The following is a 108,306-nucleotide window of genomic DNA, read 5'->3' as shown; positions in this document are numbered from 1 at the left end:
ATCTCATGGACTCGCTGCGCCGCAGCATCGAAGACGTGAGTTCTCCCCACCCCGCTGCCGCCCCCTCAGCCCCAGCCCGGCCATCACGCCCTCCCACGCTCCCCCAGGCTTCCCGCCCGGCAACCCCACCCGCAGCCGTTTCGACATCTGCCCATATTTCGCGGGCCGCAGCCGCCCAATCCACCTCCGAGTCGCCAGAGCGCCTCGTGCTGGCCACCGTGGTCCCTGCGAGAAGAGCCCATCCGCTGACGGACATGCTCAAGACCACCCACGGCTACAAGCAGGCATTCATCCTGCGTGAGGTACTAGGTCCGTGCAAAGCTCTCGAAGGGCAGGAATAGTCCGGCCAGGGCTCATCATAGCCAAACGCCCCCGCACTTCTGAACCCCATTCTTGCAGAATGGGCTCAGGTTTTTCATGAACAAATGTCCGATTGTGCATAGAATACTTTGGCGTTAGAAGCATCGTTTTCCTGCCATGCTTCCCAGATTCTTCCGCCCGGCCGTTGGGGCCACCCTCGCCACTTCCCTTCTTTCGTCCTCTCTGAGTGTCGCCCTTCCCGGGCAGACTCCGGCTCCGGCTCCCGCCCCCGCAGCGGCCGCCCCAGCCAATCCCACTGCGAGCCCCGCTCCAGCGGCGACTCCCACACCCACCCCGCCCCCGGCCCTTCCGACGCCGACGATTGTACCGACGGATCTCTTCGCCGTGCCAGAGGGTTTGGAAGTCACCGTCTGGGCCACCACTCCGCAGCTGCACAACCCCACCAACATCGATTTCGACAAGGACGGCCGCCTTTGGGTCGCTGAGGGGGTCAACTACCGCAGCCACAGCGGCCGCCAGAAGGAAGGCGACCGCATTGTTATTCTGGAGGATTCCGATGGCGACGGCAAGGCCGACAAGTCTGACACCTTCCTCCAGGAGACCGGTTTCCTCGCACCGCTCGGCGTGGCTGTGCTGGACAACCAGCTCATCGTTTCCCAGCCGCCCGACCTGCTCGTGTACACGGATGTGAACCGCGATGGCAAGTTCGACCCCGCCGTGGACAAGCGCGATATTCTGCTCACCGGCTTCAACGGCCGCAGCCATGATCACAGCCTGCACTCTGTCACCGCCGGTCCGGACGGTCAGTGGTACTTCAACCAGGGTAACACCGGAGCTCTTTTCAAAGACAAGTCCGGCAAAACCTTCCGCATGGGCAGCCCCTATGTGCACCAGAATGGCAAGCAGGTCGTGGACCCCAGCACCATTGCCGGCCAGAAGAGCGACGACGGCCACGTGTGGATCGGTGGTTTCCTCGCCCGCATGAATCCGGATGGCTCGAACGTCAACGTCATCGCCCACAACTTCCGCAACAGCTATGAGCAGGCGGTGAACTCCTTTGGCGATATCTACCAGAGCGACAACGACGACCCGCCGGCCTGCCGCGTCACTCCCGTGCTGGAGTTTGGCAACGCCGGATTTGCCTCCGCCGATGGCCAGCGCGCCTGGGCCGCCGATCGCCGCCCCGGGCAGAAGATCCCCACCGCCGAGTGGCGTCAGGAAGACCCCGGCACCATGCCTGCTGGCGACGTGTACGGGGGCGGCTCGCCCACGGGTGTGGCCTACTATGAGAACGGCGCCCTGGGCGACAAGTGGCAGGGGCTGCTGCTTGCCTGCGAAGCCGGCCGCAACGTCATCTTTGGTTATCTCCCGAAACCCGACGGCGCAGGCTTCAAGCTGGAGCGCTTTGACTTCCTCACCTCCAACAAGGAGGGCAAGTTTGCCGGTTCTGATTTCCTCGGCGGCACCAATAGCGTGACCTCAGAGCTCAATACCCTCTTCCGCCCCAGCGATGTCACGGTGGGCCCAGACGGCGCACTCTATGTGGCGGACTGGTTCGATGCCCGCGTGGGCGGCCATGCCGACCTCGACAACACCACCTCCGGCACGATCTACCGCATCGCGCCCAAGGGCTTCAAGTCCGTGGTGCCCAAGTTTGACCTGAACACGACCGAAGGCCAGATCGCCGCGCTGAAGAGCCCCGCTCCGAATGTCCGCTACGCCGGCTTCACCCGCCTGAAGGCCCAGGGTGGAAAAGCCGCGCCAGCCGTCGCCGCTTTGCTTCAGGAGAAGAATCCCTACCTCGCCGCCCGCGCCATCTGGCTGCTCGCCCAGATGGGCCCTGCCGGGGTGGCCAAGGTAGAGCCCCTGCTGACCGCCAAGGAGGAACAGACTCGGGTCATCGCTTACCGTGCCCTGCGCCGTGCGAATCACAACGTCGTCACCATGGCCACGAAGATGGCGTCCGATGCCTCCCCCGCTGTGCGTCGTGAAGTAGCCCTGAGCCTGCGCGATGTGCCGTTCGCCCAGAGCGGCCCGATTCTGGTAGAAGTCGCCAAGCGTTTTGACGGCAAGGATCGGACCTATCTGGAGGCTCTCGGCCTCGGTGCAGAGGGCAACACCCGCGCCCTTTATGCCGCGATCAAGGAAGCCCTGCCCGATGGCAAGGCGGATCCCGAAGCTTGGAGTGATGCCTTTGCCAGGCTCACCTGGCGCCTCAGCCCGCCGGATGCCGTCCCCGCGCTCAAGGCCCGCATCCTCTCCAGCAAGCTCAGCCGGGAGCAGCGCAAGCTCGCGCTCGACTCCCTCGCCTTCATCAAGTCGCCCTTCGCCGCCTTGGCTATGGTGGAGATCGCCGAGGTCAAAGACTCCCCGCTCAAAGGCGACACCCTCTGGTGGCTCTTCAACCGCCGCGCTGGCCTCTGGAAGGACTACGGCCTCACCGACGCCCTGAAGGAGCGCGGCATCTATGATGCGGATGCCGACGTCGCCCTCACGCCCTTCGTCTCGCCTGAGTTGCCCACCACCCCGTCAACCCTGCCCCCGGTGGAGGACATCCTCAAGCTGCAAGGCGATGCCGCCCGCGGCAAGATCGCCGTCGCCACCTGCTACACCTGCCACAAGATCGGCGAACCCGGCGTGGACTTCGGTCCCGACCTCACCGTCTTCGGCAAGACCCAGACCCGTGAAGTGCTGCTCAACGCCATCATCAATCCCTCCGGCGACATCGCCCACGGTTATGAAGGCAAGCGCATCGTCACCAAGGACGGCGTCACTATCGACGGCATGGTCCTCAGCAACGACGACCCCGTGCAGATCAAGTCCATGGGCGGCGTCATCCAGGCCGTGCCCAAGCGCCTCATCAAGTCCAACACCGGCATGAAACACTCCCTCATGTTCACCGCCGACATGATGGCCCTCAACGCCCAAGCTCTGGCCGATATCGTCGCGTATCTGAAGTCCGACGACATCAAATAAGACACCAGACGTCAGACCTGAGCCTCTTCCCCAAAAGGCCTCTCCACCCGGAGAGGCCTTTTTTTATCCATTGAATGCTGCCTCCCTACCTTCGACACCAAAGGCCCGGAGTGGTGCCAAACCATTCCACCGCTTCCAACACCTGAGCGCGCAGCGCTTTTGGGACTGCGGTGAGCATCACCGCTTACGCTCCCCTTGTGATCTCGTTACACCCACCCGCTCCCACCATCGCCCCGGTTTCGAAGCTGATCCCCAGCGGGGATCTCTAACACAGCCCAACGTTGGACGAGCCCTAAGCGAGTAGCTACCCACTCTGAAACCCACGATCCGCCCCCGGGCCTCTCCCCAATCCAAAATCACAAATCCAAATTCCAAAATCAAACTTCCCCATTCCCACCTCCTTCACCTTCCGATAAACTGTCCCTCATGAAACCGAAGACGTGCCGCGCCACCCTTCTCCTGTTCACCGTCCTCACGACGGCCCTCGCTGGCACTCTCACCGCTCACGCCCAGGCCGTGCCCACCACGCCCAAGAGCTTCCAGAAACGAGGTGTCGGCGATGCCTTCAACAACGCGAACGTCAACGTCACTCCGGCTCCGACACCACCCACCGTCATCCGCACGGTCACTTACTACTCCCTGTCGGATTCCCGGCAATGGAACAGCGCCGATGGCAAAGCCCTCGTCGGCAAACTCATCGCGTTCGAAGAACACGTTGTCGAGACCGTCAAAGGCACCCCCGAGCCCCCAGCGCCCGCCCCGGTCGCCCTGCCCTCACCTCCCACCGTCATCCGCGACGGCAAGGTCCGCCTCCTCGTCAACAATCAGCCCTACGAACTCCCCCTCAGCCGCCTCAGCAAAGACGATCAGGAGTTCATCAACGTCGCCAAAATCGGCACCTCCAAACCCGCCGCCAACTAACCGCTCAAAAAAGCGTAGCGCAGATTGGCAATCTGCTGTACCGCCGATTGGCAATCGGCATCAGATTCGAAAACGGAGCGACTGTCTCACACAAACGTACGAATGCCTGAGTCCCTCAAAGGAGAAGGGGTTTCCAACCCCGCTCAGTCGCCACACTCCTGACACTCTCCCAGCCCTTCATCGCGTCCAACCGCCTGACGCACGAAGGTAGAAGAACCGTCTCGGTTCTTGCCCTCGCAAGCTCCCACGCAAACAAGAACCGAGACGGTTCTTCCACATTGCCTGACCAGTCTCGGCTATCCCTCAAGATTGCCAATCAGCATCAGTTCAGCCCTCCAACTCAATACAACCTCGCTGCATCAGCAGATGCGTCGGTTCAACGAGAACCAAACAGGAAAAGGATTCGGGAAAGTACCGGCGGTCGGACTCGAACCGACACTCCTTTTGGGAACAAGATTTTGAGTCTAGCGCGTCTACCGATTTCGCCACGCCGGCCTTAAATCTCTTTTCCTGGAAGAAAAACTGTCCTCACCACAAAGCAGCTCGGAGCAGGGAAGTCATTAAAGCCCTCCTGACGTTTTGTGCAACAAGAACAGCACGGAAAAGTGAGTGACACAGCCATCCTGGCTGTGCGTTCCCCAGGCGTCCCGCCTGGCTCATTCCCTCTTCCGGTCCAATCACACTCCGCACCCCCCAAACAAAAAGCGGGCCGCGATCAAATCGACCGCAGCCCGCCAAAAACAAAACTCAATCCCAATCCTCCAACACTCCCCAACTCCATCCCTCCTCCCCTCACCTGTCGGAGCCCCACTTTTCACTTTTTACTAACCACTTTTCACTTCACTTCTTCGGCTCCGCCATCGGCAGATTAAAATCCTCCGCGGCCGGCAGCTTCACATGCACCATCGGCTCCTTGGCGTCCAGATTCTCATTGAGCTGCGCCTCGGTCACGGGATTTGATTTCACCCCGCCCTCGGGCACTTCCAGGCCAGCCGTCCAGACGATCCCGTTCAGCACCAGCTTGCGGAAGTCTTCCAACGCCCAGTTGCGGTGCCAGTGACCGCCGGTGAAGCCCACGCCACGACCGCCATCGGGACGCTGCACGCCCCACATGAGGGTCTGGGGCTTGCCAAGTTCGCCATCTGCACCGGGATTCCAGTGGATATAGCGCTTGATCCGCTCGCGCGTCGGCGTCGCCGTCAGCAGCGAGGTCGCCGTCGAAGGCTCGGCGAACCGCATGCGGAAGTACCACTCATCGTGCACCTTCACCGGCTTCACGCCGCGGCTCACCGGGTGCTCCTTGTTCGCCTCCGTATCGGCGTCCCAGTGCGGGTTCACCGAGTACTGGCCTTCATAAAATCCGCCAATCCACTTCTTGAACGGCTCGCCCGCCTGTCCAGGCACCACTTCCACGGCATAGTGCATGCACATGATGCCCACGCCCTTTTGGGACAAGGCCTCCACCGCCGGGAGATGCGCCACAAAGGGATGCTTGCCACCGCCATCCGCGTAGCACACCACCGCCTTGGCCCCGTTGAACACGGACTCATCCTTCGGCCAGCCGTTCGTCACCACCACCGCCTCGACATCCAGCCCGCTCTGCTCATTGAGCGCCTTCGCCAGAAGCTTCGCCCCGGCCGCGAACTCGTGCTGACCGCTCGGGTGGCTCTTCTCCCCCGCCAGGATCACAATCTTCGTCTTGTCCTTGGCCGAAACCGTCGGCACCGCCACCCCCAAGCCCAGCGCCGCCATCGCGGCCGCACCGGCAAAAGGCAAAAACAGACGTCGGGAAAGAGTCGGACGAGCAGGGAAAAGGGTATGGGAACGAGAACGCATGATTTTTGAGGAAGGGAAGATGCAAGCAGTTGACCCGGAATGCAAAGCCGGCGTGCCCCGACCGCATTCATTTCATTCGTAAACAACGCAGTGGGAAGGAGGAAGCCTTTCAGGGTTCGGTGAAAACAGTGAAAAGTAGTAAGTAAAAAGTAGCCCGGCTCCGCCGGGAGACGTCGGACGAAGCCAAACTTCAAACTTCAAACTTCAAACTCCAAACTCCAAACTCCAAACTCCGGACCAATCCTCCCCCTCATCTCCGCCGCAGAGTAAAGGAGGCGGGATCTCCGGTCCCGCTGGTGAACGAAGCCCCAAGTCACGCCAACGATTCCGCCCCCCAACCGACTGCCGCACCTCTCGCAGTCTCCACGCCCTCGAAAGCTCAAGCCCCTCTCCCTCACGACTACACCTCCAACACCTTGACCACTGACGCACCGACGCACCGACGCACCGGCTCCCCCCGCCTTTCCCCTTGCCTCTCCCCCAAAGCTCCCTTAGCATCCAAACGCAGGGGCGCTGACCACGGTCGGCTGAGACTTTTGGCAACAAAGGAACCCTTTGAACCTGATGCGAGTAATGTCGCCGCAGGGAGCAAAGCTTGATCCGGTTCTACCTCGCCAATTTTCTCCGCCCACCCTCCGCCATGCCGCTGCCCCTTCAGCCGCATGGCTTTTTCATTTCCCCATCACCTGCGCGAAGCTCCAAACCTCCCCTTTCCACCTCTTCACCTTCCCCGCGCGAAGCGCCTAACTACTACTTTTGACTTTTCACTAACCACTTTTCACTCCTCCCACCCGCTTCGCCGCACCCTCCCCTTATCCCTTCCCCCTTTTCCCTTATCCCTTTCCCTTCCATGATCGCCACCAAAGATTCCTTCGAGCCCCACAGCAGCGAACAACTGCCCAACAGCACCCGCGTTTACGTCGAAGGCCAGTTGCACCCGGATGTCCGCGTGCCCATGCGTGAGATCGCGGTGTCGCCCACGAAGACTTTCAGCGGGAAGATCGAGGAGAACGCCGCCGTGCGCGTGTATGACTGCTCCGGCCCTTGGGGCGACCCCGCATTCACCGGCACCCCTGAGGAAGGCCTGCCCACCCTGCGGGCGAAGTGGATTGCGGACCGCCAGGACGTCGAGGAGTACGATGGTCGTGAGGTGAAGCCTCAGGACAACGGCTACCTCTCCGGCAAGCACGCCGAGTACGCCAGCAAGGCCGAGCGCAACCGCTTGATCGAGTTCCCCAGCCTCCATGGCGAGCGCCGCAAGCCCCTCCGCGCCAGCGCCGGGCATCCCGTGACCCAACTCTGGTATGCCAAGCAGGGCATCATCACGCCGGAGATGGAGTACATCGCCCTTCGGGAAAACATGGGCCGGGCCAAGATCGCCGACCTCAGCCAGGACATCCTGCGCACCGACCTCCACAAGCAGCACGTCGGCTCCACTCAGCTTGGCACCGGCAGCCCCTACACGCCGTCAATCTTCGGTCGCTTCCCCCAGCGCATCCCCAACGAGATAACCGCCGAGTTCGTCCGCGAGGAAGTCGCCTCCGGCCGCGCCATCATCCCGGCCAACATCAACCACCCGGAACTCGAGCCCATGATCATCGGGCGCAACTTCCTGGTGAAGATCAACGCCAACATCGGCAACTCCGCCGTAGCCTCCAGCATTGAGGAGGAAGTGGAAAAGATGCGCTGGGCCACCAAGTGGGGCGCAGACACCGTCATGGACCTGTCCACCGGCAAGAACATCCACGCCACGCGCGAGTGGATCCTGCGCAACAGCCCCGTACCGATCGGCACCGTGCCGATCTACCAGGCGCTGGAGAAGGTCAACGGCAAGGCCGAGGACCTCACCTGGGAGCTCTTCCGCGACACCCTCATCGAGCAGGCCGAGCAAGGCGTGGACTACTTCACCATCCATGCCGGCGTCCTCCTGCGGTTCGTGCCCATGACCGCCAGCCGCATGACCGGCATCGTCAGCCGCGGCGGCTCCATCATGGCCAAGTGGTGCCTGGCCCATCACAAAGAGAATTTCCTCTACACCCATTGGGATGACATCTGCGACATCATGGCCGCCTATGACGTCAGCTTCAGCATCGGCGACGGCCTCCGCCCCGGCTCCATTGCGGATGCCAATGACAAGGCCCAGTTCGGCGAACTCGAAGTCCAGGGCGAGCTCACCAAGCGCGCCTGGGCCAAGGGCGTGCAGGTCATGAACGAAGGCCCCGGCCACGTGCCCATGCACATGATCGAAGAGAACATGGCCAAGCAGCTTGAGTGGTGCCACGAGGCCCCTTTCTACACCCTCGGGCCTCTCACCACCGACATCGCCCCTGGGTATGATCACATCACCAGCGGCATCGGTGCCGCCATGATCGGCTGGTACGGCTGCGCCATGCTTTGCTACGTCACCCCCAAGGAGCACCTCGGCCTCCCCAACAAGAAGGACGTCAAGGACGGCGTCATCACCTACAAGATCGCAGCCCACGCTGCCGACCTCGCCAAAGGCCACCCCGGCGCCCAGTACCGCGACAACGCCCTCAGCAAGGCCCGCTTCGAGTTCCGCTGGGAAGACCAGTTTAACTTGAGCCTCGACCCCACCACCGCCCGCGAGTTCCACGACGAAACCCTCCCCCAAGAAGGTGCCAAAACCGCCCACTTCTGCTCCATGTGCGGCCCGCACTTCTGCAGCATGAAGATCACCGAGGACGTGCGGAAATACGCCGCCGAACAAGCCATTTCCGAAGAAGAAGCCCTGAAGAAGGGGATGGAGGAGAAGTCGAAGGAGTTTGTCGAAGCGGGGGCGGAGGTGTATCAAAACGCCTAGTCGACTCCTGAATGAATAGGTCTTATAAGTCCTATAGGACCAATTCCTCCTATCCCAAACGCCACTCCCCCCTCTCCTAATGCCTCCCGATCCCGGCAGCTTCCTCCCCAAAACAGGAAACTACCGGGAGCTTCTCTCTTACCGGAAGTCAGAGATCATCTACGACTTCACGTTCCGCTTCTGCGAGCGGTTCCTGAACCGCGGAGACCGCACCATTGATCAAATGGTGCAGGCCGCCCGCTCGGGAAAACAAAACATCGCCGAGAGCAGCAACGCCTCTGTGACCTCCACAGAGTCCGAGATCAAACTCACGAATGTGGCCCGAGCCAGCTTGGAGGAACTCTTGATCGACTATCAAGATTACCTCCGTGTGCGCGATCTCCCCCTCTGGACCAAAGACTCTGCGGAAGCCCTGTATGTCCGCAATCTAGGCAAACAGAAGTCAGAAACTTTCGAGACCTACCGCCCCTTCTTCCAGGATCGCCCCGCCGCCACTCTGGCAACATAGAGCTATCTGCCTCATCCACCAAGCGAACTACTTGCTGGATCAGCAGATCCGTCGGTTGGAAATCGATTTCGTCGAGAAGGGCGACCTGTGTCAGCCACAGATCTAACAAAATTGAGAGCTGGATCTCAACACTTTAACACTTACAGGTAGACAAAATTCTGTTGATTTGGTTTAGTTTTGGAGATTGGAAGCTTCACTGTGATTGAGTGGAACGCTTAGCCACGTTTACTTGCAAACCATGGCAATCAATATTGGACTCCTGAATAACACTTCCTAAGATGAGTCGACTAGCAATTTTGAAAAAATATTTTCCAACAGGAACGGCTGAGGGAGATGCCCATCTGTTGGACAAAGTATTTGTTACCCCATTTCAGCTGTCTGAAGTGTTAAGCACTCCTGAAGGAAGCCCTACCATTTTACTCGGCCGCAAGGGCGTTGGAAAAACTGCATTGATGGAATGGCTCAAAAACGACTTCTCTAAATACGGGGTCCCCACTATACTAATTCGTCCTGACGACATTGATACCACCGACTTCAAAACTGCTTCCGACATCGCAAGTCTAAAAGGGGCAATTCACAAAGCCCTTGTATCCTGCATCGCATCCAAGATAGGAAGCGAACTGAGCGGCTTTCTTACGGGACCTGAAGAATTGCTTTACAACGAAGCGATAGCAAAGGGCTCCCTTGAGCCGAGTTTCGCACGCAAAACTGCAGAGGTCATTAAACTTATAGCCAGACCTACTTCTAAAGCAAGCGTATCCGAACTTATCGCCAGCATCACTGGATCAACCAACTCATCCAAACTAGCCAAAGCTATCGGCGACCACCTCGAAGCCCGAGGAAACAGCTTTTATCTATTTATAGATGACTCAGACCAAATCGCCACGTCAGATGACCCAAATCACCTTAACCGGATTTGGGCACTCCTGCTCTCGATCCGCAAACTTTCTCAAGATTGTCACAGCCTGAAATGCATCGTTTCTCTGCGGACTGAAGTCTGGCTTAGACTGACAAGAAATGATCGTGGTCAGAGAGATCAAATAGATCACATACGTCCCCTCCTCGTAACTCTACGCTCTACCAGTCATCATATAACCCAAATCATCACCAGTCGCCTTGCCGCTGCAGCAACTGAGATCAACGAAGACCCAACAGACCCATTCCTTTCATTTTTCAGCAGCAGTACAGTCAGGCTACCTACTACCGAAGACAATCGACGCAGTTGGCCAGCATTCATTGTTAAGTCAGGGCGGGACCGGCCCCGCGACGCCATTCAGCTCATTGGCCATCTAATTAAAAAAGCAATTGGGCGCGGCGATATCAGGATATCGGACGAAGACGCAGAAGCCTCTATGCGCGAATATTCCCGAGAATGTGCCGAAAGCCTAAATATAGAATTTGGCGAAATTTGCAACAATTTGACGGAAATCATTAAGCTATTCGCTGGGCGCGATTTTGAATGGGATTTCGAGGATCTTAGAATATTTCTTCGGGATATCCCCTCGCGATTTAACATTCGAGTATACGGAGTTAGCCTTCAACCAAATTCAGATGACAGTGCCCTCACGCTACTTTCGATTTTACATGAAGCAGATTTTATAAATCCTCGGAAAAAGGACCCCTCAAAACCACGCGGATTTGATCACATTAGTTTTCTAGACGACCCGCAGTTGGTGCAGCGAGATCGATGGAATGAACTGCAAGCACTGACTTGGGACATTCACCCAGTTTTTCGATCCTACTTAATTTCTTTCACTCGCACGCTACCGCACAAGCGCAAGCCATCTAAGTGATGTCAGACATCCAATCGATCACACATTATCAAGACATTCTTAGCTTGATAGCATCAAAATCAAAGGGAGTGGTTAGCTTCAGCAACACGACAATTCACCAGGCGACAATCGCTTGGAGCAACTATGATTATACTCGGGCAAAACTCGGATGAAATTGGCACTCAACTTGAGCGCCTAACGGAGAGAATACTTGCAAGCTTGAACTACGTCAATATTGCCAGAAACCGCATCAGCGGAGGTGGGGAAGAGTTGGACTTGAGCGCAGACTTCCCGCTACCTACGCCAGGCTCGACCTCCAATGTGCGATTTATTGTTGAATGCAAGGCATATAGAAACCCCGTTCAAACGGATGCTTGGATGAAGTTTCTAGGCAAAATTTTCGTCGAACAGATTCGGCAAAGGCAGGAAATTCACGCTTTATTTATTGCCCTATCTGGAGTGAACGGAAATGTATCAGGCAGCTACAATGAACTTCGAACTAGTCAAGTCCGCATCCAACTTCTCTCCGGACCTGAACTAACCAAAATTGTATGTGAATTGCTCGGCGCCAAAACTGCTGAAGACATCACAGCAGCGATCTCTAGATTTACCCAGAGAACCCACACCTCGATTGAGCTTGTCTACTATGAAATGACAGCATATTGGCTAGTCGTGTTCGAAGGGCAACGCTATACCGTACTGGGAGCTGCAGGCGAGCCAACCACTCAAGATCACTTAGACCGAATCCGCCCTCTATTGGAACGCAGAATTGAGGATGCTAAATTCGTAGACCTTCACGAGGAAGCGCGAGCTTATTCAAGGAAAAAGAGATTGAGTCAGCTAATCCTTATTTACTTTTCGACATTATCTACCCCCGCTTCGCTAGACTCCTTTTTGAGCAAACATGTAGAATATGAAGTTGCAGAAGCTTCCTCTGAACTGGGAGATCTACTATCGAAGAATTTGCTTCAGGAGAGTGAGAACAATTATCAGATCAGAAGCGACACTGCACCTCAGCGCTATGACAACTTTGCCAAGATAATTACTTATATATTTAGCAGTCCAATTGCCGCACAAGAAATCGCTCAAGTAATGATGGGCGACCTTGTTCGCTCATCTCTCAACCTAGATCTGGTTCATCATATCTCAACAATTCAAGGAAATCTCGCATTTCCCCCGGAGGACGGCGCTGACGCGCTCAGCATCATTACGATATCGCCTAGCGCCCTACTCCATGCCCTTACACCTTATCCAATGATTATCAATCATCGGACGTCTGAAGAGGAACGCCGAGAGCACAACGAATTTGACATCTCACTATTCATGCGAACGCTGTACGAGCTTTTGATTCAAGACTTCAACAATCCTGAACTAAAGCAGTATTTCTTTGAATCTCAAAACCTTAGGGAGCTCGAGTCGTCAATGACTGTTACTGTGAAAAGCGGTAGCGGCGTCATAGCCCAGCGCAATATTACAAGTCGAATTGGCATTGGTGCGCTGGCAGACCGGCACGGTGGAGGCTATATTCACCTTGTCGCGCCCTCACATGCCCCGCAGCCTTGGGATCAGAAAAATCGAAGTTCAGAGTAATCAATAGTTGAAGCACCTTTCTCAACGCGCCTCTTCCACTCAAATCTTAAAAGGTTACATGTCGGCAAACCGAGATTCGCCGGCAGTGTCCGTCAAGTTTCGCACTTTCAATTCCGAAGGTGCAAGAGGCTTACGGGTCTTGATTCGTGTTTGGTCTATGTCGTTGCTGCCCACTGGAGAGCACAAGGAGTCGTTTGCTGCCTTCTGGGGACAGCGCACTGCTGCAGAAGGGGCCAATTTCTTCGCCCGATGGATGAACCGGGTCATGAGTTCACGTCTTGAGCCTGTCAAGAAGGCAGCGCGCACGTTGAAGACGCACCTTCAAGGTTTGCTCAACTACTTTACCCACCCCATCACCAACGCACTGACAGAAAGGCTCAACAGCCGCATTCAACTGCTCAAGGCGTCGGCACGGGGCTTTCGCAACTTCGACAACTACCGTATACGCATTCTGTTCTTCCTAGGCGGACTCGACATGCTTCCAGCCTTGTCAAAATCCCGCGGAAACTAACGAAGAGCCCAATTGGTCCAATCGAAATGAGAATCTGATATGCTTAGATTGTTAGTTTGGTATCGAGCGCTGACCCAGCTTTCCCTTGCTGCCCACCTGGCCACCAGTTAAATGTCACCCCATAGTTACACGACAGTTGCCGAACTTTAACACTATCTACTCGAAATCGGCACTGCTCCTCACTCCACTTCCAGACCAATTGTCCCAATATGGGATTCTTGAGCAAAGGAATTCTTTGCGAGTGTCTGAGATATACTTATTTTTCTTGACGGCAGTCACCTTATCCCGAATGGCTTGGAAGCCATACTCTTGATTAGGCCCCAACTCTATTGTTGGCGGCACTGAAATTGCCCGATACCCAGATGCATCAATTCTAGCACACACGCAATGGTGAAGGTTATAGTTCGGGCGCAACCTATCAAAAGTCATATAGATCTCGTCAGGTCGTTGCAAATGGGATCGTTTCCGATTGAATTCTCCATTTAAGCTCTCTTCAGCACCCCGTCCGTACACCAGCATGTACCTCTGCTCGAACGTTCGAAGTCGCGTCCAATCTTCCGGAATTCTATAAGTCTCCCGAAACAGTGCAACATTCAATGGATTTGAAAACCAAGCTTTCCACTCTAGTATCTGATCCGTAGCCTGCGTAAATTCAGCAGTTGAGCGCCCTGATTTAGTAGCCCATAACTTTCTCGGATGCTCAATTTCAATCATCACGGCAAAAACAGTGGCACTGTCCCTGGCAATGTACAAAAAATCCGGAAACCTCGTCGTGATTCCGGGTAGGATTGGCTGCGAAACAATCGCACCAGGATAGGGACCGTGTCCACCTCTACCAAATGTTCCGTATGCTTCAGGCATGAAACACGGATGATCTTCAAAAAAACTCTGAAAATCTTGCTCAGAACTCCCCTCGCGATCCAGGAGTTGCCCATACTCCAATTGGGCCATGTGAGAGTACTCCCTCCAACTCATGGCTGGCTCCGGGGGCGCAACTATCTCATAAGATTTTTTGAGCATAACCTGACTCTGGAAGCGAATCCTTTTAGGGCTGAATCGTCTTTAGACTAACCAGTATAAACTAAAGCAACCAGCATTGATTGCAAAAAGATCGTGGTCAACGACCGCATGCCCTCGACCATCTTCAGGCCGTGTGCGCCCCGGGTGCACACATTGATTTTTTGCATCTTCATATCCGACATGACCTCGAGAGATACATAACTACCAAAGCGTCCAGCCCCTGCACACAGATCTTTTTGTCAATGGTTGGGATATCAGGCGAATTGACAACCAATGCTCTAAAGGCATCCGATTCACAGAATATCCGACCTAGACCTACCCTAAGCCCCTCTCACCCCGCCCCCATGCTCCAATCCCTCTTCGACCAACACCCGCAATACCACCACCTCGTGGCCTCGGCGCAACTGGTGCTGGCGATGCTGGGCATGGGCATGGTGACGAAGGCGCGGGCTTTTGTCGAGCTGGTGTTGGAGCCGAAGCCGATGATCGCGGGGGTGCTGTACCAGGTGGTGGGCATTCCGCTGCTGACGGCGGCGATGGTGTTCCTGGTGAAATTCCCGCCGGAGGTGGTGGTGGGGTTCATCATCACCGCGGCCATGCCGAAAGGTTCGTAGTCGAACAGCTACCCGCATCTCGGCCGGGGGATGTGGCGATTCCGGTGGCGCTCTCCGGAGTGGCGACGCTCCCCTGAGGACTGCTTCTCAGATCACAAGACAGCCTTTCCGATGCTTGCTTGGCTCACCACGAACCCGTCGGCGGATACGCCGTGCGAGCAACCGGCAACGGCGGCGGTGCCGAAAGCTCCTGCCCCGTCGCCGTCTGCGCTCGGCTGATGTTGATCACAATCCCAAGAGCCAATGCCGTGAGCGGGACATCCACGACACAGTTGGCCAGTTGGAGTTGCGAGGCTGAGATCAGTTCTTCCACGGTCTCGGCTTTCATGGAGGTCTTGAAGCTGACACGAGCGATGGCACTGGAAAGGATCCAGAAAGTCCACCAGATGGGCAGCAGCGGGGCATGGGAGCGGTTGGGCACGCTGGAGAGCCAGAGGGCCTTCATGGCCTGGTAAGGCTTCCAGAGGTTCGCGATGGGGATGAAGAACCAGCCCACGGCCCAACCGGGAGTGATTTCCTGGGGATAGCCAAAAGCCCATACGTTCTTTTGGGAGCGGACGATCCAGACGCAGAAGACGATGGCAGTGACGACATAAACGCCCAACTGGCTCAGGCCGATGGCTCCCTCGCGGATGTCATTCAGTTCGGCCTCCTCTTCGGTGAAGGAACGCTGGAGAAGCTCAATTGCCATCCAGCTCGATCCCGCGGACACGACATTGAGTAACAGGTCCAGCGCCAGGAAGATGATGAGCGCCACCTTCAAGCCCTCGACGGAACGATAGACGTACGATTTCTCCATGGAAAAACTAATTGAGCAGAAGGCGACCGGCAAAGCAAACCACTAATTTTCACTGACGGAACACTGATTTGGTCCGAAAGGTTTACTCCAAGGCATTCCTTCTTCGATCCTGAACTGGAGGGATGGCATCCTTAACCGGATCCTGTGGTCGCAGCTGGGGAGAGCAGGCGAATTCACAGCCGAAGCGGCGAACGTTTTCGATTCACAAGGTGTCCGACCGAGGCCGGCCCTCATTCTCCCCTCTCCCCTGCCCCCATGCTCAAAGACCTCTTCGACCAATACCCGCACTACCACCACCTCGTGGCCTCCGCGCAACTGGTGCTGGCGATGCTGGGCATGGGCATGGTGACCAAGGCGCGGGATTTTGTGGAGTTGGTGTTGGAGCCGAAGCCGATGATCACGGGCGTCCTCTACCAGGTGGTGGGCATTCCGCTGCTGACGGCGGCGATGGTGTTCCTGGTCAAATTCCCGCCCGAGGTTGTGGTGGGCTTCATCATCATCGCCGCCATGCCGGGAGGTTCGCTGTCGAACATCTACACCCATCTGGGCCGGGGGAATGTGGCCCTTTCGGTCGCCCTCTCTGGAGTCACCACCCTCCTCGCCCTGGTGACCGCGCCGCTCGTCATGAGGCTGCTGGCCGGCGATTACCTGCCGCCGGAAATCACCATGCCCGTGGGGATGGTGATCCGGGAGATCTTCGTCTTCCTCATCATCCCCTTCGGCGCAGGCATGGCCCTGGGGCGGATGCTGAAGGATGACACCGCGCACTGGGGCTCCAAGTGGGTCGTGCGCGTGAGCCTCTTCTTCTTCGCCATCCTCGTGGTGGGTTCCCTGGGTAGCGGGCGCATCGATTTCAGCCGCTTTTCCGCCCAGATCCCTGTGGCCGTCTTGCTCTACTGCCTCATCATTCAAGTCGTCATCCTGCGGGGCTCCCAGTACCTGCTGGGCTTCTCCAGCCGGGATGCCATGGCCCTGGGCATTGAGTCGAGCATGAAGAACATCAACCTCGCTGTGTTGATCGCGGCGTCCCTCTTCGGCCTGGAGGGCAAGAACGCAGAATACGGCGCCGGGGTTCTCTTTGTCCTGCTCATGTACGGCGGCGTCAGCCTGGGTGTGGCCGCCGTGCCCGCGCTCACCCATCTGCGGCAGGCGAGGAAAGAGGGGCGCTCCAGGTGAGCCAACGTCGGCAACGCGTCGGCAGGGCCATGCCGAATGATTTCAGTCACCCTTCGCTGGCTCGATCTCGTCCGCTTGGTCCTCCGCTCCATGGCCGAGCCCCAAGTCCGCCATATCACCGATGCCCATTCCTAGCCACAGCGCACCGCCGCCGCGATGCCCCCTTCCCCACTATCGCCAGAAGAAGCCCGCCCGGTTCCCCACGACGGTGAATTACTTTTATTCTGCAAGGGATTGCCTTTCGTGAAACGCGACGCTTACTGAATGCCGTTCTTATTTCCCGCCCCCTTCATCCGCTTTGAACCGCCCCACCGTTGCCAGCTACTGCACGACATTTCTCAAGCCGGAGATGCTCCACATCTACCGTCAGATCAAGGGATTGCGACGGTACGATACCTTTGTCATCTGCAAGGAGAGACAGAGTGAGGATCTCTACCCGATGCCCGAAGGCGGCATTGAGGTGGCACCAGGGGTGAAGAGCAATTTTCTGCGGCGTTTTTGGCTCAAGTACGTCAAACGCGAACCCGCCATCGTGTACCGGGGTGAGTACGGGGTGCTGGCCGGCCTCCTGAACCGGCGCGAGGCCGATCTCATGCATGTCTATTTTGGCCATACCGGCGTGCATTTGCTGCCGTTCATCCAGCGCTGGCCCAAGCCCACAGTGGTCTCATTCCATGGGATGGATGTCCAGACGCGGGCGCACGACCCCTCCTATGAAGTTCGCTTGCGCGAACTTCTGAAGGCTTCCCGACTGGTCCTCGCGCGCTCCCAGTCATTGTTGGACCGCCTGCTTGAGCTGGACTGCCCCGTGGAAAAGGTGCGCATGAACCGCACCGGCATCCCCTTGGACCAGTTCCCCACGATCAGCCGTTCCTGGCCAGAAAACGGGGCCTGGCATCTGGTGCAAGCCTGTCGCTTGATCGAAAAGAAGGGGTTGGATGATGCGATTCATGCCTTCGCTGCCTTCGCCAAAGTCCATCCGCAAAGTCGGTTCACCATCGCCGGGGAAGGCCCACTGCTGGAGCCTCTGCAAAAACTGCGGGATGAACTGGGCCTCCAGAACAACATCCAGTTCCCGGGATTCGTAAAGGGGTCTGCCCTGCGCGACCTCTTTCACAGCGCCCACCTCTTCATTCATCCAAGTCGCATGACCGCCGATCAGAATCAGGAAGGTGTGCCCAATGCGATGCTGGAGGCCATGGCAACGGGGCTTCCCGTGGTGGCCACCCTGCATGGCGGCATCCCTGAAGCTGTGAGGGATGGTGTCACGGGCTTGCTTGTTCCTGAGCGTGACCGATCCGGGCTGGAGCGCTCTTTGCACGACCTGACTGACAGCCCCGCCACCTGGGAACGCATGGGGGCTGCGGCAGCTCTGGACGTGCGGGAAAACTTTGAGTCCTCCGAGCAGATTGCCAAACTCGAACAGGCCTATGACGAAGCCCGGGAAAGACGTTGAAGCGGTCGCCCCTTGAGTCATCATAATCACCAGTACCACCACTCCCAGCCAGGGCGGCTTCGCTGACCCCCACCGTACATGCCATCCTGTTGCCCCGACGCCCAAGACAAATCCAAACCGCTGGTCGTCTCCCTTTGCGGCACCTTCTTAAAGCCGGAAATGCAGAGCATTTACCGGCAGGTGACGGGATTCCAACGGGTGCGCACCATCGTCTATACCCAGAATCACGAGAACGCTGAACTGTTCCCGTTTGAGCCGGTGAAGGTGCTGAAGAAGCTCCCCCGGCCCCGGCCTCGTGGGAACTTCGTCAAGCGCTTCTGGTACAAGCACGTTCTGAAGGTCTGGCCACCGCCACGCCCGATTGAACGGCATGTGCACCCCTATTACCCCTACGATCTGGTCGCTCGGCTAAAGAAGAACGATCCCGAACTCGTGCACGTGTACTACGGCCACAAGGCAGTGCATTACTATGAGATGATCCGGGCCTGGGGTGGTCCTTTTGTGGTCTCATTCCATGGGGTGGATGTTTCAAAGTTCCTCGACCGTCCAGCCTATGTGGCCACCCTCAAGAAGGTGTTCGCCAACGCCAAGCTGGTGATGGCGCGTAGCCAGTCTCTTCTGGACCGGCTCGTTGTGCTGGGTTGTCCCAAAGACAAGCTACGGCTCAACCGGACCCCTATTCCCCTGGAGCATCTGAACGCTGTGCCCCGGACAACACCTTCCGATGGCCAGTGGAGACTCGTGCAGGCCTGTCGGCTGATCCCCAAGAAGGGAATCATCACCGCGCTCAAAGCACTGAAGATCGTCACGGAGACTCACCCCAACGTGAAATACGTGATCTGCGGGGTGGGCCCCCTGGCCGGCAAGATTCAGCGCACCGCCGCTGAGCTCGAGCTGAGCTCCCACGTGGAACTCCGGGGATGGATGAGTCAGGATCAACTGCTGCAGGAGTATGAAGCGGCACACATTTTCCTCCACCCTAGTGAGACGACCAAAGACGCCGATCAGGAAGGCATCCCCAACTCCATGCTCGAAGCCATGGCCACTGGGCTGCCGGTGGTGGCCACTCAGCATGGTGGCATTCCTGAGGCGGTGACGCACGGGTTCGATGGGTTGCTCGTGCCTGAGCGCAGCCCGGACCAGCTGGCTGAGGCACTGCTGTCCCTGATGAACACCCCAAGCTTGCTGACTACGATGTCCACCCATGCCGCGGCGTCAGTGCGGGCCAACTTTGGGGCCAATGCCCAAGTGGCCGCGATGGAAGACGTGTACTTCGAGGCCATCAGTCGCAAATAGTTCACCACCCAACTGCCCAGTCCCATGCAGCCCACTTCACAGCTCCTCTGCCGCACGTGGCTGGTGTGGATCTTGATGGGAACGGTGCCGCTGCTTTCCCAGGATCCATCCGGCCCACCTCGTCCGCCGTCAGTGGTTCTTCCCGCCACGGCCCGATACGTCACGGTGGCCGAGGCCCAAGAGCTCCTGAACCAGGGCAAACTGGGAGGGATCGTGGATGTCCGCACACCGGACGAGGTCAGTGGGAAGAATCACCTGCCCGGGGCGAGGTATGTGAACCTCTTTGTCGCGAATTTCGACGAGTCCATCCAACGCCTGGAACTGGATCGAACCCGCCCCTGTCTGGTGTACTGCGCCCTGGGTGGACGGGCGGCACGTGCCGCTTCAAGGCTGGACGCTCTGGGGTTCAAGGAAGTACTCATCCTCCAGGGCGGCTTCGAAGCCTGGCGTCGCCAGGGCGGAGAACTGGGGCAGTAGCAAGACTGTCTGAGAAGCGGCCCCGAAGCTCTCAACTCTCCTGCCAGTCATCCCCCGCATCATCGCGACCCATGATCGACCACCGATAGAGGTAGGTGAAGATCTCATTGCTGACAAAAGGCTCCTCCAACGCCACCGGCACCAGCTCGTAGAGCCCAACGGCGACGTCCTCCAGCAGGTCCAGTTCCTTCCGGCAGGAAGCATCCACTTCCCACACCTCCCCGTGAACTCTGAGGCCGCCGTCTTCCTCTGCGACCTCGTAGAGTCCCGGGTAACCGCCCGCATTCACCATCCGATAATGCGGCTGGGTGCGGGCTGTGCCGACAAAGGTCTGACCGGCGAGATAGTGCGAATTGCTCAGGCCCCGCTTCAGCGTGCCATAAACGAAGATACGCTGCGGAGCAGAGGGGCCGGTCTCTGGAGTACTCATGACGGGACGGTGGAGCCTGGGACCGCAAGCTGCGTGAGTGGACCGGGTGAAGGCGAAGGCGCGCTCCGATGCAGCGTCCACTCCACAGTCGCGTACTTGTCTCTCGCCAAATTCCGTGCCGCCGGCATGAGCCGGGCTTCCATTTCCTGCTGATCCATGACGATGACCTCCATCGCCAGCTGACGTGCAAACAACAGGCCAAAGCTGGCAGGCAATTTCACCGGCTGGATCGTGCCCTGATGAAGAAATCCTGACTTGGCCCGACGCTGGGCGGCACCGGCAATTTTTTGCCCCTGCCACACCACGTCAAACTTGGCCGGCTCTACAAAACAGACCCCCATGCCGTCGGAGGTATTCTCCGACTGCAAAGAGCAGTCACCCAAGCCCGCCTCGTGCAACGCACGAATCATGGCCTCATGAATCTCACGGTAGGTCTCCACCGCGCGCTGCTCACTGAGATCACTGCCAGCAGGGGCAGCCAGGGTGTAGGTCCAGTCGCCATCATGCACCACCGCTCCCCCACCCGTCCAGCGTCGCACCATGGGCCACCCGGCCTGAGTTTCAGGAATTACCGAAACGGGCTGGGAAAAGCCGATGCTGATGCTCGGCTGCACCCAGCCATAGACGCGCATCCAGATCCCTTCCGCCTGCAGCAACATCGCCTCATCCAACGCCATGTTGAGAGGCCCCTCGCGGGGCACCAGATCTTGCCAGAGATGGAGGCGGGGAAGAGACGACATTTCGAAAACTAGCTGCTCGCGATGGATCGGTTGCTACAGGGTACGCTTGGGGACAAGTGGTGGGGTGATGCGGCCGCAGACTTGTCGGCTCTAGCTCCCCATCAGCTCCTTGACCTTGCCATCAATGGCATCGGCCCAGATCTCATATCCCTTGGCGGAGAGATGCAGGCGATCAGGCATGATCTCCTGCGTGAGCGTTCCATCAGACTGAAGGAATTTTTCACTGAGGTCCATGTAGAAAATGGACTTGTCGTCAGCGTATGTCTTGATCAGGCTGTTGGTGGCGGTGTTCTGCTTGCGGTAGGCATCGTTGCTGTCAGCTCCACGGGGGAAAATACCCAGCAGCAGGACCTTCGTGCCCGGGCACTTTTCCTGAACCTTGGCAATGATGGTTTTCACGCCGTCCGCAGTCTGCTCCGCACTGCACGAGTAACCGTTCCGATTCTGATGACCGGTATTGTTGGTGCCAATCATCAGCACCACCAGCTTGGGTTTAAGGCCGTCAAAATTCCCGTTCTGGAGACGCCAGAGCACGTGCTCCGTGCGGTCTCCCCCAATGCCAAAATTGGCCGCGCCGAGCGGAGCCCAGTGTTTTTCCCAAGCGGCTTTGCCAGCCCCTTCCCAACCCTGCGTGATGGAATCACCCAGAAACACCAGGGTGGCCTCCCCCTTGCTGGAGATCTCATTGAACCGAGCGTGCCTCGCCTGACATCCGGGCTCCGGGCGCTCAACCGGGGTGACGGCCACCTTGGGATTCGGAGCAGGTGCAGGGGCTGCCGCGACCGTGGTCTTGGCAGGGCTGGTGCCGGGGGTGGGAGCTTGCTGGGCCAGCGCCACAGGTGCGGTGCAAATCAGAAGAGCGAGGATGGATTTCATGGTTGATTCGGAAACCGGAATACGTGCAACGAGGTCATACTTCATGCGCCCAAATTCTGACAACCGGGAAATTGAGAATCCCAGACCGAAGAGTTCCTCTCTCCTCAAGGCGACGACCAAATTTGCAGGTCATGGAAACCCGCGTCACGGAGCGTCCGATGCGCAGTGGCAGCGAAACTGAGCAAGCCCTGAGGATCCGCATGGTGAGCGTGACGCCCTGTCGAGGTCATCCACTCCTCCCGCAGGTATTCCCCCACCACATCCGCCACGGGAAGCTGAAACACCACTGACACCGCCGCCCACACTGTCGTGAGATGAACTTCGCGGGCCTCCTCTTCGATCCGCTGCCGCAGATGCCCGAGCACTCCCTGATACTTGGCTCCACGGGTGCTTTTCAGAAGAAGCTCCCCCGCAAAGAGGCTGCGGGAAAGATGCTCAGGTGAAAGGTGCTGTCCCAACCGGGCATCTACTGTGAGGAGCGCATCCAGATCGCCCGCGTCCGCCGCCCGCCAGGCCTCCAACAGGCAGGGAGCGATGTACGCTTTCCAGGGCTGCTCCAGGAAGGCCCCCCAGTCTGTGATCATGGTATGCCGTCCCGCCTCGCCGTGCGTGAGGAAAAGAATGGCCTCACACTGGGCACGCACGCTCTGGAACATCCAGCGCACCCATGAGAGATTCTCTTCATGTTCCGCCCGAGTCTCTGCGCTGTGCAACGCCAGCTTGCCGTCCGGATCAGCGGCGGATGAGCGTGACGTTGAAGGCTGGGGAAACCTGGCTATCATGGCAGACGGTCTATTCTAGCGGACCGACGACCGCAGAAAACCTAAAAGTCCCTGTCCATCGCATGTCGCTTGACACCTCAAAAGTCTCCTACCTCTGCCAGCGTTGCGGCAACTGTTGCCGCTGGCCAGGCGACGTGATTGTGACGCCTGAGGAGGTCGATGCCATTGCCCGCCACGTGGGTATGGAGGTGGATGAATTCATCCAAACACGTACGCGACTCAGCGCAAACCGGAAGCACTTGTCCATCATCGACAAGGGGGACGGTTCTTGTTTCTTTCTGGAAGGCAAAAACTCCTGCCTCATCCAGCCCGTCAAACCCGTGCAGTGCAGCGGCTTTCCCAACGTGTGGCAATTTCCCGGTTGGCGCGAGGTATGCGAAGCAATCGAAATCCCAGCCAAGCCCTGACAGATCCTGCGCCGCATTCATCCGTGAAACACGGACAAAAAAAGGCGCGGATTGCTCCGCGCCTTTGAAACGATGTCTGGCCGCTTACTTCGCGCTGGCCGCCTTGAGCTCTTCCGCACGCTTTTTGGAGGCGTCATTCAGTTTAGCCAGAGGCACGTCCACTTTGTTGCCGTTGGCGAGCTGGAGCACCACTTTGTCGGCAGCCACTTCAAGAAGGGTAGCCTGAATCGTGCGCCCATCGGAGCTTGTCCAGCCTTCTGCGCTGGCACCTTGAATGGCTACTGAGCCGCCAGCAGGTGCGGCGGTGGGAGCGCCCCCCGGAGTCGCAGGAGCAGGTGTTGGTGCTGCACCTGGGGTTGCGGCAGGGGTCGCACCCGGGGCTGTCGCAGGAGCGGCAGCGGTCGGCTTGGGCGGATTCTTGGCCAGCTCTTTGATTTCTTTGTTGAGCGTCTTCACTGCATCTTCGCCACCGTCGATGAGCTTGGCCGCAGCCACCGAGGTCAACACCACACTCCCGGTGTGGTCCATCGCGACCAAGCGGGGATATTCTTTGCCCAAATCCTTGGCGTTAATTGCTCCAGGCAGGGCTGCCGGCAAGCGCCGAGCCCACTCCCCGGCGGAGTTGGGCCGCAACACCACGACGGTGTTGTCCTTCTCAAGACCCCAATAGGCGATCTTGCCCGCGCCCTCCACCTTGGCGTCCTCGGTCCGCTCGTTCACAAGCAGAAACACGATGGGATCCTTCTTTTTAGCGGACTGCTTCTGGGCATCTTCGAAGCTATAGACTCCGAAGGCTTCCTTGGGGATGGCCTTCGCAGCTTCTTCTTTTGCGGCATAAAGCCCGACCGTGGCCGTGGCGAGAAGAGTGAGGATGAGCTTGGATTTCATGGATTGGTTGTACAATTTCGTGGGCGGAATTTGTCCAACGCCGCCCACGCACTTTCTTTTGCATGCATTTAACCGAAGAATTTCTTCAGGTCACCTCCTAACAGACTTTGCAGCCCCTGTTGCAGGGCACTTCCTGATACGGATTCGCCATGGGGAGTGAGCTGGTCAACCAGTCCTGGAAGGATCTGGGCCAGTCCACTTGCTGCCGTTTGGGTGTCGGTACCGGTCTCCTCAGCAATTTGCTGCACCTGACCTCGGCCCAGCACCTGCATGATTTGCTCCCCGCTAACGGGCAGATTGCCCCCTTTCCCCACCCAGGACGAAATCAGATCTCCCAGGCCACCTTGTTGGAATTTCGCAATCAGACCGTCGAGTCCCCCGGATTGATTGACCAGTGCAATGCCCAGTTGCACGAGATTAGGGCTTCCCGGGGCGTTGGCTCCGGGCGTGAGTTCACTTTCCTCTCCAGGCGCGCCACTCATTAGCTGGCGCGCCAGATCTCCTAGCAGGCTCATAGTGGTAAGTACCGGGGAGTCCTCCGGGTGGGATGAGTCTGGCAGGAAGAGGAAAATCTAGCAATGGTCTTTTTTCCCGGTTCCCCTGCCCTTGCCCCTATGACAACCGGTTCCGGAAGTCTTCGTAACCAAAGCGGCGCACCACCCGCAGCTCGTCGGTAGCGGGGTCATAGGTATCAATGTCCGGATGAGGCACGCCGTTGAAGGTGGTGGTCTTGACCATCGTGTAGTGGCCCATGTCCGTGAAGACGAGTTTTTGACCGAGTTGCAGCGGCTCAGGGAAGGAATAGGCCCCGATCACATCTCCCGCCAGGCAGGAGGTGCCCCCCAGCTTATAGGTGTGCGAATGCTCACTGGGCAGACCGGCCCCAATGATCTGCGGGCGATACGGCATCTCCAGCACATCCGGCATGTGGCAAGTAGCGGAGGTATCGAGAATAGCGGTCTTTTCCTCGGCCCCCACAATGTCCAGCACCGAGGTGACCAAATAGCCGGTGTTCAGCGCGATGGCTTCACCAGGCTCCAGATAGACCTCCACATTGTGACGCTCACGGAAAGCCTTCACGACTCGCACCAGGCGCTCCACATCATAGCCGGGCTTGGTGATGTGGTGGCCACCTCCCATATTGACCCATTTCACCTGCTTGAGAAATTTGGGGAAACGGCGTTCTACGGACTCGATCACCCGCTCCAGAACGTCGGAATTCTGTTCACAAAGCGCGTGGAAGTGTAGCCCTTCGAGGCCAGTCAAATCTGCGTCTTCCAGTTCGATATCACGGGTCCCCAGACGGCACCCCGGAGAACAAGGATCATAGAGGGCAACCTCCACCGTGGAGAGTTCAGGATTCACCCGAAGCCCGGGGCTGGGGCGATTGCCTTCCGCGGCTTCCAACACCGGTTTGAAACGCTGCCATTGGGCCAAGGAGTTGAAGGAGATGTGGCACGCAATCGGCAGGATCTGCTCCATCTCTGCCTCTTTAAAGGCCGGGCAATAGACGTGCACTTCCTTGCCAAACTCGTGGTGGGCCAGCAGCGCCTCGTTGAGGCCGCTCGCACAACAACCCTGCAGGTACTCACGCACCAGACCAAAAGTGGAGAACATGGAGAAGCCCTTGAGGGCCAGCAGGATCTTTGCTCCAGACGTTTCCTGCACCTGTTGCAGCAGGGTGAGGTTCTTCTTCAGCAGGGCGAGGTCCACCACATAAGCGGGCGTAGCGACACGGGCGGGGTCAAAAGAAGTCTGGGCAATCTGGGACATCGTGGAGACAAAGAGCGGAACTGACGATACGGAAAACACACGCCTCAGGCGTGATCTGCATGCTTACGCTTCCCTGGCCTGTTGGCATCCCGTTTTTGCAGGAAATTCCGTCACGTTCCATGGTCCACCTCTGGGAAATCATAAAATATGCGCATTCCCGACACCTTTTTGCCACCAGGGCCATGGCAGCCCCCGATCCTCAGGCATGAAGACCATTCCCACTCTCCTTGCTGTCTCCCTCGCCGCCGTGTCCACGATGCTGGTGTCTTGTGACTCCAAACAGGAACAGGCTCGCGAACGCAGTCTCGAAAACAAGGCTGATGCTCTGGAGGAACAGGCCAAAGCCACCAAGAAAGAGGGCGAACAGCACGCAGATGCGATCGAAGACGCCAAAAAGATCAACGATTTGAACGCCGAAGCAACCCGCAAGGAGGCAGAAGCCAAGGCTGAAGCTCTCAAACGCGAGGCCGAGGCCACCCGCGAGCAGAAGTAGAGAACCATTTTCCCACCGACGGACGCCGACAGGCCTGATACCGGGAGTACCCGATCAGCCTGTCGGCGTTGCTGTTTTGAGCTGTCTGCGCCCCCGGTTGCGACGAATGACCTCATCAGTGATAGCGCTCAGGAGAATCACGACCCCGAGAATGACAAACTCCAGCTGTGTGGCGATGCCAAGAATGTTGATGGAGTTGATCAGGATCCGGATCAGGGCAGTGCCAATGATAACGCCCAAAATCCCACCTTCCCCACCCCGCAAGCTGCAGCCTCCCAGCACAGCGGCAGCGATGGCATAGAGCTCATAAAAGTTCCCCTGTGATGCTGGCTGCACGGTGTTGACATCCAGCGCGAAAAGGATGCCGCCGATGCCGGCAAAGGTGGAACACAGAACGTAGGATACGATGACCAACCGGTCCGTGCGGATGCCGCTGTACCGCGCTGCCTCCTCACTCCGCCCCAGCGCAAACAAATGCCTGCCCCAGACTGTCTTGTTCAAGAACACGGCGGCCAAACCCGCCAGGACTGTCAGAATCACCAAGGGCACGGGAAGGCGGTAGTCCCCAAGGAACGGCAGATCGATGCGCCCGTTGGAAAACCAGCGCAGGCCATCATAGGCCGTTCCAAAACCAAGCGTTCCATCGTGCACAAGCCAACGTGCCACCCCTCGATAAATGAGGAGGCCGCACAAGGTCACCACAAACGGTTGCAGCCTGACCTTGGTGATGAGCAGACCGTGCACGAGCCCGATGACGGCAGACAGGATCACCGTGACCAGGAGCGCCGCAGGCACAGACCATCCCTTCTTCGTCAACAACCACGCCAGCATGGTACCCACGAGACCAACAACGCTACCGATGCTGAGATCAATGCCCCCGGTAATGATTACAAAAGAGACCCCCACCCCGATGATCGCGTAGAGCGACACCCAGTTGAGGAGGTTCTCGGCATTGTAGGGTATCAGGAAATTGGGATTGCCCAATGCGGTGGCCACGCACACGAGTAGCAAGAGCAGACTGATTCCCAAGTTTTTCTTCATAGCATTGAATAGATCTCATTGTCAGCCCAGGTCGGAACGGGAGAGCCCCGTCGCCAGTTCCATGATGCGCTCCTCCGTGGCCTCCGCCCGCGAAAGTTCCCCGCTCAACCGTCCCTCGTGCATCACAAGCACGCGGTCCGAAATGGCCAGCACTTCCTCCAGCTCACTGCTGGCGAAAAGCACGGCCATGCCCTCAGCGGCCAGCTTCTCCATCAACTGGTAGATTTCCGCCTTGGCTCCCACATCGATCCCGCGGGTGGGTTCGTCCAGAAGCAACACCTTGGGGGCAAGCGCCAGCCACTTGCCCAAGACCACCTTCTGCTGATTTCCACCGGACAAGGTGCCGACCAGGGTGTCAGGAGAGGCGGCTTTGATTCGCAACTGTCTCCCCAGTTCCTCAGTCAGCGCGGCTCCCGCCTTCTCATTCACGAGCACTCCCCCTTTGGCATCACGCTTGAGGGTGGTCAGAGCCACATTCCACTGCACGGACTCCTCCAGGAAGACGCCTAGCGCTTTGCGGTCCTCTGGCACCAGCGCCAGACCGGCCGCCAACGCTTCCTCCGGATGACGAGCGAGCAGCGCCTTGCCAGCCACTTGCACCTCCCCGGCCAGCGGAGGCTCCACGCCAAACAAGGCGCGCAACACCTCCGTGCGACCGGCTCCGACCAGACCAGCCAGGCCAACCATCTCCCCCCGGCAGATCTGAAAGCTCACCTCATGGGCCGGAAAGGCCTGAGTACGCAGAGACTTGACCTCCAGCACCACCTCGCCAGGAGGCCTTGCCTCCACAGGTCGGGCGCCGGAAAGATCCCTCCCCACCATGAGACGGACCATGGCATCGTGGGTTATTTCCTCACGCGAGAGCCCGCCCGCATTCCTCCCATCCCGGAGGGCCACCACACGATCTGCCAGGTGTTTCACTTCTCCGAGCCGATGCGAGATATAGAGGATGCTCAGCCCGGCCTTCCTCAATCCGGCGATGACTCGAAACAGGTTCTCCGTCTCTCTCATAGACAGGCTGGAGGTGGGCTCATCCATGATGAGCAGCTTGGCATCCAGCGAGAGCGCTTTGGCGATCTCCACCATCTGACGCTGACCAAGGGACAACTCTGAGACCGGCGTGGTGGCGGCGAATCCTGCGCCGAGCTGATCCAACAGCCTCTGGGCCTTCTCCCGCATGACCTCTCGCTGGATGAAAATGCCCCGGCGCGGTTCCCTGCCCAGGAAGATGTTACCAGCCGCGTCCAGATTGTCGGCCAACACCAGTTCCTGGTGAATCAGAGCAATGCCCAGTGACTGGGCTGCCTGCACTCCAGAGAGAACGACTGCTTGCCCCTCAAAATGGATCTGCCCCCGATCAGGAGACTGCAGCCCAGCCAGGATCTTCATGAGCGTGCTCTTCCCCGCCCCGTTTTCGCCGATCACGGCCACGAGTTCCTGGTGCGCCACCGTCAGGCTCACATTATCCAGAGCCCGCACCCCGGGGAACTGTTTGAAAAGGTTCTGCGCTGAGAGCAAATCACTCATGATGCTGCTTGCTACTGCACCAGCTTTTTCAGCTCCGCCCAGAAAGCGTCCACATCACCCTTTTTGACCGCCTTGGCCGGCACCTCAACAAACTTGCTGGCAGGGATGACGCTCTTGTCCCCCTTGGCCAGGGCCGCCAGGATGCGGACGCTCTCGTGCCCGTACTGATAAGGGTTCTGCACGACCGTCGCGTAGATATTGCCCTCCTGGATGCCGCGCAAGGTATCGTCTTCCTCGTCAAAGCCCACGATCTTCACCTTGCCAAATTTCCCGGCCTCCTTCACCGCCTCATAGATCTTGGGAGTGTTGTAGGAGAAGAGCCCCACCAGGCACCCAATCTCGGGATGCCGGGTAATGGTGTCCTGCACATTGGATTTGGCCTTGGCAAAATCCACCTCGTCCGTCCGGGTACCGAGCACGGTGTACTTTTCGCCCTTCACTTCGGCATCTGGCGGATCATCGTGCCGTTCACCCTCTGGGCGGCCTAGAAGCTCATCCACACAGCCCTGACGGCGCTCCTTGGCATTGAGCTGGCCGGCCCGACCAACAAAGAACATCACGCTGCCTCCATCGGGCATGGCCTCCTTGATCAGCTTCCCGCAAAGGCGGCCCGCTTGATAGTTGTCCATCCCGACGAAACAAAGGCGGGGAGACTCGGGGGCATCACTGTCTTGAGTGATCAGGTGAGTCTGCTTGGCCATCGTCTTCATGAGGTCCAGTTGATTCTTGGGATCGGCCGGGCTGAAGGCGATACCACTCACGCCCCGGGTGAGGAGCTCCTCAACCATGCGCTTCTGGTCGGTCGCTCCGTCTTGTGGCATGCGCACTTCCACCTCCACCCCATACTCTGCGCCCGCTTTGCGAGCCCCCTTTTCCGCAATGGTCCAAAAAGGGGCAATCGCGTTCCCAATGTAGGCCACGCGGGGCTTTTTGCCACTTCCACCGTCCGAGGAAGGACCGCATTGCACGAGGAAAGAAGCTGCCAGGACAGGAAGAGCCAGGGGAAGCAGGAAGTGGCGTCGTTTCATGAGGTCAAATGGGTGAGAAAACTGGCGGGAACCACACATGGTACGAAATCCCAAACGGACCCGGCAAGGCAAATGTTTGCATGCAGAAACGCACCTTCTTTGTTGTCTCCACGGTGCCACCATGCCAACATCTTTTCCATGCCATCCACAGCCGATCTCCCCCTGTTGTTCCTTGTTGGCGGCGTTGCCTTCCTGGTGCTGTCCACCTTGTGGATCCTGACGACACGCTTCAAGCGTTGCCCCTCGGACAAGATCCTGGTGGTGTATGGCAAGGTCGGCAAGGGGCTGAGCGCACGCTGCATTCACGGTGGCGCCACCTTCATCTGGCCCATGATCCAGGACTACCAGTTCCTCGATCTCATCCCCATTCCGATCGACATCAAGCTGACCGGGGCGCTTTCCAAGCAGAACATCCGCGTCAATACGCCCTCCACCTTCACCGTCGGCGTCTCCACCAAGCCCGGTACGATGGAAAACGCTGCCGAGCGTATGCTGGGCCTTTCCAACGAGTCCATCCGCGAACTCGCCAAAGACATCATCTTCGGCCAGATGCGCGTCGTCCTGGCCACCATGTCCATTGAGGAGATCAATGCTGACCGGGACAAACTCATCGAAAACATCAGCCGTGGGGTCGAGGTGGAACTGGAGAAAGTGGGCCTACAGCTCATCAACGTGAACATTCAGGACATCACAGACGAGAGCGGCTACATCGAGGCTCTGGGTCAGGAAGCCGCCGCACGTGCCATCAACGACGCGAAGATCAAGGTCTCCCAGGCCGAACGTGACGGAGAGATTGGCCGTGCCCAGGCGCAGAAGGAGCAGAAAATCGTCGTGGCCCAGGCCCAAGCAGAGGCCACCACCGGTGAAAACCTTGCCGCGGTGGACATCGCGAACTCCAATGCCAACCGGCTTGTGCAGGAGGCGGAGGCCAACCGCCAGGCGGAGGCGGCCCAGAATGTCGCCAATGCTCGTGTGCAACAGGAAGCCTACCTCGCCCAGCGTGAGGCAGAAGTCGCCCGCGCGGAGAAGGACAAAGCCTCCCAATACGCCAGCGTGGTGGTGCCTGCCGAAGTTGAGAAACTGCGCATGGAAACCATCGCGGCCGCAGATGCTGCCCGCATCCAGATTGAAGCGAAAGGCAAAGGCGACGCCATCCGCTACGTGCAACAGGCCGAGGCAGACGGTCAGAAGGCTCGTTTCCTCGCCGAGGCGGACGGTCAGCGCGCCCGCCTCCTCGCCGAAGCAGAAGGCACGGAGAAGGTGCTCAAGAGCAAGGCGGAAGGTTTCCGGGCCCTGGTGGAAGTCACAGCCTCCCGGCCTGACCTCGCCATCAACCTCCTCATCACCGAGCAGCTCCCCCGCTTGGTTGAGGAGCAGGTCAAGGCCATCAGCAACATCAAGGTGGACAAGATCACCGTGTGGGACAGTGGAGTCGGAGCCGACGGCAAAAACAGCACCGCCAGCTTTCTCAGCGGCCTGGCTGGAAGCTTGCCACCAATCCATGAACTGGCAAAGAACGCCGGCATCGAGCTTCCCAGCATTCTGGGCAAGACGGGCGACCTTGCCGGCAGCAAGCCCGCCAACCCGTCCACCTAGCAGGGCACTCGGCCCGTCTCTTGTTGCTATCTCGAACTCCCCTTCCCCTCCTGACCGAACATGAACTTCCTTTTTGACTGGAGCACGCTCGGTGTCGCAGAGAAGATATTCACGGCCATCGGCAGCGTCGCCATCGTGTTGATCCTGCTGCAATCGTTGATGTCCCTGGTGGGTGGTGAGGTGGATCATGACTACGATATCAGCGACATGGACGGGCACGCCGGGCACTCCTGGGGTCTGCTCTCCATTCGTGGCCTCTTCGGTTACATGCTTGGCTTGGGTTGGGGCGGCATCATCGCTCTGCGGTATGGATTTGGCGTCTTCGCCGCCACCCTGCTGGGGAGCGCCTTGGGCGTAGCCATCGGATTGCTACTGGGTCTGCTCATGAGAGCCATGCACTCCCTCCGAAGTGAAGGCACATTGAACCTGGAAAACGCCATCGGGCAGTCTGGCACCGTCTATCAGCGCATTCCGGCGGGCAGAGGCGGGATTGGCAAGATTCAGATCCTGGTACAGGGCCGCCTGCAGACTCTGGAGGCATGCACAGATGCTCCTGCCGACATCTCCCCGCAGCGCCAGGTAAAGGTGGTGCAGGTGGTCTCAGGAAACACCCTCCTGGTAGAGCAAGTCTGACCCCATGCCCACCATGAGCTTCCCTGGCCGCGCGGCCTCATCCCGTCGGGACTTTCTGCGAGCCGGCGTGGGGACTTTGGCAGCACTCCATTCAGGGCTGGCACCAGCTCTCGCACCCGTGCGTGCCAGCCACACCCGAGCACCCGCAGAGACGGCGCACGCAGAGATCTGGCGACGATTTGTCACGGCGGATCATGGGACGATCCTTCACTATGCCGGGCTGAATGGTGAAGTCGTCCTTCCCACTCCAGAAGACTGCCAAGCCGCGCGACCCAATGGCATGAGCTGGTCCACGCCCATTGAGGACGGCCCCTTCTTCGGCGGCCTCTACCTGGCCGCCCTCTGCCAGCGCTGGCAGGTGCTCAAGACTCCCGAGTCTGCCATGGCGGCCCGGCGTATTGCCGGTGGTTTGGTCAAATTGGCCAAGGTCAGCACGACTCCAGGTTTCATCGCACGTGGGCTGGCTTCGGATGGCCGCAGCCACTACCCGGCAAGTTCTGAAGACCAGTTCTTCCCATGGCTCTACGGGCTCTGGCACTTCGTGAAGTCAGACCTCCCCACCGAGACCGAGAAACGGGAGGTTCAGTCCCTCATCGAAAAGCATGTCCTCGCGGTGGAGGAGTATCAGTGGCGCATCCCGTGTGATCCGCCAGCGTTTGGATTTCGCGGCGATTTCCTCCGCCCCAAGGCCACCGATGCCGCCCGCCTGCTCTTCATTCATCGCATCATGCATGCCCTGACGGGCCAGGAACGGTGGCTGAGTCGATACCATGAACTGGCACAGGAAAAGGTCGGGCAAGTGCCGCGCTCCAGGCTGGAGTGGTGCGCCGCCGGCCTCACTCTCGATCCACCGGAAGTGCGGGAGTCGTTCCTCTGGACGTCCAGCATGTCTCAGGCAGCCCTTCGTACCCTCTGGAAAATGGAGGACGACCCCGTGTGGAAAAGGACCTACCAGCAAGGTCTTTCGGCCACCGCCCGCGCTGCGGTGCCACATCTGGCCAGACGATACAAGTACCGCCGAGACGACAACAGTAGGTTTGACGTTGACTGGCGTTTCCTGAACCAGCACTGGAAGGCACAACCGGATTGTGACGCCGCCATCCAGCTCGCCCGCACCCAGTTGCCCAAGTGGGCCGAGCACAATCCCCGCAGCCCCTGGGAAGACGATTGCATGCGAGAGCCGCTCTTTGCCGCCTGGATGATCACCCTGAGTGCAGATGATGACGTCCTCGCGGAAACCCGCTCTCGCGTGGAGGACCTCCTCAACGCCTACGAATGGAGCGGCTTGTACACAAGCCTGTTCTTCATCGCCGTTGCGGTGCACTACCAGGCCGAACTGCACCCTTTTGACTGACCGAATGACACTACCGAACCGCCCCCCTGAATCCGTCGTCAAACGATTGGGTTGCCCCCTTCACTTCAAGATCTCCGGGCAGAAGGGTCCGAAGGTGCTCTTCATCCAAGGCACAGGCTTGCACGGCGACGGTTGGCTACCTCAGGTGGAGGCCCTATCGGAGGATCATCAATGCCTCACCTTTGACAATCGCGGCATGGGCAAGAGCCAACCCATCGGGCAGGCGGAGATCAGCGTCCCCCAGATGGCGATGGATGCCAAGACCATCCTGGATCACGTCGGGTGGGAGCGCGCCCACGTGGTGGGCCACTCGTTGGGAGGGTTGGTGGCCCTGCAACTTGCCCTGACCGAGCGCACGCGAGTGGCCAGCCTGGGCCTGCTCTGCACTTTTGCGGACGGGCGTGTCGCGGCTGGTATGACGTGGCCGAAACTTTGGCTCGGGCTGCGCTCCTATGTGGGCAGCCGGGAGATGCGGCGGCGGGCGTTTTTGCAGATGGTCATGCCTCCTGAACACCTCCGGGGCATCACGGACTTGAACGCCCTCGCCGTCAGTCTGGCACCGCTCTTTGGTCACGACCTCGCCGATCACCCTCCCGTGGAGATGAAACAACTGCGCGCGATGGGCGGCTGCAATCTCACGCAGCGCCTTCCGGAACTTGGAGGCATTCCCACGATGGTCGTGACGGCCGCGCACGATCTCATCGCAGGCACAACGCCTGGCGAGACGATCAGCCGCAACATCCCCGGAGCCACTCATCACACCCTGCCTGACGCAGCGCACGGGGCAACAATCCAGAGTGCGGAACAGATCAACCGCTGGCTGCGGGAATTCTGGACCACCGCCTAATGGAACTCAAGAGACCCCTGAAGGTTCCACCCCAATCGCTGGCCGCCTTCCCAGCATTGGCACCTCCGCCTCCAGGGAGAGATTGGGATTGAAGTAGGGATCCACCGCCCTCTCAAGCCGCCACCGTTGCACGATCGCCGCAAACTGCTTCGCCTCAGCCGCCCGCCGCGCCCGGACCCTGCGGTCGCACGCGGTTTGAGTTGACTGGAACACGAGGGGGGCAAAGGGGGTGCACAACTGACGCAATCCCGCAGCGCGCAACCGCAAGCAGAGATCCAGATCGGCATGCATATCAGGAAGCGCAACCTCGTCAAACCCACCCGCTTCCTCGAACCGATATTTCATCACGGTCAGACAGTCTCCCGTCACCGCAGTGACCTCGCGAACCAGGTCAGGACGGCCGCCAATGGTATTCGCATCTGGCAGCCAGTTGCGGAACAGGTACCCCGTGGACCCGTTCATTCCCAACACGATTCCTCCGTGCTGAATGGTGCCTAGAAGGTCGCGCAGCTGCCCTCCCACCGCCCCCACACCGGCGCGGCACGCCTGGCTGCAGAGCTCTCTAAGCCAATCTGGCGAAGACGGGCGCAGCCCGGGATGGAGGAAAACCAAGACACTCCCCCGGGACTCACGGGCCGCGAGATTGTTCAGCTTGGACCAGCAGTTGACTCCCGGTGCTTCGACGATCCGCACCTTGGACCGCGACAAGAGCCACGCACGCAGTTCCAGCTCACCAGATGATCGATCCCCACCGCTGTCCGCCACGAGGATTTCGTAGTTGGCATAGCTTGTGTTTCGTTCGATCATGTCCACGGCATCATGGAGCTCCTCGAAGGGTGCGAGGTTTGAGACAATGATGCTCACCAGTGGCGGAGTCTCGGGAAGAGGCCAGTGCAAACGCCAGCCATCGGGAGGGCCTGGCAGTTCCTCCATGCGAACGCCCGGGTGATGAAGTTCAAGATGCTCCGCAACCGCCCTCCTGCCTGCGTCCCGGGCATAGGGCTTGGCTTCCATGCTGGACGCTGTGGATTGCGGCAGGATACGCCAGTGATAGAGCACACGGGGGATGTGGACCACCGCCCCCTGCGGGACCCGTGCCACCACTCTCAAGGCCAGATCCCAATCCTGACTTCCCTCGAACCCCGGTCGGAAACCACCCAGCTCACGCAGCAAGGAGGTCCGGTAAGCTCCCATGTGGCTGACACAATTCTCCCCAAGCAGCAGGTCGTAGTTCCATCCAGATTTGAAGTAAGGACCGGAACGGATGCCGCTCTCATCGATCTTGTCTTCGTCCGAGAAGATCATCATCACTTCCGGCTGCTGGACGATGCGCTCCGCCACGTGATGAAGCGCATCGGGGGCCAATTCATCGTCATGATCCATCAACACGGTAAAGACACCGCGACAGCTCTCAAGGGCCGAGTTGGAGGCGTTGCAGATGTGCCCGCTTCTCAAGCGCCACGTGATGCGGATCCGCGAATCCCGTGCAGCATACTTGCGCAAGGTCCGGCGCACGTGCCTGGACTGGGAGCCATCGTCCGCGATGCACAACTCCCAGTTTGAGTAAGTCTGCCCCAGCACCGAATCGATGGCTCGCTCCAGCCATTTGACAGGGGTATTGTAAGTGGGCATGAGGACAGACAACACAGGGCGGTCCGCCTGCTCGGCCTGCGTCGTCCGCATCGTCCGCAATTCGCACACGGAAGGATCGTGCTCCTGCCGTGCCCACATCTCGTATTCACTGAGGCACTCAGGCCGGCACACCCACGCTTTCAACGGCCACCAAGGTGACAACCAGATCCGGCAGACCGTGAACTCCCGCCAGCGACGGGTGGATTCTTCCTTGAACTCAAGCCGGAACTCATTCCAGCCCAACTGAAGCCGCACGATCACGGCGAAGCCACTGTCCAGGGAAAAAGGATGCTTGGGATAGCGGTGCCAGACGTCATGCCGACGGTGCTTGCGGCGCGCCACATACAATTGCCCTCCCCGACGGGCGCGAAGTCCGCAAATCCCACTTTCCTGAGGCGGCACAAACCATCCTCCAATCGTCAATCGCGATGACAATGCCTCGACCACGTAGCCGCCACCGTCCATCTCCGACGCGAGCTTTTCAGAGGCTCTTCGTTGACGAATAGGATCGAACTGCACCTCGTGGAGCAAGGAGCAAGCAGTATCATCCATGCGCTGGGCAGCCCCAGCGGCTTCCTGTAGCAGTGATTTCAATCAGATTTCCCGGTAGGGGTTTGGACACCGAGTCAACTGCGCAGAGCGGTCAAAGGCTTGGCACGATCATAGACCTCCACTTCGGTCTTTCGCAGAATGAAGATGCCTTCGATCCCATTCTTCATGTAGCACTCAATCTCATAGGAAAGATCGAACTCTGAACGAAGATCATTCATGAGTCTCACCATTCCGGCTTGATCCCAAACGTGAAAGTGAATGTCCAGATGGGGCAGATCTCTCACCGAGGTTTCGGAGTCAAGCTTTCCCAACGCCAACTCGGACACCAGAGTGTGGTAGTCAACGTAGTGCTTATAGCGGTTGGGGAGCGGCCCCGAGCGATGCTCTTCAACGATATGCTCGTAAGGGGTTAAAGACCGGCGGTAATCGAAGGTGTAGCGCTTGTCCGGCAGAGCAATGAAGAGGATCCCTTCTGGCTTGAGGACCCGGTAAAAGTTCTTAAGAACCCGCACAAAATCCTCGCAGTGCTCCAGCATGTGATTGGCGATGACGAACCCCAGGCTCCCGTCAGGAATCTGATCCAGCGTTTCGCCATTCATGATAAGATCGACGTCCACCATCTGCGTGGGATCGAGCTCGGGGTGCCTGCGGATGCTTTCCTCTTTGGACTTGTAGTCGGCATAGATGACTTTCACATCTGGCGGCACCACAACGGGGCAGTGCATGGCCCCGATTTCCAGGCCCTCCCCTTTCAAATACCTGGCAGCAAGCAGGCGACGAGCCTCAATCAAGGCTGCCATGGAGTGATCGAGCGGCAGAGTCGCGCCTCCCAACTTCTTCAGGGTATCCGTAAGCTCCTTGTTACGAGCCCTCAGTCCTTCTCTGTCGCTTCGGGCTTCATCCCGCTGTTTGCGGAGTTCGAGACATCGAGCATCACGTTCATGAAGTCTTTTGCGAGTGCGGCCAAACATGGGAGGGGTTCGAGTAAATTAGGTGAAGCCACGGAGCAATTCGCGATGCAAGCGGCGCAAGTCGCGAACCGGTCTGCCCTTGGCAACTCACCTCAATCGAATCCCCTCCCCTTTCGGCGGTATAGATTCTCCATTTTCGATCGCGGATATTAATGGCACTCCACAACTGGATTCCACCCCCTTACAGTGACACCTCACTTCCTGAACATGAAGTACACAGCCCCGCACATGCACAGAGCGGCCCATAAGAAATCCCATTTCAAAGGCTGCTTCATGTAAAACAGAGCAAAAGGGACGAACACCGACAGAGTGATCACCTCCTGGAGAATTTTGAGCTGAGGCAGGCTGAACTCGGAACTTCCGATCCGGTTGGCGGGAACTTGCAACAGATACTCGAATAGGGCAATCCCCCAACTGAGCAGGGCAGCAACGATCCAAGGCTTGGACTTCATGTCCTTCAAGTGGGCGTACCACGCGAAGGTCATGAAGATATTCGAAGTGGCGAGCAGGAGAACGGTCTTCCAGGCGGTAGGGGTCATAGCGAATCGATGGGGGGCAAATAAAGGTATAAGTCAGTCACAAACGACGTTTTTGTCCCTTGACTAACCATAAGAATTCCCCCTATTTGTCATCGAAAACATCCCAGTCAAACCATGCGGAAATTTGCGCCTTTAGGAAAAATCGTGCTCACCGGAATTCTGGCCCTCTGCAGTTCGGCCTGTACGGAACACAAACGGCTCGCAAGTGAGACCGTCATTTTGCGCCAAAAGGTCGACGAAGAGGAGCGAAAATATAAGGATCTCACCGAAGAGTATCGGATTCTTTCGGAAAACCTTAATGCCTTGAAGGCCGACCCAGCCCTAAAACCTTCCGGCAAATCTTCCCCAGAAGATCGCGCAAGAAAGATGCAGCTCGAAATCGAGTCTCTTGGCAACCAGAAGGCTGACGCGGAGAAGGCTCTGGCATTCTTGAAAGAAGATTTTGAGAGCTACAAGAAGGCCAATTGAGGGGTCCCTAACACACAGATTTCAGCTACTATTCATATGGAAAATCGCGTCGTAGGCATGCTTGCCGCATTCTTGTTCATCGTCCTGTTCGCAGTCGGCGTGAGCTACTTTTTCGAGATCGACTCCAGGCGTTCGGAGTTCAACCAGGCAAAGAGCTTGCTCGAATCCAATCAAGCCGGGATTGTGAACAAACAGGCCCAAATCGACGCTCTGCGCGTTCAATATGACGCGGCCCGCGTGGTCGTGGAACGCAACTCAAGCCTCAGTGACACCAAGTCCAAGCTCACCCGTGAGATTGCTGAACTCAAAGCCGAAAGGGAAAAGCTGATCGTCGATTTTGCTGCGCAGGTGACCAAGGTGCGTAGCGCCACAGAGGGTGCCGAACTGGGAGTCATCACCCTTGCCACGGGTCAGGGCCTGCAGGGCGCCAAGGTCCAAAAAGTGGGCGAGGAAGATGTGACGCTGACGCACACATTGGGCGTGACCAAGGTCGCCCCAGAAAACCTGCCCCCCGACCTTCAACAAAAGTTCCGCTATGGCAAGGTGCCCTTCACCCTGCTGAAGCCCGGTGCGGAGCCTACTCCAGTCGTTGCTGCCCCCGCCGCGGGCACTGCTCCTTCTGCAACGTCCACCCTCGCGAAAGCCAATAAGATCCAGATGGAGATCGACCAGAAGCAGAACCAGATCAACCAGCTTGAGCAAGTTCGTCGCCAGTGGTTGGATAAGGCGGGCCAGATGAGGAACCAAGCTTCCACCGCCCAATCCAACGGCCGTCCAAGCTACACTTTCAACGCCCAAGCTGCACAGTGTGAGCAAAATGCAAATCAGGCCTCCCAGCAATCACTGGCGCTCAAAAACGAGATCGCCCGCCTCCAGGCTGACTTGGCCAACGCTGCCGTTGGAAAGTAGCCCACTCCCTTTCTGAGAAGCCTCGCCGGAGATTCCCGGCGAGGCTTTTTTTGTTTCCAGAAAAAGCTGTTCGCAAGGGAGTTTCTGGAAGATCGGCATTTGCGGGAAGTATTAATTTTGCATGAAGAAGGCTCCGTCGCTTCTCACTCGCCGGTCTTTGTTGACTGGAGTCGTCGCCAGCGCTACCGCCCCACTTTTCGTCCCATCCCGCGTTCTCGGGCTGGGAGGAGCGGTCTCACCGTCCAATCAGATCTCCCTGGGAGTCATCGGCGTGGGTCGCCAGGGCCAGGTGGATATGCAGGCATTCATGAACCATGACGACGTGCGGGTCACGGCGCTTTGTGACGTGAATGAGCGCAATCTGGCCGCCGCCAGGGGCATCCTGGCTCAGAAGTACGGTGGTGCCCATGTGAGATCCTTCGCGGACTTCCGGGAGCTCAATCTGGACATCTCGGTGGACGCCGTCCTGATGGCGCTACCCGTCCACTGGCACAGCATCCCCTCCACTGATGCCATCTTGAAGGGAAAGCACATCTACCACGAAAAGCCGATGGCGTTGTCCTTCGCTGAATCGCGTCACGTGCGCGAAGCTGTCCGTCGCAGCCGGGTGACTTTCCAGTTCGGCACCCAGCAGCGCAGCGACCTCAAGTTCCGTTGGGCTTGCGAACTCGTTCGGAACGGCCGAATCGGCAAACTGCAGGAGATTCAGGTGGGTGTGGAAGGTGGGATCCAGACGGAAGTCTTTCCCGTCCAGAAGATCCCAACGCACATCCAGTGGGACCAGTGGATGGGACCTGCTCCGGAGTCCCACTTCAGCAGCAAGAAACTGGACCGCCGCTACCACGAGAACATCACCGACTTCTCCCTGGGAATGATCTCATGCTGGGGCATTCACCACCTGGACATCGCCCAGTGGGGCAACGGCACGGATGAGACGGGACCCGTGAGCGTCGAAGGTCAGGGCACCTATCCGGCCAGCGGCACCTGCAATGCGGTGCAAACCTGGAAGGTCCGGTATGAGTACGCCAACGCCGCCCCCATCACCTTTGCCAGCGAAGGCGAGGAGATCACTCACGGCATCAAGTTCATCGGCGATGCCGGGTGGATCCAGGTCAAGCGGGGAAAGATTTGGGCCTCAGACGAAAAGCTGCTGCTTGATCCGCAGAACAAAGAAGGCGTAATGCCGGTCAAGCTGCCGGTGAGCACCGACCACACGCGCAATTTCCTCGATGCCATCAAATCCCGGTCGACTCCGATCTGCGGCGTCGAGACCGCCGTCCGGTCTGACACCCTTTGCCAACTCGCCTCCATCGCCCTTCGCAACCGGAGAAAACTGGCATGGGATCCGGTGAGCGAGAGCTTTGGCACCGACACCAAGGCCGCACGGCTCCTGGAAGCGCGCCCGTTCCGGGGCGACTGGAAATTGCCAGCGCTCAGCTAGCGATCCGCCCTAGCCTCCGGGGCGCCTGCGATTCGCGAGCCGCTTGGCGGGCCAGAGCAGCTCCAGACAGCCATCATCGGCGCGATGACGCACCCCTTTGGCCGTGGGTAGCCCAGTTTCAGGTTTAAACACGAGGCCGTCCCCGGTTTCCCCTTTCATCACGGGGGAAGGCATGACAGGCTTGCCTCCGCTTTTGGAGACGGCAGCGGCTTTCGTCGCCTCGCTTTCCTCGGGCGTCCAGACTTCCCAGTCCGGCGGCACCCCAGGGAGCTCTTCAAAGAATCGGCGTCGCACGTCGCGGGTCTTTTCACTCAGCAATTCATGCATGCCGAGCTGGCAACCTTCGCAGATCATGAGGCTGTCGATCAGACTCGTCTCCCGGCACAAGGCCGTGATGATGTAGTCCTTCATGGGCGTCTCCACCTTGGACTTCCCGCAAAAGGCGCATTCTCCCGTACCATGAACCTCCCGAAGATTCTCCTCCTGATGGCGTAGCATGTTAATCTTGGACTCTTCGGAAAACTCCTCCAACAGCGAGTCCCGGCAGGGAGAGCAGAAGCAATACTCGAAGACGCACTCGCCGTTCCGGTAGGCCTTGTTGATCTGGTAGTTGTCGAAGATGCTCAACAACTCTCCACACCGGGAGCAGTTCTGGAACGGGCGCTCCTCGTACTCAGAATGAAATTCCCGGGGGATCGGTTTTTCCGATTCCGGCTCGGGTTCGTCGTCAAGGTCTGGATCGTGTTCCGGCATCGGGCGTAGGGCGATCCTTTAAGGCAACTATTAGTATGCCACAAAGGCAATGCTTGAATCGTAGAAAAGTAGAAAATGTTGCCTCATTTTCCGCCGTTGTTGTCTTAGATTGATATTCTTTTGTCCCGATGCTGAACTTCGCCCTCTTCAAAACCTCCTCAGCCAGAGCCAATTCCCCCGAATTTCTCCGGAAGATCGTGCTGGCAGGCCTCGCGGGGGCGCTTCTCACAGCACCTGCTATCGCATCCGACCAGGACTGGCAACTGGGGCGAGGCGATGCCGCCATGCGCGGCCAGTCCCCTACCGCGCTGCATTTCCCCCTGGAATTGGCCTGGACGGCGGAGCTGGGGAACAAGGCTCGGAGGGAAGGCGTCATCGCCACCCCGGTCGTGCGTGATGGGAAGATGTATGTCGGTTCCCAGAGCGGCAACTTCGCCTGTCTCGACCTCGCAACGGGCAAGGAAGTCTGGAAGGTCAAAAAGGAAAGTTTCTTTGAAGGCAACGCCGGTTTTGCCGGCCCTCTGGTGATCGTCGGCTGCGGAGATGCCTTTGTGTATGCCTTTGAAGCCGCGACGGGCAAAGAGGTGTGGAAGTTTGAAACCGACGGTGAGGTCCACGCCGGAGTCAACCACTGGACGGGGCCAGATGGCAAGTTGCGCGTCCTGATTGGCAGCTATGACAACCGCCTGTACTGCCTGGATGCCGCCACCGGCCAAAAGCAATGGGACTACGAAACCACGAACTACGTGAACGGTGCCGTGGCCATCTTCGAGAATCAGGTGGTTTTCGGTGGATGTGACGGGGTGCTGTACGTCCTGGACATCGCGACCGGCAAGGAAGTGAAAAAGATCGAGGTGGGTGCCTACATCGGCAACAACGTCGCCGCAGACAAAGGAATGGCCTACGTCGCCCACTACGGAAATCGGGTCTCTGCCTTCTCCTTTGGGGATGGAGCCAAGCTCTGGGAGTTTGGCGAGCGCGAGTTCCCCTACTATGCTGCCCCCGCCGTGAATGATGCCTGGGTGGTGGCGGGTGGACGCGACAAGCGTATCTATGGTCTCGACCGTGCCAAAGGTGAGGCAAAGTGGCAATTCCGTACCCGGGGCGACGTGGACAGCTCCCCAGTCATTTGCGCTGGCGTCCATGTCATCGCCGGTAGCAATGACGGCTATTTTTACGCTCTCGACCTGTCCAAAGGCGAAGAAGTCTGGCGGTATGAGGTCGGTGCTCCTGTCAAAACGGCTCCGGCCGTGGCGGGTGACTATGTCTTAATTGGAGCGGATGACGGGAACGTCTACTGCTTCAAGAACGGCAAAGCCACCCCCAAGTAAGCTCCCCTCGCCCGCCTGCCCCGGCCGTTGATTTCTTTCGTTACCCTTTTCCCCTTCCATGTCTTCTGTCACAGAACCCGCCAGCGACGCCGCCAAGGCCAAGCACCATGCCACGGAGGCTGGCAACTACTTCGTTGCCAACTACCCTCCCTTTTCCTTCTGGCAGAAGGAGCAGGTCTTTGCCGTCGAGAAGGTGCTCGACAGTCCCGCACCGCATGAGATCCCTCTGGGGGTCTACTTCCACATCCCCTTCTGCCGGAAGCGCTGCCACTTCTGCTACTTCCGCGTTTACACGGACAAGAATGCTTCCGAGATCCGGAAATACATCCACGCGGGCATGGAGGAGTTCGCCCGCTACGCGGCCCGCCCCTATCTTCAGGGACGTAAGCCTCAGTTCGTTTACTTTGGCGGAGGCACCCCGTCCTACCTCTCCGTGCCGCAGCTTCAGGAGCTGACCAACCGCATGAAGGACCTCATGCCTTGGGATCAGGCTGAGGAAGTGGCCTTTGAAGCGGAACCTGGGACGCTCAACGAGAAGAAGCTTGAAGCCATTCGCGAGATCGGAGTGACGCGTCTCAGTCTGGGAGTGGAGCACTTTGACGACCACATCCTGGAGTCAAACGGTCGCGCTCACCGCAGCGGAGAGATTGATCGCGCCTACCGCTTTGCCCGGGGACTAGGCTTCGAGCACATCAATATCGATCTCATCGCCGGGATGATGAATGACACCGAGGAGCTCTGGCGAGCCGCCGTGGCCAAGGCCGTGGAGATGCAGCCAGACTGCGTCACCATCTATCAAATGGAAGTGCCGTATAACACCGGCATCTACAAGCAGATGCAGACGGATGGCAAGGTCACAGCCCCTGTCGCTGACTGGGAGACCAAACGGGCCTGGGTCAACTACGCCTTCGAAGAGTTCGTCAAAACGGGCTACACGGTCACCAGCGCCTACACGGTGGTGAAGAACCCCGACACGATCAAGTTCGTCTACCGGGACTCTCTCTGGGAAGGGGCAGACCTCCTCCCAATCGGTGTGGCTTCATTCGGCCATCTGGGCGGCATCCATCTCCAGAATCAGGCGGACATCGCCCCCTACATTGAGACGATCGAGCGCGGTGATAGCGCCATCTTCCGCGCTTACGCCACCAGCCCCGACGAGCGTTTCATCCGGGAGTTCATCCTGAAGCTCAAGCTCGGCAGCGTGAAGCCCAGCTACTACCAGACCAAGTTCGGCGAGGATGTACTCACCCGGTTCGCCCCTCAACTGGGCTGGATGCAGGATGAAGGCTTCGCCGTGCTGGCACCAGACGAGATCCGCCTCACCCGGGATGGCTTGCTACAGGTGGACCGCCTGCTGCATGAGTTCTTCCTGCCGCACCATCGGAGCGCCCGCTACACCTAGAAGCCGCCATCCCATCCAGATCAGACCTGTGCGTTTCTTGCGAAACCTGTCATGACTCAAGTCCTGGAAGCCCAACCTCAAACCGGGGCGATGCCCACTGACATCCTGGCCCCGCTCCGGTTCTTTTACGGCCTGGGAAGCGAAAGCCCCCGGGTGACGTTCATCGAACCTGAGTCCATGCCAGAGCCCGAACGCTGGCTCCTCGTGCATGCCACCGACATGACGCCCCGCCTGGCGGAGTTTCACCATGACATTATCGCCCTGGATGTGCATGCGCGCTCCCGCCTCGGAAACTACCTAGTGCGCGCCTCTGTACTGAAGCGTCAGTCCGACGACGTCCCCGTCGAGTTTGGTGCCATTGGCATCCATCTGGATGGGTTCGATGATCACGCCCGGCAACTCGTGCTTGAGGGGCAAATTCCGCTCGGGGGCATTCTTCAGCAAGAGCAAGTGCCCCACACCAGCCACCCGAGCGGTTACTTCCGCATCGAGATCGACCACCGGCTGGCCACCCTGCTGGGAGCCAAGGAGGGCCAGACCCTCTTCGGTCGTTGCAATGATTTGCGGCACACCAATGGCGCCTGTCTGGCGGAGGTGGTGGAGGTGCTGCCCGGCGCAGAGCGCCCTGTTGCTGGGAACTGAGGCCCTCCCGCCAACCTTGGCAGGAAGCCAAACCCTTGAGGGCCAGCCCCATCAACGGGGCTTTTGGTCCGTGGCATTGTCACCGTCGCGGACTGGCATCATTTGCCTTTCCCGCAAACCCCGCTAGGCTTCGCGTCCACCATTTTCAGCCCGATGAGCGACAAGAAAAAAGAAAAAGACGCCCCCAATCCCTACAAAGAGACCCTGCACCTGCCGGTGACGGAGTTTCCCATGAGGGCGAGTCTCACCGAACGGGAGCCCCAGCGGCTCGCCAAATGGGAGGCGCAAGGTCTTTATCAACAGATCCAGGAGAAGCGTCGCGGCTCCAGGAAGTTCATCCTTCATGACGGTCCTCCGTTCGCCAACGGCGATGTGCACATGGGCACCGCCTTGAACAAGATCCTCAAGGACCTGGTGGTGAAGTCTAAGACCATGCTGGGCTGGCACGCTCCCTTTGTGCCGGGCTGGGACTGTCACGGTCTGCCGATCGAGTTCCGTGTGGTCAAGGAAAGCACGGGCCTTACGCCGGTGGAGATCCGGCGACGCTCGGAGGAGTACGCTCGCAAGTACATCGACATCCAGCGCAACAGCTTCAAGCGGCTCGGCGTCTTTGGCGACTGGGAGAACCCCTACCTCACGCTGGATCCCGGCTATGAAGCCGACATCATCCGGGTCTTCGCCAAGCTGGTGGAGCAGGATCTCGTCTATCGCATGAAGCGGCCCGTGCTCTGGAGCTACGGTGCTGGTACTGCGCTTGCGGAAGCTGAGGTGGAGTACAAGGACAAGGTCTCCCCCGCCATCTACGTGGCCTTCAACCTGGCCCCGACCAATTTGCCCGTCGCCCTGGAAGGGGCCAGCCTGGTAATCTGGACGACGACGCCCTGGACGCTGCCTGCGAACCTCGGCATCGCCCTGCATCCGGACTTTGACTACGTGGTCGGCGAGTTCACCAACCCTGAGAACGTGGCTGCCCGTTTTGTCGTTGCGAAGTCACTGCTAAACGAATTCGCCAGCAAGACTGGGTTCAGTCTGGTCACGGAACTTGCGCAGATGAAGGGCCGCGAGTTCGTGGGCCTGGAGGCCCAGCACCCGTTCTTACCTCGCACCTCCAAGGTCATCAATGGCCTCTTCGTCACCGCTGACACCGGGACGGGTCAGGTACACATCGCCCCAGGGCATGGTGCAGACGACTACCAGGCCGGCCGTGAAAACGGCATGGAGATCCTCTCTCCGGTGGATGGCCGCGGCCACTACACGGCGGAAGTGGGCCTGCCTGACCTCGTGGGCAAGCACGTCTTCCAGGCCAACGAGCCCATCATCGCCCTTCTGACCGAGAAAGGCGCCCTGCTGGCCCGCGAAAGCTACGCCCACCAGTATCCCCATTGCTGGCGCTCCAAGACTCCGATCATCTTCCGTGCCGTGGAGCAGTACTTCATCCGCGTGGAGCAGATCCGTGGCAAGGCACTGGAGGAAATCGACCGCGTCAAATGGCTGCCGGCCTGGGGCCGCAACCGCATCCACGGCACCGTGGAGTCCCGTCCTGACTGGTGTATCAGCCGCCAGCGCACCTGGGGCGTACCGCTGCCCGTGTTTTACCACGCGGACGGCACCCCTGTGGTCAGCGCCGAGGTGGCCCGGAAAGTCGCGGACATCATCGAGCAGGTGGGCACCAATGCCTGGTTTGAGAAGACCGACGCAGAGTGGGCCGAGCTCGTGGGGCTTCCCGAAGGCACGGTCAAAGGAAACGACACGCTCGACGTCTGGATCGACTCCGGTTGCAGCCACGTGGCCGTGATGGATCGCCATCCCGAGCTGCACTCCCCAGCCGACCTCTACATCGAGGCCACCGACCAGCATCGCGGCTGGTTCCAGAGCTCCCTCATGCTTAGCGTGGTCGCCCGTGGGGCAGCACCGTACAAGAGTGTCATCACCCACGGGTTCGTGGTGGATACGAGCGGGAAAAAGGTCTCCAAGAGCGACCAGGGCAACGACAAGAATGCCAAGCCCATGACCGCAGATCACTTCTACAACAAGTACGGGGCCGACCTCGTGCGCTTGTGGGTGAGTTCTGTGGACTACCAGAATGAGGTCCCCTTCTCTGAAGAGCTCTTCCAGCAGGCGTCGGAAAGCTACCGTCGCCTTCGCAACACCCTCCGTGTGTTGCTGGGTAATCTGGACGGATTCGACGCTGAAAAAGACGCGGCGGATCCCGACCAGTTCACGCTCGTGGACCGCTGGATCCTGAGCCAGCTCGAGAACTTGAAACAGGAATGCCGCGAGGCGTATGACGCTTACGACTTCCGCAAGGTCTTCGTCCTGATCAACCAGTTCTGCGCCGTCGATCTCAGCGCCCTGTATGTGGACATCACCAAGGACCGTCTGTACTGCGATGCCACGAGCGGTCTGCGCCGCCGTGCCACCCAGACGGCCATCCACCGCATCACGGATGCCCTCTGCCGCCTGCTCGCCCCCATCCTTTCCTTCACGGCGGATGAAGCCTGGGAATACCTGGGCCATCAGACCAGCGTGCACCTGGAAGATTTCCCGGAACTCGATCCCTCCTACGTCAACCCAGAGGCGACCGCAGCAGTCCAGGAGCTTCTCAAAGTGCGCGCCGTCATCCAGCAGGCCATTGAAAAGGCCCGCCAGGAGAAGCGCATCGGCTCCAATCTTGAAGCCACGGTGGAGCTCACCCTGCCTGAGTCCGGCTTCCAGCACCCCGTGTTTGAGGCCCTCCCAACCTTGGAGGAGTTCTTCATTCTCTCGGTACTCACGATCAAGCGGACGGACGTCACCGAACCCTCGGCCGTCGTTCTGGAGTCCCCCCACCAGAAATGCGCCCGCTGCTGGAAGCACCTCCCCGCGGTCGGCCATCAACCCCACGCGGACCTGTGCGACCGTTGCGATGAGGCCGTGGCCTAATCCCGGTCCCCTGTAGATTCCTGACCCCCTCCCTTCTTCAGCATGCTCCGTCTCCTGCTCCTTCTGAGCCTCCCTCTGTACATCGTCGATCAACTCACCAAGGCGTGGGTGGTGCGGAACTTCGAACTTCGCGGTCCCGGCCGCGAGGTCATCGAAGGGTTCTTCACCCTCCACTACATCGACAACACAGGGGTCGCCTTTGGGAGCTTCAATGGGGGCGAGTACTCGAACTACATTTTCGGAGGCATCGCTCTCGTAGCGCTCGGCTTCTTCATCTGGGCCTATCGGAAGGGGTTCTTCCCGGGGATTCTGAATCGTGTTGCGATCGCCCTGATCGTGGCTGGGGTATGCGGAAATTTCACCGACCGCCTCATGTATCATCACGTCGTGGACTTCCTCTCGTTCGACCTCCATTTGCCCTTTGCGAGTCCGTGGCCGTCCTTCAACGTGGCGGACTCCTGCGTGGTCATCGCCGCCCTCCTGCTGGCGAGCGGCGTGTTCCGCGCGGATCCCGCGGAGCAGGCCAAAGAGGCTGCCAAGTAACGCTGCTAACGCGGGCAATCCCGCGTGTCTTTCTCGACACATTCCTCCATCCCTTGTAGGATGGAGGAATGCAAGATTCCACGCTGCCTGCCTCATTGCTGGCCGAAGTAGCACCCATCCTCGATCTTGAGGCGCTGGTGCAGCATGAGGATGACAACGGAGTCTCCTGGGACCTGATGTTCAACGAAGAACTCCTCGTGGAAGCCTTCTTGGACAAGTCGGGGGACAAGTTAGTGCTGACGACTCATGTGGGCACACCCACGGACGAACGCGCCAGCCAGCTTCACAAGCTCCTGCTCCAGTACAACTACCTCTGGAGAGATACTTCCGGCACACGCATGGCGCTGGAGCCACCAGAGGGAAATGTCATCATGATGTACGACCTCGCCCTTGCCGGGCTGGACGGGGTGGAGTTGCGCAATGTCCTGCAGAACTTCGCTGCCGCTGCAAAAGCATGGGCACTCCTGATCGCCGGATCTCAGACATCGGATGATGCCGCACCTCTCGAAGGCAGCGATGATACTCCGTTTGATCCTGCCCTCTTTATCCGCGTCTAGATGACGGGGGGCAACTCAGGAAACAACTTTCGCTATCGCCAACACAGCTCAACCCAGGAACCGGGAGGACATCTTCACCGCTTCTTCCAGAACTGAGAGATACTCCTCCCTCGCGATCTCACGCCCGCCGAACATGGCCAGGTGCGCAGTAGTCCACTGTGTGTCGTGCAGGAGGAACTGTTTTTCCTTCAGCCAGTCCATCAGCCAGACCAGTGCGGCCTTGGACCCTCCGGAACGCCGGCTGAACATGGACTCTCCAAAAAAGGCTCCGCCAATGGCCACGCCATAAAGGCCACCGATGAGTTCCTCATTTTCCCAGGCTTCCACAGAGTGGGCATACCCCAGCTTGTGCAGCAGTTCATAGCTGTGGATGATCTCTTTGGAGATCCAGGTTTCCCGGCGCTGACCGCAGCCGCGCAACACCTCGCCGAAGGCCGTGTTCACCCGCACTTCGATCTTCCGCTTCTTCAACTCCGCCCGGACGCTTCTGGGCACATGATATTCCCTGATGGGCAAAACTCCGCGTGGATCGGGCGAAAACCAGGAGAGACGACCGTTCTCCATGCCCATGGGAAAAATCCCATTGCAGTACGCACTGATGAGAAGTCGGGGCTCTAACGCAGACACAGAAGGTTCAGTGGATATCCACATCCACTATTCATCGAAAACGCGTTTTCGCGCAACTATCAGGACGCCTGTTCCGCATGAGAATTTCTCTTTCATCACTCCGCGTACGGCTTAAGGTCCGGCATCTCAATCACCCGCCATGCGCAAAGGTCTCTACCCTGGCAGCTTCGACCCCATTACCAACGGCCATCTGGACGTCCTCCAGCGAGCAGCCCGCCTTTTTGATGAGATGGTGGTTGCCGTCGCCAGGGATAACCAGAAACAATCCCTGTTCAGCATGGATGAGCGGGTGGCCATGATCGAAGAGGCAGCCCGGGCCAGTGGACTCACCAACGTGAGCGTACGCCCCTTCGAAGGGCTGCTGGTGGAGTTCGCCGCCCGGGAGGGAGCTTGTGCCGTCCTCCGTGGTCTTCGCGCCGTCTCTGACTTTGAGTTTGAGTTCCAGATGGCCCTGATGAACCGGAAACTGGATAATCGGGTGGAGACGCTCTTCCTCACTCCCCAAGAGGAATTGACCTACATCAGCTCCCGCATCGTCAAGGAAATCGCCCGGCTGGGAGGAGACATCAGAGCCTTCGTCCCCGCCCATGTCGCAGAGGCCCTAAAACGCAAGCTCGGCAACGCCCGCCCCGACCCTGCCAGCGTAACTTCTTGAAAAGGAAAACTTTGCTATGAACCTCAAAATCGACCCCCGCGGTATCCCATCCGAAGGCCTGCACGTGGAAGGCCAGCTTCCCGTGACCATCTTCGCTCTGTCTGAGGATGATCCTGCCCGTCCCGTCAGTCCGCTCCAGTATCAGCTGACCGTCCTGCGCGACGAGAACGACATCATTGTGCACGGTCATCTGGCGGCCACTTTTGAGCTGACTTGTGGTCGCTGTGCGGACCGATTCCAGACCCGCGTGGAACTTCAGACCTACGGATTGGACGTAGAGATTGAAAATGAAGATCCAATCGACTTGACAATTTACCTAAGAGAGGACATCCTGCTGGCCCTTCCGACCTACCCTCGCTGTGAAACCGGCAACGTTACACCTCGAGAATGTCCCGCCGAAGGCAAGTTCAGCCCTGAAACGGAGCCCCTTGGCACTGAGCTTGACGAAGCTGCGGACAGAAATGTGTGGGGAACACTCGATCAACTGAACAACACTAAACGCAACTGAATCATGGCCGTCCCGAAGCGCAGACAATCGAAGAGCCGTCAAAAGATGCGCCGTGGCGCAAACCGCTGGCGTGCCCCCAAACTTAAGTCCTGCTCCTCCTGCGGAGCGGCTGTTCCCTCCCACGTGGCCTGCCCTTCCTGCGGCTACTACGGCGACCGCCAGGTGCTTGACGTGGACGCGGGCTAAGCCTCGGGCTTACCCAACTCCTGACATACAGCTTCGATCCCTGCAGCGCCTTGCGTTGCGGGGATTTTTTGTTGTCGCATCCCCCGGTGCGACAAGCGTAAGTCCTTCATCCGCTAGGAGGCAGGATGGCACCCGCATCTGCTCCCTCACGCTGCTTTGCATTTGCACTCCCCTGCCGACTGCGCTACCTCGCCATGACAATGCTCTACGGTCCTGAGACGACATGAACCTTGCCCTTGATGCCATGGGCGGCGATATAGCCCCGAAGAATCCAATTGGAGGCCTCAAACTCGCCCTCGAGAGTCTCCCTTTGGTGAAGAAATTTTACCTCACCGGTCCGCGGGATGTGATCGAGGCCGAACTCGACCGCCAGGAGGTCGGCCAGCGGGAACGCGTGGAAATCGTGCACTCTACCCAGGTGGTGGAAATGTCTGACTCCGGTCTGGACGCGGTGCGACGGAAAAAGAACTCCTCCATCTCCATGGCGGTGGACCTCGTCAAGCAGGGGCAGTGCCAGGCCGTCGTCAGCGCCGGTCACACTGGAGCCTCAGTCGCAGCCGGCACCCTTATGCTGGGCCGGCTGGACGGTGTGGATTTTCCAGGCATCGCCAGCCCCATGCCGAACGAGCACGGGGTTTGTTATATCCTCGATGCCGGTGCCAATCCCGACGCGACTCCCGGCCATCTGGTGCAGTACGCCATCATGGGCTCCACCTATGCCCAGTACGTGCATGGCAAGGCCGCCCCGGTGGTGGGCCTCATGAACGTGGGTGAGGAGGATTCCAAGGGCAATTCCCTGGCCAAGGAAACCTTCCCGCTGCTGAAGATGGCCCCCGTCAATTTCAAAGGCAATGTGGAAGGGCATGACATCTTCGAAACTGAGCTGGACGTCATCGTCTGCGACGGTTTTACCGGGAATGTCATCCTGAAGAGCTGCGAAGCCACGGCCAAGGCCATGTTCAAATGGCTGAAGCACGAGATCGAAGCCTCCTTCATCCGCAAGATGGGTGCGCTGATGGCCCAGCAGGCCTTCCGCACCGTCAAGCGCAAGGGAAGCTATGAATCCTACGGCGGCAGCCCCCTTCTGGGTGTGCGGGGCGTCGTCATCATCGGCCACGGCTCCAGTTCCCCCACTGCCATCATGAATGCCCTGCGTGTCGGCATGGAAGCCGTCACTCATGAAGTGAATCCTCACATTCAGAACGCCATTACTTCACACGTTTTCGCACATGTCTGACAATTGCCAATGCAGCATCATCGGTACCGGCAGCTACATGCCGGCCCGCGTGCTGACCAACCACGATCTGGAGAAGCTCGTAGAGACCTCCGACGAATGGATCACCACCCGCACGGGGATCAAGGAACGGCGCATCGCCGCTCCAGAAGAAACCACGAGCGACATGGCTGCCGAAGCCGCTCGTCGAGCCCTGCACACCGCTGGCGTCAAGCCTGAGGAAGTGGACCTCATCATCGTTGCCACGGTGACGCCGGACATGTTCTTCCCATCCACTGCCTGCTTTGTGCAGAAAAAGATTGGTGCCACCAACGCGGTGGGTTTCGATATCAGCGCCGCCTGCTCCGGCTTCCTCTACGCGTTGCAGACGGCGCGCCACTTCATCAACGGCGGCCCTCGCAAAACAGCCCTCGTCATTGGAGCGGAAAAGCTCAGCAGTCTGATCAACTGGACTGACCGCAATACTTGCGTGCTGTTTGGCGATGGTGCCGGGGCCGCAGTGCTCCGCTGGGATGACCAGCCCGAAGCCCCCGGACGCGTGATCTCCAGCTTCATGGGTACCGATGGCAATCTGGCCGACCTCCTCAAGGTCCCAGGCGGCGGCACTGCCCTGCCCATCACGGCCGAAAACGTCCATCTGCGGCCCAACACCATTCACATGGAGGGTCGTGAGACCTTCAAGCACGCCGTCACCCGGATGTGCCAGGCGAGTGAGAAGGCGCTCAAAGAAGCGGGACTCACCGCACAGGACGTGAAACTGGTGATTCCCCACCAGGCGAACGCTCGCATCATCTCCGCGATCGCAGAGCGCCTCGGCGTGCCTGAAGAGCGTACCTTCATCAACCTGGACAAGTACGGCAACACCAGCGCCGCGACCATTCCAGTATGTCTTGACGAGGCCAACCGGTCGGGGCGCATTCAGCGGGGAGACATCCTTTTGCTCGTAGCCTTCGGTGGTGGCTTCACTTGGGCCAGCACCGTGATCAAGTGGTAGCCGCAGGGCAGGAGGTTCTCCTGCCCCACCTCACCACCAGCTAATCGCTCGATTCTTCCTGGGCGCCGGTCTCCGGCGCCCTTTCTATTGGAAACACCGGCGGGGCCAGCTTTGCAGGCTCCATGCCACGCCCAGTTTCATGCGGGAGTTCGTGAAACAACTTTCCGTAACTGGAGGAGAACCGGCCCGCATGGGAGAAGCCACACTCCATCGCGACGTCTGACACCAAGCCCGCCTTCCATCGCGCACGGGCGAGCCGCCGATAAGCCATGTTCAGTCCAAAGCACTCCCGCCACCGGTGCGGCGACATGCCAAACATCCGCTTGAACTGTAGCTCCACATTCCGCTCAGTCATGCTCAGCACCCCCGCGAAGTCGCTGCTGGAATAGGGATGGGCGAGATTGGATAGAATAAAGGCCTCCGCACGCTTCACCGTGAGCATGGCCTGCTGGAGTTTCGCCGTCTCAGACGGGGTCGATCGGGCTGACACACCGCCCAGGGCCGCCACAAGGGCGAAGACGAACATGTCTTTGTAGCACTCAACCGCCACCTCGGTGCGCCGCACGAGACGGGTAAAGTCGTCAAAGACCCGGCGGAGCTGCGCCATCGTCTCGGGAAGGGGCCGGTACTTTTTCATCCCATGGCTGGGAAGCTCTACCTCCTCCCCCAGAAACTCCAGCGCCATCGTCTGTAGGTAATCCCGCGTCACTTGAGTAGCCACCCAGTGGGTGTGGCGGTCCGCACGATAGGCCAGTTCGGAATGCTCGGCGAAGACGACGATCTCATCTGATCGCACCTCCGTGCCGTTGATCCAGCAAGGATTAATATGATCTCGAATAAATCCAATGCACAGCCTTCCGTCGCCGAACTCTCCGCGAACCCACGCTTTGAAGCTGTACTTGGCGTGATCCAACAGCACCACCTCATCCTCCCAGTGCTCATGCACCACATCACAGGGATCGCTACCCATGAGGAAGTGCTCCAGCTTGCTCTGCGACAACACGTTCGCGAGCATTTCAGGATCAAACCGATGCAACCGAAGGGTGCGGTAGAGAGTTGTTCCGCCCATCGCGTGGAAAAATATCAAATTTGTCAGTCCTTGTCCATACGACTTTAGCCTAATAAGCGTCTCTAATGCATAAAGGTCTTAAATATCGATTCCTGCTGACTAAAAGAATGGCCCCGTCTCTCACCATTCTTCGTGAAGAGAGGTAGTTCACCAAACACCTCGCGATAGACGGCCGAAAAGCGTCCTGGATGAGAGAAGCCGCAGGAGGCCGCAATTTCTGCGACCACCCCTGGCTTCACCCCCGCATTCCCGAGTCGTCGATGAGCGATGTTCAGCCCCATATACTGACGCCATTTCTTCGGACTCATCCCGAAGATCTTCTTGAACTGCAGCTCCAGGCTGCGTTCTGAAAGCCCCACCGCCCGTGCGAACTCATGGCTGGAGTAACTCTCAGCCAAGTGAGCCGCCAGATAGAGCTCAGCCAGCTTCACCTTCTGAAGCGCCTGGGAGCCTCGTCCCCCTTCGTCTTTAGAAACCTGACGCTTCCCACCCAAGATCGCCCGTGAAATGGCCGCCAGAAGCATCGACACTCCTTGATCTGCCAGATCCCCGCCCTTCCCCAGCAGATAGGTGCATAAGTCAAAGCAGACACCTACGTCCACACGTCCCTCCGCACCGGAATAAAGTGAGACACCCCCTGACTCAAGGGAGGGCCATCTTGCACTGTTTCCTACAACCTCGCGGAAGTGCTTTTCCAGGCACGAACGAGGCACTTGAATGAGGGCCCACCGCGTCTGCGGATAGAGCCGACATGCCAGCTCGCACTTCTCCGTGTACACCTGCAGTACCTGGTCATCCACCGATGAACCATTGATCCACGCCGCCTTCGACGCAGACTCGAAGTAACCGATGCAGACCCGGTCCGCGCGGAAAGTCCCACGAATCCATTCGCCAAATTCACCACACATCACATCCAGCACAATTCCGCCGTACTGCCAGTGCTCTTGAGAGTGATCACAGGATTTTCCCTCCAGCAAATAATGCTCAAAGGCGCCCTGAGTCATGGCATCAGCCAGAAAAGACGGACAGAACTGATTCAACCGGGTGCACCGGTAGGAATATGGCGTCTTCATAACCCACATCTTGCGGGCAACTGCTGAGAGTTGTTTCCCAAGCGATTGCTGAAACATCGGGGCATGCCGCTCTCAGATGAAGCAACCGGATGACGGGATCCTTCGAGCGATGACCTCCAGAATGAAATAAGTCAGCCCCGCTTCTCCGTCATCGGAAAACAGCATTCTCCCCTGCTATTTTCGGAATTTGGCTAGAATTTCCGCTTATCGTTTTGTTACACTGCATGCGCATCCAATATAGCTCCCGGCAATCAGCCGGAAGCCGCCCTGCTTTCCCCCACCCTGACTACAACACACTGGGCTGAGAAGAGAGCCAGAGTCGTGCCCTGCCAACATGGCAAGCATGAGCCAAGCAAAGAACCTAAAAACAATGAAGCAACCTATGAAACTCAAGACCTCAACTCTCACCCTTCTCGCGACCATCGCCCTTGCCTCTGGGCACGCCTTGGCCGGACCCGTCTCCTACAGTGGAAAAGGAACCGTCGAACCTCCCATCACCCCTCCCCCTCCGGCCGGATTCTGGTATGGTCAGATTCATGGCGGCGTGTCCTGGTTGGAGGACGTCGAGGCGGAAGGTGCCAGCCTCAGCTTCGATGCCGGATGGGCCGTCAGTGGCGCAGTAGGCTACGAGTGGGCCTCTGGATTTGCCCTCGAACTGGAGGTCGGTTATCTGCAATCAGATACCGGCGACTTCCACTACCGCGGCCATGACCTCGGTGTGGATGCTGACTTCCGTCAGGTGCCCATTCTCTTCAGCGGGCTGTACCGCATCAAGTTCACTGACCGGTTGTCCCTGCAACTGGGTGCGGGGGCAGGCATCGCCTGGAGTGAGGTGGACGGCAATTCCGTAGAAGGCATCCCAGTGGGATTCCTTGAAGATGATTGGAACTTTGCCTTCCAGGCCAAGGCAGTGCTGGCATACGCCATCACGGAGACCATCAACCTCGATCTCTCCTACCGCTTCCTCTACAATGTGGACGCCTTCGCTGGTGCGGACGATGGCATTGCCAACATCCTCGGCGCAGGGTTGACCTTCAAGTTCTAGGCCAAAATGGTTTTTTCGACTCCACCTCGGCTGGCCCCAATCAAAATTTCGGAGCTGGCCGGGGACGGAGCATCTCACGCCATGAGCATCTCCAAGAGGTTGTTAACGAGCGCATTCCCAGATCAAGACGAGAATCCCCTGCACAAAATATTCACCTGCCTTTTTCGGAAATTGGATAGATGCGCTCAAGGGCATGTGCTAATATCACCACACTTTCGATAACCCGCCTTTATTCCAGAGCCCTCAGGATCAGGGGTCGAGGCGCAGGATCTGAATGTAGAACACGGTTTGGCAGAAGCTGGAACTGACTCTCATCTCCACCATGAAATCCGCCCTCCTCCCTATATTGTCATTGGTCTTTGCGACCTCTTGGACTGCATTTGCCGGCACTCCTACGGCGTCGGAAAAGTCCGTCATCATTCCTCCGACTCCCCCCGCACAAGACGACTGGTACTTTACCGTGGCGGCTTATCTCTGGACTTCGGCGGTGGATGGCACCACCGGAGTTGGCCCCACGTCCATCAGTGCGGACACCAGCATCTCCGACGTCGTCGATGAACTCGACTTTGGCTACATGGGGTACTTTGAACTCGGCAAGGGCCGGTGGAGCCTGGGAGTGGATGCCATCTATGCGGAGCTCTCAGACGGCAGCAGCTTTGCCGTGGGCCCGGTGAACGGCAGCGCCGACTTCGAGCAACAGCAGGCCTGGATCACTGCCCGCCTACTGTACACCGTGAGCAAGACGGACCGCCACAAGTTCGACGTCTTTGTTGGATTCCGCTGGACCTATTTTGATATCGACATCGATATCAACACGAACCTCGGTCCCGGCGTGACGTTGGGGCTTACCAGGGACTGGTTTGACCCCATTGTTGGCTTCCGTTCCATCTGCGATCTCAATGACAAATGGTTTGTCCAGGTCATGGGCGATATCGGCGGCTTCGGTGTCGAGTCTGACCTTACCTGGCAGGCGTTGGCTGGATTCGGCTATCGCTTCACTCCCAAGCTTAACGGCCTGATCGGCTACCGCGCCCTCGGAGTGGACTACGACAAGGATGGGTTCAAGCTGGATACCACCTCCTACGGCCCCATCGTCGGACTATCCTACACCTTCTAGGCTCTTATTGATCCGGGCCTCAGTCAGCATTGACAGCAATGTCAGTGCAATTCGCTGAGACCCGGACTCATCTTCGCAATCCGCAAATCAAGTCAAGTTAAGATCCTGAGTCTCCCCCAGAGGAATCGTCCATAGCACCCAAGGTCCGGGCCGCTCCGTTCAGGCTACCCCTCGCCCCCACCCCCTCCGGAAGGGGTTGTTGGCCTCATTTCGTTGGCTCCTATAACCCCTTTCCCAACCCCTTTGATCCATGAAGCCCTCCCCGCTCCTCTGTTTTCTGTTTTCAGTTCTGTCGGCTACCCCTGTCGCAATTGGCCAGGAAGCCGCTGCGCCAGCAACTCCTCTCCCCATCCCGGACGCCAGAGCCCTGGATATCGTTTCAAGAGCCTCAGAGTACCTGGCTGCCTCCAAGCAGTTCTCGACGAGCATTGACCTCTCGCAGGATCTTGTGAATGGAAAGGGCAGCAAGGTCCAGTTCACCAAGCAGGTGGACGTGAAGCTGCGGCGCCCCAATCGGTTGCAGGTGGACATCTCCACCACCGAGCCCAAGCGCAGCTTCTGGTACGACGGGAAGAGCGTGACTCTGCTGGATCACCGTGAGAGGTATTACGGCACCAGCCCGGCACCGGACCAGATTGATGCCATGATCGACCACCTGGAAGAGGCGTTGGGCGTGGTCTTTCCTCTGGACGACCTGCTCCTCACCAAACCTCTGGTAGTGCCTGCCGCGGCGGCCAAGACTGCCTCGTACCTGGGCAAGGAGCGCATCCTTGGAAAGACCTGCCACCACGTCGCTTTCCAGCATGACGCGATCGACTGGCAGGCCTGGGTGGAAGACGGTCCCAAGCCTTTGCTACGCAAGGTCATCATCACCTTCAAGCTTGATGAGGGCAGCCCCCAGATCACTGCGCACCTGACCAATTGGGACCTCAGCACGAAGCTGCCCGACTTTGTCTTCAACTTCGATCCTCCGACTGGAGCCACCAAGATCAATTTCCTCCCGGCAGAGAAGGCCAAGGCCGCCGCCACTCCAGGGGATGCTGCGAAAAAGGAAACAACTTCAAAATAATTCCAGACTGCGTCATTCCATGAAACCCGCTTCTTTTTCCCGTTCCAAGGGCATCCCGCTTTTCGCCACCATTGTCGGCGTCACCGTCCTGAGCACCCCTTCGGCGCGCTCAGACTGGCATGGCCATGCCAGCATCCACCGCTCAGCCAACGTGGATGTCCACGGCTGGCGCGGAGGCAATGTGGACATCCACCGCGATGTGCATCGCGACGTGGACGTCCATCGTGACTACGATTGGGATCACCATGATCACTTCTGGGGCGGGGTGGCCGTGGGTGCCGCCGCCACCATCGTTACCGGCGCCATTGTCCACTCCCTGCCTCCTGTTCACAGCACCGTCGTAGTGGCCAACACGCCCTACTACTATTCCTCAGGGGTCTACTACCAGACGGCACCTGCCGGAGGCTATGTCGCCGTCGCCGCTCCGGTGGGCGCCATCCTTGCCGCCCTCCCTCCAGGCTCAGTCCCCGTCCTGTTTGGAGGCCAGACCTTCTTCTACAACAACGGCTCCTACTATGTCCAACAGGGTTCCACTTTCGTGGTTCAGCCCACACCCATAGGCGTCATCGTTCCCGCCCTGCCGCCCGGCGCGACGGCAAGCGTCATCAACGGCCAGACTTATTTCCTCCACCAGGGGGTCTATTACCAACCGGTCTTCCAAAATGGAGTCACGGTGTACACCACGGTGAAGATCTGAATTCAGCCCCTTCTCTGGCCATGCCCCCCTCCTCCACTCTGCGCCTCGCATGGAGCGCCCTTGCCGCACTTGCCCCCTTGATGGCGGGTGCGCAATCGCCCGTGCAGCCAACGCCGTTTGAATCCCCGCCGGTCCTGGATGCGGGCACCATCTTGCAGCCCCAGTACGTGCAAGGGCCCTATCACACCGTCAGACCTCAGGTACCCACCTTTGCCGGAAGGAACGCCTACACCCTCGACTCCGAGTTCGGCACCTTCTACGCCACGGGCAATTCCGAGCTCGTCATCCGCATCGCCGAGATCAACGCCATTGCCCAACTCCAGACGATCTCCAAATCGGACGAGTACGCCAAGGCGCTGGAGAAGGCCGCCAAGAGCCCGGTGAACTTCGCCAAGAATCTCGCCACCCACCCGGTAGAGACCATCTCTGGCGTGCCCAAAGGGATCTTCAAGTTCATCAACCGTACCGGCCAGGCGGTGAAGGAGGCCACCGAAGACCGCCCGCACAGTCCCTACGAGGACAGCAAGGTCCAGGGTGCCATCGGCTTCTCCAAGGCCAAGCGCGACCTTGCATCGCGGCTGGGCGTGGATCCCTATTCCGCAAACCCGGTGTTCCAGAAGGCCCTCAATGGAGTCGCCTGGGCCTCCTACGGTGGCAACATGACCCTCACGGCCGCGCTGGCTCCTGTCGGCGGCGGTGCCGGTACCGCCATCACCACCGTGCAGGTCAGTGACACGGCCATCAATGCCATCCGCGACAGCAGTCCCAATGACCTTCGTCGCGCTCACGCGGAGACGCTGGCGAGGATCGGCATTCCGGATGCCCTCGCCACGGCCTTTCTGAACAATCCCTCCTACTCCCCCACCCGGCAGGCAGAGCTCGTCCTGGCGCTGCAGCAACTGAACGGCGTGGCGGGCCGTGATGGTTTTCTCGATGCCGCGACCACCGCAGACGATGAGGCAAATGCCTTCTTCTACCAGCGCAGCGCGCATCTCATGGCGCAGATCCATTCCGGCACCCCGCTGGCCACCATCTACACCTCCCAGGACCTGCCCGTGTGTCATGCCAAAGACGGCACCGTCATCGTGCCGCTGGAGTGGGACTATGCGTCCTGGACGCAGAATGCAGCCAACTTTCTGGAGCACCTAAGGACGGCCAACTTCCGCGGCGCTCCGGTCACCGGGCACCGCTTGGTGATCACCGGCGTGGCCTCACCCCGTGTACGGGAGGAGCTCGCCCGGCAGCAGGTCGCCCTTGTGGAAAAGGCACTGCCCAGTCCGCTCCGCTGACTCCCCCAACGCATCAACCGGCCCATCCACCTCCCCCGTCATGTCCCTCCATCCCTATACCACTCTGCCGGTTGTTGCAGCCCTCTCTCTGGCAACGAGCAGTCTCTGGGCTGCCCAACCTGAGGCCGCCCCTGTCCCTGACGGCTCCATTCAGTCGTCCTTGGCGACCTCTCACGAAGATGGTGACATGGGAGACATTGCCACGAAACTGAATGACCCCACGGCTTCGCTCATCAGCCTGCCATTTCAGAACAACTTCGACTGGGGCGGAGGGCCGAATGGTGATGGCTTTCAATACAAGCTCAACATTCAGCCCGTCATCCCCATTGAGCTGAATGATGACTGGAAGATCATCTGGCGCACCATCCTGCCCTTCATCACCCAGAAGGACGTGATCGGCACCACCGATCAGACGGGACTGGGTGATCTGAACACGACCATCTGGCTGGCCCCGCAGAAGAAGCACGAAGGGCAGCCCACGATTGGCATTGGTCCCATCCTTCAATTTCCCACTGCCACAGACGACCTGCTGGGCACTGAGAAGTGGGCCATTGGTCCTTCGTTCATTTTTGTTCACCAGTCCCATGGCTGGACGGCCGGTATCCTCGCCAATCACCTTTGGTCCGTAGCGGGAGATAATGACCGCCAGGAACTCAGTGTCACCTTCCTGCAGCCTTTCCTGAGCTACACCACGCCTAAGCACACCACGCTCGGCTTCAATCTCGAGTCCGGCTACGACTGGGAGAACGAGCAATGGACCGTCCCCATCAATGTCTTCATCACCCAACTCGTGAAGATCGGCAGACTGCCCGTCAGCTTTCAACTAGGCGGCCGCTACTACGCCGAGGCCCCCGAAGAGGGACCTGAGTGGGGCCTCCGCTTCTCCGCCACTGTCGTGCTGCCGGAGTGACATCAATCGTGCCCTCCCCTGCCATTTCCATGCACTGCTCTGCTTCATCCAGCCCGCGCCGCCTGACATCACTCAGGGAAGCGCTGCATGGTCATCTTCCTGTTCGCCAGTTGGGCCTGGCGAAAGCGATCCAAACTGGGTCGCCCAATGGCCTCATCCCCATGAAGCCTGCCCAACCAACGCTGACAAATGTATTACAGCATGAAAGCCAAATCTATAGTCATGGCTGCTCTCTGTGGTCTGCTCGCCACGGCAGCAGCCCACGCAGCTGACAAGAAACCTAACATCCTCGTGATCTGGGGAGACGACATCGGGACCTGGAACACCAGCTTCTGGAGTCGCGGCATGATGGGATATCAAACGCCGAACATCGACCGCATCGCAAAGGAGGGCGTGGCCTTCACCGACTACTACGGCCAACAGAGCTGCACTGCTGGCCGCGCTGCTTTCATCGGCGGGAACGTACCGGTGCGCACCGGCATGACCAAGGTAGGCATGCCCGGCGCGAAGGAGGGCTGGCAGAAGACTGATGTGACGATGGCCACCGTGCTGAAGTCACAAGGTTATGCCACCGGCCAGTTCGGAAAGAACCATCAGGGCGACCGTGACGAGCATCTGCCCACCCAGCACGGCTTTGATGAGTTCATGGGCAACCTCTACCACCTCAACGCTGAGGAGGAGCCAGAGCATGAAGACTATCCCGGTGACATGACGATGGCGGATGGCAAGACCTTCCGGCAAAAGTTCGGTCCACGTGGCGTGCTGAAATGCACCGCTGATGGCAAGATCGAGGACACCGGCCCGCTGACTCGCAAGCGCATGGAGACTGTGGACGACGAGACACTCGCCGCAGCCAAGGATTTCATACAGAGGCAGACCAAAGCGAGCAAACCCTTCTTTGTCTGGTACAACACCACTCGCATGCACTTCCGCACGCACGTGAGAAAGGAGCATCGTCACAAGGGCAATGATGAATACACCGACGGCATGATCGAGCACGACGCCATGGTCGGCGATATCCTGAAGTTTCTCGACGACAACAATCTCACTGAGAACACCCTTGTAGTTTATTCGACTGACAACGCGCCACACTACAATACGTGGCCGGATGGCGGCACCGTACCGTTCCGCAGTGAGAAGAACTCGAACTGGGAAGGCGCCTATCGCGTGCCCTGCTATGTGCGCTGGCCAGGCCACATCCCCGCAGGCACGGTGCTCAATGGCATTGTCTCCCATGAAGACTGGCTCCCCACTTTTGCGGCGATCGCTGGCGCACCAGACATCAAGGAAAAACTCGCAGCGGGCGTCGAGTTGAACGGACGCAAGTATCGCAACTACATCGATGGCCACAATCAGCTCGACTACATCACCGGAAAAACCAAGGAGTCGCCTCGCCGGGAGTTCATGTATGTGAACGATGACGGTCAGATTGTCGCCATCCGCTACGATGCGTGGAAGGCGGTGTTTCTCGAAAACCGGGGCCACGCCTTTGAAGTCTGGCGCGAGCCCTTCATCGAGCTGCGTGTGCCCCTGCTCTTCAATCTGGAGCGGGATCCTTTCGAGAAAGCCCAGCACAACGCGAACACCTACAACGATTGGTTCCTTGATCGTGTCTATCTTCTGGTGCCCATGCAGGTGTTTGCAGGCAACTTCCTGAAAACCATGGTGGACTACCCGCCCAGCCAATCACCCGGCTCATTCAATCTCGAGAAGGTCCAGAAGCAAATCGAGGCCTCAATGGGCGGCAAGTAACGGCCACCGTCACCGCGTGGTGCCTCGCCAGAGGTGCCACGCACAAACCATCTCACGCACTGCCTCCCGAGCCTATCCGAGCACGGGAGAAAAATGTGTTTATGAAAAACCCCCGATCACGACTCCAGCTTGCTCTCATGGCCATGGCCCTGTGTGTGGGCATGCTTGATTCCTTGGGGGCTGATCCAGATACATCCACCCACGACCTCGCCAAGGAACTGAAGAACCCGGTCAGCAGCCTCACGTTGCTCCCCTTTCAGTTCAATGTGGAGGTCGGCTCCGGGGAAGGACACCCTGTGGGCACCACGCTAAACATCGAACCCGTCGTGCCCATCAACCTCAACGAGGACTGGCGCATCATCACCCGAGTCGTCGCTCCCGTTGTGTACCAGGAGTCCTCCATCCCTAGGCTGGACGATACCTTTGGACTGAGTGATATGGAGCTGAGTCTGTTCCTCGCCCCGGTCAAGAAGAGCGAGGACAGCTTGGTCTGGGGTGTGGGCCCCATTATCGAGTTCCCCACCACCACCGATCCCCTCCTTGGGCCAGAGAAGTGGGGCATCGGACCTACCGCAGTGCTGGTCAAGCAAATGGGCTGCTGGACGTTCGGCCTCCTCGTGAATCACCTCTGGTCGGTGGGCGGCGCTGGACTAAGAGACGTGAACGCCACCTTCATCGACCCCTGGATGAGCTATACCTGGCCCAGCGGTTTTGCCTTGAACCTGGAGAGTGAAATCACCTACGACTGGGAAGACTCTCAAGCCACGGTGCCCATCCGCGCGGGCGTCAGCCAGCTCGTCACTCTCGGCAGCCAGCCCGTTCAGTTCAATCTCGATGGTCTTTACTTCTTCGAGCATGCCCCAGAAGGCCCCGAGTGGGGCATGAGCTTCACGGTCACCTTTGTCTTCTAGGAACTGGATCCACGCAATACGCACTCCTTCTATGAAAAGCATCTCGCACGGGCTGAACCTGCTTGTCATCGCTGCCACCGCTTTGGCCCTCCACCCTGTGGCTTCCGCCGAGGATCTCTCTGCGGAAGAAATCCAGAAGCGCGCCATCCACCGCCGCGGGGTCGAGGCAGTCATTTGGGGTATTCCAGCAGTGAACTATGAGCGCATGCTCCAGGCCACCATCGCCAACGGCGGGCAACTCAACCAGGTCGTGTACTGGTCGCGCCCAGTAAACTCCAAGAACCAGACACTCACGCCCAATCCAGATACCATCTACCTCAATCCATTTTACGACACCTCGAAAGGTCCGGTAGTCGTGGAGATCCCCCCAGCCGATGCAGACCATGTCATCGTAGGCAGCTTTGACGTCGCATGGCAGAACGCGCTCGCAGACGTGGGCCCCGCCGGCGAGGACAAAGGCAAGGGTGCCAAGTATCTGCTCCTGCCGCCGGGCTACAAGGAGAACCCACCCGAGGGATACATCGTACTGCAATCCGAGACGTATCGCGGCTTCGTGATCCTGCGGTCGAACTTCAAGAGCCGCAGCGATGCCGACATCAAGTCCGCCGTGAATCATGGTAAGAAGGTGAGAGTTTACCCGCTGGGCGGCAATCCTGACTCGACCGTCTTCGTGGATGCGTATGACAAGGCATTCGACGCGACGATTCCCTATGACGCGACATTCTTCGAACACCTCAACCGATTCGTCCAGGCAGAGCCGTGGCTCACGCGGGACAAAGTGATGATCGACTCGCTGAAGACCATCGGCATCGAAAAAGGCAAGGTGTTTAGACCCGACGCCAAGACGAAAGAGATCCTGGAGAGTGCAGCGCGTGAAGCTCACGCAGTGATCGCGTTGAAGTATGAGAACGGATTCGTTCCTCCATTCTTCGATGGGACGCACTGGTCCGTGCCGGTCCCACCAGAAACAAGGGACGGGCTGGGCAACAAGTTCGCCGACCCGAATGAGTACGGACTGGACGGTCGCGCGGTGATGTATCACATGGCCTACTTCAGCCCCAAGGTCCTTGGTGCGGGACAGTTCTATCTCATGAACCCCTTCGACCACGCGGGGAAGGCGCTGGAGGGAGACAAGACCTACCGCCTGACAGTACCGCCGAATGCGCCTATCGAGCAATACTGGTCGGTGACGGCTTACGACCGCGAGACGCATGCTCTGATTGTCGGCATGTCACGCCCGAGCCTCGCTTCGAACGACACGTCGGTGCGGAAGAATGCGGACGGCTCGGTGGACGTCTATTTCGGTCCCTCCGCCCCTGTAGGAAAAGAATCGAACTGGGTGCCCACGGACCCGAAGAGACAGTTCGAACTGCTGTTCCGCCTCTACGCCCCGAAGAAGGAGCTCTTCGAGAAGGCATGGAAGCTCCCGGATGTGGAGAAGGTCGAGTGAGTCCTCGTGCTGTCCCATTTTCACACATCGTAGAACCTCCCCACGCTATCTATGTTAACCTCTCTTATTCATCACGCATTCAAGGCGTTGTTTGCCGTGCTGCTGGCACTTCTTGTGTCTGACACGGCACATGCCCGTGGTCCTGCTACGCTCGATGAAGTTCGGGCCATCGCAAAAGTGGCCTACATCTACGGCTTCCCACTGGTGGATAACTATCGAATCCAGCACTCCTACTTCATCGACAAGGGTGGCAAGGAGTACAAGGCGGACTGGAACACACTGGTGAATAATGCACGAGTCTACACGCCTGAGGACAAGGCCATCCAAACACCAAACTCGGACACCCCGTATTCCTACGTCGGCGCCGACCTGCGTGCCGAGCCGCTCGTTTTCACCGTGCCAGAGGTGGAGAAGGGACGCTACTATTCCCTGCAATTCATTGACCAGTACACCTTCAATTTCGCCTACGTCGGCAGTCGGGCGACTGGCAATGAGGCGGGTAGCTACCTACTAGCCGGCCCCGGCTGGAAAGGTGCCAAGCCCGCGGGAATCAAGTCCGTGATTCCCTGCGAGACCGAGTATGCCTTCATTTTGTATCGCACCCAGCTCTTCAATCCTGAAGACATTGAAGCCGTCAAAAAGATCCAAGCTGGCTACAAAGTCCAACCTCTCTCTCAATTCCTCAATCAGCCGGCTCCTCCCCCTCCGACAAAGGTGGACTTCATCACACCTCTCACTCCGGAGGCACAAAAGACCTCGGTGGAGTTCTTCAAGGTGCTGGATTTCGTTTTGCGATTCTGTCCCGAGCACCCCTCGGAGCAAAAGCTGCGCGCCGAGTTCGCCCGCGTTGGACTCGGCACGAGCACACCGTTCAGCCAGGACACATTGAAGCCAGAGGTGCGGAAAGCGATGGAAGATGGCATCGCAGACGCGTGGGCCGCCTTCAAAGAGTACAAGGAAACTCAGATCGATACCGGAAAACGGTCCAGCGCAGACTCCTTTGGCACGCGCGAGTTTTTGGACGGTCGTTACATCGATCGCATGTCCGCCGCCGTGCTGGGCATCTACGGCAACTCCAAGGATGAAGCGATCTACCCCGCCTACTTCATCGATACCGACAAGAACAAACTGGATGGTGCCCATGACTACACCTTGCGGTTTGCTCCGGGTCAGCTGCCACCCGTGCATGCGTTCTGGTCACTCACTCTGTACGAGCTCCCCGCCAGCCTGCTCTCTGCAAATGCTCTGAACCGCTATCTCATCAATACGCCGATGCTTCCCTCCCTGAAGAAGGACGAGGATGGCGGCATCACCCTCTACATCCAACACAAGTCCCCGGGCAAGGACAAGGAGCCCAACTGGCTTCCCGCCCCCAAGGGCTCCTTCTTCATGGCCATGCGCCTCTACTGGCCCAAGCCAGAGGCCCTGAAGGGCGAGTGGAGGGCTCCGGCCCTGAAGAAGAAGGACTAAAATCCAAGCAAAAAAGTCGCCAATGAAACACCCACATGCATTGCACGTTATCGGCACACTGTTCGCCGTCTTTACAGCCATCGCAGCTGCTGCAGACACCGTTCCCGTGACCGTGGACAACTTTGTCCGGGCCGAGTCTGACTTGTACTTCAGCAACCTCCTCAAAGACAGCGGCGGAGCGCTTGGCAAATTCAACCACCGTCGCGAGCCGGCGTCTATCGAGAAACAGACTATCATCCGGCTGAACCGTGACACACTCTATTCCTCAGCCTTGGTCGACCTCGATGCGGGCCCCGTGACCGTCACGCTGCCGGACGCAGGGAAACGCTTCCGGTCCCTCATGGTGGTGAATCAAGACCACTATGTGCCGGACGTCAGCTATGAGTCCGGGACCTACAAGCTGGACAAGGACAAGGCTGGCACACGCTACGCCGTGATAGGCATTCGCACGCTGGTGGACCCCGCAGATCCAAAGGACATCGCGGCCGTACACGCCCTTCAGGATGGCCTGAAAATCGAACAGCCAGGTGGTCCGGGCAAGTTCGAAGTGCCCCAGTGGGATCCCGTGAGCCAGAAGAAGGTGCGTGAAGCGCTGCTGGTGCTGAGCTCCACCATGCCTGACTTTAAGAACGCCTTCGGCACGAAGGCGACGGTGGATCCCGTTCGCCATCTCGTGGCCAGCGCCGCCGCCTGGGGCGGCAATCCCGACAAGGATGCTGTCTATCTCAATGTGACCCCAAAACAGAATGACGGCACAACGGCGTACAAGCTTGTCGTCAAGGATGTACCGGTGGACGCCTTCTGGTCAGTGAGTGTGTACAACGCTGAAGGTTACTACGAGAAAAACGAGCACAACGCCTATACGATAAACAGCCTCACCGGCAAAAAGGGCTCAGACGGTTCCATAACCATCCAGTTCGGCGGGTACGATGGCAAGACACCCAACTGCATCCCCATCACCAAGGGATGGAACTACACGGTGCGCCTCTATCGCCCGCGCAAAGAGATCCTTGATGGCACCTGGACCTTCCCCGCTCCGGAACCGGTGAAGTAAATGCCCCACTTCTATCCCCCCCTCTTATGGCAACCCTGTATTTGCTTTCACTCGCGGCATCCCTCCTTGGCAGCCCTACAGCCCCTCTGGAAGGTGCCAGCTTCACCACGCCTGCCTACCATCACGGGATCCCGAACACCGTGACCGGGCTACAGCGCGATCTTACTCATGCGCCGGTGTTCAGACTGCTCTACGGCGCCCCTGGGAACGCGGCGGTTCGAGTCGAGCACTTCCTCCACTTTTACAGCCCCATCAAATCACAGTCGGAGGATCACCGCGATGCCTCCCGCTACTTCAGGCTCCTGAGAACCTGCTGAAGTCAATCAGACGCTGTTTCCTGAACCGCATCTAGTTCCGCCCTCCACCAAGTCCATCACCTCATGAAGCCTCTGATCCTCCTCCTTGCCCTGGCGGCAAGCGCCCCTCATTTGCTTGCCGATGAGCTTCTCCCCTCCTGGAAAGACACCGGGCCCAAGAAGGCGATCCTGGCCTTTGTGGAAAAGGTGACCAAGGAGGGATCAGCCAACTTTGTGCCCGTGCCCGAACGGATCGCCGTCTTCGACAATGACGGCACCCTCTGGGCAGAGCAACCCCTCTATTTCCAGGCCTTCTTTGTCTTTGACCGCATCAAGGCCCTGGCGCCGCAGCACCCGGAATGGCAGACGCAGGAACCCTTTGCCTCAGTACTGAAGAATGACCTTAAGGGCGTCGCGGCAGCGGGCGAGAAGGGCCTGCTGGCCACCATGGCCGCCACCCACACCGGCATGACCACGGAGGAGTTCAGCCAGACGGTCACGGACTGGATCACTACGGCCAAACATCCCAAATCCGGAAAGCTGTACACGGAGATGACCTATCAGCCCATGCTGGAACTCCTCACCTACCTGCGGGCCAACGGGTTCAAGACCTTCATCGTCTCAGGCGGTGGCATCGAGTTCATGCGCCCATGGACGGAGCGAGTCTATGGCATTCCGCCAGAGCAGGTCGTGGGCTCAAGTGGCAAACTCAAGTACGAGATCCGCGATGGCAAACCTGTCTTGCTGAAACTCCCAGAGATCGAGTTGATCGACGACAAGGAGGGCAAACCAGCGGGTATACAGAGCCACATCGGTCGTCGTCCGCTCATGGCGTTCGGCAACTCAGACGGCGATCTGCAGATGCTACAGTGGACCACGGCAGGTGCAGGATTGCGCTTTGCCCTGCTCGTCCACCACACCGACGCTGATCGCGAGTGGGCCTATGACCGGCAGTCCCACATCGGCAAGCTGGACAAGGCTCTGGACGAAGCCAGTGCCAAGGGCTGGACGGTGGTCAGCATGAAGGACGACTGGGCCACCATTTATCCGGGCGAAAATTGAGCACTAAGCCCCACCCACATGATCACTTCCCACACCTTTCTCATCGCCTGCGGCTTCACCCTGGCCACCGGGGTCGTCATGATCAGCGCCCAATCTCCCCTGCCCCAGAGGGCAGGGGATCCGCCGCTCCCGCCACCGATTCCCGCTCCCGTGCCACCCGATTCGGGAGAGTACGAAAACGTCCTCACATTGAAGGCAAGCCAGATCCTTCAGTCCGTGTTCGTATCGGGCCCTCACTTCCAGGTGCGGGAGGGTGTGACGACCAACTGGGGGGTGAACACCTATGCCATCGACAGCACCTTCTACGGCACCTATCTCGCCTTCGGCAACAGCCAGCTCCTGGACCGCATTGCGGAGATCAGTGCCATCAAGCGCCTGGATGATGTCATGAGGACCGAAGACTATCGCGATGCCTTGCATGAGGCCTCCGACGAAGAAGAAGATGCCGCTGAAGACTACGTGCCCCCCACTCAAGACTCCCTGCAGGAGGTACACACCACCGGCATCGGAAAGTTCTTCCAACGCCTGGGTCAGGACATCAAGAAGGAGCACAACGACGAGAAACGCCGCGACTACCAGTCATTCGCAATCAAAAGCACAGCTGGCGTCGCCAAGGCCAAGCGTGACCTCTGTCGAAAGCTGGGCATCAATCCCTACACGACCAATGCGGCACTCCAGAGTCGCCTGGATGGCATGAGCCGGGCCCTCGCGCTGGGTGGGTTTAAGTTCGTCATGGGCGAAGCTTCAGCAGATCCCGTTGCGGCCGCCGCAGCGCTCAATCGTGGTACCGCCGCCGCCCAGATCGCCCTGGAGATCTACGACAAGGATGAGAACACGCTGCGCACGGGCAACCTGACCGAGCTGCAACTTCTGGGCATAGGCCCTCCGGATTCCACCGCCTTCCTCGCCAACAGACAGTTCACCCCGTGGCAGCAAACGCAGCTTACCAAATCCCTCCGCGCTCTGACAGGCGTCACCGGACTGGAAAACTTCCTACGCGATGCCACGGCCTCCACCACGGAGGAAACGGACGCCATCTTCTACGCCGAGACCGCACAGCTCATGGCCCAGCTCCAACAGGCGCAGTGGCAGATCGCACGCATCGAACGCCATGAAAACGCCCCCTACTGCGTTCTCAAGGATGGCTCCATCCTCCTCGCCCTGCATTGGGACTACGCGAGCTGGACTCCGCTTGCCGACCGGTGCACCCGATGGCTGCAGACCATTCAGATCAATGGCAAGCAGCCACCTACGATCACCATCGCCATCACCGGAGCGGCCTCTCCGCGTTGCCGTCAGGAGATGGAAAAACGCCGCATCCGGCTGCTGGACCGCCAGAACAAGGGTCCGCTGAATTGATTCCAACGAAAAGCCCCGCAGCCCCCACCCCATTCCCCCGTGAACTGACCTGCAACCACCATCTCATACCGAAGGAGGACACCGCCATGGACTGGGAAAAAGGTGAACAAAGCTCGAATCTCGAAGATCGCCGTCGGATGCGCCCCAAGGCCGCCGTGGGCGGGGGGCTGGGACTTCTGGCGATCCTGGCCATCGGTTATTTCCTAGGCGTGGATCCGCAGCAGCTCAGCCAGCTCATGGAGGGCGTGCAGAACAGCCCGACCGGGCAGACCACAGAGACCCAGGGACCGCTCACCCCGGAGGAGGTGCGCAGCCGCCGTTTTGCCGCGACCATCCTGGGCTTTACTGAGAAGGTGTGGGAGCAGCAGTTCCGCAGCATCGGCCGTCAGTACGATCCCCCACGCATGGTCCTGTTTACAGAGCGTGTTGAAACACGGTGCGGACTGGCCCCTGCAGCTGTGGGCCCATTCTATTGCCCCGCAGATCAGACGGTCTATCTCGATCCCACCTTCTTCAATGAACTGCAGCAGCAGCTGGGTGGCTCGGCTGCTGACTTCTCCCAGGCCTACGTCATCGCCCATGAAGTCGGTCACCACGTGCAGAATCTGCTGGGCTACAGCAGTCTCGTGGACCAGAAGCGAGACTCGGTCCCGGAGGCGGAGTTCAACCGCTGGTCCGTGCGCCTGGAACTACAGGCCGACTACCTCGCGGGCGTCTGGGCGCACTACGGCCAGCAACAGTTCAACTTTATCGAAGAGGGCGATGTGGAGTCCGCCATCAAGTCCGCAAACGCCATCGGCGATGATCGCCTGCAGCGGCGCGCGGGCCGGTTCACCTCTCCCGAGAAATACACGCACGGCACTTCGGAGCAGCGCGTGAAGTGGTTCATTCAAGGGCTCAAGACCGGGGACATGGGCACGGTCAAGCGCATGTTCGAAATGCCCTACGAGGATCTCTAGCAGCGATGCCCCCGCGGATGAGGGAAACACAAACGCAAACAGTGCCATGCAATCCAAAACCATGAAAACGATCTCATTTTCAGCCGTCATCGGCACCCTGCTGAGCCTCTGTTGCCTGGCAGGTCTATCCAGCTGCGCCAGTATGGATGCCTCTAACCAGGAAGCGCTGCTTTCCGCCGCTGGCTTTAGAGTGAAGACCCCATCAACCCCGCAGCAGCAGGCCGCCTATGCGGCCGCGCCTTCCTACAAGGTGCATCGAGCCTCGGTGAACGGAAAGACGTTCTATGCATACAAGGACGAGGACAAAGGGGTGGCTTACGTAGGTGGGGACGACGAGTACCAAAGGTACCAGCAGCTCGCCATCCAGAAGAAGATCGCACAGGACAACTACTCAGCCGCGCAGATGAACCAGGCTGCGGCCATGAACTGGTACGGTGCCTGGGGCTATGGCGGCTACCGCTACGGAGCTCCAGGAAGATTCTGGTGGTGAGAGTTGTGCCACGAACCACCTGACCCGCTGCAAGCTATGAACACATCCCTCCTCCACCTGTTGTCCCGGAACTGGGGCTGGCTGCTCCTGCGCGGCATCCTGTCCCTGATCTTCGGCGTCCTGGCCTTCACGTGGCCCCTGCTCACCTTGAAGGTACTCGTGCTCCTCTATGGAGCCTATGCACTGGTGGACGGAGTGTTCGCTCTTGTCGGGGCGATCACGGGCGGCTCCGCCGTCCCGCGCTGGTGGTTGGCCCTAATCGGTGTCGTGAGCATCGCTGCAGGTGTCGCAGTCTTAATTTGGCCGGGGCTGAGCGCCCTGGCGCTGCTCATCTTCATGGGGGCCACTGCCGTGGTGCGTGGCCTCTTTGAGATCGCGGGGGCCATCGCCCTACGCAAGGAAATAACCAACGAATGGCTGCTCATCCTTTCCGGTCTGGCGTCAGTCGTCTTTGGGGCCCTGGTCATCCTCTTCCCGGGCGGTGGGGCCATTGCCATGATCTGGATCATTGCCTCCTACTCCATCGCCCTGGGGATCATTCTCTCTGTGCTCGCCTTCAGACTACGGAAGCACAGCCACAGCCACCCTCTTCCCGCGTGAAACGGCCCAGTCACTCACTCGATCAATCACTTCATTCAGTCGCAAAACCAAAGATGCCATGAAACGATATACCCCTAAACTCAGAGCCGTCCTCCTGCTGGCAGGGCTGCTCCTTCCCTGCCTGCTCCAGGCACAGGGCTCTGCAAAGAAGCCCAACATTCTCGTCATCTTTGGTGACGACATCGGCCAGTCCAACGTCAGCGCCTACAGTCGAGGCCTGATGGGATTCACCACGCCCAACATCGATCGCATTGGCAACGAGGGGGGCGTTTTTGTCAGCTACTACGGCCAGCAGAGTTGCACGGCTGGACGGGCGGCATTCATCTTGGGTCAAAGTCCGTTCCGCACCGGCCTCACGAAAGTGGGCCTGCCAGGAGCGAATGTTGGCCTGCAAAAGGAAGACCCCACCATTGCCGAGTTCCTCAAGCCGCTCGGCTACCAAACCGGGCAGTTTGGCAAGAATCACCTGGGAGACCGGGATGAATTTCTCCCCACCGCTCATGGGTTCGATGAATTCTTCGGCAACCTCTACCACCTCAATGCGGAGGAGGAACCGGAGAATCCTGACTACCCCAAGGATCCGGAGTTCAAAAAGAAGTTTGGCCCACGCGGTGTGTTGAAGTGCACGTCCGACGGGAAGATCGAAGATACAGGCCCGCTCACGAAGAAGCGTATGGAAACCGTGGATGAGGAGTTCCTTGCCGGAGCGAAGGACTTCATCGACCGCAGCCACAAGGCGGGAAAACCCTTCTTCTGCTGGTACAACTCCACCCGCATGCACATCTACACCCACTTGAAGCCAGCCTCAGTGGGCAAGACAAACGCAGGCACTCAGGGAGACGGCATGGTGGAGCATGACGGCATGGTAGGCGATCTGCTCAAGCAGCTCGATGACCTCAAGATTGCCGACAACACCATCGTGATCTACACCACCGACAACGGTGCCATGAAGAGCATGTGGCCAGATGGCGGTGCCTCTCCGTTCCGCTCGGAAAAGGACACCAACTGGGAAGGTGCCTTCCGGGTGCCCGCTCTCATCCGCTGGCCCGGGAAGATCAAACCGGGGACGAACTTTACCGGCCTCTTCAGCGCAGAAGACTGGCTGGTCACCCTGGTGGCCGCAGCAGGTGGCGATCCCAAACTCCGTGAAAACGCCACCAAAGGCGTCACTGCCGGGGACAAGACCTTCAAGGTGCATCTGGATGGCTACAACCAGCTCGACTACCTCACAGGCAAAAGCGAGAAGAGCGCCCGCCCAGAGTTCGCCTACTTCAGTGACGATGGGGACCTGATGGCCTACCGTGACGAGCGCTTCAAGTACATCTACCAGGTGCAGCGCTCTGTCGGTGTCCAGGTATGGATCGATCCCCTGACGACTCTGCGCACGCCTCAGATCATCGACCTGAACAGCGATCCTTATGAGTACGCCATTGATGGGTCAGCCTACTACGACAACTTCATGGTTACTCACGCCTTCCTTCTGCTGCCTTCGGCAGCCAAAGTAGGGGCGTATTTGCAGACCTACAAGGACTTCCCTCCCCGCCAACGTCCAGCTTCATTCTCGGTTGATCAAATCATCGAGAAACTCGAGGCCGGGTCCAAGGGCAAGTAAGTTATCCACTACAAATCTGCTGCATCGTCTTCGGCGGTCAAGAACCGTCGAGGACGATGTCCGGCAGCAAGGTTCTAGAGCATCCACGACATCAGCGCCATGAGCAGCCGCGATCAGATCCTCGATCTCAAAAAGCGCATCTCCGCATCTGTGATTGGCCAGGAGGCGGTGGTAGACCAGTTGCTCATCGCCCTGCTGGCCAATGGCCACCTCCTCATGGAGGGGCTCCCAGGACTCGCGAAAACCCGGACCATCAAGACACTGGCCAAGAATCTCGAGAGCCAGTTCAGCCGCATTCAGTTCACCCCCGATCTGCTTCCGAGTGACATCACCGGTACGGAGATGTACACCGGTGAAGGCGCGGGCGGCAAATTCGTCTTCCAGCCCGGCCCCGTCTTTGGCAACCTCATTCTCGCGGATGAAATCAACCGCGCCCCTGCCAAGGCGCAGGCAGCCCTGCTGGAGGCCATGGAGGAGCGACAGGTCACCGTAGCAGGCACCACGCATCCCCTGCCTGAGTTATTCCTCGTACTCGCCACGCAGAACCCCATCGAACAGGAGGGCACCTATCCCCTGCCGGAGGCCCAGATGGATCGCTTCCTTCTGAACGTCTTCGTCGGTTACTCCAGCGACGAGGACGAACGCAAGATCCTCCGCCTCGTACGTGGTGAGGACGCGGGTCAGGCCCCGGCGTCCAATGGCCAGGTGGCCGCCCAATCCGTGCTGGATGCCCGCAAGGAGGTGCTAGCCGTCCAGATTTCTGACGCCGTGGAAAAATACATCGTAGCGCTCATTGCCGCGACCCGCCGTCCTGCGGATTTCAAGGGCTCCAAGCTCTCAGAATGGATCCGCGTGGGCGCCAGTCCCCGCGGCACCCTGGCGCTGGACCGCGCAGCCCGGGCCAAGGCCTGGCTGGATGGACGTGACACCGCCACGCCGGAGGATGTGCAAAAGGTAACCCATGCCTGTCTGCGGCACCGGCTGATCCTCACCTATGAAGCGGAGGCGGAAGGCACCACCAAGGACACGGTCCTGGACGAACTGCTCAAGCAGGTTGCCGTCATCTAGCATCGCCGCCTTCCCACCAGCCATCCCCCACCATGAGCAAAACTTCCCGCAAATCTCCATCCGGCAAAACCAGCTCAGCAGCGACTGCCAAACAAAACACCCAGGGGCAGAAGCCGACGCATCGCACGGAAAAAGGACCGCTCTCTGATGACCAGCTCGCACGAATGGATGCCTGGTGGCGTGCGGCCAACTATCTCTCAGTCGGCCAGATCTATCTTCGGGACAATCCCCTGCTGACGAAGCGGCTCAAGCGTGAGCACATCAAGCCGCGCCTGCTCGGCCACTGGGGCACTACGCCGGGATTGAACTTCATCTACGTTCATCTCAACCGGATCATCAAAGAGCAGGACCTGAACATGCTGCTCATCACGGGCCCTGGGCATGGAGGCCCCGGCATTGTGGCCAATACGTACCTCGAAGGAACGTACAGCGAAGTCTATCCTGAGATCAGCGAGGATGAGGTGGGCATGCAGCGCCTCTTCAAGCAATTCTCCTTTCCCGGAGGCATTCCCAGCCACGTCGCCCCGGAGACGCCCGGCTCTATTCATGAAGGGGGCGAGCTCGGTTACTCCCTTTCTCACGCCTACGGGGCAGCCTTTGACAATCCCGACCTCATCATCCCAACCATCGTGGGTGATGGAGAAGCTGAGACAGGCCCTCTGGCCACCGGCTGGCACGGCAACAAGTTCATCAACCCGGTGCGCGATGGTGCCGTGCTGCCCATCCTCCACCTGAACGGCTACAAGATCGCGAATCCTTGTTTCCTCGCCCGCATTCCTCACGAGGAGCTCCAGAAGTTCTTCGAAGGCATGGGCTACCGCCCGTGGTTCGTAGAGGGGGATGATCCCGCCATCCTCCACCAGCAGATGGCGGAGACGCTGGATCAGGCAACGACAGAGATTCAGGCCATCTGGAAGAACGCACGGAAACATGGCTTTCAGGGCCGCCCTGCCTGGCCCATGATCGTGCTCCGCACCCCCAAAGGCTGGACCTGCCCCAAGGAGATCGATGGACTCAAGTGCGAAGGCTACTGGCGCGCCCACCAGGTGCCCATGGGGGACATGGACAAGCCTGAGCATGTACGGGTGCTGGAGGGCTGGATGAAGAGCTACCGCCCCGAGGAACTCTTTGATGCCACAGGTCATCTCCATGAAGATATCGCCAGCCTCGCCCCAACTGGCACGCGTCGCATGAGCGACAACCCTCACACCAACGGCGGTCTCCTGCTACGCGATCTCCGCCTGCCAGACTTCCGCGACTACGCCATCAAGTGCCCGGCGCCGGGAGAGAACTTCGCCGAGGCCACCCGCGAGATGGGCCGTTTCCTCCGGGATGTGATGAAGCTCAATCTGGAGATGCAGAACTTCCGCCTCTTTAGCCCGGATGAAAACAACTCGAACCGCTGGCAGGACGCCCTCCAGGTGACCACACGCGCCTACGCTGCCGAGATCCTGCCCGAGGACGATCACCTGTCCCCCGATGGACGGATCATGGAGGTCCTCTCCGAGCACCAGTGCCAAGGCTGGCTGGAAGGCTATCTGCTCACCGGACGCCACGGATTCTTCAGTTGCTACGAGGCGTTCATCCACATCATTGACTCCATGTTCAACCAGCATGCGAAGTGGTTGAAAGTCTGCCGTCACATCCCCTGGCGTCGCCCCATCGCCTCACTCAACTACCTGCTCAGCTCTCATGTCTGGCGGCAGGATCACAATGGCTTCAGCCACCAGGATCCGGGCTTCCTCGACCACGTCATCAACAAGAAGTCAGAGGTCATCCGCGTGTATCTCCCCCCCGATGCCAACACCCTGTTGAGCGTGACGGACCACTGCCTGCGCAGCCGCAACTATGTGAATGTGGTGGTCGCAGGGAAACAACCTGCTCCGGTGTGGCTCACCATGCAGGAGGCCGCCCAACACTGCGCCGCCGGGGTGGGCATCTGGAGCTGGGCCAGCAATGATCAGGGAGGCGAGCCCGATGTCGTCATGGCCTGCTGTGGCGACGTGCCCACCCTGGAGACCCTGGCGGCAGTGGAGCTCATGCGCCAGCACGCGCCGGATGTGAAGGTTCGAGTGGTAAACGTCGTGGACCTCATGAAGCTCCAGCCGGTCGAGGAGCACCCCCATGGGCTGCATGACCGGGAGTTCGACGCCATCTTCACGAAGGACAAGCCCGTCATCTTCGCCTTCCACGGCTACCCCTGGCTCATTCACCGTCTGACCTATCGCCGGACGAACCACTGCAACCTCCATGTGCGTGGCTACAAGGAGGAAGGCACGACCACCACACCGTTTGATATGTGCGTGCTCAATCAACTGGACCGCTTCACCCTCATGGGAGATGCGTTGAGCCGCGTCGCCCGTCTGGGCAGCCGCCTGGGCTACATCCTGCAGTTCGTCCAGGAACAGCTCCACCGGCACCGGGTGTACATCTGCGAGCATGGTGACGACGTGCCCGATATCCGCGACTGGAAGTGGAATGCCAAAAAGAACGGTGCGGCCAGCGCCGCCTCGCGCCGGGCAGACACCTCAGCCGACAACGTTTGATTACGTCTCAACGCCATGCCTGAACCACCTCCCACCTTGCGTACAGCCTCCCCACCTGCCCCGGCTACTGCCGGGGTCTATGCGGAGCTGTCCGCCCTCGTGGCGTTGCAGTATCAGGCCCGCGGCTTTAGCCTCCTGCCCCGGCAACCCGTCCACTCATTGCTGGCGGGACGGCATGCCTCCCGCCTGCGCGGCCGCGGCCTCAACTTCGAGGAAATCCGCCGCTACCTGCCCGGGGACGACATTCGGCAAATCGACTGGAAAGTCACCATCCGCACCCGCAAGACTCATAGCCGTGTCTATACGGAGGAGCGGGAACGCAGTGTCTTCCTACTGGTGGATCAGCGCTCCAGCATGTTCTTTGGCAGTGTGCAGAACATGAAGTCCGTCACGGCCGCCGAAGCCGCCGCCATCGCAGCCTGGCGGGTGGTCGCCCAGAAGGACCGCGTGGGGGCGCTGGTGTTTGATGACCATGGCATCGAGGAAATACGTCCGCACCGGAGCCGCTCTGGCGTCATGAGGATCCTCAATGCCGTTCTTGAGAAGAACCATGCCCTCAACGTCGCCGCCAATGCCGGCATGAATCCGGGCATGTTCAACGAGGTTCTCCGTCGTTGTGTCAATCTGGCCCGGCACGACTGTCTGATCTGCATCATCAGTGATGCCTCGGGGAGTGATGAAGAGTCGCGGCGTCTCCTGACTCGCATCTCTCAGCACAATGACGTGCTCTTCGTGTTTGTTCACGATCCCCTGGAGTGTGAACTGCCCGATGCCGGTCCCCTGATCTTCGCCGACAAGAGCGGGCAGATGGAAGTCAACACCAGCAACAAGTCGCTGCGCAGACGTTATCAGGAGACCTTTGCTGAACATCGAGCGGCCGGGCGCAAATTCCTTCTCCACCGGGAGACTCCGGTCCTCCCGCTCACCACTGCGGAGGGAGTGGCCGCTCAGCTTCGCCATCAACTCGGCCAGAGACAGCCCAAGCCGTGAAGACAGATCCCACCAGTCTTGACCGCCTGCATGATCTGGTACAACCACCGGCGGTGCCCTGGTGGCCGCCAGCACCGGGTTGGTACTGGGTGCTGGGCCTGCTCCTCGTGCTGGCATTGATTGGTCTGGTCAAGGCCCTGCTCCACTGGCAGCACAATCGCTATCGGCGCGAGGCTTTGCATCTGGCAGCGCTCCAACAACATCGTCTGCAAGACCCTACCACACGAACCGCGGCGCTCGTGGCCCTGAGTGAGCTCTTGAAGCGTACCGCAGTCACGGCCTTTCCCCGTGAGCAGACCGCATCCCTCACCGGCACTTCCTGGCTGGCGTTTCTCAATCGTACCAGCCGCACACCAGGCAGCGTGCCCTCGGAAATAGCCACCCTGGAGACGGTGGCGTATGATCCTCGAACCAGCGCCCAGCTCGATGACACCCAAGTCCTGCAGCTCACCACGGCCGCGCGAGACTGGCTGGCCCACCATCGAGTGCCCACTCCACCGGGAGGATCATCGTAATGCCCGTCCTCGCCCATCCTTGGCTGCTCTGTCTGCTGCCGCTCCCCTTCTTGGTGGGTTGGTTGCTGCCCCCTCACCGGGAGTCCCGGCAGGCCTTGACGGTGCCGTTCCTCGACCGGCTTGTAGAACACTCAGGCCAGCGTCCCCATCAGGGTGCCTTGGTCCTGCAGGGGCGGCTGCTGCGCAAGACATCCCTCCTGCTCGGCTGGGCCTTGATCGTCCTCGCTCTGGCCCGCCCGCAAATTATCGAACCACCCATCCAGAAGGAAGTGGCCGTCCGCGACCTCCTGCTCGCGGTGGATCTCTCGGGCTCGATGGAGACCAAGGACTTCAAGAACGCAAAGGGCGAGATGGTGGATCGTCTCACCGCAGTGAAGGAGGTGCTGGACGACTTTCTCACCCGACGCAAAGGAGATCGCGTGGGGCTCATTCTCTTTGGGTCAGCGCCATTTGTGCAGGCGCCGTTTACGGAGGATCTCCATGTCTGTCGCCAGCTTCTCGACGAAGCCCAGACCAAGATGGCCGGCCCGCAGACCGCCTTCGGCGATGCCCTGGGACTCGCCATCAATGTCTTCGAGCGTAGTACTGTGAAGGAGCGCGTCCTCATCGCCCTGACAGATGGGAATGACACGGCCAGTCAGGTGCCACCGGCCAAGGCCGCCGCGATCGCCAGGGACAAGGGCATCGTCATACACACCGTAGCCGTGGGCGATCCCAAGGCTGCTGGAGAAGATGCCCTGGACGTCGCCACGCTCCAAGGAGTAGCCACCACCACGGGAGGGCTCTTCTCGCATGCCACTGATCGCAAGCAACTGGAACAAGTGTACCAGCAACTAGACAAGCTGGAAACCCGCAAGGCCCAGACCATCACCCACCGCCCCCGGAGGGATGTGTACTGGTGGCCGCTGGCACTGCTCTTCGTCCTCTCAATCACGCAACAACTCCTCCAACTCGCCCTGCACGGAGGGCGCAAACAGACTCGCCAGAGCTCGCCTGTGGGAACCTCAACGCTGGAGGCAGCCGGATGATCGAAGACTTCCATTTCCTCCGGCCGCTCTGGCTGCTGACTCTCATCCCAGCGGTGCTCATTTGGTGGCTCGTACGGCGGCATACCGATCCGGCTCAGCCCTGGCGGGGCATCATCGCCCCCCACCTGCTGCCTCACCTCCTGAGTGGCAAGGAGCATCGGGCCAAGTTCACTCCCCTGGATCTCATTGCCATCGGCTGGCTGATAGGGGCATTTGTAATCGCGGGACCGAGTTGGCGCCGCGAACCCACTCCCTTTGCCAACGATACGGCCGCCCTCGCCATCGTCGTCCAGGTGTCTCCCTCCATGGAAACCGAGGACGTCCTTCCCTCCCGGTTGGCCCGGGCCACGGAAAAGATTCAAGACCTGCTGCGACTGCGCCCCGGTGCCAAGACGAGCCTTATCGCCTACGCAGGCAGCGCTCACGTGGTGATGCCCCTGACCACCGATTCAGGAATCATCAATACCTTCGCCGGAGCGCTCCATCCCAAGATCATGCCCAAAGAAGGCGATGCCGCCGCCGAGGCCCTGCAGCTCGCCGAGCGCACCCTGGCCGACGCAGCCACCGGGTCCATCCTGTGGCTCGCAGACACCATTGCGCCGGATCAGGCCAAACCCCTCGCTCAGTGGCGTGAACAGTCGGACTATGAAGTTCGCATCCTGCCCCCCTTGCTGCCGGGCACGGAGCTGGAAACCCTGAAGACCAGCGCCCAGCCAGTGCGGGCCACGTTCACCCCCCTGGCAGCCGATGACGCCGATGTACAGTCCCTGGCCAGGCTGGCCAAGTTCTCAGACGTTGGCTCACATGAGTCCTCCAACCGCTGGCGGGACGGAGGTTATTACCTAGTCCCCCTGCTCGCCCTGCTCATGCTGCCCTTCTTCCGTCGGGGCTGGATGGTCCCCACTGCTGCCCGCTGATGCACTTACCTTCACACCTCTGGACCTTGCGGCACGCAGCTTGGGCGGGCTTGGGCGCGGTTGCGCTCATCTTGGCCGTCCAGTCAATCCGGCAACCTCACTACTGGCTCACCGCCGATCAGAAAGGTGCGCGGCTCTATCGTCAGGGAAAGTATGGCGAGGCCGCCAAAGCCTTCTCAAACCCATGGTGGATCGCCACCGCCCAGTATCGCAACGGCGACTTTGAGACGGCTGCCAAGACCTTTGCGCGGGTACCAGGGGCTGATGGAGCCTACAACCAGGGCAATGCCTGGCTCATGCACGGGAAGTACGATGCTGCCATGGCGAGCTATGACCGCGCCCTGGCTCTCAAGCCCGGATGGAGCGAAGCCGAAGAGAATAAAGCCCTCGCCGAGGCAAGGAAACAACGCCTTGAGGCTTCCGGCAAGGACCGCGACAAGGAGGAGGCCGGAGCCTACAAACCGGACGAGATCGTCTTTGATCAAAAGGGCGAAGACAAGAAGGGCCAGCCCATGGAGCTGGGGGCCCAGAAGATGTCTGACGAAGAACTCCGCGCTTCCTGGCTGCGACGCGTCCAGACCACCCCGGCAGATTTTCTCAAAGCCAAGTTTGCCTCCCAAGCAGCACGGTCCGGCAAAGACAATGAGTCACCCCAAGAGTGAATGCCGTTCCGTGCCGTGCCCCCATTACCCCAAAACTCCGAAGCGTATGAAAGCGTTCATTGTGCTACCACTGCTGTTTGGCGCACTGACCCCAGCCATGCTGTTCGCAGCCCCTGTCCCCGCCAAATCCACCAGTGCCACCCCTACCGATCCCGGCTGGCCTCGAGAAGCCACCAAAGATGGCGTGAAGCTGACGGTGTATCAGCCCCAGATCGACGCGTGGACCGACTATAAGGAACTTAAAGCCCGGGCCGCGTTCGTCCTGACCACCAAGGATGGCAAACCAGCCATCGGCGTCATGGAAGTGGCCGGCCACACCACAGCAGACATCGCCTCCCGTACCGTCTTGATCAGCGATCTGAAGATCACTGCGGCGCGCTTCCCCTCACTGCCGGAGGCAGAGGTCGGCCCCATGGAGACCCTGCTGAAGCAGACCTTTCCAGGCAAGTCCATGGCCGTCTCCCTGGACCGTCTCGCAGCCGGTGCAGAGCACACCAAGGAAACAACCAAGCCACTGGATCTGAAAATGGATCCGCCCCGCATCTTCGTCAGCAATCAGGCTGCCATCCTCCTCATCGTGCAAGGCAAGCCTGTCCTGGCCCCCATTGCCGGGACCAAGCTGGAGTTCGTCGTCAATACCAACTGGGACCTTCTGCATGATCCCGCCTCGGGGACCTACTACCTGCTCAGCGACAAGACTTGGCTCAGCGCCAAAGAACTCGCGGGTGAGTGGACCCTGACCAGCACCTTGCCGAAGGACTTCTCCACCTTGCCCAAAGGAAACCAGTGGGACCACGTGAAAAAAGCCATCCCTCCCAAAGTGGAGCGTGGGATGACGGTGCCCAAGATCTTTTACTCTGAAGAACCCGCGGAGTTGATCGTCTTCGAAGGCAGCCCGGTATGGCAGGAGGTGGAGGACACACACCTCCTCTGGGCCAAGAACACGGAAAGCTGGGTGCTGGAGGACGCCCGCGACCGGAAGCTCTACTTCCTGGTGAGCGGACGTTGGTTCACGTCTGAGAAGTGGGAGGGCCCCTGGACCTTTGCCAGCGGCAATCTGCCAGAAGATTTCAAGAACATCCCACCCGACAGTGAGTGCGCGGATGTCCTGGCATCCGTTCCGGGTACGCCAGAGGCCGCTGACGCCGTGCTGCTGGCCCAGGTGCCCCAGGAGGCGGTGGTCAATCGCAAAGAAGCTGAGACCAAGGCCAAAGTCACCTACGATGGCGAGCCAAAGTTCGAAGGCGTGGAAGGCACCTCCATGACCTATGCGGTCAACACCGGCTCTGACGTCATTTTTGAAGGCGGACGTTATTACCTCTGCCAGGATGCTGTCTGGTTTGTTTCCACGGCTCCTGTAGGCCCATGGTCCATCTGTCTGGATGTGCCTGCGGTCATCTACACCATTCCCCCGGCCTATCCCGTACATCGAGTGACGTACGTCCACGTGGAGTCCGGTCCCTCCGCAGATGTGGTGGTCTGCCGCTACACAGAAGGCTACTTTGGAGCCTTTGTCGCAGGCGTGGCCACCACGGCCGCCCTCGTGTGGGGTTCCGGTTGGTACTATCCGCCGTACGTGGCTTGGGGCGGCCCAGTGCCGATCTTTCGACCCTGGCCAGCCACCTACGGGGTGGCCGCCGCCTACAATCCTTGGACAGGCGGCTATGCCATCGGCAGTCGTGCCTATGGCCCCTATGCCTCCGCTGGCCGTGCCGCCTGGTACAACCCGGTGACCGGCAACTACGGCCGCGCCGCGCGTGTGGAAGGACCCTATGGGGCTCGCACCTGGGCCGCAGGTTACAATCCCCGCACCAACACTGGATGGGCCACGCACCAAGGAAACAACGGTTTTGCCCAGTGGGGTACCAGCGCCGTGCGCCGGGGCGATGACTGGGTACGGGCGGGTCATGTGGTCACCAATGAAGGCGGGGCCGCCCGCTGGCGCGGCTCTGAGGGCGGTGGTCGAGTATGGCGCGGAGATGACCACAGCGGTGGGGCCGCCGTCCACGATGGCAATTTCTACGCAGGCCGGGACGGCAACGTGTATCGGCGCGATGACCACGGCAACTGGGCCAAGTTCGACCACGGCGATTGGAACTCGGTCGACAAGAAGGACCAACTTCACGATGCCCGGAGCCGGTATCAGGACCACCACCCTGATCAGATCCATCCTCAGGCCAACCGCTTGGGAGAAGGTGGCAGCGGGCAACGCATCTCCCGGGAAGGGCACGAGGAGATCAGACGTCCGGACAACGTCCCTCCTCCCAGACGCGCCAACACTCAGCCGTCAAGCGAAGTCATGAGCCATCTGGATCGCGAGTCCTTCAACCGGCAGCGGAGTGACTTTCATGCGCATCAGGAGCGTTCTTATCAGCCGCCACAGCGCCAGATCTCCGGTGCCACCATGCATCGATCGAGTTCGGCATCCTTCAGTTCAAGGTCATTCAGCGGAGGTCGGGCGCACGGCGGCGGCATGCGCAGGCGTTGATCCATCGAGCCACCCATTCCATGAGAACTCTGATCTGCCTTCTCACCCTGGCTGGCGTGCTCTGGTACAGCCAGGCGGCCTCCCCCTTGATGGCCCAGGAGCCCAAGGTGCGATCTGCGCTTTCCTCAAAGGCTCCCTTCTATGCGGGCCAGAAGCTCACCCTCGTGGTGGAACTTCTAGCCCCGGGCTACTTCGCCAGTGCGGCCACTTTTGACATTCAGGACCCACAGGGTCTGTTGATCATGCCCCCTCTGGGAAGCCCCGTCGTCAGCACGGAGACGCTGGATGATGTCGCTTACACCGTGCAGCGTCATGAACTGTCGGTGCTCGCTCCTCAAGCAGGCGACCATGTGGTCCCTCCCCTCACCGTTCGCTTTCAATACAAGCGAGCTCCACTCGATAAGGACAGCGTGCCTGCCAGTCTTCATACTCCTGAAGTCAAGTTTCAGACCACTCAACCGCCGGGCACCGAAGGCATAGCACAGATCATCAGTGCAAGGGAGCTCACCGTCGTCGAAGAATGGAAACCAGCCCCCGGCGCCAAGCCTGCCAAGGCCGGAGATGCCTTCACCCGAACCATCACCTATACAGCCCGGGACATGCCCGGCATGATGTTCCCGCCCTTTCCTTCGGACAAGATTGAGGGCATCGCCATCTACCCCAAGGAACCAGAGGTGATGGACCACAGCGAACGTGGCGACCTTCTCGGCAAGCGCGTCGATACTCTCACTTACATGCTGCAGCAGCCCGGGCAATACACCCTCCCTGGAGCCAAGTTCTCCTGGTGGGACCTGGATGCCTCCGCACTGCGCACCATTGAGCTTCCTGCTCATGTCATCCAGGTGGCACCCAATCCAGCACTGGCATCAGCGCAGTCCGCCCCTGAGCCGATTGCACCCTCACACTGGTCCACTCCTGTCAAGATAACGGCAGCGGCACTGGCTTGCTTCGTCGTTTTGATTGCAGCCAGTCACCGCCTTCGTCAGCAGATCGCGGCCTGGTACAGGTTGTTTCTTCCTGTGCGACTTCAACCACTGAATCCCCCCTGACACAAAGGCTGACGTCGAAACTCAAGGTGATGCTACGCCTTCGCTTGGAGAACTTGACTGTCTTCAGGAAAGGTAGACTTGGTCGTAGTAGCCTCCACGAACCGACGGGTGAAAGGAGAGGGCTCATCTCGCCGCCATGCCACACCGAAGGAGAAGTCTTGGGATGCGTCCTCAACCTTCCGCAGGCAAAGCCGAAACCCGGAAATCGCATTGAATCCATCATGGACCAAAGCCACTCCACACCCCGAGACAATGGCCGCCACCAGGCTCGACGAACTGTCGTATTCTCCGACGACTCGAGGGCGGGGTTTCACCCCTCTTATGACGGTCTCAATCCAGGAATGATACTCCGGATAATGCTCACGGTTGTACGCCAGCAGACGCTGCCCCGCGAGCGCCCCTGCCGAGATGGCATCCGAACCGGCCAGATCGTGAGTCACTGCCATCGCCACGCAGGGTTGGTGACGCAGTATTTCGCGATACTCCAGACCGCCAACCAAGGAACCCGCGGCCGGTCTCACCAACAACGCCGCATGCAAACTGCCCTCACGCAACCTGGCGATCATTTCCTCGGTCGTCAGGTCTTGGAGCTGCAGTTTGACGTTGGGAAACTTCCTTTGGAACCGACGCAGAGCCTCAGGCAGAATGTCCATCGAGAGCGAAGGAGCGTAACCAACGTGAAGCTCGCCCGTGCTATTTCCGGCAAATTCCTTCACCGCATCTACCGCCGCCTGCACCCGATCCAGCGCGATCTGCGCCTCTTCAAGAAAGACCTGCCCAGCCGAAGTCAGCCTGACGGATCGGGCGTGATGCTCAAAGAGCCCCACCCCAAGTTCCTCCTCCAGATCCCGGATCTGCCGACTCAGGGCTGGCTGCGAGACATGCAGCAATGCGGCTGCCTTCGTGACGCTCTGTTGCCGGGCAACTTCAACAAAGTACCTCAAGTGACGAAGTTCCATTTCTGACTCAGCATAACCATTCGGCATGCTCAGCGGAAGCAGGAAGTATTGTCTTTTATCGATTCAAAAATCTAGACTTTGAGAGGCTGCCATCATCCTCCAGGACGACGCGATCCTTCACCATCCGGCAGCTGCACCGGTCCCGTTAGATCATCACAGAACCAATACCACAAACACCACCATCATGAGCACTTTCAAATACAACCGCCTCGACAAGAACGACACCGCAGTCCTGCTGGTCGACCACCAGTCCGGACTGACCAATCTCGTGCAGGACTTCTCTCCCGACGACTTCAAGAACAACGTTCTCGCCCTGGCAGACCTCGCCAAATACTTCAAGCTGCCCACCATCCTGACGACCAGCTTTGAAGATGGCCCCAACGGCCCCCTTGTGCCGGAACTGAAGGCGTTGTTTCCCGATGCCCCCTATGTTGCCCGTCCCGGCAACATCAACGCCTGGGACAACGAGGACTTCGTCAAAGCCGTCAAGGCAACCGGGAAGAAGCAACTGCTGATTGCTGGCATTGTCACAGAAGTCTGCGTCGCCTTCCCCGCCCTCTCCGCGCTTGAGGAGGGTTATGAAGTGTTTGTCGTCACCGATGCGTCGGGCACATTCAACCTCACCACCCGGAATGCGGCGTGGTCGCGCATGGAGGCAGCAGGCGCGCAATTGATGTCCTGGTTCGGGGTGGCGTGCGAGTTGCACCGCGACTGGCGCAATGACATTGAAGGTCTGGGCACGCTCTTCTCCAATCACCTGCCCTCCTATCGTTGTCTCATGACCAGCTATAGCGCCGCAGCATCTCGCAACAAGTAGCCAAAGACCTGCTGGCCATGGAGGTCCCACGACAGTTCTGACGCGAGTCGTGGGGTCTCCCCAGTTTTCGCCCGGGCGAGCACATGAGGTAGCGCAAGCATCATGTTTGAGCATGCTCAGCGGATCAGCGAAGCATTTTCCCTCACTCAATTGGAGGCGAAGATATCTCCATGAAACAACTCAAATCCATCTTGCAAAGCTCCGGCACCCACTGGGTGGGCAACGGCTTCCCCGTGCGCTCCGTGTTCTCCTATGACACCTTGGGTGAAGAGCTTGATCCCTTCCTTTTGCTCGACTATGCCGCGCCATACCTCTTTCCTCCGGGCACGGAAAAGCGCGGCGTGGGTGCCCACCCCCATCGTGGGTTCGAGACAGTGACCATCAGCTATCAGGGTGAAATCGAACACCGGGATTCCAGCGGCGGCGGAGGCAAAATCGGCCCTGGCGACGTCCAATGGATGACGGCCGCGAGCGGCCTGCTCCATGAGGAGTTTCACTCTGCCGAGTTCACCCGCACGGGAGGCGTGTTCGAGATGGCACAGCTATGGGTGAACCTGCCTGCCCGCGACAAGGACGCACATCCCCGCTATCAGACCTTGCTCAGGCAGGACATCCCTGTGGTGCAACTCCCCAATGGAGCCGGTGAGATCAGGGTCATCTCTGGCACCTTTTCCGGTGCATTCGGCCCGGCAAAAACCTTTACCCCCATCAATCTCTGGGACCTGAAAATCAATGCGGGTGCCAGCCCGTCACTTGTGCTTGCAGACGGGCACACCGCAGCCTTGGTGATCCTGTCCGGTGAGCTAGCCTTCACATCTGGCGAGAAAGCCGGAGTAGGGGCGCTGGCAATCTTCACCCGCGAGGGCGAGGACATTCAATTCTCCGCCACCAAAGAAACGAGGCTCCTGGTCATGAGCGGCGAACCTCTCCGCGAACCCATCGTAGGCAACGGTCCTTTTGTCATGAACAGCGAGCAGGAGATCCGGCAGGCATTCGCTGATGTCCGTGCGGGGAAGATGGGTTCCCTTTGAGTTTCCCGAACCTCCCTCCTCTTCCAGGCGCTGACATCCAGCGCCTGGACCTTTCTTCATCAAATTCCGGGCTGCATCAGCCCTCTTCTTCCTTGTGGAAGTACACCTTGATGAACTTCATCCCTTTGTCTTCATCGAAGCCGCGCTCTAGCAAAGGGTTGTTCTCCTTGGCCCCAAACGCGGGCTTGAGGTGAACCTCGATCCCGGCATCCAGCTTGAGCACGCCGCCGATTTTCTTCTTCGCCTTGGAGACCTGCTTCTTCGCGATGGCAAAGGACTTCTCCAGCGGCTGGCCCTGCTCCTCCTCCACCTTGGCACGGTGCTCGGCGAACTTCGCCACCACGTCCGGAGTCTTCAGGACTTCTTCCTCGAACTCCTTCAGGTCAAAGGTTTCACGCGTTTCAAAGAAGCTGATGGCGTCATGCGCAGCCGTCGTCTTGGCCTCGGGGGCGTCGCTCTCCTGGGGCACTTCCTGCTTCAGGAAGGCCACGGCCATGTCGGCATAGGACTTGGTCAGGAAGGCGGCGTCCGTCACAGCCTGAAGGCCCAGGAAATCACGCACCCAGAAGCGGGAATCCGTCCCCGTGCGGTCAAAGGTCAGCACGTAGTATCCCTGCTCAGGTGAGAAATCGACGATTAAGCAGCCTTTGTCGATTTTCTCCGGGTTGATCCCGTGCTCGGTCGTGAGCTTGAGGTCGCCATCTCGCGTGGAGATGCTCAGGAAAGGTTGCACGCTCTCAGACTTCAGGATGCAGAGCCCCTGCACCTTGCTGCCTTCGATCTCAATGTCCTTGATCAAGGAGATGCAGAGATCCCCTTCTTTGATGTTGGGGTGGTAGGACTTGGAATACAGCCGCTTGGCGATGTCGCAGCCCTTCTCCAGCAGGCCTTCGCCCGCAGTGAAGATCGCTTTCGCGATCGTGTTCATCTCATGCTGATCCAGCGAAGAGTGATGCGTAAAACGATGCGGAATGAGGTTCTTGAACGGCTTGAGAAAGATGCCTGTGAGCGTGATTTGGTCGCCTTCTTCAATAGGGAAAACTTCCTTCGACGTCTGCAAGGGCTCGTCGCGCTGGGGGTTGCCTACTTTGGCAAGCACGAGCCCGGTGGCGACGGCGGTGTTGAAACGGATCTTGATCGACATGGGGTCGCGAACCTAGGAAGGAACCCAGGTTTGAAAACAACTATAATTCCCTTAAAAACACCCCCGGGCATTGACAAGCCCGTTCCGCCACCTCCTACAGCGCGACATCCCGGGAGGCAGCAGCCCGCATCGCCTCGGCGACTCTCCCGTCATCCGGATTGCACACGTTTTGCGACACAATGCACTCCGCAATTGTCCCGCCTTCAGAATGATTGCGAGGCCGGATGCTGACGAACGCACCGATGGCGTTTGCCCGATAGCGGATGATCTTCAGCCCCATTCCTGGCGCATTTTCCGGCTCCTTAAAGGGCACCCCGTCATTCGTGACGGTCAGGCTCACGGACTCCCAGTCAGTCTCCAGCGTCATGTCGATCCGGGTGGGATGACCATGCCGTGCCGCGTTGTTGATGAACTCCTGGGCAATGCGGTAGATGTGATTCGCAGCGTCTGTGTTGCTGACCAGCACCGTGTGCTCACACTCAAAGAAGCACGGCACTTCATAAATCGTCTCCGCTAGATCAGCCAGCTTGCGCAGCGCCAGCATCAATCCCTCCCCATCCATCTCCACCGGAGAAAGACCACGGGCAATGTCACGCAACAGCGCAGAGGTGCCGGTGAGCTGCGTCTTCAACTCCTGCGCCAGTGGCAGGCTGGTCGAGTGTTCATTGCGCAGGGAGGCCACCAGCACCTCACACCGCATTTTCAGCGACGCCAGACGCTGACAGGCGTCATCATGCAGGTCATGTCCCAGACGCCGGCGCTCCTGTTCGCTGATGTTGAGGAACTGCTCTTCCAGCACCTTGCGATCGGTGACATCACGACTGATGCCCACCACACGGTGGATGCCCCCGCCTGGAGCCATCACCGGGAAGGCGCTGGCCTCGATCCAACCACGCTCTCCGCCTTTCCGAATGATCGGGTATTCGAAGTGAACCGCTTTGCCCTCGCTGTAGAGCGTCTCGAACAACACCTTCAGCTTCTGCAGGTGCTCCTGAGGGATGTATTGATTCCAAAGCGGGTTCCCCTTCACCGTGCCGTCCCGATCACGCCCCCAGACCCGCTCATAGGCCGGACTCACGTAGATGACCTGACGGTTGCCATCCAGCACCCACACCACCTCGTTGATGTTGTCCACGATCTGACGGAAGAGCGCCTCCTGCTCCTGCAATGCCGCCGACAGACGGGAGAATTCGTCGGCCCCAGGCAGCACGCTGACGGGCGTCAGGCTGTCCTGACGATTCCGGATCAGGTCCAGCACCCGGTCCATGCGCTTGCGCAGGAAATTCCGCAACCACCACCAAAACAACGCACACAGCACCAACAACACCGCCGCAGAGGCCCCCGCCTCCCAGATGGTATTCTCCCGCTGGCCCGCCAGCACGTCCCGCATGTCCCGCTCCAGCACCGCCACACGCATCTGCTTGGCCGAGGGTGCTTGAGCCGAGACCGGGTAGGCCATGACCAGACCGACGGAGGAAACGCGGTCCTTGTGGGGCGAGCCCGTGTTCAGCGTCTTGATCACCACGGCCCCGGCAGCGGGTCCTTCTGCATCGGTGACCGTCTTGCCCACCATGGACACGTCGGTGCAAGCTACCAGCACCCCTCGCTCATCGCAGACGCCCGCCCACTTCACCCGGCTATAGCTCGCTAGAATCTCCAGGTGGGAATTCAGCTGGTCCTTTTTCTCAAGTGAGGCCCGGCTTGCCACCTTGGCCAGTCGGGCCACCTGCTTTCCCCCCAGCAGGGCCTGATCACGGAGCTCCTTATTGTCCCCCAGATGCAACAGCACCAGCGTGTTCACCCCGATGAACACCATGCAGCATACCAGCACACTCAGCGGCAGGCTGATGTGCAAAGGGAGCGGCAGATACTGTCGGAATCTTTTCATTCTATGGGAAATTCATCCTCACCCGATCAGCGACAGCCGCAACAAAATTGTGACTAGCCAGCAGGGGCACCCGCAGAACCGCCGCCCTCGCCCTTGCGACTGTGCCGTGGATCATAGTAAATGTGCACATCGGCCTCCCGAAAGCCAAGGATTTCCTGCGCCCGCTTCAAAGCATCTCTCGTGGAGAGATTGGGATTAGAAGCATTTCCCATAAAGAGATTCTCCCGGCCCAGGACCTCGATCAGGCCACTGTTCTTCAGTACCCTGACCACATCCCGCATCGCGCCGCTGATGATCAGGTGCCTGTCCGCCTGTTTCATGATCCGGATCAACTCCTCGAGCGCCATCACACTGGTGGCATCCAGATGCCGGGCATTCTTCAGGCGTAGGATGATGATCTTGAGGTTGGGATCAGAGCAGGTTCTCTGGATCTGCGTCCGGAACAGCTCTGCCGCGCCAAAGAAGAGATCCCCCTCCACGTGCACAATGGAGATGGAAGGGTTCTGCCGCTCCTTCCCTTGGGCCTCGGCGAGGTTCCCTTCCTTGTTGAACTCATACTCCACGAGCGAAGGCTGGCTGGCCTTTCGCAGGTACAGCATGATCGAAATGCCCACACCTGTGAAGATGGCCACGTGCAAGGGCACCAGCAGCGTGGACGCCAGGGTGACGACAAAGACAAATGCGTCTGACTTCGTGGCCCGCAGGGAGATGCGGATCTGCCGTCGATGAATGAGAGACACAGCGATACAGATCACCAGAGTGGCCAGCACCGCCCGCGGTATATACGCAACCAGGGGGCCAATCGTGAGGGCACCTACCAGACAGATCGAGCCATTGATCATGCTCGAAAGTGGCGTTCTCGCCCCACTCTCGAAGTTCAGCGCCGATCGCGTGAGGGACCCGCTCGCAGGCATCCCGCTCAGGTAGGCACATGCCAGGTTTGCAGTCCCGAGCGAAAGCATGTCCTGGTTGGCATCCACGCGGTAGTTTCCACGGGACGCGATCGTCTTCGACATTGCGCTCTGCTCCAGCGTCGCCACAAAGGCAATGGCCACAGCCAGACCAAACAGCTGGCTGAACTGAATGGCCACATCTTTCGAAAGGAAGTCCGGGAACGGAGGCAGCAGATCATAGATGGTGAACTTGGCATCCGCATAGGTCACCACATGGAAGCCGGCCGATTTCATCCACACCGCCAGCCCAGACATCGCTACCAGCACGATGACGAAGGTCGGCAGTTGAGGACGCCATCGCTTTAACAAGACGAACAGCGCAAGCGTCGCCCCCGTCAGGGCCATGGAGGTCCACTGCACCTCCCCCAACCGGTCCCACAGAGCCCCCAGAGTACCGAACAACGTTCGCGACGCGCCCCCTTTGGGGATCGTCACTCCCAGGAGGGCTGGAAGCTGGTTGACCATGATCAGCACCGCCGCCCCCGTCACATAGGCGACGATCACCGTCCGGCTGATGTACTGCGCCAGATCAGCCACCCGGAAGTAGCCCCCGAGCAACAGCAGCGCCCCCACCAGGAACACCAGCATCGGCATCAACGCGAGTTGATTGATGTTCGGGTGTGATGCGAAGAACGAAAACGTGATAAATGCCGTGGCATTCGTCGGCCCCAGAATGGTATGCCGGGAGCTGGCCAGCAGCGGCCCTACCAGAGCGGCCACCGCAGAGCAGGTGGCTCCATACCACAGAGGCAATCCTGCGATCACGGCATAGGCCATCCCCTGGGGCAGATCCAGAAGCGCCACTGTCACCCCTGCTTTGAGGTCAGCCTTGGCTTTGACTGTGTTGTACCCACGCAGGGTATGACGCAGAGGAAACGGATCCAGGGGATGATCCAGGGCAAATGACTTCACCTGTTCCCAAACACCCGCCAGGGTGCCCCAGGTCCGAAGTATGCTCTTGTTCAAGTCCAACGCCTGCTCCTGAATCTGGGTCCGGAGGTCCGGTCCTTAAGGTTGCGATCGAGGGGGCTATTTTTCCATTCCAAAGAAGTCTCGAAACACACGCAGATAGACGTCACGCTTGAAGCGCGGCACCCACTCCATGTCGAACTTCTCCGGCTTAATCCATCGCCAGCGGTCAAACTCGCGATGTTCAGTATCGAGATTGATGTCCCGGTCTTTACCGAGGAACCGGCACAGATAGTACACCTGCTCCTGCCCTCCGTAGATCCCGTATTTGAGACGCCCCTTGGGAAAATCGTAGCGATAGCCTCCTTTGCGATCCAAGAGCTGGATGTCCTCCGGACGGATTCCCACCTCTTCCTCCACTTCGCGGAAGAGTGCTTCCTCCAGACCCTCGCCTGGGTCCACACCGCCTTGCGGGAACTGCCAGGCACTCCGCAGACCCGAACGCTGGGCCACGAGCATGGAGTTGTCCATGTTGAGGATGATGGCCGCCACATTGGGCCGATAGATTACCGGCGGCACTGTCTTCACCTCGGCCGCAGGCACACTGCTGCCCGTCTCGGCCTTCACCGGACTGGCAGAATGGACATCTGGAAAAGGCGCAGCCATCGTGAGTACATTAATTGATGCTTGTAACAGGAGACTTTTGCAACGGTTTTATCAAGAGATGCGAAGCTTTTGAGCGAGAGTCGTGCCAACCTTGTCACTCCCATCACTCCCCCACCAGCCTTTTCGGTTGGCAATTTGCCCGGGCTGCGCTTGGTGAGTGAATTCGCATTTCATGAAAGCTTTCATCTTCGACCTCGACGGTACGCTCATCGACTCCCTGGCAGACTTGGCTGAAGCCATCAACCGCATGCTGCAGGCCCGGGGTTATCCCCGCCAACCCTTGGGTGTCTTCCCTAAATACGTGGGAGATGGCGTCCGGGCGCTCGTCGAACGCGCGCTTCCACCCGAAACTCTTGCCACTGAGGACATTGATGCCCGGGTCAACGAATACCAGAAGCACTATCACGAGACGTGGAAAAACGAGACCCGCCCCTACGTCGGCATCGAGGAAGCACTCCAGGGCCTGCACGAGCGCGGCATGAAGCTCGCGGTTCTTTCCAACAAGCCTCACGCCTTCACGCTGCTCTGCTGCAAACACTTCTTTCCTGACACCCCTTTCGAAATCGTGCTCGGCGCCAGGTCAGATGTGCCCAAGAAACCTGACCCCGCCGGTGCCTTCGAGATCTGTCAGGCCCTTGGCGTGGAACCCTCCGACTGCGCCTACGTGGGCGACTCGGACATCGACATGCAGCTGGCAGTGAATGCCGGCATGCTCGCCGTCGGCGTCAAATGGGGCTTCCGCGGTGAAGCAGAACTCCGTGCCAGCGGTGCCGCAGAGATCGTGACCACACCAGACGACATTGTGTGTCTGGTCAGTGGGGTATGCTAAGAAGATACAAGACTGGAAGACTCAAGACTCAAGACCGGAACGCCAGCGAAACCAGCCGCCACCAAGTCGGCCTTCCCGCAAAACACAAACGCAAGACCCACTCTCAGGTCTTGCGTCTTGTGTCTCCGCCGCAGGCGGCTAGAGCTCCGTGACCTTGATGTTCTTCCACCAGACCTCGTCGCCGTGGTCGGTCAGCATAAAGCGGCCTTTGCCCGGGGCGAAGCCTTCCACCGCTTTGAATTTGCTCTTGGCGATGCCCGCCTTCCATTCTTCAGACTTGCTGTCGATTTCGCCAGCGAGCTTGCCGTTCAGCCAGTGCTGGATCTTGCCGTCCTTGCTCACCACTTTGCTGTGGTTCCACTCGCCCGCAGGCTTCACAGCCTTGTCTGCCGCGGGAGCTTTGATGTCGTAGAAGGACGCCGTGCTGTGGGTTCCAGCCCCCTTGGTTGCGTCAGCATGCTTGGCGTCGTCGATCATCTGGTACTCCACGCCCAGCCAGCCGCCTTTGGGGAACTCGTTCACCCAGTATTTGATGCCGCTGTTGCCCCCTTCTGCCAGCTTCCAGTCCCACTCGACCTCGAAGTTGGCGTACTCCTTCTTGGAGATGATGTTCCCGGCCTTTTCCACACGATGGATGGTGCCATCCTCTTCGGTCTTCCAGCCAGCCGGAGCGGGATTGCCCTTGCCATCTGTAAAGTCGGCAATGGTCAGAGTCACGGGGTCAGCCCCGTACGAAAGCGTGATGCCCATGAGGGCGGAGAGGATCAAAAGAGGCAGCGGACGCATGGCAGTTGGGTGTGGTTTCGGAATGCTTGAGAAAGGATCAGCTAATCAGTCTTCATTCCCCAAAACTTTCACATTTTAACAGGAATCCTCACGGATTGGCCTTTCCATACCACAGCATGTGCTGCCAAGGCAGCCCGTCGAAGGCCTTCACCAGCTTGAAACCGTTGGCCGTCATTTCTTTGTCGATCTGGGCCTTCGTCATCTTGTGCTCTGGCTTGATCGGCACGGTGTCGTCCTCCGCGCGAAATTCCACCAGCACCACCACGCCATCTGGCTTCAACGCCTTGCGCATGGCCGTCAGCATCTGCTCTGGATGGGAAAACTCATGGTACACATCCACCAGCAACATCAGATCGAAGGTAGCCTCCGGTAAATTGGGATCATAGAGCTTGCCCAAGACTGGCACAAAGTTGGTCACACCCGCTTTCTCCGCTCCCTCCTTCAACATGAGCAGATACGGCTCCTGGATCTCCACCCCGTACACCTTGCCACCAGGAGCCACCGACTTGCCCATGGGAAAGGTGTGATAGCCGTTGCCGCAACCCAGATCACAGACCGTCATGCCCGGCTTGAGCTCCAGCTTCTCCCGCATCAAACTTGCCGCCTCCTCCCGTTCCCGCTTATGGCGGATGAGCCAACCCGATCCGCTCCAGTGCATGGTCTGAGCCACGGTGCGCCCCATATACTCCGTCACGGCGGGAGGAGCGAAGGCCTCCGCGGGATCAACGGTCTGGGCGGGCACATCGGCCCGCCCCAAAATCAGGGCGAGGGACAAGATCGCAGTTCCAGCGAGGGACAGGGAGGAGAGGCGCATAGAGCAAAACATTCACTTCATCAAACGCAATTGGCCGCCCTTTTCCCAGCAGAAAACGACGTACCCTCCCCACCCCATTTCCCTCGGCAGGGACCTACCAACGAGAATCGCGCAGGGCTGGGAAGGCCTCCCGCCATGCCTGGAGTTCTGCCAGATCCAGCCGGGCCGAAACCGACCCAGCCGACTCACCCGCATCGGCGATGATGTGTCCGTGGGGGCTCACCACCACGCTGCGCCCATTGTAGTGCAGATGCGGATCGCTTCCCGCCCGGTTGACTCCCACCACGTAGGCGAGATTTTCGATCGCCCGGGCCTGCAGGAGCGTCAGCCAGTGGTGGTACCGCTTCACCGGCCAGCTGGCAATCACCACCAGCAGATTCGCGCCCACCATGGTGGCGTCGCGGAACAGCTCGGGGAATCGCAGATCATAGCAGACGAAGGGGGCCACCATAAACCCCTCCAACGGAAAGGCGATCACCGCCTCACCAGCCGTGTGGCACTCCGCCTCGCCCCCCAGATTAAAAAGTTGCTGCTTCGCGTAGCGGGCCAGCACCTCCCCATCAGGCCCGATGGTGACGGATTCATTGAACGCTCTCCCTTCCTCAGGAGGCGCCACGACCCCTCCCATCACCGCGCATCGATGGTCCAGCGCCAACCGGGACAAAAAGGCTTCATCTTCCCTGGCTTGACTCTGGGCCGTCACCGCCAAATTCATGCTGAAACCCGTGGCATACATCTCTGGCAGTACCAGCAGACTCCCCGGCACTGGGGGGAACCGCTCCAGCATGGCCACCACGCCAGCCTGACTCGCCGCCTTGTCCTCCCACACGGGATTTGTCTGCAGAATTTGTACAATCATTTCACTTCCAATCTTTTTACGCGCACGCCCCCCTTATGGTGAGATTCAAGGGTGTATGGAATCAACGTCCGCAAAACGGTTGCACCTCAACTATTCTGCGCTTCGTTATGACAGCCTCTTGCATGTCGCTGTCTGAGATTGCCTGAATGACCATGAAAGTGAAGACTTTTTATCTTTTTGCCTCCCTGATGCTGGCGGGTTCCGCCTTTTCTCAGGGGACCGCTCAGAAGTTCGACCCGGCTCAGTTCCCTGGCTATGTCATGGATGAAGTGGTTGTCCCTGTACCCAGTGAGATCTTTGCCGTCCTGGATAAATTGGGTGATCCCAACTGGAAGGATGAACTTCGCAAGCTCTCCACCCCCGACTCCTCTGACCGGATGGAGCTATCGCTGGTGTTTGGCACCGTGGTAGCAGAAGGCTTTGTCGCCGTGCAGGCCCAGGACAAGCAGGCCGTCGAGGAAATTGGCCGTGAAGTCATCAATATCGCCCAGAGCCTCGGCCTGACCAAGGCCGTCCGCCCGCATGCCCAGAGCATTCTGGACGCTGTGCAGAAGGATGACTGGAAGGCGGTCCGCAAAGAATTCGACCAGACTCAAGCCACCGTTCGGGCTGAGATGGAGCGCATGCGTGACAACGACCTGGCCCAGTGCGTCAGCCTCGGTGGTTGGCTCCGCGGCACTTCCTCCGCCACTTCCGTGGTTTCCAAGGCGTACACCAATGATAGGGCCGAGTTGCTCAACCAGCCCATGCTGGTGGATCACTTCAGCAAGTCCGTGGGCAGCATGTCGGATTCCGCCAAGAACAATCGCCTTGTGACGGCGATTTCCAAGGGCCTCGTCACCATCCGCAAGTCTATGGACTCTCCTGACGGCAGCTTCACGCCTGAAAAGATCAATACCATTCATACGACCTGCGAAGAACTGCTGGCTTTGATCCTTCAAGTCAAAAAGTCCCGGTAATCACCCGGCCCCCCAGCTTCTCCTCAAATGAACAAGCTCAAGCTTCAGTGCGCGGTCTTCTGCGCTCTCTTTGTGGCCCTGACCAGTGCCTATGCCTTCGTGGATGAGGCACATGATCACGCCATGGAGGCCGCTACGCCGTTCGTGGAGCAGGGCTACACCGTTCGTGAGGACTACTGGAATGGTGAAGTGGAGTCCGGCCAGAAACTGGCCGTCCGTCACCAACTCTTCAAGGGCAACGAATATGCTTTCTGGCTCGGTACCGCCAACGAAGACTGTGAGCTTGAGCTCGCAGTCTTCGATTCCAAGGGCCAGCCAGTCCACATGGAACGCAAAAACGGCAAGTTCACCTGCTCCGTGCGGGTGAATCCGCCAGCAACTGGCACCTACACGGTCGTTTTCAGCGTAAAGAGCAAGAAAGAACGCGGAGTCACGTGGGCACTCGCCTACGGCTACCGTTGAGGATTCCCCCAATGTACATCTTGATGCACTCCACAGGAGACTGACGTCCAGTCTTTCCTGTTTTCCTCGTGGCTTTGACAGAGCTCTGGCGTTGTGACCAGAGGCTAAAGCATTGCCATATCCCTCAATCCGCTTCTTTCAATCTGACAAAATGTCATCTGTCACCCTTACATACGAAACTCCGCAGTTTCTCCACTCAGTCATCGGAAACGACATCGCCAGCCTTCGAAAACTGGCCGAGGCTTTCGACATCCAGGTCACGTCCCGTGACGGCTGGATCAAGCTCGACGGCCCCGAAGACCGCATCAATGCCGCTCAGGAAGTCCTGACTGAGCTCGAGAAAGTTCGCCGCGGTGGGGCTGAGGTCAGCCCAGGCATGCTTCAAATGGTGATCGCCAATACCCGTCAGCCTTGGACGGAGGCCCCGGCGGAAAAGATCCTGCAACTCAAGTTGCTGGGATCTTCCCGCAAGCCTCCCGTTCTCGCCAAGACCCGCGGCCAAATCGACTACCTCCACGCCATGCGTGAGAACGAGGTCGTCTTTGGTATCGGCCCTGCAGGCACTGGCAAAACCTACCTCGCCATGGCGCAGGCGCTCCAGTCGTTGCGCGAAAAAACCGTGCAGAGACTGGTCCTGACCCGCCCAGCGGTGGAGGCGGGCGAAGCGCTCGGCTTCCTGCCGGGAGACCTCAATGAGAAAGTCTTCCCCTACCTTCGTCCACTCTACGATGCTCTCTACGAGATGCTGGAGACGGATGAAGCCGAGAAGATGATCGAACGAGGCATCGTGGAGATCGCCCCCCTCGCCTACATGCGGGGACGGACTCTAAAGAACTCTTTCGTCATCCTTGATGAGGCCCAGAACACCACCACTGAGCAGATGCTGATGTTCCTGACCCGACTAGGAGAAGGATCACGTTGTGTCGTCACTGGAGACCCCTCCCAGGTAGACTTGAAACGTGGGGTTCGATCGGGCTTGGCGGAAGCCATGCACATTCTCTCTGGTGTGGATGGTTTGCGTTTCATCCGCTTCGAACCGACGGATGTGGTGCGCTTGCCCATCGTCCAACGGATCATTGAAGCCTATCGCATCCATCGGGCAACTGGGGAATAGCAAGGAAAAGGTTGTGTTCGGAAGGGAATCCCGTAGAATCCCACCCGGCTAAGCCATCTCTATGTTCGATTTCATCAAGCGGGCGCAGCTTACGCGCAAAGGTTTGTCTTGTGGCAAGACTCGCCGTAAGCATTTGCAAGGAGAGTTTTTAGAGACTCTGCGCTGCAATCCGATGGTGGGACTCGGACTGTTTGTCTCCGCCTTCATTGGCATCACGGTGCTGCTGAAGATCCTCGGGGCCAATCTCCCTGGAGCCACAGGTGCCAGCTTCATTTTCACCGCTGCGGTCTTCTTGCCCGCAGCGGTGCATTGGTACCTCAGCCTGCCGGCGGATGTCCGCCCGAATGGCCACGTGGTACTGGTCTTCTGCGCTGTAGTGCTTCATCTGGCCGCAGTCGGCGTAGTCTTGAGCTACGGTCACCATCGCTCCTGGCCGCCCTCGTACACCCTCCTCCTCGCTCCGCACGCTCTGGGTCCCGTCATCCTTTGCATGCTGGCGGGTCGCCGCATCTCCCTCTTTGGTGCCGTTTACGCGACGCTCCTTGGATCCTGCCTGGTTCCGCCCGACACGATCCTTCCGTACATCGCGACCGGGTTGAGCGTTGGGTTCGTCGGCGTCTATGTCACCCAGCGCATCCGTCGGCGCAGTCGGCTGCTCACTAGCGGCCTGTACATCGGTGCTGCTGCCTCCGTTTTCATGGTGCTGTTCAGCCAGACGAGCGTGGCCCTGAACAGTGACCACCAGGCCCTTCTCTTTCTGTCCCCTCTGCTCTCGGGCATTCTCACGGCAATGTTGGCTGGCGCCCTTCTTCCCGCCCTTGAGTCCCTCTTCCAGATGACCACCACGATTTCGTGGTTGGAGCTGGGTGACCTCAATCACCCGCTCATGAAGCGCCTCAGCATTGAGGCTCCAGGGACCTATCACCACTCTTTGGTGGTCGCCAACTTGGCCGAAGCTGCGGCGGAATCGATTTCCGCCAATGCGAGCATGTGCCGCGTGTGTGCTTATTTCCACGATATCGGCAAGCTCACCAAGCCGGAGTATTTCATCGAGAACATGGATCCCGATGACAACCCGCATGACGACCTCACCGCGCGTATGAGCGCCCTGGTCCTGATTGCCCACGTGAAAGACGGCGTGGACATTGCCATCAAGCACGGGCTCAACTCCCGGATCATCGATGTCATCGAGCAGCACCACGGAAACTCACTCGTCTATTTCTTCTATCGTCGTGCCCTGGACCAAAAGAAGGAGATCCTGCGCCTGGTGGAAGAAGACAAGGCCCGTGAGGACGACGTGCCGGAAGTCACCGAAGATGGTTTCCGTTATCCCGGCCCCCGCCCTCAGTTCAAGGAAGCCGCCATCATCTCCCTGGCAGATGCTGTGGAGAGCGCCAGTCGTACCCTCGCCAAGCCTTCTCTGACCCGGGTGGAGCAACTGGTGGAGGAGATTGTGCGCAACCGCATTCTCGATCATCAACTAGATGAGTGCGACCTCACCCTTGCAGAACTGGGTGACATCAAGGCCAGCTTTGTGAAGACGCTTATGAGCATGCTTCACAGCCGCATCCACTATCCCAAGGCACCTCGTGAGGAAACGCCTTCTGAAGTGGCGCGCAAGCATGCCAAGGACTCCAGGGAGCCCAAAGATCCTGAAGGATCCGGTACCAGCACGAAGCCGCAGCCGACCAAGGTCAATCACGCGGCCTGACCAGGCCCCCTTCTGCCGATGCGCATTCGCATTGACCGCCGCTATCGCCGGCCTCCCGCCGCGACGGCCCGCTGGAAAGCCACCGCGATCCAAGCCGTCCCGAAGTGCTTGGCGGCAGCTCGTGAACCCGAGTCACCACTCTCCCAACTGGAAGAGGTGGAGTTCATCCTTGTTTCAGACCGGACCATTACCAAGGTCCACGGTGAGTTTCTTGATGATCCGACTCCGACAGACGTGATTACCTTTCACCACGGCGAGATCCTCATCAGTCTCGACACTGCCGAGAAGCAAGCCGCCGAGCACAGCGAGAGCTATGAGCGTGAAGTAGCCCGCTACATCGTACATGGCCTCCTGCATCTAGCAGGCTGGAGCGACTATGAGCCTGCGGAGCGCACAGAGATGCACCGCATCCAGGAGGAGATCCTGGACGCCTGCTGGCCAAAGAGCCCTACGCCCTGAGCGCGCCCGCCAAGGCGCGGCGCAAGCACGCAGGACGATCAGAATTGGGCAGCCTCTTACCTGCTGCGGGGACCTGCATCAGGGCCCGGCTCTGGACGCCCCTCTGGGCGCCGATCATCAAAAGGCGGCGGACCAGGAGGCCCCCCTGGTCCAGGTCCTGGACCACCCGGTCCCGGACGCCAACCGCCTTCTTGCACGGGCATTTCTTTGCGAGCTACTTCCTGGACGATACCGACCAGCTTGCCCCAAGCCTCTAACCGCCCAGCAGGCGGAGCTTTCTCGAGCGCCTCAATCCCCGCTTTGACGGCAGGATCAGCCTGTACTTTCTCCGCAATCTCCTTCGTGGGGAAACGGCGATTCTCGGACCGGGAGAGAGCATGCAGCTCCATTCCCAGTCGGTTGACGGCTTTTTTTACAAACTCTGGATCATTCGGGTCCGGCATCGGCATCATCCCGAAGGGACCTCCCTTGGGCTTGTGCTTCTCCAGCAATTCCACCGCCGCAGGGTCAGCTTCCTTGAGCGCCTTTTGCAGCGTTTCACGGTATTCGTCATTGGCTTTCTGGTACCGTTCCCGCGCCGCCGTGACTGCAGGGTTCTGCCAAGCTTTTTCAAAGGCGTCACGCACCTGCTGACGTTCTTCTTCGGTCATGGTGCGAAAGGCATCCATGCGATCCCGGTCGCCGCCACGGCCAAATCCAGACCGGCCATCCCGGTCACGGTCACGATCCTTGCCGTCCATACCGGATTTGGGGGGCCTTGGTCCAGGACCAGGTCCGGGGCCGCCCCCTTCCGATCCACCCTCTGGCGTACGTGGCCCCTGAGCAGGCAAGTTGGCAGGGCCTCCCATCATCACGAAGGTGATCCCCATGGCTGCTACTGCTGCCGCTCTTCTCATGGAGAAGACCATTAGCATGCTGGTGTAAAACGCAACGCTGGACAAGGGCAACTTCATCTTCACAAGCTGAGGAAACACTTCCAAAACAGAAAAGTTGCAATCTCGTGAAGGGTCTTGCGGGTTGCGGCGGCCCGAATTCTGCTCTATGGATGGGCCTATGCCTATTGCTACACCTGCCCAATACCGCGCCATGCTGGCTGCCGCCCAGGAGGGCGGATATGCGTATCCCGCCATCAACGTGACCTCCATCACGACCATCAATGGCGCGCTCAAGGCATTTGCAGACGCCAAGTCCGACGGCATCATCCAGGTGAGCACCGGCGGTGGCGAGTTCGCCTCCGGAACTTCGGTCAAGGACATGGCCCTGGGAGCCATCGTGCTGGCGGAAGCCGCCCACACCCTGGCCGAGCGTTACAACGTGCTCGTGGCGCTCCATACCGACCACTGCCAGCCCAAGAAGGTGGACACTTTCCTCAAACCCCTCATTGCCGCCACGGCCGCCCGCCGCGCCGCTGGCAAAGGCAACCTCTTCAACTCCCACATGCTGGACGCCTCTGAGCTGCCACTTGAAGAGAACATGAAGCTTTCCAAGGCGCTCCTTGCCGAGTGCGTGGCCAACGAAATCATCCTCGAAGTCGAAGCCGGCGTGGTCGGTGGTGAGGAAGACGGCGTGGACCATGGCGATCAGCCGAATGAAAAACTCTACACCACCCCTGAGGACATGGTGGAAGTGTACGAGTCCCTCAGCGGCATTGGCCAGTTCATGTTCGCCGCCACCTTTGGCAACGTTCATGGCGCCTACAAGCCAGGCGCAGTGAAGCTCAAGCCGACCATCCTGCGTGACGGTCAGGCTGCAGTGACGGCCAAGTACGGCGCTGACGCTGAGATGGACCTCGTGTTCCACGGCGGTTCCGGCACCCCGCTGGAAGAAATCCGTGAGACGCTCGACTACGGCGTCATCAAGATGAACATCGACACGGACACCCAGTACGCCTTCACCCGCCCCATCGCGGAGCACATGTTCAAGAACTACGACGGCGTTCTCAAGATCGACGGCGAAGTGGGTGACAAGAAGCTCTACGATCCCCGTGGCTATCTGAAGAAAGCGGAAGTCGGCCTCGCCAAGCGCCTCCAGCAGGCTTGCGATGACCTTCGCAGCACCGGCCGCACCATCTACGGCACGGTGTAGTCCTTCATCAGGCACATCTTGCCTCTCCTTTGGAGCCCTGCTTCCCACCTCTGGGAGCAGGGTTCTTTCTTGTCTGGACACCCTCTCAACGGGTGGGACGCGCGACACCGCCTACACTGGCAGTTTTTGCGGCACCGTAAGCTCCAGCCCACTCTCCCAGCTTTGCCTGGACGATCCGGACACGCTCTCCAGTAGGACACCACTCCGAGGCATCCAAGTGCGGCTGAATGCCCGCCATCACCAACTCCCAAGCCCCCGCCGCGATGCCGCCTCCCAGAATGAAATCCTGCGGATCAAAGGCATTTATCAAGGACACCATCCCTGCCGCCAAGGCGTGCATGGAACGATCCCAAACTTCCTTGGCAACATCATCGCCTCTTTGCGCTGCCTCCAGCAGCTCGCGGGTACTCTGAAAGCGACCCTGAGTACGCAGGGAGACTGTGGAATTGCCCACGGCGTCTTCCAGGCTGCCGGGCGTCCCGACGATATCGCCCGAACCGGTGAAATTCACGGTGATGTGCCCCAGATGCCCGGCCCTGCCCAGATGACCACGAAGCAGATGCCCGTCTGCGATGACAGCTCCTCCCACTCCTGTCCCAAGGGTCAACATCACCACATCTTGGGAACCCTCAGCCGCCCCTTTCCAAACTTCGCCCACCAGAGCCGCATGAGCATCGTTGAGGACCTGCACCTCACGCCCCAGGTAGTTGGCCCAGGAGAAACCTTCCAGGTCAGCCATGCGTCCGCGCATCCACTGGATGGTGCGTCCATCTCGCGCAGCCAATCCAGGGGCCGAGATACCCACTGGCACCGCCGAGCGCCCTCTGGCACTTTCGAAGCCAGCAATCAGAGTCTTCACCGCCTCCGCCCAGGCGGGCACTCCAGCTACAATGGCCCCGTCGTTGGTAGGCAGCGTGGCGCGCTCCAGGCACTGCCCTGTTTCACTGTCAAAAAGTCCGGCTTTGATGTTGGTGCCGCCGATGTCGATTCCAATGAGATCCATGCTGGGAAGCTGATACAATGTGGACCGGGCTTATTCGGATAACCCGCCGTACTGACCCTCCGTGACGGTCCATCCGCCGTCAACCGCGAGTACCTGGCCGGTCACGTATCGCGCCTGACGTGAGAGCAAAAACACTGCGGCACCATCCAAGTCCCCCGGAATCCCCACCCGCCCGCCATCGAGCGGTTGCTTGCTGGAAACGAACTGCACAATCTGCTCGTCTCCCACCGCCCGCCGGGACATCGGCGTCTCCACCAGCGCGGGAGCGATCACATTGATCCGGATATTGTGGGTCGCATAGTACGCCGCCGTCGCCTTGCTGAACCCCACAATCGCTGCCTTGGCCGCCGCATACGCGTGACTCGCAAAGAACTTCGGGGAGGGAGACCACCCTAGCACACTCGCCATGTTCAGGATGGTGCCGCCATCGTCTTGCTTGAGGAACTGTCGAACGGCTGCCCGATTGGAGTTGAACAGCGATTTCAGATTGAGGTCGAGGGTATAGTCCCAACCCTCGTCCGTAAGTTCGTGAAGCGGCCCATCCCCTCTGGAGCGGCCACTACCTCCTGCGACGTGATAGAGCCCATCCAGGCGGCCGAAGCGCTGGACTGCCAGTTCCACCGCACGCTCAGACGTCTCCGGCAGGACTGCGTCGCCAGCCAAGCCACAGGCTCCACCTCCCAGCACAGCCAGGGCTGATTCCAGGCTCTCTCCAGACCGCCCGACCACGACCAGACGAGCCCCTCCGTCCGCCAGTGCTTGGGCTGCCGAGAGCCCCAGGCCAGTCGTCCCCCCCATCACCAGCACCACCAGATCCTTGACATCGCTTGCGCCATTCATCAGCATGCACCCTAGCGGTCGACCCGCAGCGTGGCAAGACGCCGGTTCTTCTGGCAGGCGCCTGTGCATGGTTCATCCCGCTTCATCTCATTCACTTTCCTACCACCATGCCATCCCGCCTCAGCCTGCTGATCTTGGCCCTGGCCGCCAGTCTCCTCTCAAGCTGCTCCCTGGGTTACCAAAGCGACTGGACCAAGGCGGCGACGCGTGACGCCCAACACCCGCCCAAAGATCTGAGTGGTGCCTGGGAAGGCCGCTGGTACAGCCTGAAAAACGGACATCACGGCAAGCTCAAAGCCATCGTCAGCCGCGTGGAGGAGCAAGGAAAGAACACCGCCTACGATTTCCGCTACCACGCCACCTGGGCCAAGGTACTCAGCGGGGGCTACACCGCCCGTCATCTCGTGGACCATCGCGGTAAGGTGACCGGGCAGCAGAACCTCGGAGCCTTGGTCGGCGGCGTCTATCACTATGAGGGGAAGGCCTCCCCTTCCCAGTTCAAGGCAACTTACCGCTGCGACATCGACAACGGGGTGTTTGAGCTTCAAAGACCAGCTCCGTCCAAGCGTTGATTAATGATGAAGGCGGCCCACCTAGACCGCCTTCATCATACACAACACAACACCATTCGACACCTGACAAATCAGTTCGCTCGTCCCTTCAGCCACCCTTTATTCCGAGGAATTTCGGATGGAATTACAGGACGACTCATTATTATGAAACTGCATCGTCTGTGCCAAGACATTAATCAATCGAACTGAACTTTTTACTCCAGCAAACAGTTGTTCGCGGCTGCAAATAATCGGCGTAGCCTTTCTTAGTCTTTTCCTCCCGCCTTGGCCCATTCCTCTTTGATCACAGGCCCTATGATGGCGTTCCACTTGGCATAACCGGCGTCGTTGAGATGCAGTTTGTCTTTGCGGAAATACTCGTTCTTGGGCACACCCTTGTCATCCATCAAGTAATTCATCGACTCCAGCCACCGCACCCAGCTTTTACCCTCACACCAAGCCTGCAGGAGGCTGTTAAGTTGATTCACTGCAGGGATCTGTTTGAGACGAGATTCGGAAACTTTTACGGAATTCACGATGACCCGGCAGTCAGGGAGCTTCTCGTGTACAAGGTTCAGGAAAGCGGTGTAGTCGGCAAGAACCTCCTCAGGCTTGAGCTTCGCGTTCAGGTCATTGCTTCCTGTATAAACCACCAGTACCTTGGGTTCATACCGCAACACCACCCGGTCCGCGTGCACCACCAGGTCATTGGCCACTGACCCTCCGAATCCGCGATTCAGGATGGCAAGCTTGGGAAACGCAGTGGCGGTCTTCCAGAGCCGGATGCTGGAACTCCCAGTGAAGACGATGCCCCCTTTGACAGGCTTTTCCTTGAACTCAGCGTCAAACTTGGCCAGTTCCTTTTCAAATCTGGCCGGGTCAGGGCGCTTTCCCGGCGTCAGGGCTGCTTCCGCAGGAGCCGTCGCGGTCGGAGATGCCGGTGCGGGAGCTTGGGCTGCCAGTGGACTGTTGGCCAGACCAATGGCGGCTGCCAGACTGGCGACGGTGAGGTGGTGGAGACGATGGAGGCGGAACCCGGACACTTTCATGGGCGCGATGCTAGGACCACGTCCCTACCGAGGCAAGCAGGATTGCGCCCCTCACAACTGGCCGGCCTCACCGTCCCACGAGGCTAAGTCTCATGCTGGCCGCCGCTTTCCTCGCGGCCTCCAGTTCCCCGGCGCTGAGCACCGAGTCCAGCGTTTCCAGACTGGCACGGGCCGCCTTCACGCCCTGAGCGGCGGAAGCGGTAAGCCACTTGTAGGCCTCGATGTAACTCTGTGGCACGCCCTCGCCCCGACCATACAGGATCCCCAGATAATACTGGGCCATCGGCTCGTTGCGCTCTGCCGATTCGCGGAACCACCGTGCGGCCTCCTTGAGATCTTTGGTAACGCCGTGTCCATTGGCGTAGCAGCTTGCAAGGTTCAATTGGGCCACTGGATCCCCCTGCTCCGAGGCCTGGCGAAACCACCTCGCCCCTTCGGCCTGGTCTTCGACAGTTCCTTCCCCTTTCATGTAGAGGAGTCCCAAAGCCGCCTGGGC

The 108,306-nt window shown here is 59.2% G+C and carries 101 protein-coding genes, 1 tRNA gene, 2 pseudogenes and 1 riboswitch (1 of these 105 cut by a window edge); of the genes and pseudogenes, 70 read left to right on the top strand and 34 right to left on the bottom strand.

The features are described 5' to 3' along the window. The 3 genes and pseudogenes from BV106_RS38765 to BV106_RS22190 all read left to right on the top strand — a co-directional run. Positions 1–341, top strand: a pseudogene (locus BV106_RS38765) (hypothetical protein); the annotation flags it as partial. A 136-nt stretch (positions 342–477) separates the two neighbouring features. After that, on the top strand, positions 478–3,297 hold the full coding sequence (locus BV106_RS22195) for a PVC-type heme-binding CxxCH protein (protein WP_038168339.1): 2,820 nt from the start codon (positions 478–480) through the stop codon (positions 3,295–3,297). A gap of 426 nt (positions 3,298–3,723) precedes the next feature. Further along, positions 3,724–4,218: a hypothetical protein gene (locus BV106_RS22190; protein WP_038168335.1), complete on the top strand. Its 495-nt coding sequence runs from the start codon at positions 3,724–3,726 to the stop codon at positions 4,216–4,218. Between the two features lie 412 nt (positions 4,219–4,630). On the opposite strand, the gene BV106_RS22185 is transcribed toward BV106_RS22190, so the two are convergent. Both BV106_RS22185 and BV106_RS22180 read right to left on the bottom strand, forming a co-directional pair. Next, positions 4,631–4,713: transfer RNA gene (locus BV106_RS22185), tRNA-Leu, on the bottom strand. A gap of 345 nt (positions 4,714–5,058) precedes the next feature. Further along, the gene (locus BV106_RS22180; RefSeq protein WP_265595948.1) at positions 5,059–6,054 is read right to left on the bottom strand and encodes a ThuA domain-containing protein; all 996 of its coding nucleotides are present in this window, start codon (positions 6,052–6,054) and stop codon (positions 5,059–5,061) included. 496 nt (positions 6,055–6,550) lie between these two features. Beyond that, positions 6,551–6,659, top strand: a riboswitch (TPP riboswitch). A gap of 245 nt (positions 6,660–6,904) precedes the next feature. Here BV106_RS22180 and thiC point away from each other — a divergent pair. The 5 genes and pseudogenes from thiC to BV106_RS22160 all read left to right on the top strand — a co-directional run. Next, a complete protein-coding gene (gene thiC, locus BV106_RS22175; protein ID WP_051946185.1) occupies positions 6,905–8,875 on the top strand; it encodes a phosphomethylpyrimidine synthase ThiC in 1,971 nt (656 codons plus the stop codon). Between the two features lie 79 nt (positions 8,876–8,954). Further along, a complete protein-coding gene (locus tag BV106_RS22170; protein ID WP_265595947.1) occupies positions 8,955–9,383 on the top strand; it encodes a four helix bundle protein in 429 nt (142 codons plus the stop codon). A 278-nt stretch (positions 9,384–9,661) separates the two neighbouring features. Further along, complete coding sequence (locus BV106_RS38760) at positions 9,662–11,176, top strand: hypothetical protein (RefSeq protein WP_265595946.1); 1,515 nt, start codon at positions 9,662–9,664, stop codon at positions 11,174–11,176. A gap of 198 nt (positions 11,177–11,374) precedes the next feature. Then, positions 11,375–12,745, top strand: a complete 1,371-nt coding sequence (locus tag BV106_RS22165) for a hypothetical protein (protein WP_343123380.1) — start codon at positions 11,375–11,377, stop codon at positions 12,743–12,745. A gap of 178 nt (positions 12,746–12,923) precedes the next feature. Continuing rightward, positions 12,924–13,256, top strand: a pseudogene (locus BV106_RS22160) (transposase); the annotation flags it as partial. A 156-nt stretch (positions 13,257–13,412) separates the two neighbouring features. Here the strand turns inward: BV106_RS22160 and BV106_RS37535 are convergent. Continuing rightward, positions 13,413–14,207 carry a Shedu anti-phage system protein SduA domain-containing protein gene (locus BV106_RS37535; RefSeq protein WP_265595945.1) on the bottom strand — a complete coding sequence of 265 codons (795 nt, stop codon included), beginning with the start codon at positions 14,205–14,207 and terminating at the stop codon, positions 13,413–13,415. A 413-nt stretch (positions 14,208–14,620) separates the two neighbouring features. Here BV106_RS37535 and BV106_RS22150 point away from each other — a divergent pair, with 413 nt between their 5' ends. Further along, a complete protein-coding gene (locus tag BV106_RS22150) occupies positions 14,621–14,890 on the top strand; it encodes a hypothetical protein (protein WP_038168326.1) in 270 nt (89 codons plus the stop codon). Between the two features lie 124 nt (positions 14,891–15,014). Here the strand turns inward: BV106_RS22150 and BV106_RS22145 are convergent, their stop codons facing one another. Further along, the gene (locus BV106_RS22145) at positions 15,015–15,689 is read right to left on the bottom strand and encodes a DUF4328 domain-containing protein (protein WP_038168324.1); all 675 of its coding nucleotides are present in this window, start codon (positions 15,687–15,689) and stop codon (positions 15,015–15,017) included. A 255-nt stretch (positions 15,690–15,944) separates the two neighbouring features. Here BV106_RS22145 and BV106_RS22140 point away from each other — a divergent pair, with 255 nt between their 5' ends. From BV106_RS22140 to BV106_RS36055, 4 genes are all read left to right on the top strand, one after another. Then, on the top strand, positions 15,945–16,865 hold the full coding sequence (locus BV106_RS22140; RefSeq protein ID WP_051946184.1) for a bile acid:sodium symporter: 921 nt from the start codon (positions 15,945–15,947) through the stop codon (positions 16,863–16,865). 298 nt (positions 16,866–17,163) lie between these two features. Then, positions 17,164–18,321, top strand: coding sequence for a glycosyltransferase (locus BV106_RS22135; protein ID WP_038168322.1), 1,158 nt, complete (start codon positions 17,164–17,166; stop codon positions 18,319–18,321). A gap of 78 nt (positions 18,322–18,399) precedes the next feature. Beyond that, positions 18,400–19,617, top strand: coding sequence for a glycosyltransferase (locus BV106_RS22130; protein WP_038168319.1), 1,218 nt, complete (start codon positions 18,400–18,402; stop codon positions 19,615–19,617). Positions 19,618–19,641: 24 nt separating this feature from the next. Next, a complete protein-coding gene (locus BV106_RS36055) occupies positions 19,642–20,094 on the top strand; it encodes a rhodanese-like domain-containing protein (RefSeq protein ID WP_051946182.1) in 453 nt (150 codons plus the stop codon). Positions 20,095–20,125: 31 nt separating this feature from the next. Here the strand turns inward: BV106_RS36055 and BV106_RS36050 are convergent, their stop codons facing one another. The 4 genes from BV106_RS36050 to BV106_RS22105 form a co-directional block, all read right to left on the bottom strand. After that, positions 20,126–20,524 carry a gamma-glutamylcyclotransferase family protein gene (locus BV106_RS36050; RefSeq protein WP_051946181.1) on the bottom strand — a complete coding sequence of 133 codons (399 nt, stop codon included), beginning with the start codon at positions 20,522–20,524 and terminating at the stop codon, positions 20,126–20,128. Continuing rightward, on the bottom strand, positions 20,521–21,264 hold the full coding sequence (locus tag BV106_RS36045) for a hypothetical protein (RefSeq protein WP_051946180.1): 744 nt from the start codon (positions 21,262–21,264) through the stop codon (positions 20,521–20,523). The genes BV106_RS36050 and BV106_RS36045 overlap by 4 nt, the downstream gene beginning before the upstream one ends. Before the next feature lie 90 nt (positions 21,265–21,354). Next, a complete protein-coding gene (locus BV106_RS22110) occupies positions 21,355–22,140 on the bottom strand; it encodes a platelet-activating factor acetylhydrolase IB subunit (RefSeq protein WP_265595944.1) in 786 nt (261 codons plus the stop codon). 104 nt (positions 22,141–22,244) lie between these two features. Further along, positions 22,245–22,922 (bottom strand): urease accessory UreF family protein, encoded by a 678-nt coding sequence (locus BV106_RS22105; RefSeq protein ID WP_038168316.1) that lies wholly within the window; start codon positions 22,920–22,922, stop codon positions 22,245–22,247. A gap of 62 nt (positions 22,923–22,984) precedes the next feature. On the opposite strand from BV106_RS22105, the gene BV106_RS22100 reads away from it, so the two are divergent. Beyond that, positions 22,985–23,329 (top strand): YkgJ family cysteine cluster protein, encoded by a 345-nt coding sequence (locus BV106_RS22100; protein ID WP_038168315.1) that lies wholly within the window; start codon positions 22,985–22,987, stop codon positions 23,327–23,329. Positions 23,330–23,413: 84 nt separating this feature from the next. On the opposite strand, the gene BV106_RS22095 is transcribed toward BV106_RS22100, so the two are convergent. From BV106_RS22095 to nspC, 3 genes are all read right to left on the bottom strand, one after another. Beyond that, on the bottom strand, positions 23,414–24,217 hold the full coding sequence (locus BV106_RS22095; protein WP_038168312.1) for a hypothetical protein: 804 nt from the start codon (positions 24,215–24,217) through the stop codon (positions 23,414–23,416). A gap of 68 nt (positions 24,218–24,285) precedes the next feature. Further along, the gene (locus tag BV106_RS22090; protein WP_038168309.1) at positions 24,286–24,732 is read right to left on the bottom strand and encodes a YidB family protein; all 447 of its coding nucleotides are present in this window, start codon (positions 24,730–24,732) and stop codon (positions 24,286–24,288) included. A gap of 97 nt (positions 24,733–24,829) precedes the next feature. After that, a complete protein-coding gene (gene nspC / locus BV106_RS22085; protein ID WP_038168307.1) occupies positions 24,830–25,990 on the bottom strand; it encodes a carboxynorspermidine decarboxylase in 1,161 nt (386 codons plus the stop codon). Positions 25,991–26,195: 205 nt separating this feature from the next. Here nspC and BV106_RS22080 point away from each other — a divergent pair, with 205 nt between their 5' ends. Then, positions 26,196–26,483 (top strand): hypothetical protein, encoded by a 288-nt coding sequence (locus tag BV106_RS22080; RefSeq protein ID WP_038168306.1) that lies wholly within the window; start codon positions 26,196–26,198, stop codon positions 26,481–26,483. 54 nt (positions 26,484–26,537) lie between these two features. Here the strand turns inward: BV106_RS22080 and BV106_RS22075 are convergent, their stop codons facing one another. The 3 genes from BV106_RS22075 to BV106_RS22065 are packed head-to-tail and all read right to left on the bottom strand — an operon-like array spanning position 26,538 to position 30,079. After that, entirely contained in the window at positions 26,538–27,524 is a 987-nt protein-coding gene (locus BV106_RS22075) for an ABC transporter permease (protein WP_038168304.1), read from the bottom strand. Between the two features lie 21 nt (positions 27,525–27,545). Beyond that, a complete protein-coding gene (locus tag BV106_RS22070; RefSeq protein ID WP_038168301.1) occupies positions 27,546–29,051 on the bottom strand; it encodes a sugar ABC transporter ATP-binding protein in 1,506 nt (501 codons plus the stop codon). Between the two features lie 11 nt (positions 29,052–29,062). After that, positions 29,063–30,079, bottom strand: coding sequence for a sugar-binding protein (locus BV106_RS22065; protein WP_038168379.1), 1,017 nt, complete (start codon positions 30,077–30,079; stop codon positions 29,063–29,065). A 138-nt stretch (positions 30,080–30,217) separates the two neighbouring features. Between BV106_RS22065 and BV106_RS22060 the strand changes: the two genes are divergently transcribed. The 4 genes from BV106_RS22060 to BV106_RS22045 are packed head-to-tail and all read left to right on the top strand — an operon-like array spanning position 30,218 to position 34,509. Then, positions 30,218–31,675, top strand: a complete 1,458-nt coding sequence (locus BV106_RS22060) for a flotillin family protein (RefSeq protein WP_038168299.1) — start codon at positions 30,218–30,220, stop codon at positions 31,673–31,675. A gap of 60 nt (positions 31,676–31,735) precedes the next feature. Then, complete coding sequence (locus BV106_RS22055; protein ID WP_038168296.1) at positions 31,736–32,308, top strand: hypothetical protein; 573 nt, start codon at positions 31,736–31,738, stop codon at positions 32,306–32,308. Between the two features lie 13 nt (positions 32,309–32,321). Then, positions 32,322–33,662 (top strand): hypothetical protein, encoded by a 1,341-nt coding sequence (locus BV106_RS22050; protein WP_063767982.1) that lies wholly within the window; start codon positions 32,322–32,324, stop codon positions 33,660–33,662. A 4-nt stretch (positions 33,663–33,666) separates the two neighbouring features. After that, a complete protein-coding gene (locus tag BV106_RS22045; RefSeq protein WP_051946177.1) occupies positions 33,667–34,509 on the top strand; it encodes an alpha/beta hydrolase in 843 nt (280 codons plus the stop codon). Positions 34,510–34,515: 6 nt separating this feature from the next. Here BV106_RS22045 and BV106_RS22040 read toward each other — a convergent pair whose 3' ends face one another. The 3 genes from BV106_RS22040 to BV106_RS22030 form a co-directional block, all read right to left on the bottom strand. Further along, positions 34,516–36,735, bottom strand: a complete 2,220-nt coding sequence (locus BV106_RS22040) for a glycosyltransferase (protein WP_265595943.1) — start codon at positions 36,733–36,735, stop codon at positions 34,516–34,518. A 32-nt stretch (positions 36,736–36,767) separates the two neighbouring features. After that, complete coding sequence (locus BV106_RS22035) at positions 36,768–37,493, bottom strand: methyltransferase domain-containing protein (protein WP_063767981.1); 726 nt, start codon at positions 37,491–37,493, stop codon at positions 36,768–36,770. Between the two features lie 365 nt (positions 37,494–37,858). Continuing rightward, positions 37,859–38,203 (bottom strand): DMT family protein, encoded by a 345-nt coding sequence (locus BV106_RS22030; protein WP_038168294.1) that lies wholly within the window; start codon positions 38,201–38,203, stop codon positions 37,859–37,861. Positions 38,204–38,317: 114 nt separating this feature from the next. On the opposite strand from BV106_RS22030, the gene BV106_RS22025 reads away from it, so the two are divergent. From BV106_RS22025 to BV106_RS22015, 3 genes are all read left to right on the top strand, one after another. Then, positions 38,318–38,671, top strand: a complete 354-nt coding sequence (locus BV106_RS22025) for a hypothetical protein (protein WP_038168292.1) — start codon at positions 38,318–38,320, stop codon at positions 38,669–38,671. 57 nt (positions 38,672–38,728) lie between these two features. Then, on the top strand, positions 38,729–39,580 hold the full coding sequence (locus tag BV106_RS22020) for a hypothetical protein (protein ID WP_265595942.1): 852 nt from the start codon (positions 38,729–38,731) through the stop codon (positions 39,578–39,580). A 121-nt stretch (positions 39,581–39,701) separates the two neighbouring features. Beyond that, a complete protein-coding gene (locus BV106_RS22015; RefSeq protein WP_051946174.1) occupies positions 39,702–41,021 on the top strand; it encodes a Gfo/Idh/MocA family oxidoreductase in 1,320 nt (439 codons plus the stop codon). Positions 41,022–41,030: 9 nt separating this feature from the next. Here BV106_RS22015 and BV106_RS22010 read toward each other — a convergent pair whose 3' ends face one another. Further along, a complete protein-coding gene (locus BV106_RS22010) occupies positions 41,031–41,774 on the bottom strand; it encodes a hypothetical protein (protein ID WP_038168288.1) in 744 nt (247 codons plus the stop codon). A 128-nt stretch (positions 41,775–41,902) separates the two neighbouring features. On the opposite strand from BV106_RS22010, the gene BV106_RS22005 reads away from it, so the two are divergent. The 6 genes from BV106_RS22005 to BV106_RS21980 all read left to right on the top strand — a co-directional run bounded on the left by BV106_RS22005 (position 41,903) and on the right by BV106_RS21980 (position 49,171). Then, entirely contained in the window at positions 41,903–43,105 is a 1,203-nt protein-coding gene (locus tag BV106_RS22005; protein WP_051946173.1) for a PQQ-binding-like beta-propeller repeat protein, read from the top strand. Between the two features lie 58 nt (positions 43,106–43,163). Beyond that, on the top strand, positions 43,164–44,507 hold the full coding sequence (locus BV106_RS22000; RefSeq protein WP_038168286.1) for a coproporphyrinogen-III oxidase family protein: 1,344 nt from the start codon (positions 43,164–43,166) through the stop codon (positions 44,505–44,507). 51 nt (positions 44,508–44,558) lie between these two features. Beyond that, positions 44,559–45,149: a hypothetical protein gene (locus BV106_RS21995; protein WP_038168284.1), complete on the top strand. Its 591-nt coding sequence runs from the start codon at positions 44,559–44,561 to the stop codon at positions 45,147–45,149. A gap of 153 nt (positions 45,150–45,302) precedes the next feature. Further along, positions 45,303–48,071 carry an isoleucine--tRNA ligase gene (gene ileS / locus BV106_RS21990; protein WP_051946172.1) on the top strand — a complete coding sequence of 923 codons (2,769 nt, stop codon included), beginning with the start codon at positions 45,303–45,305 and terminating at the stop codon, positions 48,069–48,071. 42 nt (positions 48,072–48,113) lie between these two features. Then, entirely contained in the window at positions 48,114–48,614 is a 501-nt protein-coding gene (gene lspA, locus BV106_RS21985; protein ID WP_051946171.1) for a signal peptidase II, read from the top strand. Between the two features lie 68 nt (positions 48,615–48,682). Beyond that, complete coding sequence (locus tag BV106_RS21980) at positions 48,683–49,171, top strand: type III secretion system chaperone (protein ID WP_038168283.1); 489 nt, start codon at positions 48,683–48,685, stop codon at positions 49,169–49,171. Positions 49,172–49,219: 48 nt separating this feature from the next. On the opposite strand, the gene aat is transcribed toward BV106_RS21980, so the two are convergent. Beyond that, the gene (gene aat / locus BV106_RS21975; protein WP_063767975.1) at positions 49,220–49,822 is read right to left on the bottom strand and encodes a leucyl/phenylalanyl-tRNA--protein transferase; all 603 of its coding nucleotides are present in this window, start codon (positions 49,820–49,822) and stop codon (positions 49,220–49,222) included. 115 nt (positions 49,823–49,937) lie between these two features. On the opposite strand from aat, the gene coaD reads away from it, so the two are divergent. The 5 genes from coaD to BV106_RS21955 all read left to right on the top strand — a co-directional run bounded on the left by coaD (position 49,938) and on the right by BV106_RS21955 (position 53,375). Continuing rightward, positions 49,938–50,453, top strand: coding sequence for a pantetheine-phosphate adenylyltransferase (gene coaD, locus BV106_RS21970; RefSeq protein WP_038168281.1), 516 nt, complete (start codon positions 49,938–49,940; stop codon positions 50,451–50,453). 16 nt (positions 50,454–50,469) lie between these two features. Then, positions 50,470–50,961 (top strand): hypothetical protein, encoded by a 492-nt coding sequence (locus BV106_RS21965; RefSeq protein WP_038168279.1) that lies wholly within the window; start codon positions 50,470–50,472, stop codon positions 50,959–50,961. A gap of 3 nt (positions 50,962–50,964) precedes the next feature. Then, positions 50,965–51,147 (top strand): 50S ribosomal protein L32, encoded by a 183-nt coding sequence (rpmF, locus tag BV106_RS37530; RefSeq protein ID WP_050028419.1) that lies wholly within the window; start codon positions 50,965–50,967, stop codon positions 51,145–51,147. 223 nt (positions 51,148–51,370) lie between these two features. After that, positions 51,371–52,384: a phosphate acyltransferase PlsX gene (plsX, locus tag BV106_RS21960; RefSeq protein ID WP_038168278.1), complete on the top strand. Its 1,014-nt coding sequence runs from the start codon at positions 51,371–51,373 to the stop codon at positions 52,382–52,384. Continuing rightward, positions 52,377–53,375 (top strand): beta-ketoacyl-ACP synthase III, encoded by a 999-nt coding sequence (locus BV106_RS21955; protein WP_038168277.1) that lies wholly within the window; start codon positions 52,377–52,379, stop codon positions 53,373–53,375. The genes plsX and BV106_RS21955 overlap by 8 nt, the downstream gene beginning before the upstream one ends. Positions 53,376–53,415: 40 nt before the next feature. Here the strand turns inward: BV106_RS21955 and BV106_RS21950 are convergent, their stop codons facing one another. Continuing rightward, the gene (locus tag BV106_RS21950) at positions 53,416–54,444 is read right to left on the bottom strand and encodes an AraC family transcriptional regulator (protein WP_038168274.1); all 1,029 of its coding nucleotides are present in this window, start codon (positions 54,442–54,444) and stop codon (positions 53,416–53,418) included. Between the two features lie 62 nt (positions 54,445–54,506). After that, positions 54,507–55,448, bottom strand: a complete 942-nt coding sequence (locus BV106_RS21945) for a helix-turn-helix domain-containing protein (RefSeq protein WP_265595941.1) — start codon at positions 55,446–55,448, stop codon at positions 54,507–54,509. Between the two features lie 451 nt (positions 55,449–55,899). Between BV106_RS21945 and BV106_RS21940 the strand changes: the two genes are divergently transcribed. The 27 genes from BV106_RS21940 (at position 55,900) to BV106_RS21810 (ending at position 85,922) form a co-directional block, all read left to right on the top strand. Further along, positions 55,900–56,562, top strand: a complete 663-nt coding sequence (locus tag BV106_RS21940; protein WP_038168269.1) for an outer membrane beta-barrel protein — start codon at positions 55,900–55,902, stop codon at positions 56,560–56,562. Positions 56,563–56,884: 322 nt separating this feature from the next. Then, positions 56,885–57,679, top strand: coding sequence for a hypothetical protein (locus tag BV106_RS21935; protein WP_265595940.1), 795 nt, complete (start codon positions 56,885–56,887; stop codon positions 57,677–57,679). A gap of 250 nt (positions 57,680–57,929) precedes the next feature. Beyond that, positions 57,930–58,748 (top strand): DUF2092 domain-containing protein, encoded by an 819-nt coding sequence (locus tag BV106_RS21930; RefSeq protein ID WP_038168265.1) that lies wholly within the window; start codon positions 57,930–57,932, stop codon positions 58,746–58,748. Between the two features lie 19 nt (positions 58,749–58,767). Continuing rightward, positions 58,768–59,445 (top strand): DUF6515 family protein, encoded by a 678-nt coding sequence (locus BV106_RS36040; RefSeq protein WP_051946169.1) that lies wholly within the window; start codon positions 58,768–58,770, stop codon positions 59,443–59,445. A 20-nt stretch (positions 59,446–59,465) separates the two neighbouring features. Beyond that, entirely contained in the window at positions 59,466–60,734 is a 1,269-nt protein-coding gene (locus BV106_RS21920) for a hypothetical protein (protein ID WP_038168263.1), read from the top strand. 40 nt (positions 60,735–60,774) lie between these two features. Continuing rightward, on the top strand, positions 60,775–61,644 hold the full coding sequence (locus BV106_RS21915) for a transporter (RefSeq protein ID WP_081892099.1): 870 nt from the start codon (positions 60,775–60,777) through the stop codon (positions 61,642–61,644). A 222-nt stretch (positions 61,645–61,866) separates the two neighbouring features. Beyond that, on the top strand, positions 61,867–63,396 hold the full coding sequence (locus BV106_RS21910; protein WP_265595939.1) for an arylsulfatase: 1,530 nt from the start codon (positions 61,867–61,869) through the stop codon (positions 63,394–63,396). Between the two features lie 101 nt (positions 63,397–63,497). Beyond that, positions 63,498–64,307, top strand: coding sequence for a hypothetical protein (locus BV106_RS21905; protein ID WP_051946168.1), 810 nt, complete (start codon positions 63,498–63,500; stop codon positions 64,305–64,307). Positions 64,308–64,338: 31 nt separating this feature from the next. Further along, positions 64,339–65,757: a DUF1254 domain-containing protein gene (locus BV106_RS21900; protein WP_038168258.1), complete on the top strand. Its 1,419-nt coding sequence runs from the start codon at positions 64,339–64,341 to the stop codon at positions 65,755–65,757. Between the two features lie 51 nt (positions 65,758–65,808). Next, positions 65,809–67,227: a DUF1254 domain-containing protein gene (locus tag BV106_RS21895; RefSeq protein ID WP_038168256.1), complete on the top strand. Its 1,419-nt coding sequence runs from the start codon at positions 65,809–65,811 to the stop codon at positions 67,225–67,227. Positions 67,228–67,249: 22 nt separating this feature from the next. Continuing rightward, the gene (locus BV106_RS21890; RefSeq protein ID WP_038168254.1) at positions 67,250–68,281 is read left to right on the top strand and encodes a DUF1254 domain-containing protein; all 1,032 of its coding nucleotides are present in this window, start codon (positions 67,250–67,252) and stop codon (positions 68,279–68,281) included. A gap of 26 nt (positions 68,282–68,307) precedes the next feature. Next, entirely contained in the window at positions 68,308–68,598 is a 291-nt protein-coding gene (locus tag BV106_RS21885) for a hypothetical protein (RefSeq protein ID WP_038168252.1), read from the top strand. A gap of 63 nt (positions 68,599–68,661) precedes the next feature. Then, positions 68,662–69,639 (top strand): HAD family hydrolase, encoded by a 978-nt coding sequence (locus BV106_RS21880; RefSeq protein WP_038168250.1) that lies wholly within the window; start codon positions 68,662–68,664, stop codon positions 69,637–69,639. Positions 69,640–69,657: 18 nt separating this feature from the next. Beyond that, a complete protein-coding gene (locus BV106_RS21875) occupies positions 69,658–70,998 on the top strand; it encodes a hypothetical protein (RefSeq protein ID WP_038168247.1) in 1,341 nt (446 codons plus the stop codon). 86 nt (positions 70,999–71,084) lie between these two features. Further along, positions 71,085–71,957, top strand: coding sequence for a neutral zinc metallopeptidase (locus tag BV106_RS21870; protein WP_038168246.1), 873 nt, complete (start codon positions 71,085–71,087; stop codon positions 71,955–71,957). A 61-nt stretch (positions 71,958–72,018) separates the two neighbouring features. Then, positions 72,019–72,447: a hypothetical protein gene (locus BV106_RS21865; protein ID WP_038168366.1), complete on the top strand. Its 429-nt coding sequence runs from the start codon at positions 72,019–72,021 to the stop codon at positions 72,445–72,447. Between the two features lie 36 nt (positions 72,448–72,483). Further along, on the top strand, positions 72,484–73,047 hold the full coding sequence (locus tag BV106_RS21860; protein ID WP_038168243.1) for an HdeD family acid-resistance protein: 564 nt from the start codon (positions 72,484–72,486) through the stop codon (positions 73,045–73,047). Between the two features lie 58 nt (positions 73,048–73,105). Continuing rightward, positions 73,106–74,659, top strand: coding sequence for an arylsulfatase (locus BV106_RS21855; protein ID WP_081892097.1), 1,554 nt, complete (start codon positions 73,106–73,108; stop codon positions 74,657–74,659). Positions 74,660–74,758: 99 nt separating this feature from the next. Next, the gene (locus BV106_RS21850) at positions 74,759–75,727 is read left to right on the top strand and encodes a MoxR family ATPase (protein ID WP_038168242.1); all 969 of its coding nucleotides are present in this window, start codon (positions 74,759–74,761) and stop codon (positions 75,725–75,727) included. A 32-nt stretch (positions 75,728–75,759) separates the two neighbouring features. After that, complete coding sequence (locus BV106_RS21845; protein WP_081892095.1) at positions 75,760–78,273, top strand: phosphoketolase family protein; 2,514 nt, start codon at positions 75,760–75,762, stop codon at positions 78,271–78,273. 15 nt (positions 78,274–78,288) lie between these two features. Further along, positions 78,289–79,263 (top strand): DUF58 domain-containing protein, encoded by a 975-nt coding sequence (locus BV106_RS21840; protein ID WP_038168240.1) that lies wholly within the window; start codon positions 78,289–78,291, stop codon positions 79,261–79,263. Then, complete coding sequence (locus BV106_RS21835) at positions 79,260–79,778, top strand: DUF4381 domain-containing protein (protein WP_038168238.1); 519 nt, start codon at positions 79,260–79,262, stop codon at positions 79,776–79,778. The genes BV106_RS21840 and BV106_RS21835 overlap by 4 nt, the downstream gene beginning before the upstream one ends. Continuing rightward, on the top strand, positions 79,778–80,806 hold the full coding sequence (locus BV106_RS21830; RefSeq protein ID WP_038168236.1) for a VWA domain-containing protein: 1,029 nt from the start codon (positions 79,778–79,780) through the stop codon (positions 80,804–80,806). The genes BV106_RS21835 and BV106_RS21830 overlap by 1 nt, the downstream gene beginning before the upstream one ends. Further along, positions 80,803–81,723: a VWA domain-containing protein gene (locus BV106_RS21825; protein WP_038168234.1), complete on the top strand. Its 921-nt coding sequence runs from the start codon at positions 80,803–80,805 to the stop codon at positions 81,721–81,723. The genes BV106_RS21830 and BV106_RS21825 overlap by 4 nt, the downstream gene beginning before the upstream one ends. After that, positions 81,723–82,385, top strand: coding sequence for a tetratricopeptide repeat protein (locus BV106_RS21820; protein ID WP_051946167.1), 663 nt, complete (start codon positions 81,723–81,725; stop codon positions 82,383–82,385). The genes BV106_RS21825 and BV106_RS21820 overlap by 1 nt, the downstream gene beginning before the upstream one ends. A gap of 46 nt (positions 82,386–82,431) precedes the next feature. After that, positions 82,432–84,873, top strand: coding sequence for a hypothetical protein (locus BV106_RS21815; protein WP_051946166.1), 2,442 nt, complete (start codon positions 82,432–82,434; stop codon positions 84,871–84,873). Between the two features lie 20 nt (positions 84,874–84,893). Then, positions 84,894–85,922 carry a BatD family protein gene (locus tag BV106_RS21810; RefSeq protein ID WP_038168232.1) on the top strand — a complete coding sequence of 343 codons (1,029 nt, stop codon included), beginning with the start codon at positions 84,894–84,896 and terminating at the stop codon, positions 85,920–85,922. 32 nt (positions 85,923–85,954) lie between these two features. Here BV106_RS21810 and BV106_RS36035 read toward each other — a convergent pair whose 3' ends face one another. Beyond that, positions 85,955–86,881 (bottom strand): LysR family transcriptional regulator, encoded by a 927-nt coding sequence (locus tag BV106_RS36035; protein ID WP_051946165.1) that lies wholly within the window; start codon positions 86,879–86,881, stop codon positions 85,955–85,957. A gap of 184 nt (positions 86,882–87,065) precedes the next feature. On the opposite strand from BV106_RS36035, the gene ycaC reads away from it, so the two are divergent. Both ycaC and BV106_RS21795 read left to right on the top strand, forming a co-directional pair. Beyond that, entirely contained in the window at positions 87,066–87,698 is a 633-nt protein-coding gene (ycaC, locus tag BV106_RS21800; RefSeq protein WP_038168230.1) for an isochorismate family cysteine hydrolase YcaC, read from the top strand. Positions 87,699–87,868: 170 nt separating this feature from the next. Continuing rightward, entirely contained in the window at positions 87,869–88,729 is an 861-nt protein-coding gene (locus BV106_RS21795) for a pirin family protein (protein ID WP_038168228.1), read from the top strand. 76 nt (positions 88,730–88,805) lie between these two features. On the opposite strand, the gene BV106_RS21790 is transcribed toward BV106_RS21795, so the two are convergent. The 4 genes from BV106_RS21790 to BV106_RS21775 all read right to left on the bottom strand — a co-directional run bounded on the left by BV106_RS21790 (position 88,806) and on the right by BV106_RS21775 (position 94,289). Continuing rightward, positions 88,806–89,873: a nucleoid-associated protein gene (locus BV106_RS21790; protein ID WP_038168227.1), complete on the bottom strand. Its 1,068-nt coding sequence runs from the start codon at positions 89,871–89,873 to the stop codon at positions 88,806–88,808. A 94-nt stretch (positions 89,874–89,967) separates the two neighbouring features. Then, on the bottom strand, positions 89,968–91,761 hold the full coding sequence (locus BV106_RS21785) for a PAS domain S-box protein (protein ID WP_038168225.1): 1,794 nt from the start codon (positions 91,759–91,761) through the stop codon (positions 89,968–89,970). A 53-nt stretch (positions 91,762–91,814) separates the two neighbouring features. After that, on the bottom strand, positions 91,815–93,680 hold the full coding sequence (locus tag BV106_RS21780; RefSeq protein WP_265595938.1) for a SulP family inorganic anion transporter: 1,866 nt from the start codon (positions 93,678–93,680) through the stop codon (positions 91,815–91,817). A gap of 63 nt (positions 93,681–93,743) precedes the next feature. Further along, positions 93,744–94,289, bottom strand: coding sequence for an RNA pyrophosphohydrolase (locus BV106_RS21775; protein ID WP_051946163.1), 546 nt, complete (start codon positions 94,287–94,289; stop codon positions 93,744–93,746). A 172-nt stretch (positions 94,290–94,461) separates the two neighbouring features. Between BV106_RS21775 and BV106_RS21770 the strand changes: the two genes are divergently transcribed. Next, positions 94,462–95,118 (top strand): HAD family hydrolase, encoded by a 657-nt coding sequence (locus BV106_RS21770; protein ID WP_038168223.1) that lies wholly within the window; start codon positions 94,462–94,464, stop codon positions 95,116–95,118. 138 nt (positions 95,119–95,256) lie between these two features. Here BV106_RS21770 and BV106_RS21765 read toward each other — a convergent pair whose 3' ends face one another. From BV106_RS21765 to BV106_RS21755, 3 genes are all read right to left on the bottom strand, one after another. Further along, positions 95,257–95,904, bottom strand: a complete 648-nt coding sequence (locus BV106_RS21765; RefSeq protein WP_051946162.1) for a DUF1080 domain-containing protein — start codon at positions 95,902–95,904, stop codon at positions 95,257–95,259. Positions 95,905–95,992: 88 nt separating this feature from the next. Beyond that, a complete protein-coding gene (locus BV106_RS21760; protein WP_265595937.1) occupies positions 95,993–96,718 on the bottom strand; it encodes a methyltransferase domain-containing protein in 726 nt (241 codons plus the stop codon). A gap of 94 nt (positions 96,719–96,812) precedes the next feature. Next, on the bottom strand, positions 96,813–97,577 hold the full coding sequence (locus BV106_RS21755) for a nitrilase-related carbon-nitrogen hydrolase (protein ID WP_265595936.1): 765 nt from the start codon (positions 97,575–97,577) through the stop codon (positions 96,813–96,815). A gap of 152 nt (positions 97,578–97,729) precedes the next feature. Between BV106_RS21755 and BV106_RS21750 the strand changes: the two genes are divergently transcribed. The 5 genes from BV106_RS21750 (at position 97,730) to ybeY (ending at position 102,282) form a co-directional block, all read left to right on the top strand. Beyond that, positions 97,730–98,536 carry a hypothetical protein gene (locus tag BV106_RS21750; RefSeq protein WP_265595935.1) on the top strand — a complete coding sequence of 269 codons (807 nt, stop codon included), beginning with the start codon at positions 97,730–97,732 and terminating at the stop codon, positions 98,534–98,536. 27 nt (positions 98,537–98,563) lie between these two features. Next, positions 98,564–98,998 (top strand): hypothetical protein, encoded by a 435-nt coding sequence (locus tag BV106_RS21745; RefSeq protein WP_038168214.1) that lies wholly within the window; start codon positions 98,564–98,566, stop codon positions 98,996–98,998. A gap of 151 nt (positions 98,999–99,149) precedes the next feature. Then, positions 99,150–100,112: a PhoH family protein gene (locus tag BV106_RS21740; protein WP_038168212.1), complete on the top strand. Its 963-nt coding sequence runs from the start codon at positions 99,150–99,152 to the stop codon at positions 100,110–100,112. A gap of 61 nt (positions 100,113–100,173) precedes the next feature. Further along, the gene (locus BV106_RS21735) at positions 100,174–101,823 is read left to right on the top strand and encodes an HDIG domain-containing metalloprotein (RefSeq protein WP_081892089.1); all 1,650 of its coding nucleotides are present in this window, start codon (positions 100,174–100,176) and stop codon (positions 101,821–101,823) included. A gap of 18 nt (positions 101,824–101,841) precedes the next feature. Beyond that, positions 101,842–102,282: an rRNA maturation RNase YbeY gene (ybeY, locus tag BV106_RS21730; protein WP_051946160.1), complete on the top strand. Its 441-nt coding sequence runs from the start codon at positions 101,842–101,844 to the stop codon at positions 102,280–102,282. Positions 102,283–102,338: 56 nt separating this feature from the next. On the opposite strand, the gene BV106_RS21725 is transcribed toward ybeY, so the two are convergent. Then, a complete protein-coding gene (locus tag BV106_RS21725) occupies positions 102,339–103,022 on the bottom strand; it encodes a hypothetical protein (RefSeq protein ID WP_038168210.1) in 684 nt (227 codons plus the stop codon). Positions 103,023–103,335: 313 nt separating this feature from the next. On the opposite strand from BV106_RS21725, the gene fbaA reads away from it, so the two are divergent. Next, positions 103,336–104,367, top strand: coding sequence for a class II fructose-bisphosphate aldolase (fbaA, locus tag BV106_RS21720; RefSeq protein WP_038168208.1), 1,032 nt, complete (start codon positions 103,336–103,338; stop codon positions 104,365–104,367). 85 nt (positions 104,368–104,452) lie between these two features. On the opposite strand, the gene BV106_RS21715 is transcribed toward fbaA, so the two are convergent. Together BV106_RS21715 and BV106_RS21710 are read right to left on the bottom strand one after the other, a co-directional pair. After that, a complete protein-coding gene (locus BV106_RS21715) occupies positions 104,453–105,370 on the bottom strand; it encodes an ROK family protein (RefSeq protein ID WP_038168206.1) in 918 nt (305 codons plus the stop codon). Between the two features lie 30 nt (positions 105,371–105,400). Further along, positions 105,401–106,216 carry an SDR family oxidoreductase gene (locus BV106_RS21710; protein WP_081892087.1) on the bottom strand — a complete coding sequence of 272 codons (816 nt, stop codon included), beginning with the start codon at positions 106,214–106,216 and terminating at the stop codon, positions 105,401–105,403. 101 nt (positions 106,217–106,317) lie between these two features. Here BV106_RS21710 and BV106_RS21705 point away from each other — a divergent pair, with 101 nt between their 5' ends. Next, positions 106,318–106,782: a hypothetical protein gene (locus BV106_RS21705; protein WP_038168203.1), complete on the top strand. Its 465-nt coding sequence runs from the start codon at positions 106,318–106,320 to the stop codon at positions 106,780–106,782. A 245-nt stretch (positions 106,783–107,027) separates the two neighbouring features. Here BV106_RS21705 and BV106_RS21700 read toward each other — a convergent pair whose 3' ends face one another. Beyond that, positions 107,028–107,810 carry a GDSL-type esterase/lipase family protein gene (locus BV106_RS21700; RefSeq protein WP_051946159.1) on the bottom strand — a complete coding sequence of 261 codons (783 nt, stop codon included), beginning with the start codon at positions 107,808–107,810 and terminating at the stop codon, positions 107,028–107,030. A gap of 67 nt (positions 107,811–107,877) precedes the next feature. Then, on the bottom strand, positions 107,878–108,306 hold the 3' portion of the coding sequence (locus BV106_RS21695; RefSeq protein WP_051946158.1) for a tetratricopeptide repeat protein. 273 nt of this gene lie beyond the right edge of the window; 429 of the gene's 702 nt are visible here — the last part of the coding sequence; its start codon lies off the right edge, out of view — the gene reads right to left on this strand; its stop codon occupies positions 107,878–107,880.

This window comes from Verrucomicrobium sp. BvORR106, assembly GCF_000739655.1.
Classification (GTDB): Bacteria; Verrucomicrobiota; Verrucomicrobiia; order Verrucomicrobiales; family Verrucomicrobiaceae; genus Verrucomicrobium.
Note: the sequence above shows the minus strand (reverse complement) of the source record. Positions and strands in the feature narration are given on the sequence as shown.

What these genes read in the sequence shown, in the direction of transcription:
- BV106_RS22195 (WP_038168339.1), top strand. Translation starts at nt 478, where the DNA reads ATGCTTCCCAGATTCTTCCGCCCGGCCGTTGGGGCCACCCTCGCCACT.
- BV106_RS22190 (WP_038168335.1), top strand. Translation starts at nt 3,724, where the DNA reads ATGAAACCGAAGACGTGCCGCGCCACCCTTCTCCTGTTCACCGTCCTC.
- BV106_RS22180 (WP_265595948.1), bottom strand. Translation starts at nt 6,054, where the DNA reads ATGCGTTCTCGTTCCCATACCCTTTTCCCTGCTCGTCCGACTCTTTCC.
- thiC (WP_051946185.1), top strand. Translation starts at nt 6,905, where the DNA reads ATGATCGCCACCAAAGATTCCTTCGAGCCCCACAGCAGCGAACAACTG.
- BV106_RS22170 (WP_265595947.1), top strand. Translation starts at nt 8,955, where the DNA reads ATGCCTCCCGATCCCGGCAGCTTCCTCCCCAAAACAGGAAACTACCGG.
- BV106_RS38760 (WP_265595946.1), top strand. Translation starts at nt 9,662, where the DNA reads ATGAGTCGACTAGCAATTTTGAAAAAATATTTTCCAACAGGAACGGCT.
- BV106_RS37535 (WP_265595945.1), bottom strand. Translation starts at nt 14,207, where the DNA reads ATGGCCCAATTGGAGTATGGGCAACTCCTGGATCGCGAGGGGAGTTCT.
- BV106_RS22150 (WP_038168326.1), top strand. Translation starts at nt 14,621, where the DNA reads ATGCTCCAATCCCTCTTCGACCAACACCCGCAATACCACCACCTCGTG.
- BV106_RS22145 (WP_038168324.1), bottom strand. Translation starts at nt 15,689, where the DNA reads ATGGAGAAATCGTACGTCTATCGTTCCGTCGAGGGCTTGAAGGTGGCG.
- BV106_RS22140 (WP_051946184.1), top strand. Translation starts at nt 15,945, where the DNA reads ATGCTCAAAGACCTCTTCGACCAATACCCGCACTACCACCACCTCGTG.
- BV106_RS22130 (WP_038168319.1), top strand. Translation starts at nt 18,400, where the DNA reads ATGCCATCCTGTTGCCCCGACGCCCAAGACAAATCCAAACCGCTGGTC.
- BV106_RS36055 (WP_051946182.1), top strand. Translation starts at nt 19,642, where the DNA reads ATGCAGCCCACTTCACAGCTCCTCTGCCGCACGTGGCTGGTGTGGATC.
- BV106_RS36050 (WP_051946181.1), bottom strand. Translation starts at nt 20,524, where the DNA reads ATGAGTACTCCAGAGACCGGCCCCTCTGCTCCGCAGCGTATCTTCGTT.
- BV106_RS36045 (WP_051946180.1), bottom strand. Translation starts at nt 21,264, where the DNA reads ATGTCGTCTCTTCCCCGCCTCCATCTCTGGCAAGATCTGGTGCCCCGC.
- BV106_RS22110 (WP_265595944.1), bottom strand. Translation starts at nt 22,140, where the DNA reads ATGAAATCCATCCTCGCTCTTCTGATTTGCACCGCACCTGTGGCGCTG.
- BV106_RS22105 (WP_038168316.1), bottom strand. Translation starts at nt 22,922, where the DNA reads ATGATAGCCAGGTTTCCCCAGCCTTCAACGTCACGCTCATCCGCCGCT.
- BV106_RS22100 (WP_038168315.1), top strand. Translation starts at nt 22,985, where the DNA reads ATGTCGCTTGACACCTCAAAAGTCTCCTACCTCTGCCAGCGTTGCGGC.
- BV106_RS22095 (WP_038168312.1), bottom strand. Translation starts at nt 24,217, where the DNA reads ATGAAATCCAAGCTCATCCTCACTCTTCTCGCCACGGCCACGGTCGGG.
- BV106_RS22090 (WP_038168309.1), bottom strand. Translation starts at nt 24,732, where the DNA reads ATGAGCCTGCTAGGAGATCTGGCGCGCCAGCTAATGAGTGGCGCGCCT.
- nspC (WP_038168307.1), bottom strand. Translation starts at nt 25,990, where the DNA reads ATGTCCCAGATTGCCCAGACTTCTTTTGACCCCGCCCGTGTCGCTACG.
- BV106_RS22080 (WP_038168306.1), top strand. Translation starts at nt 26,196, where the DNA reads ATGAAGACCATTCCCACTCTCCTTGCTGTCTCCCTCGCCGCCGTGTCC.
- BV106_RS22075 (WP_038168304.1), bottom strand. Translation starts at nt 27,524, where the DNA reads ATGAAGAAAAACTTGGGAATCAGTCTGCTCTTGCTACTCGTGTGCGTG.
- BV106_RS22070 (WP_038168301.1), bottom strand. Translation starts at nt 29,051, where the DNA reads ATGAGTGATTTGCTCTCAGCGCAGAACCTTTTCAAACAGTTCCCCGGG.
- BV106_RS22065 (WP_038168379.1), bottom strand. Translation starts at nt 30,079, where the DNA reads ATGAAACGACGCCACTTCCTGCTTCCCCTGGCTCTTCCTGTCCTGGCA.
- BV106_RS22060 (WP_038168299.1), top strand. Translation starts at nt 30,218, where the DNA reads ATGCCATCCACAGCCGATCTCCCCCTGTTGTTCCTTGTTGGCGGCGTT.
- BV106_RS22055 (WP_038168296.1), top strand. Translation starts at nt 31,736, where the DNA reads ATGAACTTCCTTTTTGACTGGAGCACGCTCGGTGTCGCAGAGAAGATA.
- BV106_RS22050 (WP_063767982.1), top strand. Translation starts at nt 32,322, where the DNA reads ATGAGCTTCCCTGGCCGCGCGGCCTCATCCCGTCGGGACTTTCTGCGA.
- BV106_RS22045 (WP_051946177.1), top strand. Translation starts at nt 33,667, where the DNA reads ATGACACTACCGAACCGCCCCCCTGAATCCGTCGTCAAACGATTGGGT.
- BV106_RS22035 (WP_063767981.1), bottom strand. Translation starts at nt 37,493, where the DNA reads ATGGCAGCCTTGATTGAGGCTCGTCGCCTGCTTGCTGCCAGGTATTTG.
- BV106_RS22030 (WP_038168294.1), bottom strand. Translation starts at nt 38,203, where the DNA reads ATGACCCCTACCGCCTGGAAGACCGTTCTCCTGCTCGCCACTTCGAAT.
- BV106_RS22025 (WP_038168292.1), top strand. Translation starts at nt 38,318, where the DNA reads ATGCGGAAATTTGCGCCTTTAGGAAAAATCGTGCTCACCGGAATTCTG.
- BV106_RS22020 (WP_265595942.1), top strand. Translation starts at nt 38,729, where the DNA reads ATGCTTGCCGCATTCTTGTTCATCGTCCTGTTCGCAGTCGGCGTGAGC.
- BV106_RS22015 (WP_051946174.1), top strand. Translation starts at nt 39,702, where the DNA reads ATGAAGAAGGCTCCGTCGCTTCTCACTCGCCGGTCTTTGTTGACTGGA.
- BV106_RS22010 (WP_038168288.1), bottom strand. Translation starts at nt 41,774, where the DNA reads ATGCCGGAACACGATCCAGACCTTGACGACGAACCCGAGCCGGAATCG.
- BV106_RS22005 (WP_051946173.1), top strand. Translation starts at nt 41,903, where the DNA reads ATGCTGAACTTCGCCCTCTTCAAAACCTCCTCAGCCAGAGCCAATTCC.
- BV106_RS22000 (WP_038168286.1), top strand. Translation starts at nt 43,164, where the DNA reads ATGTCTTCTGTCACAGAACCCGCCAGCGACGCCGCCAAGGCCAAGCAC.
- BV106_RS21995 (WP_038168284.1), top strand. Translation starts at nt 44,559, where the DNA reads ATGACTCAAGTCCTGGAAGCCCAACCTCAAACCGGGGCGATGCCCACT.
- ileS (WP_051946172.1), top strand. Translation starts at nt 45,303, where the DNA reads ATGAGCGACAAGAAAAAAGAAAAAGACGCCCCCAATCCCTACAAAGAG.
- lspA (WP_051946171.1), top strand. Translation starts at nt 48,114, where the DNA reads ATGCTCCGTCTCCTGCTCCTTCTGAGCCTCCCTCTGTACATCGTCGAT.
- BV106_RS21980 (WP_038168283.1), top strand. Translation starts at nt 48,683, where the DNA reads ATGCAAGATTCCACGCTGCCTGCCTCATTGCTGGCCGAAGTAGCACCC.
- aat (WP_063767975.1), bottom strand. Translation starts at nt 49,822, where the DNA reads ATGTGGATATCCACTGAACCTTCTGTGTCTGCGTTAGAGCCCCGACTT.
- coaD (WP_038168281.1), top strand. Translation starts at nt 49,938, where the DNA reads ATGCGCAAAGGTCTCTACCCTGGCAGCTTCGACCCCATTACCAACGGC.
- BV106_RS21965 (WP_038168279.1), top strand. Translation starts at nt 50,470, where the DNA reads ATGAACCTCAAAATCGACCCCCGCGGTATCCCATCCGAAGGCCTGCAC.
- rpmF (WP_050028419.1), top strand. Translation starts at nt 50,965, where the DNA reads ATGGCCGTCCCGAAGCGCAGACAATCGAAGAGCCGTCAAAAGATGCGC.
- plsX (WP_038168278.1), top strand. Translation starts at nt 51,371, where the DNA reads ATGAACCTTGCCCTTGATGCCATGGGCGGCGATATAGCCCCGAAGAAT.
- BV106_RS21955 (WP_038168277.1), top strand. Translation starts at nt 52,377, where the DNA reads ATGTCTGACAATTGCCAATGCAGCATCATCGGTACCGGCAGCTACATG.
- BV106_RS21950 (WP_038168274.1), bottom strand. Translation starts at nt 54,444, where the DNA reads ATGGGCGGAACAACTCTCTACCGCACCCTTCGGTTGCATCGGTTTGAT.
- BV106_RS21945 (WP_265595941.1), bottom strand. Translation starts at nt 55,448, where the DNA reads ATGACTCAGGGCGCCTTTGAGCATTATTTGCTGGAGGGAAAATCCTGT.
- BV106_RS21940 (WP_038168269.1), top strand. Translation starts at nt 55,900, where the DNA reads ATGAAACTCAAGACCTCAACTCTCACCCTTCTCGCGACCATCGCCCTT.
- BV106_RS21935 (WP_265595940.1), top strand. Translation starts at nt 56,885, where the DNA reads ATGAAATCCGCCCTCCTCCCTATATTGTCATTGGTCTTTGCGACCTCT.
- BV106_RS21930 (WP_038168265.1), top strand. Translation starts at nt 57,930, where the DNA reads ATGAAGCCCTCCCCGCTCCTCTGTTTTCTGTTTTCAGTTCTGTCGGCT.
- BV106_RS36040 (WP_051946169.1), top strand. Translation starts at nt 58,768, where the DNA reads ATGAAACCCGCTTCTTTTTCCCGTTCCAAGGGCATCCCGCTTTTCGCC.
- BV106_RS21920 (WP_038168263.1), top strand. Translation starts at nt 59,466, where the DNA reads ATGCCCCCCTCCTCCACTCTGCGCCTCGCATGGAGCGCCCTTGCCGCA.
- BV106_RS21915 (WP_081892099.1), top strand. Translation starts at nt 60,775, where the DNA reads ATGTCCCTCCATCCCTATACCACTCTGCCGGTTGTTGCAGCCCTCTCT.
- BV106_RS21910 (WP_265595939.1), top strand. Translation starts at nt 61,867, where the DNA reads ATGGCTGCTCTCTGTGGTCTGCTCGCCACGGCAGCAGCCCACGCAGCT.
- BV106_RS21905 (WP_051946168.1), top strand. Translation starts at nt 63,498, where the DNA reads ATGAAAAACCCCCGATCACGACTCCAGCTTGCTCTCATGGCCATGGCC.
- BV106_RS21900 (WP_038168258.1), top strand. Translation starts at nt 64,339, where the DNA reads ATGAAAAGCATCTCGCACGGGCTGAACCTGCTTGTCATCGCTGCCACC.
- BV106_RS21895 (WP_038168256.1), top strand. Translation starts at nt 65,809, where the DNA reads ATGTTAACCTCTCTTATTCATCACGCATTCAAGGCGTTGTTTGCCGTG.
- BV106_RS21890 (WP_038168254.1), top strand. Translation starts at nt 67,250, where the DNA reads ATGAAACACCCACATGCATTGCACGTTATCGGCACACTGTTCGCCGTC.
- BV106_RS21885 (WP_038168252.1), top strand. Translation starts at nt 68,308, where the DNA reads ATGGCAACCCTGTATTTGCTTTCACTCGCGGCATCCCTCCTTGGCAGC.
- BV106_RS21880 (WP_038168250.1), top strand. Translation starts at nt 68,662, where the DNA reads ATGAAGCCTCTGATCCTCCTCCTTGCCCTGGCGGCAAGCGCCCCTCAT.
- BV106_RS21875 (WP_038168247.1), top strand. Translation starts at nt 69,658, where the DNA reads ATGATCACTTCCCACACCTTTCTCATCGCCTGCGGCTTCACCCTGGCC.
- BV106_RS21870 (WP_038168246.1), top strand. Translation starts at nt 71,085, where the DNA reads ATGGACTGGGAAAAAGGTGAACAAAGCTCGAATCTCGAAGATCGCCGT.
- BV106_RS21865 (WP_038168366.1), top strand. Translation starts at nt 72,019, where the DNA reads ATGAAAACGATCTCATTTTCAGCCGTCATCGGCACCCTGCTGAGCCTC.
- BV106_RS21860 (WP_038168243.1), top strand. Translation starts at nt 72,484, where the DNA reads ATGAACACATCCCTCCTCCACCTGTTGTCCCGGAACTGGGGCTGGCTG.
- BV106_RS21855 (WP_081892097.1), top strand. Translation starts at nt 73,106, where the DNA reads ATGAAACGATATACCCCTAAACTCAGAGCCGTCCTCCTGCTGGCAGGG.
- BV106_RS21850 (WP_038168242.1), top strand. Translation starts at nt 74,759, where the DNA reads ATGAGCAGCCGCGATCAGATCCTCGATCTCAAAAAGCGCATCTCCGCA.
- BV106_RS21845 (WP_081892095.1), top strand. Translation starts at nt 75,760, where the DNA reads ATGAGCAAAACTTCCCGCAAATCTCCATCCGGCAAAACCAGCTCAGCA.
- BV106_RS21840 (WP_038168240.1), top strand. Translation starts at nt 78,289, where the DNA reads ATGCCTGAACCACCTCCCACCTTGCGTACAGCCTCCCCACCTGCCCCG.
- BV106_RS21830 (WP_038168236.1), top strand. Translation starts at nt 79,778, where the DNA reads ATGCCCGTCCTCGCCCATCCTTGGCTGCTCTGTCTGCTGCCGCTCCCC.
- BV106_RS21825 (WP_038168234.1), top strand. Translation starts at nt 80,803, where the DNA reads ATGATCGAAGACTTCCATTTCCTCCGGCCGCTCTGGCTGCTGACTCTC.
- BV106_RS21820 (WP_051946167.1), top strand. Translation starts at nt 81,723, where the DNA reads ATGCACTTACCTTCACACCTCTGGACCTTGCGGCACGCAGCTTGGGCG.
- BV106_RS21815 (WP_051946166.1), top strand. Translation starts at nt 82,432, where the DNA reads ATGAAAGCGTTCATTGTGCTACCACTGCTGTTTGGCGCACTGACCCCA.
- BV106_RS21810 (WP_038168232.1), top strand. Translation starts at nt 84,894, where the DNA reads ATGAGAACTCTGATCTGCCTTCTCACCCTGGCTGGCGTGCTCTGGTAC.
- BV106_RS36035 (WP_051946165.1), bottom strand. Translation starts at nt 86,881, where the DNA reads ATGGAACTTCGTCACTTGAGGTACTTTGTTGAAGTTGCCCGGCAACAG.
- ycaC (WP_038168230.1), top strand. Translation starts at nt 87,066, where the DNA reads ATGAGCACTTTCAAATACAACCGCCTCGACAAGAACGACACCGCAGTC.
- BV106_RS21795 (WP_038168228.1), top strand. Translation starts at nt 87,869, where the DNA reads ATGAAACAACTCAAATCCATCTTGCAAAGCTCCGGCACCCACTGGGTG.
- BV106_RS21790 (WP_038168227.1), bottom strand. Translation starts at nt 89,873, where the DNA reads ATGTCGATCAAGATCCGTTTCAACACCGCCGTCGCCACCGGGCTCGTG.
- BV106_RS21785 (WP_038168225.1), bottom strand. Translation starts at nt 91,761, where the DNA reads ATGAAAAGATTCCGACAGTATCTGCCGCTCCCTTTGCACATCAGCCTG.
- BV106_RS21775 (WP_051946163.1), bottom strand. Translation starts at nt 94,289, where the DNA reads ATGGCTGCGCCTTTTCCAGATGTCCATTCTGCCAGTCCGGTGAAGGCC.
- BV106_RS21770 (WP_038168223.1), top strand. Translation starts at nt 94,462, where the DNA reads ATGAAAGCTTTCATCTTCGACCTCGACGGTACGCTCATCGACTCCCTG.
- BV106_RS21765 (WP_051946162.1), bottom strand. Translation starts at nt 95,904, where the DNA reads ATGCGTCCGCTGCCTCTTTTGATCCTCTCCGCCCTCATGGGCATCACG.
- BV106_RS21760 (WP_265595937.1), bottom strand. Translation starts at nt 96,718, where the DNA reads ATGCGCCTCTCCTCCCTGTCCCTCGCTGGAACTGCGATCTTGTCCCTC.
- BV106_RS21755 (WP_265595936.1), bottom strand. Translation starts at nt 97,577, where the DNA reads ATGATTGTACAAATTCTGCAGACAAATCCCGTGTGGGAGGACAAGGCG.
- BV106_RS21750 (WP_265595935.1), top strand. Translation starts at nt 97,730, where the DNA reads ATGAAAGTGAAGACTTTTTATCTTTTTGCCTCCCTGATGCTGGCGGGT.
- BV106_RS21745 (WP_038168214.1), top strand. Translation starts at nt 98,564, where the DNA reads ATGAACAAGCTCAAGCTTCAGTGCGCGGTCTTCTGCGCTCTCTTTGTG.
- BV106_RS21740 (WP_038168212.1), top strand. Translation starts at nt 99,150, where the DNA reads ATGTCATCTGTCACCCTTACATACGAAACTCCGCAGTTTCTCCACTCA.
- BV106_RS21735 (WP_081892089.1), top strand. Translation starts at nt 100,174, where the DNA reads ATGTTCGATTTCATCAAGCGGGCGCAGCTTACGCGCAAAGGTTTGTCT.
- ybeY (WP_051946160.1), top strand. Translation starts at nt 101,842, where the DNA reads ATGCGCATTCGCATTGACCGCCGCTATCGCCGGCCTCCCGCCGCGACG.
- BV106_RS21725 (WP_038168210.1), bottom strand. Translation starts at nt 103,022, where the DNA reads ATGGACGGCAAGGATCGTGACCGTGACCGGGATGGCCGGTCTGGATTT.
- fbaA (WP_038168208.1), top strand. Translation starts at nt 103,336, where the DNA reads ATGCCTATTGCTACACCTGCCCAATACCGCGCCATGCTGGCTGCCGCC.
- BV106_RS21715 (WP_038168206.1), bottom strand. Translation starts at nt 105,370, where the DNA reads ATGGATCTCATTGGAATCGACATCGGCGGCACCAACATCAAAGCCGGA.
- BV106_RS21710 (WP_081892087.1), bottom strand. Translation starts at nt 106,216, where the DNA reads ATGCTGATGAATGGCGCAAGCGATGTCAAGGATCTGGTGGTGCTGGTG.
- BV106_RS21705 (WP_038168203.1), top strand. Translation starts at nt 106,318, where the DNA reads ATGCCATCCCGCCTCAGCCTGCTGATCTTGGCCCTGGCCGCCAGTCTC.
- BV106_RS21700 (WP_051946159.1), bottom strand. Translation starts at nt 107,810, where the DNA reads ATGAAAGTGTCCGGGTTCCGCCTCCATCGTCTCCACCACCTCACCGTC.